The following is a 112,694-nucleotide window of genomic DNA, read 5'->3' as shown; positions in this document are numbered from 1 at the left end:
GGACATGGGAGCAGCCCTCGGACCATACGCCCGTCGTTGCCACCCTTTCCCTCAATCCCCTGCCCTAAGACTGTTTTACCGTGCGCCCAGATTTCGCGTCTCTCATGTTTAGGTGGCTGCCAGCCTGGCGCCACCGTGTATCACGGGAGACGCTGCGTGCGGATCTCATCGCCGGCCTCCTGGGCGCTCTGCTCGTGCTTCCCCAGGGCGTGGCATTTGCGACCTTGGCCGGTCTGCCGCCCCAGTACGGCATCTACACCGCTGTGGTGCCGTGCATCGTCGCCGCACTTTTCGGATCGAGCTGGCACGTCATGTCAGGGCCGACCAATGCCAATTCGCTGGCCCTGTTCGCCATGCTCTCGCCCCTTGCGCTGGCGGGCAGCCCCCAGTACATCCAGCTCGTGCTGGCCGTCACGCTGCTCGTGGGCATCATGCAGCTGGCGATCGGCGCGTTGCGCCTCGGCATGCTGGCCAATTTCATCTCGCCATCCGTCCTGCTCGGCTTTACCTGTGGCGCCGCAATGCTGATCGCGCTGTTTGCACTGAAGGACTTGCTGGGTCTCGAAGTGCCAGCCGGCACCAAGGCCTTCGGCGTCGTGCGCCATGTGTTCACCGACTACGCCGACATCAACCTGTCCGCGTTCGCGGTCGGCGTCGTCACGCTGATCGGCGCGCTGGCGGCGCGGCGCTGGCTGCCGCGCACACCCCATATGCTGCTCGGCCTGATTGCCGGCTATGCCATGGCATTCCTGCTCAATCACGTGCGTGAAGCCGGCCCCTTCCATCATGTGGCCGTGGTCGGCGCGATTCCCGCCGCGCTGCCGCCCTTCACCAATCCGCTGCTGTCGTGGCATGCGTTTGGCGACATGCTGGGTATCGCCGCGGCGTTGACCATTGTCGCGCTCGGCCAGGCCATTTCGATTGCCAAGGCCGTCGCGCTGCGCTCAGGCCAGCATATCGACGCCAACCGCGAATTCATCGGCCAGGGGCTCTCGAACATTGCCGGCTCGTTCTTTTCGTCGTATGTGTCGTGCGGCTCACTGAACCGCTCGGTGCCGAACTATGAGGCTGGTGCACGTACACCGCTCGCTGCGGTATTCTCTTCGGCCTTGCTGGTGGGACTGGTTGCCATCAGCGCGCCGCTGCTCGGGCAGATTCCGCTGGCGGCCATCGCTGCAATGCTGCTGCTGGTGTCGTGGAGCCTGTTCGATTTCGAACGCTTCCGCCAGATCCGCCGCCTGAGCAATACCGAATTCCTTATCGCGCTCAGCACCTTTGCCGCTACCCTGGTCATGCGCCTCGAGATTGCCATCCTGCTGGGTACGATCCTGTCGCTGGTGGCGTATCTGCATCGCACCTCGCGCCCTGGCGTGCGGCCAATGGTGCCCGATATCGACGATCCGGCGCGCCGCTTCACACCGCTCAATGAGTTACGCCGTCCGCAGCCCGAATGCCCGCAACTGAAGCTCGTCCGCGTGGAAGGTTCGGTGTTCTTCGGTGCAGTGGCCTATGTCACCGACCGTCTGCACAGTTTCCGGCGCCAGGCGCCGGAGCAGCGCCATTTGCTGGTAATGACGAAGAGCATGAACTTCATCGACCTGGCCGGCGCCGAGATGTGGGAAACAGAGTGCCGCGAGCGCCGTGCAATGGGCGGCGACCTGTACTTCCACCGTCCCCGCACACAGGTCATGGAAACATGGCGTCAGACCGGCTTCATCGAGCGGCTGGGCGCCGACCACATCTTCTCCAGCAAGGAAGAAGCGGTCCACCGCATCTACGAACACCTCGATCCCGCGATCTGCGCGCGTTGTACCGCCCGTGTGTTCGATGAGTGCCGTCAACGACAGGCGCAGGCAGCCCAGTCCGCTGCAGCAGGCTCGACGGCCATGCCGGGAACGAACGACGGTGATGCAAAAACGGTGTGAAGAAAAATGAACCGGGAGTGCGGAGCCGCTTGATCCGCTGATCCGACAATCTCATGCGAGACTGTCGCTCGACAACGTTTGCGGCGACCGGCACCCGTGCGGTGAAAAACTACAGAAGATGAGCCCGCTTGATGACTACCGGCTCGGGCGCCCCTTGGGCGATCAGCGTCGCCGCGGCGCGCTGGATGATGTCCTGGCCAGCACGGAATGCGGCTTCCAGCGATAACACCTGATCAGCGCTGAAACCTTCCCACAACGCTTCCCGTGTCACCACGCAGGTGACCTTTTTACCATCGACGATGGCCTGGAACAGCAGTCCCTCATTGTTGATGTCGTAGCTTTCTTGCTCTTGGAACTTGATGTCCATCGATACAGCCCTCCGATTGCAAGTGAGACAGGATGCTAACACGATCAGCCGCGAACACCGGTGAAAAACCTTGCGGTGCGCTTGGCGTCGCTTCGTTCGGCATCCCCTGCCGCACTGTTACGCCTCGCTCTGCAGCCATGCTGGCTGTCTGGCAAACGACGGTTCGAGTCTCAACAATACCATGCCGCGCCGATTTTCATCAGCTACGGCGCGAGCGCGTCATACTTGTCCCGCGCGTCTTTGGCGATGCGCTTCATGGCGTGTCAGCCATTGATACCACAAGAACGTGACAGCACACGCAATCCACATCGACCATAAGGTGTGCGAGAGAAAATGCGCGCCGCGCAGTTGCTGGATCCCGCCCACCACGCTGCCCAACAGTAGAGCCATGATCGCGACAATACATGCGCGGCGCGGCTGCGATGGCAACCAGAGCGTACACAGGCTGACCAGCCACAGTACGCTTGTCGCATGGCCCGCCGGAAAGCAATGCCCTGCAGCGACCCCAGCGGGCATCGCCTCGAGCAGATGGACATAGGGGGCGCTACCGCCATAGTCGACGATATCCCACGGACAGTGGGAGGCGCTCATGCGCTTCAGCACACTCACCACCATCGGCACGCTGATGGAACAGGCCGCCACGACGCGCAGCCGCGTGCGCAGGCCGGCCGATATCGAGGCCAGCGGACGCCATGCGTCCCGTAGCACCAGTATCACGATGCCAGCGCCGAGGACCAGCATGCACCACTTCAGCCACTGGTGTGCGAGGACTTCAGCAAACCATGCGTGTCGCAAGGGAAATCCGCCGGCGGCCGGGTCATAAATGGCAGCCGCCAGCCTAACATCGAGCCGGGTCGTGCCCAACCAGAGCAGGAATATTGCACTAAGCGCGAGCACCGCGATTCCTGTCCACGCAAGACGAGCCGATCGTGTATCGAACAACATCATGGTGCCGTCTATGCAAAAAAGCGCAGGTAGGCAGCCATGAGCCACACGCCTGCGGCAATGAGCAGGCTGAAGAATACTGCCGCACTACCGAGGTCTTTCGCACGGCCCAGCAATGGATGATGCTCAAGCGAAATCGCATCGGCCAGCGCTTCCACCGCCGAGTTGACCATCTCGATACACCATACCAGCACGATGGAGACTGCCATTAGCACGCCATACGCCAGCGAAGGCGCGAGCCAGATACCAAGCGGCAGCAGGATCAGCGCCAGCCAGACCTCCTGGCGGAAGGCGGCCTCATGCCGCCAGCCAGCCTTCAAGCCAAGCAGCGAAGCGCGCGTGGCACGTGCGAGCCGGCCGGCGCCGGGTGGGTGCTTGAAGGCACTGGTGCCGGTAGATGCCGGGCCATGCGTGGAATGCGGATCAGGAGCGGTCATGCTGACAATCGAAGCGGATCGGATCGGGGGATCAAGTTTCGGCGGGACGCCGCCACACGCTCGCCAGCCACGGCTGCTGCTCGCGCGGCAGCCCGGCAGGACGATAGTAATGTTCGAGCTCGACAAACCCCGCATCCGACATGAATGCCCGCCACTGATCGAGATCATGGAACGTGCCGTAACGGTCGCCGCTCCAGCCTTCCTGGTTGGCGCCCCTGGGGTTGGAGCAGAATAATACGCCTTCTGGCCGCAATGTCGCATACAGGGTACGCAAGACGCCAGGCAACGCGCTGCTCGGAACATGGAACAGGCTGGCATTGGCAAAGACGCCATCGAACATCCCTGGCGGCAGCGCCAGATGCAGGAAATCCTGATGCCAGACAGTGCATCCAGACGCCTGCCGCGCCATCTCGACGAACCGTTCCGCGCCGTCGACACCAACTGCCGTGTGGCCCAGCGCGGTAAACGCCATCAGGTCGCGTCCCGGTCCGCAGCCGAAATCGAGAATGCGGAATGGTGCTGGCCCCGTGATGAAGCGCAGCAGCGCGGCGATATTCTGGCTGACATCATGATCCCACGTGCCGGTGCGGAACTGCTCGGCATGCGTGTTGTAATGCTGCAGGGTACGTGCGGAAATATGGGCGAGATCTTCAGTGGTCGAGGCCATTTGCGTTATGCTTGGGTCTTTCGCAATCCTGCCCCCATCATACTGGGATGCAGCCTTGCACGCTGCATCGACTGCGCACATGTTTTTCCATCTCCCCGGCCGCCTGCTCCACTGTACTTCCCGCCTCAACTCCGGCCGCCTGGCCTTGTGCCTCTCATGGCTGCCGGCAGCGCTGCTGGCCGGCTGCACATCATCGCCCATGCCCGCCCCGCCGGCGGGCTGGAACCAGGATCCCTGGAGCAAACCCGACACGCCGCCAAGCGCCAGCACCCCTGCCCCGCTGTTCAAACCCGAGACAACACAGGCGCCTGTACCGCCGGGGCACTATCGCGTGCAACCCGGGGATACGCTGCTGGCCATTGCGCGCCGCCATGGCCACAAGCACACCGAACTGCAGGCATGGAACCAGCTCAGCGATGCGAATGTCATCCAGGTCGGACAGGTCCTGCGTGTAACAGCGCCTGCGGGAACCAGTAAGGTTCCCGCGGCAACGGAACACCCGGCTGCCTCAACTCGCCCCGAACCCTCATCCACGGCGATGAAACCCATGCCGGAGGACACCGACCCACCGGATGCCAAGCTACCCGCACCGGCACGGCTGTCGCCACCGCCCAAGGCCGTGCCCGGCTATGCACTGCAATGGCCCACAGCCGGTAAGGTGACGCGCGGCTACGAGGAAAAGGGGAACAAGGGGCTGGATATCGAAGGGCTGTCCGGCGATGCCATCTATGCCGCCCATGATGGCCGCGTCGCCTTTAGCGGCCAGTTGCGTGGTTACGGCACCATTGTGCTGATCAAGGCCACTGAAGGCCGCATGACCGCCTATGCTCATCTCGGCGAGGCCACTGCCAAGGAAGGCCAGCAAGTGCGCCAGGGCGACCGCATCGGGCATTTCCGGCGCGTGGCCAAAGGCCCGGCCTCGCTGCATTTCGAACTACGCCAGAACGGCCAGCCGGCCGACCCGACCAAACTGCTGCCGCCGCGCTGACCATCCTCCCTCAGTCGCACCGCCAGCCATAGCGTCACCCACAAAACAAACGGACCGCCCGGCATGATCGCCGGGCGGTCCGTTCAGCATCTCACGGGTTCGTGCCGCGAGATGCAATACATCAGCAGCGCCCTTTCTTGGCCTGCCCCGGTGGGCAGTGGTACGGGCCCGGACCGGGTCCGCCATCGTCCACCACCACATGGCCAGCAGGTGTATAAACCGCACAACCCGCCAGCAGCGACGCGCCGAGTACGCACAATGCCAGAAGCATTTTCATGACACTCTCCTTGTATGTTCCTGCATGTGTGTGCGCAGGATCATGCACAGCTTAAGCGGCACAGGCTCGGCAAGCTTTAACAGAAGCGCTGCAGGTGTAAGTGAATGTTACATCCTCGCGTGGCAGAGGCCGCTTCCGGGCTCGATTTCGCGTGTATTAATCCAGCTTCGCACCTGATTTGCGTACAAGCTCAGCATACTTGCGACTTTCCGCGTCGACGAACGCCTGGAAGGCCTGTTGTGTGCTCCCTGTCGCCTCTGCACCCTGCGCCAGCAGGTTCTCTGCAAACTCCTTCCTTGCCGTGATCTCGGTGATATCGGTGTGCAGCTTGCTGACGATGTCCTTCGGCGTACCCGCCGGCACGAAAATGCCCTGCCAGTTCTCCACGACAAAGTCCGGACCGCCGCTTTCGCGCACCGTCGGCACGTCCGGCAGCAGCGGTGAACGCTTGGCGCTCGTGGCAGCCAATGCGCGGATCTTGCCGGCCTTGATGTGCGGTAGCGCCGGCGGTACACCCGCAAAGAACACCTGCACCTGACCGCCGAGCAGGTCGGCAATTGCCGGGGCCCCGCCTTTGTATGGCACATGCAGCATATCCACGCCCGCGACCATCTTGAATTGTTCACCGGCCAGATGCTGCGGGCCGCCCGAGCCAGACGATGCATAGTTCAGCTTGCCTGGCGCGGCCTTGGCCTCCGCAATCAGCTCGCTGACATTCTTCGCCTTGACCGATGGATGCACCACCAGCACCAACGGCGCCGTCGCGACCTTGGCGACTGGCACGAAGTCCTTGGCCGGGTCGAACGGCATCTTCGGGTACAGATGCGAATTAATGGTGATTTCCGCCGGCGATGCCAGCAGGATCGTGTATCCATCCGGCGCCGACTTGGCGACCACGTCGGCGCCGATATTGCCACCAGCGCCCGCGCGGTTCTCGACGATGACCTGCTGGCCCCACTTGACACTCAGCCGCTGGCCGAGCGCGCGGCCGACCACATCAGTCGCCCCGCCAGGCGCGAACGGAATGATCAGCCGCACCGGCTTGGAGGGATATGCGGTATCGGCATGTACACCGGTTGCGGACAGCACGAGGCCGGCCACGGCCACCGCGTGGAAGATTTTGCTTTGCATGGAACAGTCTCCTTGCACTTGCCTGCGATGAAACAGGCATGCCGGACGCGGTCTTCTGTGAGCCGTCGTCCGGCCGGCGGATGGAAGCGATTGCGGAACATGCCGGCCAGCCTGGCCGGCCGCACCTGTCAACCGTTCTTTTTCTTGACGATCACAATGGTCTTGGCCGCCGGATCCACGCGCACGATATCGCCGGTTTGCACGACATCGGCCACCGGCTGGTCCCAGCCCTCGGTGATCGTGATGTTGGCGAACACCGCTCCCTGCACCATCACCGGATTGGTCACGCCAAAAATGAAAGCCTTCGGCGCGATGCCCTTGGTCTTGATGTCAAAGAATGCCCAGCCCGCCGCGATACCACCCTTGGCCGTCGGGAAGAACAGGATCTTGTCCTTGATGTTCGTGCCTTCTAGCTTGTGACCGGGCCGGCTGATTTCGCCCGACCAGCGGTCCAGGTCATAGCGCGGGCTGAAACCCTCTTCCGAAACCACTGCCTCGCCTTCCACCACAGCGCCGAAGGCGCGGTTGACGCGGATCGTTGTCTGTTGCGTCATGGCGCTTACTCCTTACCGTTGACGGCGATATCGACGCACGCGTCGGTCGGCCGCAGGATTGCATTGAACTTGTGCGCGCCGATGATATTGGCCAGCTTGGCCGAATTGGTCACGATATTCTTCCAGCCATTCTCGTCCCGCATCTGCGGCAGGTTCTGCAGGATGTAGAAGCACACGCCTTCCAGGATGACTGCCCCGGCTTCCTCGAGCGTCTGCAGGTGGCCCAGCTGCTGCGCGTGGCTCTTCACGCCATTGCTGGTGGTAATGAACACCTGCGTGCCCTCCTTGATGCGACGGCCACGGAACAGGTCAGCCAGGGCCTTCATCTCGTAGATCGACATCTGCGGCGCGGAGAACACCACCAGGTTCAGCGGACTGCCCTTGGCCGAGTAACCGGCATAGACCCTGTCGATATCCGCCCGCGTGATCGTCATGGTGTGCGACGGCTTGGCATCTCGGAAAGCATCTTCCACGGTGCGCGCCTCGGGCGTCACGCCAACCATGTGGAACATGCCCATCGATCCGTATGAGGCAAGCGAAGCGCCGAGATGCTTCAGCTCATCGGCCGACGGCCGGCGCTTGATTCCCGTGAACACCGGCACGGCGAAGTAATTCTGGTTCGGCTCGCCGACCAGCTTGCCGATGGCGCCCCAGTCCGCATAATCCCGCGGTTCGAAATCGATATTGACCTGGAACGTGCCACGGCGATGCTCGTCGAGGTGAAAGCCATACTCGGGCGTGCGGCCTGTGAGGGAGGCCGCCAGTGCCGACGGTCCGCCTTCGAAATTGGTGCGTGCACCGAACACGGAATTGGCGTAGATCACCGTCCCGGTGTCGCCCCACGCCACATGCTCGCCCAGATGCGGCTGATAGACGGTCTGGTAGTTGATGCAGGTGTCGACGGTGGAGATATCCATCTTCTTCAGGAAGCGGATGACCTGGGTCTCCTTGCCCACCGTCTCCGGGTCCTGATTCAGGCGTTCGGCATAGGAAAAGTCCACGCAGCGCGCATTGGTCGAGGTCGAGCACACTGCACGCGCATTGCTGGCGGCCATGCGTTGCAGATACCCTTTGCCGCCATCGCCCAGCACTTCGATATCGCCCATCATGTGGACATTCGACACCGGTACGAAACGCTTGGCGCCCCAGAACTTGCCAATCTCCATCTGCAGGCGGATCGCCTCCTGAACGGCTTCGCCCCGTTCGCCATTCAGCATCGCCTGTTCTTCTGCATCAAGTTGCATTGCTACTCCTTCTTGGGTGGTTCAGCCGCTGCCCGGTGGGAACGGCCCGCCGGTCCAGCGCGTGCCGGATCGGCACGTTTTTCCTTCGTCTGTTCGTTAACCTCGCGGATCGACGATCCGATCGGCAGCGGCCCGTATGAGCTCAGCGTGAACTCATAGCGGTCCGGCCGGATGTAGAACGTGGTCTGCTCCTTGACGGCTCCATGCACATCGAACGACTCGCGCTCCATCACCAGCACCGGCGCGGACGGCGCAAACCCCAATGCCTTGCCGATTTCGGCACCCGCCTGCTGTACGCGGATGCGCACATTGGCACGCGTCACGCGGATGTCGAGCACGTGCTCGAGAATGCTGTACACCGGCTTGATGTCGGCCTGCTCCCACGACACGCGCGCTGCCTCCGGCGGCAAATAGGCCCAGGCAAGCGCAATTGGCGCTTCGTCCACCATGTACACCCGCTTCATCCGGAAGAATGGCCCGTCGACATCGCCAAACAACTTGCGAATCGCCGGCGGCGGCGTCACGGAGCTAAACTCAAGCAAGCGGGTGCGCGGCTCGATACCCTGCTCGATCAGCGCGTCGTAGAAGCCACGCAGGGTATGCAGATCGTGCTGCACCTTCTGGGTCTTCACGAACGTGCCCTTGCCCTGTTTCTTCACGACATGGCCGTCGCGCAGTAGGCAATCGATGGCCTGGCGCACGGTCACGCGGCTGACCTGGAAGCGCTCCATCAACGCATGCTCCGACGGCAGTTTGCCGCTGGCGGCGAAGGCGCCCTCCTCGATCTGGCGCGTCAGCGCATCGGCGATCTGCTGGTACAGCGATACCGCGGTATCACGATTGACTTGCATAGTGATGTATCCATGAACTGATCCAGACGCCATTATCGGGCCACTGCGTCAGGCCGCTGTATCAGGCCGCTGTATTAGTCCACCACGTCATTCCGCGATTCCTGGCTCCGCCATCAGTCCACGGTGGCGCCCGACAGCGTCACGGCCTTTTTCCACTTGGCAGTCTCGGAGACGCCAAAGGTTTCCAGTTCCGCTACGCTCGAACCGATCGGATCGATGCCGATCTGCTGCAGCTTGTCCCGCATGTCGGCGGACTTCATAGCCTTGGCGATTTCCGTATTGAGGCGCGCGACGATTTCCTTGGGCGTCCCGCGCGGCGCATACACGGCCCACCATGCCGTCATCTCGTAACCGGGCACACCGGCTTCGGCGATCGTCGGCACATCCGACAACACGGCGGCGCGCTTGGCGCCGGAGACGCCAAGCGGCTTCAGCTTGCCCGCCTTGATATTGGCCAGCGGCGACTGCACCGGATCGAACATCAGCGGAATCTGCCCGGCAATCAGGTCATTCAAGGCAGGTGCACTGCCCTTGTAGCCCACATGCATGAGTTCGATGCCTGCCGCCTCAGCGAACATCACGCCCGCGAGGTGGCCCGGCGAGCCGCTACCGGCCGAGCCGAACGCAAGGCGTTGGGTCTTGGCCAGCGCGATCAGTTCCTTGACGGATTTGGCCTGCACGCTCGGATGCGCCACCAGCGCGACCGGCGCGGCGGCCACCAGCGACACCGCCGCGAAATCGCGCGCCGGATCGTAGGGCAGCTTCTTGTAAAGCGAGGAATTGATGGCCTGCGTACCGACCGTGCCCATCAGCAACGTGTAACCGTCTGCGGGAGCCTTGGCGGCGACATCCGCGCCAATCGTCCCGCCTGCGCCACCCCGGTTGTCCACGATGACCTGCTGCCCAAGCGCCTCGGACAGCTTCTGGGCCAGCGGGCGCGCCACGATGTCCGTCGGGCCGCCGGCCGGAAACGGCACCACCATGCGGACCGGCCGCGTCGGATAAGGATCCTGGGCGACCGCGCCCCCTGCCGTCAGCCCGATGACGACTCCCGTGAACAGATGTACTGCATACCGATAGTGCGCCAGACCCATGACCGTCACCCCTCGTGTTTGCGAATGGACTGGATTCTAATGTATTAATACATGTAGATACAAGTTAACGAAGGAAAGGGTTTACCCGGGAGGTGATGCAGGCTTTTTTGCGGGCGCCCTTGACCGGGCCCGGCTTGCTTCAGTTGCTGGAAAAAGGACGGTGGTGAGGGAATGCTGCGGAAACGGCGACTGCGGTGGGCCCTGCTTCAGTCGAACGGATTGGCCGGCGCCGGGCGACCAGTACCGCCGGTGCTTTCTGCCAGATCAAACTCATCGCGCAATCCGTCGATCACCGCGCGGATGGCGCGTTCATAACCTGTGGCGCGGTCGATGCGCTTGATATCCCAGTTACGTCCGCGCGCGTCGCGGGCATGCGCTTGCGGGAGCGGCACCTGGAGACGGGCGCCATCTTCGGCAATCTCGTCGATCCGGTGAATGCGACGGCTTAGCTCTTCCTGCAGGACTTTCGCCGTACGCTCGCGCTTGGCCATGGTGGACTCCCGATGTGTGCATGCCATCCTAGCATCGTCAGCCCGATGCGAGCACCTGCTGCGTACAATAGCGGTCTGGGCGGGTTGGGTGACCCGCCGTCACGTCGAAGGAACACCGTTGGAAATCCTGATTGCGGCCGCAGTGATCACCGCGGCCATCGTCTACTACCTGCAACGTCGCGCACAGCGCAAGCAGCAGGCGCCCTCACGGACGGTCGCGTTGGTGTGGCCGTCGCCCGGTGCGTTCTCCGTCCGGCTGGCCGAGGACGCCACCGACCAGCCCACCCTGGCCCGGCTGGCCGGCGATGCAGCCCAGCATGACACAGCCGCCCTCCTGCTGCCCATTGACGACCATCCGGCGGATGCACGCGCGATCCGTGTGGAGATCGCCGGCCAGGCAGCCGGCTACCTGCTGGGCAACGATGCGCGCAACTTCCGCCGGCGCCTGCAGCACAAGAACGTGGAGCGCGCCACGACGCAATGCATGGCACGCATTGTTCTCGCGCCCGGCACCCGCGGTGCGGACGGCAAGCGTGAATTGCTGCTCGACCTCAAGCCTTTGAAATAAGGGCAACAGGCGCGCGCACCCCGCGCGCGGATCCGTTCACATACGCTCGAAGATCGCCGCGATCCCCTGGCCGCCGCCAATGCACATGGTCACCAGCGCGTAGCGCCCCTGAATCCGCTGCAGTTCATACAGCGCCTTCACGGTGATGATCGTGCCGGTCGCGCCGACCGGATGGCCCAGCCCGATGCCACTGCCATTCGGATTCACCTTGCCCGGATCCATTCCCAGCGTACGCGACACGGCACAGGCCTGGGCCGCAAACGCCTCGTTCGCTTCGATCACGTCCATCTGTTCAATCGTGAGGCCGGCGCGCTGCAGTGCCGCCTGCGTTGCCGGTACCGGGCCCATGCCCATGTATGCCGGATCAACTCCGGCATGCGCATACGCCACGAGCCTTGCCAGTGGCTGCGCAGCACGCCGCGTGGCCTCGCTGGCGCACATCAGCACGACTGCCGCCGCCCCGTCATTGAGACCGGAAGCATTGCCCGCCGTGACCGTGCCGCCCTCCTTGCGGAATGCCGGCCGCAGTTCCGCGAGGTTGGCGGCCGTGACATCGCGCCGCACATGTTCGTCGGTATCGAAAACGGTTTCACCACGGCGGCTCTTGATGCGGACCGGCACGATCTGTTCGCGGAAGTAGCCGGCATCAATGGCTGCAGCAGCGCGCTGATGCGACTGCAATGCCGTGGCATCCTGCTCTTCGCGGCTGATGCTGTAGCGCGCCGCGACATTCTCTGCAGTGATGCCCATATGCACGCGGTTGAATGGATCGGTCAGTACACCGGTCAGCAAATCGGTCATCACGCTATCGCCCATGCGCGCGCCCCAGCGATGCGAGGGCACCAGGTAAGGCGCGCGGCTCATGCTTTCGGCACCAAGCGCCACGGCAATCTTGGCATCGCCCAGCATGATCGCCTGTGCGGCAGACACCACTGCCTGCAGGCCTGAACCGCACAGCCGGTTCACATTGAATGCCGGCGTGTTTTCCGAGATGCCCGCCTGCATTGCTGCCACACGCGACAGGTAGGCGTCCTGCGGCTCGGTATTGATCACTTGTCCGGCCACTACATGACCGACTTCCGCGCCATCGACCTTCGCCCGGGCCAGCACTTCCCTGACAACCACCGTACCGAGATCGGCCGGCGACATGTCCTTGAGCGTGCCGCCATAATCACCGATCGCCGTACGCGCGCCGGCTACCACCACCACGTCTTCCATTGCTCGTTCCTTATCAAAAAGGCCAGCCCGCAACGGGCTGGCCAATGCATGCTTCCGCTACGCCCGTCGTCAGCGCTGCGCCTCCGCCCTCGCCAGCAGCCCTGCGGCCGGCACCCAGAAAGCCGGATCCGCCTGGGGGTTCCGGGCGAACACAGCCATGTCCGCAAGTACCTTGTCCAGGCCCACTTCATCAGCATAGAACATGGGCCCGCCGCGCGTATCCGGAAAACCGTATCCGGTCGCATAAGCAACATCGATATCCGAGGCACGCTGCGCAGTGCCGTCGTCGAGGATGCGATATCCCTCATTGACGAGCGCATACACCAGGCGCTTGACGATCTCCTCGTCGCTGATCTGCCGTGCCTGCAGGTTGTGCGCCTTTCTGAACTGCACGATCATGTCGTCGACCTCGGCACTTGGGATCGCCTGATAGCTTCCCTCCTGATAGTCGTACCAGCCGCGCCCGACCTTCTGGCCCTTGCGGTTGAGGGTCTCGATCAGCAGGTCCGGGATCCTGCTATAGAACAGGCTCGGTGTTTCGCGGCTGCGCCGCTTGCGGATGTCGTAGCCGATGTCATTGCCCGCCATGTCGCTCATGCGAAACGGACCCATGGCCAGGCCGAACTGCTCGACGGCGCGGTCCACCTGCGCCGGCGTGGCGCCTTCCTCCAGCAGAAAACCGGCCTGCCGCAAATACTGTTCGATCATGCGATTGCCAATGAAGCCATCGCACACGCGCGCCACTACCGCCGTCTTGCCAAGCTTCTTGGCCAGGCGCATTACCGTCACCAACACATCCGCACGGGTCTGCTCGCCGCGCACTACCTCGAGCAGGCGCATGACATGGGCGGGGCTGAAAAAATGCGTACCGATCACGTCGCCTGCCCGCCCGGTCGTTGCGGCCAGCCGGTTGATGTCAAGCATCGACGTATTGGTTGCCAGGATCGCGCCCGGCTTCATTACCGCATCGAGCGACTGGAAAACCTTGCTCTTGACATCGAACTGCTCGAACACTGCCTCGATAACGATATCGACATCGCCAAGTGCGGCATAGTCCAGCACCGGCGTCAGAAGTTTCAGCCGCGCCGCCATGCGCGCATCATCGATGCGCCCCTTGTCACGAGCACGCTGGTATTGCCTCGTGATGGTGGCGACACCACGATCCAACGCTGCCCGCGAGGCCTCCAGCAACTTCACCGGAATCCCGGCATCCAGCAGGCACTGCGCGATTCCCGCTCCCATGGTACCGGCGCCCACCACAGCGGCGCTGTGGATCGGACGGACTGGGGTGTCCTTGGGAATATCCGAGATTGATGCGGCGGTACGCTCGGCAAAGAACAGGTGCCGCAAGGCGCGCGACTCCGATGAGGCCGACAGTTCGTGAAAATAGGCCAGCTCGCGCTCGAGCGCTGCCTCGAACGGGAGGAGCAGGCTCGCTTCCACGGCGTCGATGCAGCGGCGTTTGGCCGGCTCGCGCGGTGTACGCCGGGCAACCTGCTCGCGCGCTGCTGCAAGCTGGAGATCGGCATTCTCCGCCGTCACGGTACGTGCACTCGCCATCGGCCGCTCGCCATGCTCGCCCATCTGCTCCGCCAGTGCCACCGCCGCGGGCAATAACACATCCTCATGCTCAATCACCTGATCCAGCAACGGTGTGCCCTGCAATTCAGCTGCCGTTTGCGGCTCCCCTGAGACGATCATGTCCAGTGCGCGGGTCAAACCTGCAAGACGTGGTAATCGCTGCGTCCCCCCGGCACCCGGCAGCAACCCCAGCTTGACTTCTGGCAGCGCCAGCAAGGCGTTATGCGTCGCCACTCGGGCATGGCAGCCAAGCGCGAGTTCCAGCCCGCCCCCCATCGCCATGCCGTGGATCGCCGCGACGACCGGTTTCGGGCCGCGCTCGATCAGGGCGATCAACTCGCTCAGGTCCGGGGACTTCCACACCTCCGGTCGATCAAACTCGCGGATATCTGCGCCCGCCGAAAACAGCTTGCCCGCGCCAATCAGGACGATTGCGTCGACCTCCTTCGCCGCATGTGCCGCCTGGATACTCTCGGCCAATGCGGTACGCGTGGCATGGCCCAGGCTGTTCACTGGCGGACTGTCGATCCGGATCACCGCGATGCTCGCCCGGCGGCCTTCCAATTTCAGTGCTTGCTCCTGCATTGCCGCGCCTCAGAATTCCGGACGGCGCTTTTGCTGCATCGCCTGGACCGCTTCTTCGAAATCCGGGCCATTCAGCAGCATGCTCTGCGCATAGACATTGAATCCCCACTCGCCTTCCATGGTCGACTCGAGACCACGGCGCAGTCCATCCTTGGCGATCGACAGCGCCAGCGGCGCCTTGCGCGCGAGATCCTCGGCAAACTCGCGGGTTGCCTGCTCCAGCGCCTCGCCCTCGACCACCTGATTGGCCAACCCGATGGCCGCCGCCTCGTCGCCATACACACGCACGCCGCGCATCACCATATCGCTGGCGCGCCCCAGGCCGATCAGGCGCGGCAGCAGGAACATGCCGCCGAGCGGCGGGATGATGCCAAGGTCGATCCACGACTCGCAGAAAAACGCCTTGCGCGCGACCACGCGAAAATCGCAAGCCACGGCGATTTCACAGCCGGCGCCCACGGCCGGACCATTCACCGCGGCAATCGTCGGCTTGCTGCACAGCTTGATAGCCTTGGCGGCCCCCGCGAAGTAGGTGTACACGGTAGAGCGGATCTCGATAGGCGTCATCTGCGTGAGCGCATCGAGAAAACCCTTGTCGCCCCCCGACGAGAATGCCTCGCCCGCGCCGGTCAGCACGATGACGCGTACGTCCTTGTCTTGTTCGAATGCCTGTACCGCCTCCATGACGGTGCGCAGGAAATCCGGGGTAAAGGAATTCAATACCTTGGGCCGATTGAACGTGATGTAGCCCACCCGGTTCTCGACGCGCGTAATGAGATCGTCTGCCATGCTCCTGCCTTCCTTGTTGTCTTGTGGTTGAATCGTGCTCGTTGAAGTGCGCCGGTCTGGGCGCACCGCTGAAGCCGCCCAGGCTCGGCCGGCTTCAGCTGTTCGATATGGACTGGTTACTTGCGCACCAGCAACGCGTCACCGATCACGACGCCGCTGCCCTGTGCTTGTACGAAGACCGGATTAAGGTCCATCTCCTGAATGGTGTCGCGCCCGGCTGCCGCAATCTCGGACACCTGCTGCACCAGCCGCGCCAGCGCTTCGATGTCGCGTGGTTTCTGGCCGCGCGCACCTTGCAGGATGGGGTATCCCTGCAGCCCCTGGATCATCGTGACGGCCTCCGCATGGCTGACCGGTGCGAGGCGAATGGCGACATCGCGGAAGATCTCGATGAAGACACCCCCGAGGCCGACCGCGACCATCGGCCCGAAGATCGGATGCTGCTGGATCCCGATGAAGCACTCCGCTGCATCGCGCACGCGTGCTTCCACGAGAACGCCCTCGGCATCTTCCGGAAACAGTTTCTGCAAGGCGAGGAAGGCTTCCTCGGCTTGTTCGCCAGAGACGCCGACGCGCACGCCGCCAATATCCGACTTATGCGGCACCGACACCGCCTGCAGCTTCATCACGGCATCCCCGCCGACTTCAGCCACCGCACTCCTCGCCGCATCCGGCTGGCGTACCAGCTGGCCGAGCGGCACCGGCAGTCCAGCCGCCGCCAGCATGCCTTTGACCGTCGCCTCCGACATCATCCCAGCCGGGCGCGCACGCAATGTCTCAAGGAGGCCGGCATGTGCGCCGACGGGAATGTCCGGCTGCGCGGGCAACGCACAGTCCTCGACCCATTCCACCATGCTGGCCACCGTGGCGATACAGGCTGTCGGATCATGGAACACCGGAATGCCCAGAGTGCGGATGCGCGGGTAAATGGTACGATCCGCGGCTGCCACCCAGGTCACGAAGATCGGCAGGTCCGTCGCGCGTGCCAGGCGACCGATGACTTCTACCAGCTCATCCTTGTTGCCATCGCACATGCCGATGAAGATGCTCAATACATCCGCCTCGCCGCTATCGATGATGATGCTCGCAGCTTTTTCGAGCAGCGAGGCATCGGCCACCAATTGCCCGGTCAGGTCGACCGGATTGAGCACACTGCCGAATGTCGGCACCACCGTTGACAGGCGGTTGCGCAAGGCTTCGGAAAATGATGCGATCTCCAGCCCGCGCTCGCTGCAGTCATCAGCCATCAGGGTGGCGGCGCCACCGGAGATAGACAGCACGGCAACGCGCTTGCCGCGCGGAATACGGCCAGTCGAGAACGCCGCGACCAGGTCGCGGAAGGCATCCGACGACGCCACGCGTACCGCCCCGCCCTTGCGGAACGCCGCCGTATACCCTTCGTCCGAACCCGCCAATGCAGCCGTATGCGAGGCCGCTGCGGCGCGCCCGGCATCGGTCCGGCCGGTCTTCAGCAACACGACCGGCTTGCCCGCCTCACGCGCCTTGCGCAACGCCGTGACAAACCGCTCGCCGTCGTCCTTCACGCTTTCCAGATAACCACCCACCACACGGATGCGGTCATCCAGCACGGCATAGTCGAGGAAGTCGCTGAAAGTCAGATCCAGTTCGTTACCCGTGCTGGTCCAGAAGCCGACACCGATACCCTCTTCCTGCGCGGCAGCGAACACCAGCCCGCCGAATACGCCACTCTGCGTCACCAGCGCAATCGGGCCGGCACTGAGCGTTTCGCTCGACAGTGCCCCCGAATACGTTGCCGCAACATGGTCAAACAGATTCACGCCACCCTGGCAGTTCGGCCCGCATACGCGGATACCAGTATCCGCTACTACCTGCCGCAGGGCGGTGTCGATCGCCAGCCCTTCCTCCGTGCCCAGCTCGCCAAAGCCGCCGGAGAGAATGGTGACCGCGCGCACGCCCTTGGCCGCGCAACGCCGCACCGTATCCGGAATCATCGCTGCCGGCAGGGAAATCAGCGCAAGGTCGATGTCCGCCGGCAATGCCTCGATCTCGCCCACGCACTTGAACCCGCCGAGTTCTTCATACTTGGGATTGACCGGATAGATGCCGCCCTTGAATCCATGCTTGCGGAGATAGGTAAGCGGCCGCGACGCCATTTTCCCGAGATCGCCCGACGCGCCGATCACGGCGATATTGCGCGGTTGGAAAAATGCGTCCAGTGCGGATGGGGTGTGCATGCTGAAACAGGCTCCTGGAAAACGTTAATGCAAAAGTTGCGGCGGTCGACGTTGCGCTCGGCGTGTGACGGTCACTCAGGTTTGACGTTGGCGGCTTCCGCCATTTCGGCAGTGCGGGCAACTTCTTCCTGAATGACCTTGGTAAACTGCGCAGGCGTGCTGGCAACGATATCGAAGCCGCGCTCTTCCAGCGCCTTGGCAAAATCGGGGCGCTTGACCACCGTGGCGATATCCTGCTGTACCTTGTCGATAATCGCCTGTGGCGTGCCCTTGGGCGCGAACATGCCGAACCAGATCGTGGCATTCAGGTACGGATAGCCCGACTCGGCCACGGTCGGCACATTGGGCATGACACTGGCACGCGTCGATGAACCAATCGCCAGCGGCTTGGTGCGGCCCGACCCGAGCGCGGCAGTCGCGCTGCTAGGGCTGACGATGGTCAATTGCACTTCGTTGCCCATCACACCGGTCAATGCCGGTGCGAGACCCTTGTACGGCACGTGCAGCATGTCGATCTTCTCGCGCTTTTTGAGCAGTTCGAACAGCAGGTGCGGTTGCGTCCCGTTGCCATAGGATGCATAGCTCACGCCGCCCGGCTGCTTGCGTACATAGTCGACGAAATCCTTGAGGTTGTCCGCCTTCACGGATTTGTTGACGAGAATCAGCTGCCCACTCTGCACCAGCAGCGACACCGGCATGAAGCTGCGGTCCGGGTCATAAGGCATATTCTTGTAGAGAAAGCGGTTGCTAGTGATGGTGCCGTTGATGGTCACCATGAAGGTGTAGCCATCGGGCGCTGCACGTGCTGCACGCTCGGCGCCGACGATGGAACCCGCTCCACCAATGTTGTCGATGACCACCGGCTGCTTCCAGATTTCCGACAGCTCCTTGCCGAAGGCGCGCCCGACATAGTCTGCGCCACCGCCTGCGGGCCAAGGCACGATCACGCGCACCGGCTTGTCCGGATAGGCCATCGCCTGGGTGCTGCCAAGCAGCAGGCCCGCGGCAAGCAACATGATTCTGAGCAGATTGTTTTTCATTGTCCCCTCGTTTAGTTTGATTTGAAACATCGCTGCGTACTCCCTTCAGTCTTGAGATGGGTGCCTCGCCATAGGGCGGAAAAAGCATAGCGACTGGCTTTCCATCACCCAACGAATGTTTTCGTCAAGACCGAATCACTGGCTGCATAAGGGGCAATTTCATGCCCGGCGCAGCCAGCGTGCTGCCTAGTCCGACGTGTCCTGGCGCATAACCAGGAAAGCCCGGTCCTTCAATACAAAAAAGAACGACTTGCAATCATTGCACCGCATCAGCAGCTCGTTCGCTGCCCCGCCGGTCATGCCTTCGAAGCGTACCGAAGGCGATTCGCACAGGGGGCACTCCACCGTACTGACATCGATGCCGAAATCCTCCGCATCCGGCAGCTGCCGCGTATGTTTCATGCCAGCAGCTCGGCATCTTTGAACCGGACGATATTCCAGAGTCCTTCCGGCAACGCTTGGGGGCGCGCGAGCTGCGCATCCCATTGCTGCGGACGCGGCGCGGCGCCAGGCAAGGGCTGGCTGGCCAGCCCGGCCAGCGGCGCGCAAGCCTCCAGGAAAGCTTCCCGCGCTGACATGTCGCTTTGCTCCACCCAGCGCAAGGCCAGGGGCAGGCGCATCTCCATTGCCGCGCGCAGGCTTTCCATCTCGTGCTCCGCGATCACCTTGAGCCAGCCAATGCAATACGCCATGTGAAACGCGCTGTCACGGCTCACCATGCTGGCCTGGTTGGCGAGCAGGCGGTCGGCGTGGTTTGCCAGACGCCCGGCGACGGCGGAAGTGGCCGCTTCGGTCACGAATACCGTGATCATGAGATCCGCCCAGGACTCGGGCGGCGCATCCATGACATCCATCGACGCAATCGCTTCCGGACCGCGCCCACGCTCCAGCCGCGCATACGACTCTCCCTGGGACTCGAGCCAGCGATAGAGTGCGCGCGTGGCACCGAGCGAGGTGCCGGTGATGGCGAGCAGCGTGGCAAAGTCGCCGAGCGAACGGCCGTTGAAGACACTGGTGGCGCAGACATTGCCCAGAACCAGTTTGGTATCCGCCAGGCGCAGGACGGTATGTGTATCGCCAGATGCCATATTCATTCAGGAATGCCTCATCAAATCGGAGATCAATGCCACGTCAGATCTGCTTGATCTTGACGCGCTTGTCGCGCTCGGTCACGGGTATCACGGCCGCCAGCGGCACCAGGCACATCTCCGACCAGGCGTGTTCGTCATACACGTACCAGGCACGGGCAATGGCAATTTCGGTGTTGGGCGCCTTGACGCTGCCGACATGCTGCAGGGCATCGGCCGAGTTCTTGCGGGCAAACACTTCATAAAACGATTCGGGGTACCGCTGCCTCATACAGGCGCTCCTTCTTCAATGCTCCGGGATATCACTGTCTGGATGCCCATGGTGCGCATCGCTGCCCGAACCTCGGGTGTCATGCTGACGGGCTGCCATGCCTCCCGTCCCTGAAACGAAATATGGATGGGCTGCGTTACCCCGGCCGCTTGCAATGCGGTCTCGATATCGTCCCGCAGCATCTGCAAACCCGGGCAGTGATGGCAAGGCACATTGACTACCACTTCCACGGCGTGGGTCGGCAACACCGTGACACGCTCGAGCATGCCCATCTCGGCCAGGCCGAATGGCAGGTGCGGATCGTGCACGGCGCCAACCACCTCTGTCAGGCGCTGCTGGCTCACCACAGCGCCGCCCCCCAGCGTTCGTTCTGGATACGCTCCAGGCCGGCCCGCTTGATCGGGCCGCCTTTTTTCCAGTGCGCGAATTTTTCCGGCCACGTGATCCGGTTCTCGTAGTTCCATTGGCGCGCCTCCGCATCCCAGGCGATAGGCTCTTCGTAGCTCAGCACATAGCGGCCTTCGGTAGTGTCGAAATGCGCGGGAATGCGGATGCCGACCGACTCGCAGAACGGTACGACCTCGTTCAGCCATTGCTGGCGCAGCTCGTCATTGCTCAGGCCGCGGATACGATAGGTCAGCTGATCAGTACGTTTCTTCATGCTGTCTGGTGTGCCGAACCAACTGGCGGCCATGGGGAACAGCAGGTCGACGGCAGCCTGCACCCGCTCACGGGTACGCGGAGAATGATTCCAGAAGTGCCGCACCCAGCGTTCGCCATGCGTCACATGAAAGCGCTCCTCGTAGTTGACCTTGCGCAGCGAGCGCGTGTACGGACCGAACGAGCAATTGGCCTCCAGGTCGCGTGTGGTGGTGTAACCAGCACGGTCGCCGAGTGCCATCATGACGACGCAGGTAATGTAGTCACCGCAATCCTGCTCGATCAGCTCGAATGACTTGAAAGCTTCTGGCGGGCGACCCATGATGAGCTCCTGCGCATCCATGCCGAAATCCTCCAGCATGCGGTACATCACCTGGGCGTGCCCCATCTCGTCCTGGATCGCCGAGGCGACGGAAATCTTGTCATCGAGCGTCGGCGCATTGCACAGCGCACCGAAGTAGGAAGGCAATGTCATGAGTTCCAGGTCGGCCGCGATCAGCATGGTCTGGACCAGCACCTCGCGATACCGGGGCGTCATCTCCTCCTCGGATTCGATCTGGTGTCCTGCACGCAATCGCAGTTGCAGCGAGCGCTCGCGGATTTCCTCGTCGCGCATGGCACCTTGCTCCAGCAGTTCTTCCTTCATGTCCGTCCCTCTCGTCCGGCAACACGGCCCTGGGTCGCGCTTGCCATGATATTAACTATCCAGTCAGTATATTTCTTGGGCGACACCGATCGGATTCAATAGATCGAGTATCCGCCATCGATGGTCATGGCATCACCGGTGTGATACGACGACAGGTCGCTCATCAGGTAAATGGCCACGCCGGCAAAATCATCGCTGCTGCCGAACCGCCGCTGGGGGATGCGCGGCATCACGGCTTTCACGAACTTTTCGTTGTCGAACAGGCCCGTCGTCATTTCGGTCGCGGTATAGCCCGGCAGCAACGCATTCGCCGTCACGCCATAGCGCGCGAATTCCACCGCAATCGAGCGGGCCAGCGAAGTCAGCCCTGCCTTGGTCATCGCGTAGTGTTCATTGGCTGCCGTACCGAAATGGCTGGCGATGCTCGACGTGAGTACGATGCGTCCGTGCTTGCGCCCCTGCTCCGACTGGGTCTTCATTTGCGCCAGCGCGACCTGGCAGGCATGAAAAGCGCCGTACAGGTTGACGTCGATCATCTGCCCCCAGTCTTCCGGCTTGCGGACCAGGAACGACTCGCGCCCGCCGCCACCGATCCCGGCATTGGCGAACATGCCATCGATAAATCCAAAGCGCTGCAGCGTGGCAGCGGCGGCGGCATCGACGCTGGGACGGTCCGTGACATCGCACGCAAAGGCTTGCACGTTGCCCGGTAAACCTTGCAAGGCCTGCACCGCGGCCTCGTTCTTGGCAGCATTGCGCGCCCAGATCGCCACGTGGCATCCGGCCGATGCCAGTCCTTTTGTGATCCCGAGACCAATCCCGCCATTCCCGCCAGTCACCACGGCGACCTTGCCGCTCAAATCCATGGGGTGCTGCATTCATTTCTCCTTCTTGATCCGACCGTGTTTTCCCTCTGTTATCGGCAAGGCCAGCGCCGCCATATCCTCAGCGGCAGGCGATGACTGCACGATTCCCGACAACAGCACCGCATACAGGGCATCGAACAGGCCGCGCCCGGCGATGCGCCTGTCGCTGCGCCACCACTCCAGCATCGTGCCGTCATTCAGCGCAAGAATCATCGACGCCTGCTGCTCGGCCCCCAGGTCACGCCGGAATACGCCGGCGGCCTGTCCCTCCGTAATCACCTTGACCAGCAACTGGGCAGTACGGCGATAGCCCCACTTCACCCGCTTCTCCGCCAGCTCGCCCGTGCCGGCAAACTCGATCGACACCATGATCGGCAGCAGCAGCATTGCCGGCTCTTCCTTGGCCAGCCGCGCCTGATGCACGAGAAACTCGCGTACGCGCTCCAGCGGCGAGCCCGCCCCGCGCTCCAGCTTTTCGATCAGCGGCGTCAGCACCTTTGCCTGCACCTTCTCCAGCAGGTTCAACAGCACATTGTTCTTGTCGCCAAAGTAGAAGTACACCGAGCCCTTCGTCAGCCCCGCATGTGCACCCAGCTCTTCCGTCGTGGTTGCATGAAACCCTTTCGTGATGAAAAGCTGTTCGGCCGACGCGAGGATCTTTTCGATACTGGCGTCGCGCTGCTCCTGCTTCGTCCGTCGTTTCTGTGTTGTCGGCATGGCATCCCGGTCTTCTGTTACACAAGCATACTTTCCAGAAAGTTAATCTTTCTGCCCAGCCGCAGTGTAAACCATCCCCTCAGGCCCGCCGGACGTGCCTCCGGGAACATGCCGCACTCGTCCAGCACTCAACGGGGCACCTTGTTTGGCCCTTCTCATCGCCCGGATCAATATACTTACTGTCTAGTAAGTATGCTAAATCTTCCGCGGTGCGTCAATTGATTTTCTTCAAGGGTTTTCCCTTGTACTTGTATCTCTACCCTGCCCGTGCGGATGCATGCACTATTGCGCATGCCAGGATCGGAATCAGCCTCACGCGCAAGGCATCACCAGCCGAACCCGCTGCCAGCGGGCTACCGGCGTGGTATACGTCACCTCACTGAACAGACAACCGCATGAAGACCTATCGCGGCACCTGCCACTGTGGAGCCATCCGCTTTGAAATCGAAGCGGAGATCGACCATGTACGCGCCTGCGACTGCTCCATATGCCGGCGGCGCGGCGCCCTGATCTACCGGGTGCCGGCCGAGGCGTTCCGTCTACTTACGCCCGTCGAAGATCTGCATGTCTATCGCTGGGGATCGATGACGGGTGCGGACTATATCTGCCCGACCTGCGGCATCATGCCTTTTCGCCAGCCGAGCCACCCCACGGCGGTAGAGCGCGCGGCCGGCGCAAGGCCATTCGATGGCTGGGCGATCAACACCCGTTGCCTCATTGATTTCGATCCGGGCAGCGTGCCGGTCCGGCACATCGCGGGCAGCCGGTTGTAGGACTGCCGGGCCCATGCGACACTCACGTCCAGCCACTGCGCCTGTCGCTCATCCGTCAATGCTTTGCCGTGGCATTTACCATTGCTAAGCCCCCCACGCCGAAGCATGCCTGACAGCCAATTGTCCGAACGTTGCCCCGCAAGAAAGGAACCCATGCCCCTAAGCCACCGCCTTCGCACAACGATCGTTGCCACGCTTGTCTCCTCCACCGTGCTGGTGTCCAATCTGAGCCAGGCATGTACACGCTTCGTTTACCTGGGTACGGACAACCAAGTCATCACAGCCCGCTCGATGGACTGGAAAACCGATACCGGCACCAACCTGTGGATCTTTCCGCGCGGCATGCAGCGCACGGGCGAGGTTGGCCCCAACTCCATCACCTGGACCTCGCGTTATGGCAGTGTCATCGCCTCGGGCTATGACATCTCCACCACCGACGGCATGAACGAAGCCGGCCTGGTCGCCAATGTACTGTGGCTGGCCGAATCGACCTATCCCCAGTACGACGGCAAATCGCCGGGACTTTCCCTGGCAGCGTGGGCGCAGTATGCGCTCGACAATTTCGCGACGGTCCAGGAAGCCATCGCCGTGCTGGAACGTGAGCCCTTTACGGTGGTAACGAACAACGTGCCTGGCGAGGAGCGGCTCGCTACGCTGCATCTTTCGCTCTCGGATTCGAGCGGCGACAGCGCAATCATCGAGTACATCGATGGCAAGCAGGTAATTCACCATGACCGGCGCTACCAGGTCATGACCAACTCGCCTACCTTTGACAAGCAGCTCGCGCTGAACGAGTACTGGAAAGAAATCGGCGGAACTGTCGTACTGCCCGGTACCAACCGCGCGGCCGACCGTTTCGCCCGCGCGTCGTTCTATGTCAATGCCATTCCCAAGACTAGCGATCCGGTCGAAACGCTGGCCAGTGCTTTCAGCGTGATCCGCAATGTATCGGTGCCCTTCGGCATCTCGACGCCAGATCAACCCAATATCTCCTCCACGCGCTGGCGCACGGTTGCAGACCACAAGCGCAAGCTCTATTTCTTCGAGTCGGTGTCGACGCCCAATACCTTCTGGGTCGACCTGAACCAGATCGATTTCTCGCAGCGCACGGGCACGGTGCGCAAGCTTGATCTCGGCCCGGGCCAGTCGCACACCTTTGCGGGCGCGGTCAACACACACTTCAAGGCATCGGCACCATTCAGGTTTCTCGGCCTGTAGCTTGTCATGTAACGAGTTGCAGCATCATGGCGGCATCCCATGGATGCGTGGAGTATGATCCCCTGATCGCTGCAACGTGCATGCGCTACGCCCTTTGAAGGAATGCCAGAGATGACTCCCCCTGCCACATCTGAACGCCCCCAGGTGCTTGACCCCGCCGCATTGATCCGCACGTATATCCGCGCCAAGGACGAGAACCGCCCGCACCTCATGCCGCATGCCTTTGCCTCTGACGCCACGCTGCAGATGACAGTGAAGTCCGATGCCATTTCGTTCCCGGCGCGCAGCGAAGGCTTGGCTGCCATCACCGACGTGCTGGTCCGGCGCTTCGGACAGACCTACGACAATGTCTACACCTTCTGCCTGACCGGCACCCTGCCCGCTGCCGACGCAGACACTTATCGCTGCGACTGGCTGGTCGGGATGACGGACAAGCAGAGCGGCAATGTGCGCGTAGGCTGCGGCAGCTATGGGTGGACCTTCACGAAGGCCCGCGAGGGTCGCCGCGTGCATGCGCTGGAAATCGTCATCGAAGCGATGGAAGTCCTGCCCGCCGACACGGCCCAGGTCATCCTCGATGGCTGGCTGGCACGGCTTTCGTATCCATGGTCCACGGCGAGCAAGGCGTGCGAGGCTGCACCGGCACTGGCTGCGCTCGAGCCAGTCCTGGCGTATCTGCGGACCCGCGACCGATAATTTCCCCCCCGCGGCGCCCCGTGCCTGGTGGATACGGCGGCGCAGCATGAGCATGCACGCTTGCATCGTGCAGAGACAAGACGCAGGCTGCGCACACTGGGCACAGCCTTCCTCCCGCGCGCCAACGGTCTGGATCCGGGCCCTAGGCGGCCACCTCCCCGTATCACCACGGCAATCCAGCCCCCCCCTGCAGCGCCTCCCGCCCCCACACCCGAAAGCATCGCAATTTGATCCAGCGCAAAGATATTGCGGTCAGCTTTGCTATGCTCGAACATGGCCAACGTGGCTTTTTCCTTGCCTGAAACCGATAACCGGGAGGGCAACAGGTGCCCGAGACAATCACGGCTGCCGTGCGGAACGTCCTCTTCGCTGCACCTGACCACGTCACGCCGCACCGAGCCACACGAGAAATACCTGCTGGACACCTGACGTACTAGCTGTCAAGACCAAGGGAGGCTCTGATGGGAGAGTACCGCAAGCTTTGGTGGACATTGATCGCCGTCCTCACGGTGACCTTTGCCATATTGGGCGTCTCGGGCGTCGAGGTCTATCGCAAGGCCCCACCCATCCCCACCCAGGTTGTCACCAGCACAGGCCAGGTGCTGATGACGCACGACGACATCATGGCCGGGCAAGCAGCCTGGCAAAGCACCGGCGGCATGCAGCTCGGCTCCGTCTGGGGGCACGGCGCCTACCAGGCGCCCGACTGGACAGCAGACTGGCTGCACCGGGAACTGCTGGCGTGGCTGGATCTCGCTGCACAGCAGGCGCATGGCAAGACGTTCGACACACTCGACGTCGCGCAGAAAGCGGGATTGACGCATCAACTGAAAGAAGAGTACCGGCACAACAGCTATGACGCCGCAACAGGCGCCGTCACGGTATCGGAGCGCCGGGCCCGCGCGATCGCATTGACGGCCAGCCATTATGACCAGTTGTATGGCAACGATCCCGCATTGCGGCAGATGCGCGATCACTATGCGATGAAGGAAGCCACGCTACCCAGCGCAGAGAAACGCCAGAAGCTGGCGAATTTCTTTTTCTGGACCGCCTGGGCCGCATCGACCGAGCGGCCGGGCACGGTCGCCACCTATACGAACAACTGGCCACCCGAGCCATTGATCGGCAACCAGCCAACGGCCGAGAACATCCTCTGGTCGCTCGCCTGCGTTGTCATCCTGATTGCCGGCGTGGGCACGCTGATCTGGGGCTGGGCCTTCCTACGCCGCCATGACGACACCCCGCTCGTAGCCGCGGCACGCGACCCGCTCACGCTCGCCACATTGACGCCCTCGCAGCGGGCCCTCGGCAAGTACCTGTTCGTCGTCGCGGCCCTGTTTACCTTCCAGGTGTTCATTGGCGGCTTCACCGCGCATTACACGATCGAGGGGCAGAGCTTCTATGGCATCGACGTGTCGCAGTGGTTTCCCTACGCCCTGACCCGGACGTGGCATATCCAGAGCGCAGTACTGTGGATCGCCACAGCATTCCTGGCCGCCGGCCTGTTCCTGGCGCCCGTCATCCACGGCGGCGACCCCAGGCATCAGAAACTGGGCGTCGATATCCTGTTCTGGGCGCTGATTCTCGTCGTTGCGGGATCGTTCATCGGCAACTATCTGGCCATTGCCCAGGTTCTGCCCAGCGGACTCGGCTTCTGGCTGGGGCACCAGGGCTATGAATACCTCGACCTCGGCCGGCTCTGGCAGATCGCGCTGTTTGGCGGATTGTTGTTCTGGCTGGCGCTGATGCTGCGCTGCATGCTGCCGGCGCTGCGCAAGCCAGGCGGCGACAAGAGCTTGCTCGCCCTGCTCACCGTGTCCACCGTCGCGATTGGCCTGTTCTACGGCTCGGGCCTGTTCTACGGCGAGCGTACGCACATCACCATCATGGAATACTGGCGCTGGTGGGTCGTCCACCTGTGGGTCGAAGGTATCTTCGAAGTCTTCGCCACTGCCGCCATCGCCTTCATCTTCGCCTCGATGGGGCTGGTCTCGAAACGCATCGCCACGGCCGCCAGCCTCGCTTCGGCATCGCTGTTCATGGTCGGCGGCGTACCGGGCACCTTCCACCACCTCTATTTCTCGGGAACCACAACGCCGATTCTCGCGGTCGGCGCGGCATTCAGCGCGCTCGAGGTCGTGCCTCTCATCGTGCTGGGCTACGAAGCGTGGGAACATTGGAGCCTGCGCGACCGCGCACCATGGATGCGCCCGCTGCGCTGGCCGCTGATGTGCTTCGTGGCCGTCGCGTTCTGGAACATGCTGGGTGCGGGCGTGTTCGGCTTCATGATCAACACGCCGGTTGCGCTCTTCTATCTGCAGGGACTCAACACTACGGCAGTGCATGCCCATGCCGCGCTATTCGGCGTGTATGGCTTCCTTGCGCTCGGCTTCACGCTTCTGGTACTGCGCTACATCCGGCCGGAGATCACCTTCAGCGAGGGCCTGATGCGCACCGGCTTCTGGGGCCTGAATGCCGGGCTTGTGCTCATGATCTTCACCAGCCTGCTCCCCGTCGGCCTGTTCCAGTTCCAGGCAAGCGTGACCACGGGCATGTGGTATGCGCGCAGTGCCGAATTCCTGCAGCAGGACTTCCTCGAAACGCTGCGCTGGATCCGCACATTCGGCGATGTCGTGTTCATCGTCGGCGCCATCGCGGTCGCGTGGCAGGTCGTGATTCTGGGGCTGTTTCGGACGGGCTCGCAGACACACCTTGATCACGCCAGGGCGAACCGCCAACCGACCGTGCGGTGACCTACCATAGGCCTGGCACACTGGCTGTACCGCGCCGGGCCATGCCGGTCATCGCTGCCCCGCTCGTCCGTGCTAGATTGCCTGCTAACGCACACCCTTCCAGAGCACGCGCAGACGGGAATGCGCAAACCAGAACCCCGCGACCAGCGGCAGCGCGACTCTCGCCACGATGGTCATGTTGTCGGCAGACGTTGAGATAAACCCGAGAACAGCCTGCGCGACCAGGGAAACGACAAGCATGAAGACCGCTGCCATCAGCACCATGACCACAATGGCGCCTTTGCTGACAGGGTTCCGTTCCGCCGGACGGCGCCAGAAGAACGCGGCCGCCATGACGACACAAGCCAGTACCACCATGTAAATGTACTGCCGAACCAGATCGATGATGAGCGGGTCCATGCATCCCTCCTTTGGTGTTGTCTTCTGTTTCGTCGGATTCTTGCATAGTTTGGCGAAAACCGGATGGGGGCACGGACTGAGCTGCTCGTGCCACCAGCGCGAAGTTCTTGCTTCGCTCGTCATGCGGCGGCGCCCACGGCATGAATATTGGATGTCATCCAAATAGAAGGGTATGCGCGCTACCCAACGCAGAAAATAAAAAACCCGCACAGCCAACGACTGTGCGGGTTCTGTCTGGTCGGGGCGAGAGGATTTGAACCTCCGACCACCTGCACCCCATGCAGGTACGCTACCAGGCTGCGCTACGCCCCGAAGCCGGCAAGTATAACAGAGCCGGGCTGCAAATGGCTAGTGCTCGCCCTCTGCGTCGAAGCTGTCGCGCCCTTCGGGATCGATGACGCCGAAACGAACCACATTGAGCAGGCGCATGACTTCGGCAAGCTCAATTCGCAGCAGGTTAGGGTCGATGGAGGTCACGCCTGACACGGCTGCAACGGGAGGGACAGGCGCACTGGCTGGCGCGACACTCTCGGGCGCGCCTTGCCGCTGGCTTTCCAGCCGGTTGCGTGCGCCGTTGATGGTGAAGCCCTGTTCGTACAGCAGTTCGCGGATGCGGCGGATCAGCAGCACCTCGTGATGCTGGTAGTACCGGCGGTTGCCGCGCCGCTTGACCGGCTTGAGCTGCGTGAACTCCTGCTCCCAGTAGCGCAGTACGTGCGGCTTGACGGCACACAGCTCACTCACTTCGCCGATGGTGAAGTAGCGCTTGGCTGGAATCGGCGGCAGCGCATCGCGCTCGGAACGTCGTTCACTCATGGTGGCGGCTCCGGCCGTGCTCAAACGGCAGCAGCCGTGTCAGGCAGCGCCCGTTCTTCGACGAGTGTCTTGAGCTTCTGGCTGGCGCGGAACGTGACGACGCGCCGTGCGGTGATGGGAATGACCGCGCCGGTCTTGGGATTGCGACCGGGACGCTGGCGCTTGTCGCGCAACTGGAAATTGCCAAAGCCCGACAGCTTGACGCTATCGCCCTGCTCGAGCGCTTCGCAGATGACATCGAAGAAGGCTTCGACCATGTCCTTGGACTCGCGCTTGTTGAGACCCACCTGCTCGAACAGCAACTCAGCCAGCTCTGCCTTGGTCAGCGTTGGCACATCCGCACCGCGTGCGCTGCGCGCGCCAGCGACGGCGGACTGGCGTCCCTCGGTAGCGGACTGGTCAACGAGATCGTGGGCGGATTTGACGGAGTCTTGGTTCATCATCGCAATATCGGAAGCCGGTGATGGCGTGGCGTCATGGTCCGTCAGCTGGGAGTCGGCAGGGAACATGGCGTCGCGCCTTATCGAAGCTTTGCGCCGCAGGCGGTGGCGCCTTCACGCACCACGGCCACTGCGGCTTCTACCGTCTCGTCCTGAAGGGTCGATCCAGTATCTTGCATGGTAATCCGGAAGGCAAGGCTTTTCTCGTCCTGCGCCAGGCTGGATCCGGCGTTCTTGGGGCGGAATTCGTCGAACAGGGCAATGGCCTGAACGATGCCGGCATGGGCGCTGCGCGTCACGGCGGCCTGCATGGCATCCAGTACGGACTGGACGCTGACATCCTGCTTGACGACCAGCGCGAGATCGCGTGTCACCGCCTGGAAGCGCGATACCTCGCGGTAGGCGGGCATGCCGATCGCGCGCATCGCATCGAGCGCCAGTTCGAAAATGACCGGCGACTGTGCCAGCTCGTACTTCTGCAGCAGGCGCGGGTGCAGCTCGCCGAGCCAGCCCGCGGGCTGGCCGTCGATGACGATGCGTGCCGAGCGGCCCGGATGGAGTGCGGGATGCTCGGCCTTTTCGAAACGCGCCTGCAGCGGCAGCAGGATGGTTTCCAGATCGCCCTTGACGTCAAAGAAATCGACCGGCCGCGTGGCCACGCCCCATTGCTCTTCGTCTGCGGGACCGTAGGCAATACCGCCCGCCATCACGGGTTGGCGATAGCCGGCGACGGTCAGCCCGCCATCTGCGACAGCGGCATCGCGCAGGAACACGCGACCGACTTCGAACAGGCGTACACGGCTGGCCTTGCGGTTGAGGTTGTAGCGCACCTTGTCCACCAGGCTGCCGATCAGCGTGGTGCGCATCACGGCCAGCTGGCTGGCGATCGGGTTGAGCAGGCGGATCGGCGTGTCATTGCCGGCAAAGTCGCGCTCCCACTCTTCTTCGACAAAAGCGAAGTTGACGACTTCCTGATAGTCGCGCGCCGCAATGCGATGACGGATGGCGTGCACGGAGCGCTGCGCTTCGTTGGTCGGTCGCATCTCGCTGACCGCGACAGGCGGATTGGCCGGAATGTTCTCGAAGCCGTAGATCCGCGCCACCTCCTCGATCAGGTCTTCCTCGATCTCGAGGTCGAAGCGGTAGGTCGGCGGCGTGACGGAAAACACATCGTCTTCGAGCGTATGCTCGAGACCGAGACGCGTGAAGATGTCGCCGATCTGGTGCGCGTTCAGCGGCACACCCAGCACGCGCACGGCACGCGCAACGCGCAGCTTGACCGGCGCACTCTGCGGCAGGTTGACGATCTGGTCATCCACCGGGCCGGCCTGGCCGCCGCAGATCTCCAGAATTAGCGCGGAAATGCGTTCGATGTGCTCGACCGTGGTGGCGTAGTCCACGCCCCGCTCGAAACGATGTGCGGCATCGGTGGAGAAATTGTAGCGGCGTGCGCGGCCCTGGATGGCGGTGGGCCACCAGAATGCGGCTTCGAGATAAATATTGGTGGTGTCGAGCGACACGGCCGTGGCATCGCCGCCCATGATGCCGGCCAGGCTTTCCACGCCCTGCTCCGCGGCGATCACACCAACGTTGGCGTCGAGTTCGATCGTGTTGCCATTGAGCAGCTTGATCTGCTCCCCCGGCTTGCCCCAACGCACGTCGAGACCGCCATGCACCTTGTCGAGATCGAACACGTGGGAGGGGCGGCCGAGTTCGAGCATTACGTAATTGGAAATATCGACGAGCGCCGAAATGCTGCGCTGGCCGGCGCGCTCGAGGCGCTGCACCATCCACGCCGGCGTTGCCGCACGCGCATTGACGCCGCGAATGATACGGCCGGAAAAACGGCCACAGAGATCGGGTGCGCTGATCTTCACGGGCAGTACGTCGGACAGTGTCACCGGCACCGGCGTCATGGCCGGCACCGTCAGTGGCAGGCCATTGAGCGCGGCGACTTCGCGTGCCACACCATGAATCGAGAGGCAATCGGCCTTGTTGGGCGTGAGCTTGATGACGAACACGCTGTCATCGAGCGCCAGTACGTCGCGCACGTTTGCGCCAACCGCCGCATCGTCCGCGAGGATCAGCAGGCCGCCATGGTCTTCCGAGAGCTTCAGTTCGCGGGCCGAGCACAGCATGCCGTAGCTTTCCACGCCGCGCAGCTTGCCAATCTTGATGGCGAAGGGCTTGCCGCCTTCTTCAGCCGGCGGCAGCACTGCACCGACCAGCGCGCACGGTACTTTGATACCAGGCTTGACGTTCGGCGCGCCGCAGACGATCTGCAGGGGTTCGCCACTACCGACGTCAACCATGCAGACGTTCAGGCGGTCGGCATCCGGATGCTTTTCCGTGGACAGCACATGACCGACGACGATCTTGTCGAATGGGGGCGCGACCGGATTGACCTCCTCGACCTCGAGGCCGGCCATGGTGAGCTGATGGGCCAGCGCCTCGGTCGAGAGCGGCGGGTTGACGAAGGTGCGAAGCCAGGATTCCGGGAATTGCATGGCGATGTGTCAGTCAGTCGTATTCGGTTTATCGGTGCAGCTTGTCGGTCGTGCGTTCGATGCGGCGGCTCAGGCGAACTGGCGCAGGAAGCGCATGTCGCCCTCAAAGAACAGGCGCAGGTCATTGATGCCATAGCGCAGCATGGTCAGGCGCTCGAGGCCCGAACCGAAAGCAAAGCCGATGTAGCGTTCCGGATCCAGGCCCATGTTGCGGATCACGGTCGGATGCACCTGGCCCGAGCCGGAAATTTCCAGCCAGCGGCCACTGCCGAACGCCATGTCGATCTCGGCCGACGGCTCCGTGAACGGAAAGTACGACGGGCGGAAACGCACCTGGATATCGTCGCTTTCGAAGAATTTGCGCAGGAAATCGGAATAGACGCCCTTGAGGTCGGCAAAACTTACATTCTCGGCAATCCACAAGCCTTCGACCTGGTGGAACATCGGCGAATGCGTGGCGTCGCTGTCGACGCGATAGGTACGACCCGGGGCGATGACCTTGATCGGCGGCATCGTATCGAGATGCTTGTACTTCTCGACATGCATGCGGGCATAGCGCACCTGCATCGGGCTGGTGTGCGTGCGCAGCAGCAGGAGCTTGCCGTCGCTGTCTTTGCCGTCGACGTAGAACGTGTCTTGCATCGAACGGGCCGGATGGTTGTCCGGATTGTTCAGCGCGGTGAAGTTCATCCAGTCGGTTTCGATCTCGGGGCCATCGGCCACATCGAAGCCGATCGAACCGAAGATCTGCGTGACGCGCTCCCAGGTCTGCATGACGGGGTGCAGGCTGCCCTTGGCGACGCTACGGCCCGGCAGCGTCACGTCGATCTGCTCGGCGGCGAGGCGCGCGTTCAGCAGTGCGTCGGCCAGTGCCTGGCGGCGGCCCTGCAAGGCCGCTTCGATACGCACCTTGGCCTGGTTGATGCGGGCACCTTCGGTCTTGCGCGTCTCCGGATCGAGCTTGCCGAGACCCTTCAGCAGTTCGGTCAGCGCACCGGTCTTGCCGAGAAAGCGTGCCTTCTCGTTTTCGAGCGAGGCATTGTCGGACACGGCGGCGAAAGCGGCTTCGGCGTCGGCAACGATTTGATCCAGATCCTGGGACATGACGGAAATCTGCTGAATGGTATGGAAATCAGGGTGGAAATGAAAAACGGGGCCCGGTGAGGAGCCCCGTCAATCAGACTGGCGCCACGCCGGCATCACGAGGAATGCCGAGGTGGTATGCGCCAAGCGTCAGACAAGCCAATCAGGCAACGTGGCTCTTCACTTGCGCGACAATCGCGGCAAATGCCGGCTTGTCGTGAATTGCCATGTCCGACAGCACCTTGCGGTCTAGTTCGATCGAGGCTTTCTTGAGGCCGTTGATGAACACGCTGTAGGTCATGTCATGCTGACGCACTGCCGCGTTGATACGCGCAATCCAGAGGCGGCGGAACACGCGCTTCTTGTTGCGGCGATCGCGGTAGGCGTACTGGCCGGCACGCATGACGGCCTGCTTGGCAACGCGGTAGACGTTGTTGCGGCGGCCGCGGTAACCCTTGGCTGCATTGATGACTTTCTTGTGGCGGGCCCGTGCGGTAACCCCACGTTTGACTCGAGGCATGGAATGCTCCTGAAGTAATTGTTAGGGTTAGGCGTACGGCATCATTGCGCGCACCGATTTCACGTCAGACTCGTGAACCTGGACTGCACCGCGCAGATGGCGCTTGTTCTTGGTGGTCTTCTTCGTCAGGATGTGACGCTTGAAGGCCTGGCCGCGCTTGATGGAACCGCCTGCGCGCACCACAAAGCGCTTGGAGGCGCTTTTCTTGGTCTTCATCTTAGGCATGAAACAACTCCGTTCTATATGGCGTACAGGTGACCGGCAAACGCCGATACTTGCATGACCCGCAGCCACTTGTTTTACGGTCGAGGTGGAAACCAAGCTCCATCTCGCCGTGTTCCGGTCACGCGCCGTTGCCAGCACGCATCCGAAATCTGCGTCGCGCCCGGAGGCGCGACGTGTCCTGCTGGAGGCAGGCGCCGAACGCTTACTTCTTGCGCTTCGGCCCCAGCACCATCACCATCTGGCGACCTTCCATCTTCGGCATCTGCTCGACCGTGCCAACCTCGTCGAGGTCGGCGCGCAGGCGTTCGAGCATGCGCATGCCGATGTCCTGGTGCGCCATTTCGCGACCGCGATACCGCAGGGTAATCTTGGTCTTGTCACCTTCTTCCAGGAAGCGCTTCAGGTTGCGGAGCTTGACGTTGTAGTCGCCATCGTCCGTGCCCGGGCGGAATTTGACTTCCTTGACCTGGATGACCTTTTGCTTGAGCTTGGCTTCGTGCTGGCGCTTGGCTTCTTCATACTTGAATTTGCCATAGTCCATGATCCGGGCCACGGGAGGCGCCGCGTTGGGCGCGATCTCGACCAGATCCAGATCCTTGTCCTCTGCCAGACGCAGGGCATCGAAGAACTTCATGATGCCAAGCGCTTCTCCATCTACCCCGACCAGACGCACCTCGGGTGCGGAGATTTCGCGGTTGATGCGGTGACCTTTTTCAGTAGCGATGTTGCTTACCTCTTATCCAATCAAATAAACAGGCCGTGCAGCCTCAGGACTTGTCTTGCAGCTCTTTACTGAGCCGCTCGACGAACGCGGACACCGGCATGACGCCAAGATCCACGTTGCCACGGGCGCGCACGGCCACCTGTTCCGTGTCCCGCTCCTTGTCGCCAACGACGAGGATATACGGGAGCTTTTGCAACGAATGCTCGCGGATTTTATACGTAATCTTCTCGTTGCGCAAATCGGCCGACGCCCTAAACCCTTGTTTTTTCAGCGTTTGAACCACAGAAGTGGCGTATTCCGACTGCGCATCGGCGATATTCAGGACTGCCACCTGCTCCGGCGCGAGCCACAGCGGGAGCGCCCCGGCGTGGTTTTCCAGGAGAATACCGAGGAAACGCTCGAACGATCCCAGAATCGCGCGGTGCAGCATGACTGGGCGCTTGCGGCTGTTGTCTTCGGCCACATATTCGGCGCCAAGTCGCTCCGGCAGCACAAAATCGAGCTGCAGCGTACCACATTGCCAGGAGCGGCCGATGGCATCCTTGATGTGATATTCGACCTTCGGTCCGTAAAAAGCACCTTCTCCCGGCAACTCTTCCCATTCGAGCCCGCATGCGCGCAGTGCGGTACGCAAGCCCTCTTCGGCTCGGTCCCAGACTTCGTCCGACCCGGCGCGCTTTTCCGGGCGCAGCGACAACTTGATGGCTACATCCTTGAAGCCGAAATCCTGATAGACCGACAGCGCCAGCTCGTTGAAGGCAATAGATTCGGAGACGATTTGGCCTTCCGTACAAAAGATGTGTGCATCATCCTGCACAAACCCACGCACACGCATCAGCCCGTGCAGCGCGCCCGACGGTTCGTTGCGGTGGCAGGCACCGAACTCGGCCAGCCGGAGCGGCAGGTCGCGGTACGAGCGCAGATCGTGGTTGAACACCTGCACATGGCCCGGACAGTTCATCGGCTTGATCGCGTAGTCGCGCTTTTCCGATTCCGTCGTGAACATGTTCTCGCGGTAGTTTTCCCAATGGCCGGATTTTTCCCACAGCGTGCGGTCCATCACCTGCGGCGTCTTGATCTCGCGGTAGCCGGCATCGTTCAGGCGCGCACGCATGTACTGCTCCACCGACTGCCACAGCTGCCAGCCCTTCGGGTGCCAGAACACCATGCCCGGGGCCTCGTCCTGCAGGTGGAACAGGTCGAGCAGCTTGGCCAGCTTACGGTGGTCGCGCTTTTCGGCCTCTTCCAGCATGTGCAGGTAGGCTTCCTGGTCTTCCTTCTTGGCCCAGGCCGTACCGTAGATGCGCTGGAGCATTTCGTTTTTCGCGTCGCCGCGCCAGTAGGCGCCGGCCACCTTCATCAGCTTGAAGACCTTGAGCTTGCCGGTGGACGGCACGTGCGGGCCGCGGCACAGGTCAACGAAACTGCCTTCGCGATACAGGCCGATTTCCTGGTCCTGCGGAATCGACGCAATGATCTCGGCCTTGTACTTCTCGCCCATCGACTCGAACAGCTTGACGGCCTCGTCGCGGCTCCACACCTCCCGCGTCACCTTCTCGTCCTTCTTGGCGAGTTCGGCCATTTTCTTCTCGATGGCAACGAGGTCTTCGGGTGTAAACGGACGCTTATAGGAGAAATCGTAGTAGAAGCCGTTGTCGATCACCGGGCCGATCGTCACCTGTGCATCGGGATACAGTTCCTTGACCGCGTAGGCCAGCAGGTGCGCCGTGGAGTGGCGGATCACATCGACGCCGTCGGCATCCTTGTCCGTGACGATGGCCAGATCGGCATCCCGCTCGATACGGTAGCTCGTATCGACCAGCTTGCCGTCCACGCGACCGGCCAGCGCCGCCTTGGCGAGACCAGCACCGATGCTCTGGGCCACTTCGGCGACTGTCACCGGCTCCGGAAACTCGCGGCGGGAACCGTCGGGCAGCGTAATTGCGATCATTCTGTTCACTCCGTGTCTATGTCTGGTCAGGCGGTATGCCCGGGGCACTTGCCAGCGCCGGCGGCGCATACAAAAAAAACGCGGCCTTGGCCGCGTTTTCCTGAATTTATCCGTCCGTATTCCAGCTTGGGGAAACCTGACGATGGCGGGAGACGCACCTCGGCTACTGTCGCTCGAAAGCGGTGGTAGTTCGCGGTGTCATAACCATCATGGTTGTAGGTTCCTGGGAAAGTTGGACTGCCGGATCAGCTGGATGCCAGGAAAAAAGCAATCCGCGCATATCCGGCAACAGCTTGCAAGTATAGCATTAGCCGCGGGTATCCAGCGGGGGAAATGACTTGACCAGATCGTCGATCGCCTTCACCTGCGCAAGGAAGGGCTCCAGCTTCGCCAGTGGCAATGCGCTCGGGCCATCGCATTTGGCGTTGGCCGGATCCGGGTGCGCTTCCAGGAACAGGCCCGCGAGGCCCGTGGCCATACCGGCGCGCGCCAGTTCCGCCACCTGCTCGCGCCGCCCGCCTGAGGCCGCACCCATTGGATCGCGCTGTTGCAGCGCATGCGTCACGTCGAAGATCACGGGCTTGTTGCCGCTGACCTTCTTCATCACACCGAAGCCCAGCATGTCGACCACGAGGTTGTCGTAGCCGAAGTTGGTGCCGCGGTCGCACAGGATGACATCGGGATTGCCGCACTCCTCGAATTTCTGCACCACGTTGGCCATCTGCGTCGGACTAAGAAACTGCGGTTTCTTGATGTTGATGGGTCGCCCCGTCTTGGCAAGCGCCACCACCAGATCGGTCTGGCGCGCGAGAAAAGCCGGCAACTGGAGCACATCGACCACCTCTGCCACGGGCTGGGCCTGCCAGGTCTCATGCACATCAGTGATGACCGGCACGCCGAACGCCTGCTTCACGGCCTCGAAGATACGCAGCCCTTCTTCCATCCCTGGGCCACGATAGGAATGGATCGACGACCGGTTGGCCTTGTCGAACGACGCCTTGAACACATAGGGAATACCGAGGCGCGCCGTGACCTCGACATAGTGCTCGCAGGCACGCAGCGCAAAATCGCGGGACTCGAGCACATTGACGCCGCCAAACAGGACAAACGGCGCATCGTTGGCAAGCGTGAAAGTGGAAAGACGCATGATGAAATCTGGGGACACGCCGGCGGACGCGCACATCGCGTCCTGCCGATACACATGACCGGATGGAAATGGACAGACCATAAGTGTAAGCCCATCCGTGCCGCCGGTCAGCCCGGTTTGCGGCTCGATGCCACCTCGCTCAGCGCCATGTCCGCAACAGCAGCTCTCCACCCAGCACCAGGAGACACAGCAGAAAGCCGCGCCGGAACAGCGGTGGCGAGATCCGGCTGCGAAGTATCTGCCCGAGCCACATGCCAAGCCAGGCGGGTACCACGGCAACCGCCGACCAGCCGAGCCGGGCCGCGTCGAAGGCGCCATGCCAGATCAGGCCGGCAGCCAGTGCGACTGTGGAGACCGTGAATGACAGCCCCAGCGCCTGCACGAGATCGTCGCGCTGCAGATCCAGCGATTGCAGGTACGGCACCGCCGGCACCACCAGCACGCCTGTGCCGCCTGTGATGACCCCGGTCGCCACACCCATCAGCGGTGACAGCCAGGGCTCCAGCCGCGCCGGCACATGTAGCGGCCGCGCCAGCAGCGTGTAGCTGGCATACACCACCAGCGCCGCGCCCAGCGCTGGCGTGGTCCATCCAGCCTGGCCGTCAGCCAGCAGGGCCGCACCAGCCACCGTGCCAGCAAAGATGCCGGCCATCATCAACCACAAGCGCCGCCATAGCGACGCCAGATGCGGGCCGCTCCACAACTGCCAGACATTGGTGACGAACGAGGGCACCAGCATGAGCGAAGCCGCCGCCACGGGCGGCATGACAAGCCCGAGCACGCCCATGGCAACCGTAGGCAGCCCCATGCCGCTGACGCCTTTGACGATGCCTGCCAGCACGAAGGTGGCGATGATCCAGAATGTCGTATCCATGCGGCTATTTACGCGCAGGCGATGACGCAGCACAATGCGGATGATCCGCAACCATCCTTCGGATCTACCGAAGGCTTCGGCCCACCACCGCAGCCAGGCACTCGATAAGGAAGCCTCTGTGCGTTTCGACCTGACCGACCTGCGCCTGTTTCTCCATGTCATCGAAGCCGGCAGCATCACCCATGGCGCCACGCGCAGCCACCTGGCCCTTGCATCGGCCAGTGAACGCTTGCGCGGTATGGAAGAGCAGGCCGGTGTGCGGTTGCTGGAGCGCAGCCGGCGCGGCGTCATCCCGACCGAGGCGGGCGATGCGCTGGCGCATCATGCGCGGCTGATCCTACGCCAGAGCGCGTTGCTGCAACGCGAACTGGATGTCTTTGCCGACAGCGACCGAGGCACGATCCGCCTGCTGGCCAATACGGCCGCGCTGACCGCCTTCCTGCCCGATGCCCTCGCCCCTTGGCTGGCCGCGCACCCACGCGTGCGCATCGACCTCCATGAACGTGCCAGCGCCGAGATTGCGGCGGCGCTCGATGGAGGACTGTCGGATATCGGGATTTTTTCTGCAGCGGTCGAACATCCGCGACTGACGACGCATCCGTTCGCGGTCGACCGGCTGGTCGCGGTCATGTCGGCCAGCCATCCGCTCGCGGATGCGCGCGCGCTGACACTCGACGCGCTGCGCCACGAGGCATTCATCGGCCTGCCGCCGGGCAGCGCCCTGCAGGCGCACGTCGATGCACACGCCCGCGCGCTCGGCTGCACGCTGAATGTGCGTATCCGCATGGCGTCGTTCGATGGTATCTGCCGGATGGCGGCAGAAGGTGTCGGCATTGGCATCGTGCCCGATACGGCAGCCCGGCGCAGTCCGCGCGGCCTGCCATTGCGGCGTGTCCGTCTGCCGGATCCGTGGGCCAGGCGTGAACTGGTGCTGGGATATCGCGATCTCGAAGGCCTGTCGCCGGCTGCCCGCAAGCTTGCCGCCCATCTCGCGACGCGCCAGAAAACAAAAAACCCCGCTGCCTGAAAGCAACGGGGTTCTTGCGATTTTTGTATCACGGTCGGCACCTGACTGCCGTGCCTTCGCCATGTTCCTACCGGAATATTGGTAGGCTCGATTGGACTCGAACCAACGACCCCCACCATGTCAAGGTGGTGCTCTAACCAGCTGAGCTACGAGCCTAGCGAAGGCGCGAGTATAGCACTACTTTCTTTTCGCAGACAATACCCCTGACACTTCCTGAATGTGGGCAAGAGCGCGCTGCAGCTGTTCGGACTCGCTGATCTCGGCGACGAACTGCATCTTCGCCACCCCCTTCGACGACATGGTCTTCACGCCGGTCACGTTGAGTTTCTCGCGTGACAGCACCTCCGACACGTCGCGCAGCAGCCCCTGCCGGTCGAGCGCTTCGACGAGGATGTCCACGGGATAGACGGCTTCGTTGCGCTTGCCCCATTCGGTCTGGATCACACGCTCGGGATCGCGGGCGGCGAGCTGCTGGAAAGTCGCGCACGACTTGCGGTGGATCGATACCCCCCGGCCACGGGTGACGAACCCGGCGATATCGTCCGGCGGCGCCGGCTTGCAGCAGCGTGACAGCTGGGTCATCAGCGAGTCGACGCCCACGACCAGCACGCCGCTGCGCGCGCCGCGCGCCACACTGGTGGCGCGGCTCTTGCGCGTGAATGCCTCTTCATCCGGCACGAATGGCGCTGGTGCGCCGTTGTCGCGCAATGCCTGTTCGACGTGGCGCAGACTCAGCTCGTCCTTGGCGACCGCCAGGTACAACTCCTCCGGCCCGCGAAAGCCGAGGCGCGTGGCCAGCTCTTCCAGGTTGACCGACGTCTTACCTTCGCGCTGCAAGGTCTTGTCGATAATGGCCCGGCCCTGCGCAGTCGTTTCCTGCAGTTCCAGCGCATTGAACCAGGCACGCACCTTGGCCCGCCCGCGCGAACTGGCGAGATAGCCCAGTTCCGTGTTCAGCCAGTCGCGTGACGGACCGCCCTGCTTGACGGCCACGATCTCCACCGTCTGGCCGTTCTTCAATGGCGTATTGAGCGGCACCATGGCGCCGTCCACACGCGCGCCGCGGCAACGGTGGCCGAGGTCGGTGTGCAGGTAGTAGGCGAAATCCACCGGCGTCGCACCTTGCGGCAAGGCAATCACGCGCGCCTGCGGCGTCAGCACGTAGATGTGGTCGTCGAGCGTGGCCTGCTTGAGCTGTTCCCACGGTGCCTCGTCACCGGACACGCGATGCGCGGCATCGTCCTTCCAGGCCAGCAACTGGCGCAGCCAGGCAATCTTTTCGTCGTACTGCTCCGTGGCGGAGAACTGACCGCTATAACCCTTGGCACCGGCTTCCTTGTAGCGCCAGTGCGCGGCCACGCCGTACTCGGCGAAATGGTGCATCTCGCGCGTGCGGATCTGCACTTCCAGCGCACGCCCGTCATCGCCGATAACCACGGTGTGCAGCGAGCGGTAGCCGTTGGCCTTGGGCCGCGAGATATAGTCGTCGAACTCCTTGGGAATCGGATGCCAGATGTGGTGCACGATGCCGAGCACCGTATAGCAGTCCTTCACATCGTCGACGATCACCCGGAAGGCACGCACATCGTAGAGATCGGCAAAGTCGAGTTCCTTGCCGCGCATCTTCTTCCAGATGCTGTAGATATGCTTGGGCCGCCCGGTCACTTCCGCACGCACGCCCGCGTCGCGCAACTCGGCATTGAGCCGGCCAATGGCCTCGGCGATAAACCCTTCCCGCTCGATGCGCTTCTCATCCAGCAGGCGGGCGATGCGTTTGTAGATCTCGGGCTCTGCAAAGCGGAAAGCCAGGTCTTCCAGCTCCCACTTGATCTGCCAGATCCCCAGGCGATTGGCCAGGGGCGCATACACGTCGAGCGTCTCGCGCGCCATGCCGGGCAGTGCCTCGCGCTTGTTCTGCGCAAGCCAGCGCAGCGTGGCCAGCCGCGACGCGAGGCGCACCAGCACGACGCGGATATCCTGCGCAAACGCCAGCAGCATCTTGCGCAGCGACTCGACCTGGTGCTGGCGCGCCTCCGCTTCGTTCTTCGATGATCCGCCCGCGCCGGCATGCGTGGCGATTGCGCCGATGCGCAGCAACTGGCGGATGTCGCGCACCAGCCGGGCCACTTCATCACCGAACTGCGTTTCGATCTCGGCTTCGGCGCCCGGCACTGCTGCGGCAACGGCGAACAAACAACCCGCGGCCTCTGCCGACGGGCCGACATCCAGACCTTCCAGCACCTTGAGCGTGCCCTGGGCATGGGAGAGCATGCTTTCGCCAGTAAAGACGGTATGCCCTTCCCCACGCACCCTGACAAAGTCGAGCGCCTGCGCTACCAGTTGCCGGTCGGCTTGCGCACCGCCGGAAGATTCACTCGTATTCATGCTGCTCAGCCGTTCAACGCTCCTGGATCACGGCAGCGGTCAGGACCACCTCGATGCCCCAGCGCGGATCGGCCAGTGCGGCCTGCACCGTGGCCCGCGGCGGTGCGGCACCTTCGGCCACCCATTCGTCCCAGACCGCGTTCATGGCACCGATGTCGGCGATGTCGCGCAGGAAGATCTGGCACGACAGGATATGGCGCTTGTCGCTGCCTGCCTCCGCCAGCAGGCGGTCGATGTGCCCCAGGACCTCGCGCGTCTGCGCGCTGATGTCTGCGTCGGGATCATTCTCGGGCACTTGCCCCGCGAGGTAGACCACGCCACGATAGATTGCCATTTCGGACAGGCGTTTGCCGACGTGGTGGCGAATCAGCTGGGTGTCCTGCATGCTGTGTGCTCCTGCTTCTCAATAAGGTCGTCAACATTATTCGGTAAAAAAAGCCTTGGCGATAGCCACCTGCTCCGGCTGCACGAACGTGGGCGCGTGTCCCACGTCGGGAATTTCCACCGTGCGCACGTGCTGGCCACGCTGCACCATCTCCGCCGCCGTCTCGCGTGTCAGCAGATCAGACTCCGCGCCACGCACCACCAGGGTCTCGCATGCCATGGCCTGGAACAGTTGCCACAGCATCGCTTCACCCTGCTGCACCATCTCGGGCGTCACCGCCTTGAACGGCACGGCAATCGCCGGGTCGTAATGCAGGCCCCATTCCAGTCCGCTGTCGCCTGGCATCGGCTTGAGGATCGCGCTGTTCAGCTCGCGCCACTGCTCCGGCGTATGGTGGCCGAACGATGCGCTGATGGTATGCAGATAGTTCAGGCCCTCGTCGAAGGTCTTGAAACGCACTGGCAAGCCAAGATACGCACCGATGCGCGTCAGCGAGGTCTCGGTCATGCGCGGCCCCACATCGTTCAGCAACAGTTTGCCGATCGGCGACCCCGCCTGGCCGGCGAGGCTGATGCCGATCAGGCCGCCCATCGAGGTACCGAACCAATCAACCTTGTCGACGTTGAGGCGTGCAATCAGCGTCACCATGTCGGCCACATACTGCGGGATGGTGTAGTACGCCGGGTTACCCAGCCAGTCGGACCGGCCGCGGCCCACCACATCCGGACAGATCACCCGGTAGTCATGGCTGAGCGCCTGGGCCAGCACATCGAAATCGCGACCGGTCCGCGATAGCCCATGTACGCACACCAGCACGCGCGGATTAGCCGGATCACCCCACTCGTGGTAGGCCATGCGGTGCAGTCCGGCAGGGCTCAGGCACTGCACGGTGGAAAGGCGCGGCGAAGCTGGCATGCGGTCTCCTCACTCCGGGTCGCGAACGGCGCGCGCCGAACGCTGTCGAAAACAGGATTGTACGCTGCAGCCATTACAATGCTGGAATCGGCATGGCTGCTGCGCCCCGCGGGGCGGCATCCGCCACGTTCGCCATCTCAGCCCAGGGGAATCCTCATGCTCAACGGCAAGACAGCACTCGTCACCGGCTCCACCAGCGGTATCGGCCTCGGCATCGCCAAGGCACTGGCGGCGCAGGGCGCGCACATCATCGTCAACGGCTTCGGGGACGTGGATGCGGCTCGGGCGGAGATCGCCCAGGTGGGCGCGGCACATGGCATCCGCACGGGTTACCACAATGCCGACATGAGCAAACCCGAGCAGATCGAAGCCATGATGGCATACGCTGACGCGGATTTCGGCGGCGCCGACATTCTCGTCAACAACGCCGGCATCCAGCATGTCGCCAATGTCGAGGATTTTCCGGTCGACCGCTGGGATGCCATCATCGCCATCAACCTGTCATCCGCCTTTCACACGATGCGCCTGGCGATTCCCGGCATGCGAAAAAAGAACTGGGGACGCATCATCAATATCGCCTCGGCTCACGGACTGGTGGCATCCGCCCAGAAGTCCGCCTATGTCGCCGCCAAGCACGGCATCGTCGGCCTGACCAAGACCGGGGCGCTGGAAACCGCTCAGACCGGCATCACCGTCAACGCCATCTGCCCCGGCTGGGTACTGACACCGCTGGTGCAGAAACAGGTCGATGCGCGTGCCGAGCACGGACACATCCCGGTCGAACAGGCCAAGCGCGAACTGCTGATGGAAAAGCAGCCGTCGGGTGAGTTCGTGACGCCGGAGCAGCTGGGCGCGCTAGCTGTGTTCCTGTGCAGCGAGGCTGCTACACAGGTGCGTGGGGTGGCGTGGAATATGGATGGCGGCTGGGTCGCACAGTAACGGTATCGACGTAACAGGCGCATATGACCCAGGTCTTTCGCTCACTCCGCCGCATTCGCTGGCACACCATGCTGTGTGCCCTGCTGGCTGTGCTTGCGAGTCTGTACCTGACTGCTGCCAGCGCTATGCCAGGCACTTGCATGTCCGCAGGTACCCCGGTCATGCCGCAGACGGATACGATGTCCTCGGAACCGATGGCTTGTGGCAACTGCCAGGAAACAGGAATAGCGGATCACGGCCAGGACAACGCACCGTCTGCTGCACACTGTAGCGATTGTCCATTGTGTACCTTGCATGGGAGCGCACCTGCTGGCACCCAAACGGCCGGGTTCCTCTTCCTGCCACAGGCTCCGCCCGTCTTCGCACCAAGGCATTACTCCTCGTTCATTCCCGCTGCGCCCCAGCGGCCACCTTCACTGTCCAGCCTCTAGATGAGGTCTGCCCGGTTGCCGGTATGACAGCGCTGCGGTGCCGCCGCACGCCGGTCAGATCGCTGGCACACAGGCCGACAAAATGACATTCGCCGCACGACTGCTGCCGCGACCTCCCCAACGCGGATTTTCCGCATGCTTGATGATCGGAACACCAACATGATTTCGCAACGCCGTACCCTGCTGCAATTTCTCGCCGCCAGCGCCACCGTGGTGGCGATTCCTGCGTTCGCCCAGAAAGCCGCATCCCTTCCCGTGATCGACGTCTACAAGAGCCCGAGCTGCGGCTGCTGCGGGGCGTGGATCGAACATCTGCAGAAGAATGGCTTTACCGTGCGGGCACACAATGTGGATGACACCAGCACCATGCGCCAGAAGCTGCGCATGCCGGAGAAGTTTGGTTCCTGCCACACTGCCAAGGTGGGCAACTATGTACTGGAAGGCCATGTGCCGGCTTCCGAGGTGAAGCGGCTGCTGGCGGAGCGGCCGGCGGCGTTGGGGCTGGCCGTGCCGGCGATGCCGGTGGGCTCGCCGGGCATGGAGGTAGCGAGCGGGCGCGTGGATCCGTACGACGTGCTGCTGGTGCAGGCGGATGGCAAGTCTTCCGTGTACCGCTCGTACAAGGGACGCTCGTAAAGCACTCGGCAGTGCAATGGCGCAGCGGGTTGCGTGATCGCAGCCGCTGCGCCTGGCCTGGCCTGGCATTCAGGCTCTCCCTCCCGGCATCGTTACCTCGTGTAGCTCCATCGGGGCCGGGTGCCGGGAAGCGCTACTGTGGTTGGCACCGTAGCGCTCGAGCATTTACCGCAACGTCGCCCCGGTCTTGGCCTGCACTTCCTCGCGGCTAACGCCCGGCGCGGTTTCCAGCAGCTTGAGACCGCCGTCCGTGACTTCGAGCACGCACAGGTCGGTGATGATCCGGTCGACCACGCCCACGCCGGTCAGCGGCAATGTGCAGGCCGGCAGGATCTTCAGGTCTTCGGTGCCGTCCTTTTTCTTGGCAGTGTGCTCCATCAGCACCACCACGCGGCCGACACCGGCGACCAGATCCATGGCGCCGCCCATGCCCTTGACCATCTTGCCCGGGATCATCCAGTTGGCGAGATCTCCCTTTTCGCTCACCTGCATCGCGCCGAGGATGGCGATGTCGATATGTCCGCCGCGGATCATCGCGAATGAATCCGCCGACGAGAAAATCGACGAGCCCGGCAACGTCGTGACGGTCTGCTTGCCGGCGTTGATCATGTCGGCATCGACTTCCGCCTCGGTCGGGAATGGGCCGATGCCGAGCAAGCCATTCTCGGATTGCAGCCACACCTCCATGCCATCGGGCACGTGGTTGGCAACCAGCGTCGGCAGGCCGATGCCGAGGTTGACATAGAAACCGTCTTCCAGTTCCTGTGCCGCGCGCGCGGCCATTTCATCACGGGTCCAAGCCATCTTGTTCTCCTCAACCGGCGCGCACGGTGCGCTGTTCGATGCGTTTTTCAGGGGTGGCGTTGTGCACGATGCGCTGCACGAAAATACCGGGCGTGTGGATCTCGTCCGGATCGAGCTCGCCGGTTTCCACGACGATCTCGACTTCGGCGATGGTGATCTTGCCCGCCATGGCGCACATCGGGTTGAAATTGCGGGCGGTGCGGCGGTACACGAGGTTGCCGGCCTTGTCGGCTTTCCAGGCTTTGACCAGTGCCACATCGGCCGTCAGCGAACGCTCCATGACGTAGGTCTGGCCGTCGAATTCGCGCAGCTCCTTGCCTTCCGCTACGACTGTACCGACACCGGTCTTGGTGAAGAACGCCGGGATGCCTGCCCCGCCCGCGCGGAGCTTTTCTGCCAGCGTACCCTGCGGAGTGAACTCGAGTTCCAGTTCGCCGGCCAGGTACTGGCGCTCGAATTCCTTGTTCTCGCCCACATACGAAGCGATCATCTTGCGGACCTGGCGGGTGGCCAGCAACTGGCCGAGGCCAAAGCCATCAACACCGGCATTGTTGGAGATACAGGTCAGGTCGCGCACGCCGCTGTCGCGCAGACCGGCGATCAGGGCTTCCGGAATGCCGCACAGGCCGAAACCGCCCACCGCGATGGTCTGGCCGCTGGCAACCACCCCGGCAAGCGCCTCGGCGGCGCTGGCGTAGACTTTGTTCATCGTCGTTCTCCCGTCGTTCCGGGTCGGCCGCGTTCGGCAGGAGCGCTGGCCGGGCCCGGTGTCACTGTACAATTTTCGTTCCTGCGCAAGGATACGCAGGGTGTCCGCCACGCTTCAATACGTACTATTGCATATGCCCGCCATCGCCTACCAGACGGCTTTCCAGCTTGCCCCCGTGGGCATGGTGCTGTCCCGCGATCGCATCATCGAGGACTGCAACGCGGAAGTGGCGCGCATTTTCGGTTACCCGCGTGAGGCCATGGTCGGCCAGAGCTTCGCCTTGCTTTACCCGTCCTCAGACGAATACGAGCGAACGGGTGCGCGCATCGTGCCGGTCATGCATGCCCATGGTACCTATTCAGATGAACGTATTATGAAACGGGCAAGCGGGGAATTGTTCTGGTGCCATGTCACCGGCCGCGCGCTCGACCGGGCCCAGCCGCTCGGTGCGGGGATCTGGACATTCGAGGACCTGTCGGCCCGGCGCGCTGTCACGACCGAACTGACCCCGCGCGAGCGCGATATCGCGGCCCAGCTGGTGAACGGGCGGACCAGCAAGCAGATCGGTCGCATCCTGGAGATCAGCCCGCGCACAGTGGATATCTATCGCGCCCGGCTGATGAAGAAATTCGGGGCGGGAACTGCTACCGAACTGGTGCAGCGGCTGACCGGCAACTGAGCCGCCACCGGAAAAACCTGTACTGCAGCACTGCGCCGCAGGCTGACGCAGCGCAAGCGCCGTCTCGTCACTCCAGACGCGCCCTCACGATCTCCGGCAACGGCATGGATTTGCCAGTCGACTGATCGCACCACACGATCTTTGCCGTACCTTCCGCCACCGCGGCACCGGGTTCGCCGTGCGCATCAAGCGGCTGGATGGTCACCGTGGTTTCGAAGCTGCTGCGCCCGGCATTGCCGCCGCGCAGGGTCAAACGCAGGCGCGCGGGATAATGCACCGGCTGAAGAAAAGTCATGGCGGTATGCACCACCACCGAAGCCTGCCCGTCCAGGCCGCGCCAGCCGTTGGTCAGCGCCATGAGCCAGGCGACGCGGGCATCTTCCACGTAGCGAAAAAACACGGAGTTGTTGATGTGCTGCTGCGCATCCATATCGCCCCAGCGTACGCTGAGATCATGTGTAAACAGGTGCTTCATGTCCCTACGCTCATGCCGTCGTCGGCCGTAATGATCGCGCCATTGATGAATTGCGAGGCATCGGAGGATAGCAGGAGGAGCAACCCGTCCAGATCTTCCGGCTTGCCGATACGCTTGCGCGGCAGCATGTCGATCAGCTTGCGGCCGCCATCGGTTTCCCAGTGATGCTGGTTGATCTCGGTTTCGATATAACCAGGGCAAATGGCGTTGGTGTTGATGCCGAACTTGCCCCACTCCAGCGCCATGGTCTTGGTCATTTGCACCACGGCGGCCTTGCTCATGCAGTACACGCCGATCTGGGAGATCGCCCGGAGTCCGGCCACCGAAGCGATATTCACGATACGCGACTGGGCCAGCGGGTGGCCGTTCTTCTCCGCGCCCTTGGCTCGCGCGATCATGCGCTTGGCCACGGCCTGCGCCACGAAGAAAGCGCCGCGCGTATTGGTGTCGAACAGATCGTCGAAATCCTCCGGAGTCACATCCACCAGGCGCTGCGTGGTGGAAACGCCTGAGTTGTTGATCAGGATGTCGATGGTGCCCGCCTCGGTCTCGGCATGGGCCACGGCGGCGTTGATGCTTTCCGGGTCGCTCACGTCGAGCCGCACCACATGGGCGCTACCGCCGCGCGATTCGATGTCGGCGCGCAGCTCCTTGAGCCGCTCGACGCGCCGCGATGCCAGGATGACCTTGGCGCCGGCAGCCGCCAGCACTTCCGCGAATCTCGCCCCGAGCCCGCTCGAGGCGCCGGTCACCAGTGCGACCTTGCCTTCCAGATTGATCGACAGCCCCATGTCACCCCCGTATTCCAGAGTTTCGTATCCCGCAAGTCTCGGTTTTACAGAAACGAACGACCGTTCCAAAAAAAGCTTGCACCGGTAAAAGGCTTCCCGGACAATGCATTCTAAACGCTGGAACGGCTCCTCAGGGAACCCTTTCCATCCTCTGATCATCGAGCGACGCGATCAAACGGAACAAGGCGTTTCTGGCCACAGCGGGCTGCCTCCGGATCGCAGGCGTCCGCCGCGCAGCAAGCGCGCACCAGCGCATGCGCACGCCGCACGCGCAAGACGAAGAATCACGCCACCCGCGCCAATCGTCCGCGTGACAATGCCAGAGTCATTTTGACCGCGTCCCCAATACAAGAGTTGTCAACAATGGATCAACATCTCCTGGAGCAGTACGGTCCGCGCGAAGCCATGGAATACGACGTCGTGATCGTCGGTGGCGGCCCGGCTGGCCTGTCCGCGGCGATCCGGCTCAAGCAGCTGGCGCAGGAAAAAGGCAACGAGATCAACGTCTGCGTGCTGGAAAAAGGCTCCGAGGTCGGCGCCCATATCCTCTCGGGCGCGGTCATGGACCCGCGCGCCATCTCGGAACTGTTCCCCGACTGGAAGGAACGCGGCGCACCCCTGAACACGCCGGTCACGGAAGACCGCTTCCTGTTCATGACGGAAACATCTGCCCGCCGCGTGCCAAACTGGATGCTGCCGGCCTGTTTCCAGAACCATGGCAACTACGTGATCAGCCTCGCCAATGTGACGCGCTGGCTGGGCCAGCAGGCCGAGGCGCTGGGCGTGGAGATCTTCCCGGGCTTTCCGGCGGCCGAGGTACTGTACAACGACGACGGCTCGGTCAAGGGCGTGGCGACCGGCAACATGGGCATCGGCAAGGATGGCCAGCCGACCGAGAACTTCCAACTCGGCATGGAACTGCATGCCAAGTACACGCTGTTCTGCGAAGGCGCACGCGGCCATCTGGGCCGCCAGCTGATGCAGAAGTTCGGCCTGAATGCCGACAGCGACCCGCAGTCGTACGGCATCGGCATCAAGGAAATCTGGGAAATCGATCCGGCGCTGCACCAGCCGGGCTTGGTCATCCACACGGCTGGCTGGCCGCTGGACAGCGACACCTACGGAGGTTCGTTCTTCTATCACATGGAGAACAACCAGGTGGTGATCGGCTACGTGGTCGGCCTGTCGTACCAGAACCCGTACCTGTCGCCGTTCGAGGAATTCCAGCGTTTCAAGACCCATCCCGAAATCCGCAAGTACCTGGAAACTGGCAAGCGCGTGAGCTACGGCGCGCGCGCCATCACCGCCGGTGGTCTGATGAGCCTGCCCAAGCTGGTGTTCCCGGGCGGCGCGCTGGCAGGTTGCGAAGCCGGCTTCCTGAACGCATCGCGTATCAAGGGCAGCCATGCAGCCATCAAGACCGGCATGCTGGTGGCGGAAGCCGCCTACGGCGCGATCCAGGAAGGCCGCCAGCACGATGAGTTGAGCCGCTATCCGGAAGCCTTCAAGAACTCGTGGTTGCACGAGGAACTGAACAAGGCGCGTAACTTCAAGCAATGGATGAGCAAGGGCCTGTACGTCGGCACGCTGATGGTCGGTATCGAGCAGAAACTGCTGGGCGGCAACGTGCCCTGGACGCTGCACCACAAGCACGCCGACCACGAATGCCTGAAGCCTGCATCGCAGTTCGAGCCGATCGTCTATCCCAAGCCCGATGGCAAGCTCACCTTCGACCGCCTCTCCTCGGTGTTCATTTCGAATACCAACCATGAGGAGAACCAGCCCGCGCACCTGACGCTGAAAGACCCGAGCGTGCCGGTCAACATCAACCTCAAGACCTTCGCTGGTCCCGAATCGCGCTACTGCCCGGCTGCGGTGTACGAATTCGTGGCCAACGAAGACGGCAGCGAGCGCCTGCAGATCAACGCGCAGAACTGCGTGCACTGCAAGACCTGCGACATCAAGGATCCGACCCAGAATATCGTGTGGGTCACGCCGGAAGGCGGGGGCGGGCCGAACTACCCGAACATGTAAGGCCCACCTGGCACGGAAGTGTCGGGCGCCATGCATAGGATCTGCTTGTCTTTCCGCGCGACCCGGCCACGCGGTACCATGTGAACGCGCACCAGCCGGTGCGCGTTTTTTCATTGGCCTGCGTCCGGGCCAGCAGGGATCGCTCACGATGGAACAGGTGGAATGCGCTGTCATCGGCGCCGGCGTCGTCGGCCTCGCCGTTGCCCGACAATTGGCCGAAGCCGGCCGGGAAGTAGTCATCCTCGAGGCCGAGCCAGCCTTCGGCACTGTCACCAGCGCACGCAACAGCGAGGTCATACATGCGGGAATCTACTATCCGGCAGGCTCGCTGAAAGCAGCGCTGTGCGTACGTGGCCGCGACCTGCTGTACGACTACTGCGCCAGCCACGGCGTGGCGCATCAGCGGACCGGCAAGTTGATCGTGGCCACCGATCCGGCCCAGCACCCCGCACTCGAGCAAATCCGCGAGAAAGCCGCAGCCAATGGCGTGCAAGACCTGCGCTGGCTGTCGGCTGAAGAAGCCACGGCGCTGGAACCCCAACTGCGCTGCAGTGCCGCCCTGCTCTCGCCGTCCACCGGGATCATCGACAGCCATGGCCTGATGCTCGCCCTGCTCGGCGATGCGCAAGCCGCCGGCGCCATGCTGGCGGTACGCTCGCCGGTGCTGCGTGGCCGCGTCGCCGAACAGGGCGCAGTCCTCGACGTCGGCGGCGAATCTCCCATGACGCTGGCGGCCCGCATCGTCATCAATTGCGCAGGACTGCGCGCGCCGGCTATCGCCCGGACGCTGGACGGCTTTCCGCACGACACTGTGCCGCCGGCCTATTTCGCCAAGGGATGCTATTTCTCGCTGTCGGGCCGTTCGCCGTTCTCGCGCCTGATCTATCCGGTGCCGGAAGCCGCCGGCCTGGGCGTGCATCTGACGCTCGATCTAGGCGGGCAGGCGCGCTTCGGGCCGAATGTCGAATGGGTGGAACGCGACGATGGCGACGTCTACCGGGTCGATCCCCGCGCCGCCGATGGTTTTTATGCGGAGGTCCGCAAGTACTGGCCCGCCCTGCCCGACCATGCGCTGCAGCCGGGTTACGCTGGCCTGCGGCCCAAGATCACCGGGCCGGGCGAGGCGGCAGCCGATTTCCGCATCGACGGACCGGCGGTCCACGGTTGTGCCGGCATCGTCCAGCTCTACGGCATCGAATCGCCGGGACTCACTGCCTCACTGGCCGTGGCAGAACGGGCTGAGGCAGCGCTGGCCGGCTGAGCCGTTGCCGCGACAACAGGCGGCAGCGACGGCTGTACACGGAAGCCAAGCACAACCGCCAGCGCGCCGATCAGCGTCACCAGCGCAGCCAGACCGAAGGTATGGGCCGGCCCGAATGCATTCCACGCAGAGCCCATCGCCAGGCCGCCCAATGTGCCGCCGAGACCGTACGACACGCCGGTGTACAGCGCCTGGCCGCGCGCCTGCAACGGTCCGGCAAACCAGTGCTGCAGGCGCTTGAGGCTGGCGCTGTGGTGCGCGGCAAAGGTCGCGGCATGCAGCACCTGCACCACGGCCAGCATCCACCACCAGTCGGCGAGATAGCCGATGGCGGCAAACCGGAACGCGCCAAGCACAAACGTGCCGGTCAGGATGGCTTGCAGCGACCAGCGCCGGAACAGCCACCCCTGGAACCAGAACAGGATGATTTCCGCGACTACGCCGATGGTCCACATCGCCCCGATCACGAGCTTGGAGTAGCCGAGCTGCTCCAGCCAAAGCGAATAGAACACGTACAGCGCGGCATGCGCGAACATCATGCAAAACGCGGACAGCAGGAACCAGTTCACGTCCGCGCGTCGCAGCAGCGACAGGACCGGCGGCGCGGGCGGATACACCGTATGGTCCTCGATGTCGTCGAGGCGCCAGAGCACCACGGTCAAGCCGGCCAGCATGGCAATCGCCATCCAGGGAAACAACCCCGTGCCAAAATGTTCGAGCAAGGCCCCGCCGCCCAGCACCGTCACGATGAAGCCTGCCGAACCCCACATGCGGATATGCCCGTAGCGCTGCTCGAATCCCTGTGGCGCGTGCCGCAGCCAGGTGATCGTCAGCGCATCGCCAAGCGGCGATAGCGCGCTGGTCAGCAGGTTCAGCACGACCATCAGCAGCATCATGCCGCCATAGCTGTGCGTGGCGGGCACCATCAGGAAGGCCAGCAAGGCCAGGCAGGCGGTGACGCGCATGATGCGCACACGCGTACCGAGCCGGTCGGACAACCAGCCCCACAGGTAGGGACCGACGATGCGGGTAATCTGGAAGACCGCGACCAGTGCCGCGATTTCAATGGCGCTGTAGCCGCGCCAGGCGAAGAACAGGCTGACGAACGGTGTCAGAACGCCGATGTAGCCGTAGTAGCCGAGATAGAACAGCCCGAAGCGCGCATCGCGCAGCGCGGCGGGGAGCAAGGCGCCCCGCTCAGGCAGCCGAAGGCGGCAGGTCAGCCGCAATCCGCGGTGTCTCGACCTGAACGTCGCCGCACTGGGCGCGATGGCGCAGCGCGTGGTCCATCAGCACCAGCGCCAGCAGCGCTTCAGCGATCGGCGTGGCACGGATGCCGACGCACGGATCGTGGCGGCCGAAGGTTTCCACGGTCGCCGGCTCACCTGCCTTGTCGATGGACTGGCGCGGGGTACGGATGCTCGAGGTTGGCTTGATCGCCAGCGAGACGCGCACTGCTTGTCCGGTAGAAATGCCGCCCAGCACCCCGCCGGCATGATTGCTGGCGAACCCTTGCGGCGTTAGCTCGTCGCCATGCTCGGAGCCGCGCTGGGCCACACTGGCAAAACCGTCGCCAATCTCCACGCCCTTGACGGCATTGAGTCCCATCATGGCATGGGCGATGTCGGCATCGAGACGATCGAACAGCGGCTCCCCAAGGCCAACTGGTACGCCGGTGGCAACGACTTCGATACGCGCGCCGACCGAGTCGCCATCCTTGCGCAGCGCATCCATATAGGCTTCCAGTTCCGGCACGGCTGCCAGATCGGCGGCGAAGAACGGATTCTGCGGCACGGCATCCCACGACACGAACGGCACCTTGATGTCGCCCAGCTGGGACATGTAGCCACGGATCTCGGTACCGAATTTTTCCCGCAGCCATTTCTTGGCAATCGCGCCAGCTGCCACCACGGGTGCGGTCAGCCGTGCCGAGGAACGGCCGCCGCCGCGCGGATCGCGGATGCCGTACTTGTGCCAGTAGGTGTAGTCGGCATGGCCGGGGCGGAAGGTCTCAGCGATATTGCTGTAATCCTTGCTGCGCTGGTCGGTGTTGCGGATCAGCAGGCAGATCGGCGTGCCGGTGGTCTTGCCTTCGAACACGCCAGACAGGATCTCGACCTGGTCGGCCTCCTGCCGCTGCGTCACGTGGCGCGAGGTGCCGGGACGGCGGCGGTCCAGATCACCCTGCAGGTCGGCCTCGGTCAGCGGCATGCCCGGCGGGCAGCCATCCACCACGGCGCCAATGGCCGGACCATGGGACTCGCCAAAGGTGGTGACGGTGAAAAGCAGACCGAGAGTATTGCCGGACATGGGAACCTGCGTGAAGGCGAAAGGGTTGGCGAAAGATGCTGCGTCAGCCGCTATTGTACCGGGCTCGTGGCCAAGGTCCTAACGCAGCGCAGGCATGGCTTGCCCTGCGATGATGGCGGATACCGATACGGTGGAATGGCGGAATTGCGGAACACCGGTCAGCGCCAGACCCCGCGCAACTGCGTCACACGTTGCTGGAGACTCTCGGGCGTCACGGCATCCGGATCGACCGGCTCGCCGACCACCAGTTCGAGACGGCTCAGCACCCCGCGCCGCAGCGGGCGCGGTATCTGCACGCCGCTCACCTTGTGACGCCGCGAGAACATGCTGCCCCACAGTCCGCGCAGTGCCATCGGCACCACCGGCACCGGCGTGCGTTGCACGATGTGCTGCACACCCTGCTTGAACGGATTGATCTGGCCATTCGCCGTCAGCTTGCCTTCAGGGAAGATGCATACGAGCTCCCCTGCTTGCAGCGCCTCGGCCACGGTATCGTAGGCCCGTGCCAGCATGTCCGCATCCTCATGGGCCGGCGCGATGGGAATCGCCCGCGCCTGCCGGAACAGCCATGACATCACCGGCACGCGGAAAATCCGGTGGTCCATGACGAAGCGCACGGGCCGCGGCGCGGCAGCCATCAGCACCACGGCATCGGCAAAACTCACATGGTTGCACACCAGCAGGGCCGCGCCATGCTCGGGAATGTGCTGGACGTTCTCCTTCTTCAGGCGGTACAGCGTATGCACCAGCAGCCATGCCAGGAAACGCAGCAGGAACTCGGGCACCTGGGTGTAGATGAAGAGCGCCACCACGGCGTTGAGGATGCCCGTCAGCAGGAACAGCTCGGGAATCGTGAAGCCCGCGCCCAGCACCGTCATGGCCAGCAGCGACGAGGCGATCATGAAGAACGCGTTGAGAATATTGTTGGAGGCGATGATGCGCGCCCGGTGCGTCGGCTCGCAGCGCGTCTGGATCAGCGCATACAGCGGCACGCTGTACAGGCCGCCGAACAATGACAGCAGGAACAGGTCGGCAATCACGCGCCAGTGCGCCGGTTCGGCCAGGAAGGGACCGACACCCATCAGGCCGGACGGCGCACCGTGGCGGCTGGCAAAGTACAGATCGACGGCGAACACCGTCATGCCGATCGAACCGAGCGGCACCAGCCCGACCTCGATCCGCCCGCCCGACAGGCGCTCGCATAGCAGCGAGCCGATGCCGATACCAATCGAGAACACCGCCAGCAGCAGCGTCACTACGCTCTGGTCGCCACCCAGCACGTTCTTGGCGAAGGGGAAAAAAGACGTGAGCAAGGTGGCACCGACAAACCACAGCCACGAAATCCCGAGCATGCTCAGCAGCACAACCCGGTTGCTACGGGCGAGAACCAGATTGCGCCAGGTTTCCGATACCGGATTCCAGTTGATGCGCAGGTCCGGCTGCGCCGCTGGCGAGAGCGGCACACGCTGCGCCGCCAGACGGCCAGCCATGGCAAAGACCACGCATGCCACGCCGACATACAGCGGGCCGACCAGTTGCCCGCCGCTCTGCATGTTGGCCAGCTCGCCACCGATGATGGTCCCCAGCAGGATAGCGATGAAGGTGCCGGATTCGACCAGACCATTGCCACCGGTCAGTTCACGGCGCTCGAGATGCTGCGGCAAGTAGGCATATTTGACCGGGCCAAACAGCGTGGAATGGAGGCCCATCAGGAACGTGGCGGCATACAGCAGTTCGGTGTGATGCCAGTAAAAGCCGGCCAGCCCAACCAGCATGATGCCGATTTCGAGTGTCTTGACGAAGCGGATCAGCCGCGATTTCTCCAGTTTGTCGGCGATCTGCCCGCTGGTGGCCGAGAAGAGCACGAATGGCGCGATGAAGATCGCGGAGATCAGGAACGCCGCCGTGGCGGCATCAATGCCGCTGAAAAGCGCGGTATGGTAGGTCACGAGCGAGGTGAAGGCGACCTTGAAGACATTGTCGTTCATCGCTCCGAGGAACTGCGTCCAGAAGAATGGGGCGAAGCGACGCTGGCCAAGCAGGCGAAACTGGCGGGGCTCACTCATGGAAGCGGCTCGGGAGATGGCGTCGGGACGCCTGACAGTGAAGAATGAAATGGGAAAGATGCGGGAGATCACGGACGCCGCGCCCCAGATACGGGCAGCCGCGATGAACGACATTCGTGGAGGTGGCGTGCTGCATCGGTGTCGCCTGCACAGCGCCCTACCTGGCAGGACGTTCGGCATCCGGCCATGCAGGACGTACGCTCAGGCGCCCAGCGCGGCACCGCCACACGGTGGCAGCCCAACTCCAGCGTGGCCTAGCCTCTCCCCCGCTTACTCGCGCGCGCCCTCGTCTGGCCAGTCACGGATATAGGCCTTGAGCATGCGGTTTTCGAAGCTCTGGTCCTCGACCACGGCCTTGGCGACGTCGTAGAACGAGATCACGCCCATGAGCGTGCGACTGTCCAGCACCGGCAGGTAGCGCGTGTGGCGTTCCAGCATCATGCGGCGTACTTCATTGACATCGGTTTCCGGGGTGCAGGTCAGCGGGTGGTCGTCCATCACCTTGCGGATGCTGATCGTACCGACATTGCCCTGGTTGGCCGATACCGTCTTGATGATCTCGCGGAAGGTCAGCATGCCCACCAGTTCACCGTACTCCATGATCACCAGCGAACCGATATCGTTTTCCGCCATGGTGTTGACCGCATACAGCAGCGGCGTATCGGGATTGGCGGTGTAGAGGGTATTGCCCTTGATATGCAGGATGTCGCTGACTTTCATATGTGTCCTCCGGGTCCGGTGCTGGCGGAATGGAAAGCGGCTGCGCGTGCCGCACCGGCTGATCTTCTCTGGTTGTTAGTGTAAACCAGTTGCCCCGCAAAATCCTCGCCCGGCACGCCGTTGCGTGCATTGCCCGGTCCGGCGGCACATGTCAGACCTGACCGTGCCAGCCCGGCGGAACGACTTCAAGGCGCGGCGACGGCTTCTGCCCTTCACCGGGCGGCACTGATTCGGCGCTCGGCCCGGCATCCGCCGGGGTCGATGCCGTTGGCACGCCGCCAGCCTGTGCATCGTGGCCATGCGCATCGCGTGCCATCTCGAAAATCTCGCCAAGCGGCGTATCGAGAGCGGCATTGTCGAGCAGGCCGGCCAGTGCCTCGGGCGCTTTCAGATGCTGCGCCAGCGCCGTGCGGTGCAGGCGCGGCAGGTTCAGCACGAGCCGCTCGTAGAGCGTACGCAGGGTCATTGTGTAGGGATCGCACAGCAGCGCCCAATGCGCCTGCCGCCCTTCCTGCTGCAGCTTGCCGACGAGATGCATGCTCTTCAGGCGCGTCAGCAACGTCGCCAGGTAATCGGCCTCCACCCGTAGCTTGCGGCCCAGATCCAGCTCGCCGATGCTGCGCGGCGAGGCGTGACGCGCCTGGTACAGCAACAATAGGACGCCCAGCGCATCGTAGAACTCGCTGCCCGCAAACACGCGACGCTGCCAGTGCCCCTCACGGATCACCGGGAGATTGGCGGCGATGGTCGCACCCAGGAGCGTCACCAGCCAGCTCAGGTAGATCCACAACAGGAAGATGGGCAAGGCGGCAAAGGTGCCGTAGACCGCCGTGTACGCCGGAAACTGCGTGATATACGCACCGAACGCGCGCTTGGTCAGCTCGAAGGCAATGGCGGCTACCAGCCCGGCCACCAGGGCATCACGCCACATCACCAGGGTATTGGGCACCGCCACGTAGAGCAAGGCAAATGCGAGGGCGGACAACAGCACCGGCAACATGGCCAGCAAGATGCCGAGACCAATCGTCATGCCATTGACATAGCCCGCCGAGATCGAAATCAGGTAGGAACTCACTGACAGGCTGGCCCCCATCAGCACCGGTCCGAAGGACAGCACGGCCCAAAACACGAGGATCCGCTGGGCCAGCGGCCGGGCACGCTTGACGCGCCAGATCGCGTTGAAGGCATTTTCGACGGTCAGTAGCGTCAGGACAGCCGTCACCAGCAAGCTGCCGAGGCCAGCCGCGGTCAGCCCCTTGGCGTTGCGCGAAAATTCGCCCAGATAGCCGGTGATGGAGTTGCTCACATTGCCGGGAATCAGGTTGGCGAACAGGAATCCCTCAAGGGCCTGGCGGAAGCTCTGGAAAATCGGAAACGCCGAGAACAGGGCAAAGGCCACCGTCAGCACCGGCACCAGCGACAGCACGGTCGTAAACGTCAGACTGCCGGCGACCTGCATCAGCTGGTCTTCGCGGGCGCGCCGTCCCGCGTACTGCAGCAGCGCGCGTACCTTGTCGAGATCCCACTGGCCGAATGCCGCGCCAGCGTTTCGCCAGCCGGCCCGCGGCCCTGCCGGTGAACGTCCTTGCTTCATGCCTTCTCCGCCATTGTGCTGCTCTTATAATACCCGGTCCGCCAGATGGATCATGATGAAAGACATCCTCGTTCTCTACTACAGCCGCCATGGCACCACCCGGAAACTCGCGCAGCTGATCGCCCGTGGCATCGACAGCGTGCCCGGCGCGCAGTCGCGCCTGCGCACGGTCCCACCGGTCTCGACGGTATGCGAAGCCAGCGCCCCCGAAATCCCCGATGACGGCCCGCCCTACGTCGAAGCCGTCGATCTCGAGGAGTGCGCCGGACTCGCGCTCGGTTCGCCCACCCGCTTCGGCAACATGGCCGCACCGCTCAAGTATTTCGTCGACAGCACCGCACCCCAGTGGGTGTCCGGTACGCTTGCCGGCAAACCCGCCTGCGTGTTTACCTCGAGCACCAGCCTGCACGGCGGGCAGGAAAGTACCCTGCTCAGCATGATGCTCCCATTGTTGCATCATGGCATGCTCATCCTCGGCCTGCCGTTCCAGAATGCTGAGCTGACCAGTACCCGCGCGGGCGGCACGCCCTACGGACCCAGCCACCACGCCCACGGCGGCAGCCAGGGGCGGATCGATGAATCCGAAGCCGCCCTGGCCATCGAAATGGGCCGGCGCCTCGCACAAACCGCCTTGAAACTGGCTGCATCATGACCACTCCCCGCGCTACCCCCGAAACTTCCGACGCTGCCCTGCACCAGTCCGGGCTGTACGCCATCAGCGTCGGCAGCCTGCTGGCGCTGATCGCCCTGTGCGCGGCATGGGAGTGGTTCCTCGCGCCCCTCCGCCCGGGCGGTTCCTGGCTGGTGCTCAAGGCCGCCCTGCTGGCCACGCCGCTACCAGGGCTGCTGCGCCGCAACCGCTATACCATGCAGTGGTCGACCATGTTCATCCTGCTCTACTTTACGGAAGGCGTGGTGCGCGGCTTCGCCGATCCGCCGCCGGTGTCGTGGCTGGCGCTTGCGGAAGTCATCCTGTCGCTGGTGTTCTTCGCCAGCACCGTGTTGTATCTTCGTCCGTTCAAACGCCGTGCGAGACAGAGCCATGCCAAATGATTTTCTCGACCAGTGCCGTGTGCGCCTCGGTGAGCAGTACGTCCTGACCGACCCCGCCGATACGGCGCCGTTCCTGCTCGACTGGCGCAAGCGTTTCCAAGGCACGGCGCTCGCGGTGCTGCGGCCGGGCAGCGCCGGCGAGGTGGCCGATGTAGTGGCGCTGTGCGCTGCGCATGGCGTCGCCATCGTGCCGCAGGGTGGCAACACTGGCCTGTGCGGCGGCGCCACGCCAGACACCTCGGGCGGGCAGGTCGTGCTGAGCCTGCAGCGCCTGAACCGCATCCGCAACGTCGACACCATCAACGATACGATCACCGTCGAAGCCGGTTGCATCCTCCAGGTCATCCAGGCAGAAGCGGCAGCAGCGGGCCGACTGTTCCCGCTTAGCCTGGCTGCCGAAGGCAGTTGCACCATCGGTGGGAATCTCTCCACCAACGCTGGGGGGACCGGCGTGCTGCGCTATGGTAACGCCCGCGAGCTATGCCTGGGGCTCGAGGTCGTGACCCCGCAAGGCGAACTGTGGGACGGCCTGCGCGGCCTGCGCAAGAACAACACCGGCTACGACCTGCGCGACCTGTATATCGGCGCCGAAGGGACGCTCGGCATCATCACGGCCGCGGTCCTCAAACTCTATCCGGCACCGGCTGCCCAGCTGACTGCGCTGGCCGGACTGGCGACGCCGCGCGATGCCCTGGCCCTGCTCGACCTGGCGCGACGGATGGCGGGACCGCTATTGACCGGCTTCGAACTGATGTCAGATTTTTGCCTGGCCCTGGTCGGCAAGCATTACCCGCACATGCGCTACCCGTTCGCCGAACGGCAACCGCAGACGGTACTGCTGGAACTGTCGGACAGCGAGAGCGAAAGCCATGCGCGCGAGATTTTCGAACGGCTGATGGAAGCCGCATTCGAGCAAGGCATCGTACGCGACGCCGTCGTCGCGGAGTCCGGCGCACAGTCGCAGGCCTTGTGGGACCTGCGGGAACATATCCCGCTGGCGCAAGCCGACGAGGGCAAGAACATCAAGCACGACGTCTCGGTACCAATCTCGCGCATCGCCGACTTCATCGAAGCCACCGACGCTGCGCTGGCGGATGCCTTCCCCGGTCTGCGCATGGTCACCTTCGGCCATCTCGGCGACGGTAACCTGCATTACAACGTTTCGCCGCCCGAGGGGACGGACTACGATGCCTTCCTGGTCAATCAGGCGAGCATCAACCGTCTGGTGCACGACAGCGTACATGCGCATGATGGGTCGATTTCGGCGGAGCATGGCCTCGGTCAACTGAAGCGCGAGGAAATTGTGCGTTATAAGTCTCCCCTGGAAATCAGGTTGATGCAGGCCATCAAGCAGGCCCTGGATCCGCAAGGCATCATGAACCCCGGCAAGGTCGTCTGACCTCGCCGCCCTCCCTCTCAGCACACACGACGATGAGCAGCATTCCGCTTCCCGTTCCCCCCACCGGCTATGCACTACTGCACGCCAGCCCCTATCTCGGCCTGATCGGCCCGTGCTACTACGCCAAGGACAGCAACGGCGTGCTCAGCCTGGGCCTGTTCATCCAGGAAAAACACGTCAACGCCGTCGGCATCGGCCATGGCGGCTTGTTAACGAGCCTGGCAGACGCCTCGCTCGGCCTCGCCATCTACGAGGTACACCCGAGCAGCGGCCCGATGGTCACGGCCAGCCTCAGCATGGAATTTCTCGAGGCCGCGCGCCTCGGCGACTGGGTCGAGACACACGTCGACATCGAACGCATCGGCAAGCGGATTTCCTACGCCAACTGCTTCCTTCATGTCGGTGATCGGCGCATTCTGCGTGCAAGTGGTGTTTTCGTCAGTACCCCACCGCAGGAAAACGCACGCAAACTGCTCAGCGACAACTGAGCCGCGGCGCCATAGCGTTAATCCTCTCCGCCCTGCGCGGCCTGTTCGCGACAAGCCGACTCATGCGGAAAGTACGGTACGGACTATACTGAAAGTGCCCTCGCTACCGGCGCGCGGCAACGCCGGAACGTCATTCTGTCGGCGCTGCAGCCGGGCTCGCCAGCGCCATGGAGAGCACCATGTTGAGGCATATTCTGGTGGCGACAGACGGGTCACCCCTGTCCACCCACGCGGTCCGCAAGGCCGTGACACTTGCCAGCAAACTCGGCGCGCGGATGACCGCGTTACATGTCATGCAGCCTTTCCGGGTGGTGACATTCGTGCCGGAAATGCTGGAAGACACCGAAACCCAATATCTGGAGCACGCCCGCAGTCAGGCGGAGGCGATCCTGGCCGACGTTACCGAGACGGCCCGGGCTGCTGACGTCCCCTGCGAGGCGATCACGCTGACCCACGAGCACCCATATGAAGCCATCATCTCGACCGCCCAGGCCAAGGACTGCGATATGATCGCTATGGCTTCGCACGGTCGACGCGGCATTCAGGCGACGATCATTGGCAGCGAAACCCAGAAAGTGCTGACGCACAGCCAGCTCCCTGTCCTGGTGTTCCGGTAAACGCGGAGACGGGTCTGCACGTGCGACCTCACCTGACGCTCCTGCACCGGTGCTCGCTGTCGGACACGGCCGTGCTCGCGCTTAAGCCAGCCGAGCCTGCCAATCCTTCACGTCGTACAGCAGACAGAGGGCAACTGCCGAATGATGGGCGGCGCGCCGCCTGTCTATTCACGAACCGCTGATGGAGACAGCCACACCGCGAGCCAGCGCTCAGGTAGCAGGGAAGGCGGGGAAAACGCGAGAAATAACGCGGAAACTGGCCTGCCCAGAGGGATTCGAACCCCCGACCCTCGGCTTAGAAGGCCGATGCTCTATCCAACTGAGCTATGGGCAGTCGATGCGCCTGCGAGCAAAGTGGCTCATGCAGGGCGATAGGGGACGCATTCTAGCAAAGTTCGGCATATGAGGCGCGGGCCAACACCCTTGAAGGACAGGATGCGTCCTGACGTAGGCTCGAACGCCCGCCCATAACACCAGCGAACGGACCAGCGCGCTCGCGAACCAGAAACGCCCCGCAGCAAAAAAAAGCGGAGCGGCACGACACCGCTCCGCCCTCAAAAGCGGCCCCTCCCCAAGAAGCAGGGCCGCAATTCCGCGCCCCCCACGGCCGCGGAATCCTGCGGACCAGGTCAGTTGACCGGGCCCAGAATGGTGTCGACTGATTCCCCAATCAGGAAGATCTCAGTACGGCGATTGCGCATGCGTCCCTCGGGCGTACCGTTGTCGGCGTCCGGGCGGGTTGCGGCAAAGCCGCGCGCACGCATGCGTGCCGGATTGATGCCGCGTTCACGCAGGGCGTCGTAGACGATCTTGGCGCGCGCTTCGGACAGGGATTTGTTGTATTCGGGGCTGCCGACGTTATCCGTATGGCCTTCCACGGACACCAGCTTGTCGCTGCGACGCAGCAGCGTCGCCGAGCGGTCCAGCGCCGCACCAGCGCCCGAACGCAGCGCGGCTTTGTCGAATTCGAACAGGACAGTGTCAGGCAGGCGCATGGCAACGCCTTCTTCCGTCTGCCGCACTTCCAGGCCGGCGGCACGATTGCTCGTTTCCTCACTGCGCCGATCCAGCTGGCTCGATGCGCAACCCGTGGCCAGCACAGCGGCCAGCACGGCGAAAACAGGCGCGAACGACTTCATGGAAATCCCCTTCTACTGACATGTTTTGTTACCGAGAGGATACGGATTTCCGCGATGGGTACTGTCAACAATTGTCACGCCACAGTCGCCGCCCGAACACGGTAGCGCAGCGCGTGACTGAACAGTTGTGCCGCGATACTTTATGACTGGGTCCGCTGATCGCGAATCCACATCCTGGTTGTCGACCGGCATGAGAGAAAACTTAAGGCGCGAGCCAGTGCTGTTGCGCAAACGCACTAATCTGAAAACGCGCAGTTGAAATCTCTCGTGCAAGCTGCGCCATGAAGTGGCATCATGAAAAAAACGGAAACAGAATGGCAAACGGGGAGTCTCAGATGTAGACCGCATGACGCCGGTGGGCGCGCACAGAACAGGATCAACTTCACACAGCAGGAGGTGAAACCATGTCGATCTTCGACCGCTACCAAGCCCGGTATGACGCGGGTCAGGAAGAGGAAATGTCGCTCCAGGAATATCTGGACCTGTGCAAGCGAGACCCGACAGCGTACGCCAGCGTCGCCGAACGCATGCTGATGGCCATTGGCGAGCCCCAGTTGCTGGATACCCGCTCCAATCCCCGCCTGTCGCGCATCTTCGCCAACAAGGTCATCCGCATTTACCCTGCCTTCCGCGACTTCTACGGCATGGAAGAGGTGATCGAAAGCATCGTCTCCTACATCCGCCACGCCGCGCAGGGCCTGGAAGAACGCAAGCAGTTGCTCTACCTCCTCGGTCCGGTCGGCGGTGGCAAGTCCTCGCTGGCGGAAAAGCTCAAGTCGCTCATCGAAAAGGTGCCGTTCTACGCGGTCAAGGGTTCGCCGGTCCACGAGACGCCGCTCGGTCTGTTCAACCCCGTCGAGGACGGTCCGATCCTCGAGGAAGACTACGGCATTCCGCGCCGCTACCTGAACACCATCATGTCGCCGTGGGCGGTCAAGCGGCTACATGAATTCAATGGCGACATCACCAAGTTCCGCGTGGTGAAGCTGTACCCCTCCGTGCTGAACCAGATCGCAGTGGCCAAGACCGAGCCTGGCGACGAGAACAACCAGGATATTTCCTCCCTGGTGGGCAAGATCGACATCCGCCAGCTTGAGCATTATTCGCAGGACGACCCCGACGCCTACAGCTACTCGGGCGGCCTGTGCCTGGCCAACCGCGGCATTCTCGAGTTCGTCGAGATGTTCAAGGCGCCGATCAAGGTGCTGCACCCCTTGCTGACAGCAACCCAGGAAAATAACTACAAGGGCACCGAGGGCTTCGGGGCGATTCCGTTCGATGGCATGATCCTCGCCCACTCGAACGAGGCCGAATGGCAGGCGTTCCGCAACAACCGCAACAACGAGGCCTTCCTCGACCGGATCTATATCGTCAAGGTGCCGTACTGCCTGCGCGTGACCGAGGAAATCCACATCTACGAGAAGCTGCTCGCCAACTCCTCGCTGTCGCACGCGGTCTGCGCACCGGATACGCTGAAGATGATGGCGCAGTTCTCGGTGCTGTCACGGCTGAAGGAACCTGAGAACTCTTCGATCTATTCGAAGATGCGCATCTACGACGGCGAGAACCTGAAGGATACCGATCCCAAGGCCAAGAGCCTGCAGGAGTATCGCGACTACGCAGGCGTCGACGAGGGTATGACCGGCATCTCGACACGCTTTGCCTTCAAGATCCTCTCCAAGGTGTTCAACTTCGACCACCGCGAACTGGCAGCCAACCCGGTGCACCTGATGTACGTGCTGGAGCAGCAGATCCAGCAGGAGCAGCTGCCGCCCGAGGTGGAAGAGCGGCTGCTGCGTTATATCAAGGAATTCCTGTCGCCGCGCTACGCCGAGTTCATCGGCAAGGAGATCCAGACGGCATACCTGGAGTCGTACTCCGAATACGGCCAGAACATCTTCGACCGTTACGTGACCTACGCCGACTTCTGGATCCAGGATCAGGAGTACCGCGATCCCAATACCGGCGAGATTCTCGACCGCGCGGCGCTCAACGACGATCTGGAGAAGATCGAGAAGCCGGCCGGCATCAGTAACCCGAAGGACTTCCGCCACGAGGTGGTCAACTTCGTGCTGCGCTCGCGAGCTCAGCACGAAGGCAAGAATCCGGCGTGGACGTCCTACGAGAAGCTGCGCGCGGTGATCGAAACCAAGATGTTCTCGAACACCGAGGACCTGCTGCCGGTCATCTCCTTCAACGCCAAGGCCAGTGCGGACGAACAGAAGAAGCACCAGGACTTCGTCAACCGCATGACGGCGAAAGGCTATACCGAGCGGCAGGTACGGCTACTGGCCGAGTGGTACCTGCGCGTGCGCAAGTCAGCATGAGTTGACAAAAGGAGCGTAGCCCATGGATCGCGGAAGGAGTGGCATCCTTCGAATCGTCGACCGGCGCTTCGACAGCAAGAACAAGAGCACGGTCAACCGCCAGCGGTTCCTGCGCCGCTTCAAGGGGCAGATCCGCGAGGCGGTGACCAATGTCATCAACCAGCGGGGCGTGCGGGACATCGATAGCGGGGAGAAGATCAGCATTCCGGCACGGGACATCTCCGAGCCCCAGTTCCAGCACGGGCGCGGCGGCGTCTGGCGGCGTACGCTGCCCGGCAACGACCGTTTCCACAGCGGCGACGAGATCGATCGTCCCGATGGTGGCGGAGGCGGTAGTGGCAGCGGAAAAGCCAGCAACGAGGGCGAAGGCATGGACGAATTCGCCTTCACGCTCAGCCGCGAGGAATTCCTCGAGCTGTTCTTCGAGGACCTGGCGCTGCCGAATCTCGTCAAGACCCAGCTCGCCCGCATCGACGAGTACCAGCGCATACGCGCCGGCTACACGCAGACCGGCGTGCCCGCCAATATCAGTATCCCGCGCTCGATGCGTGGCGCAGCCGGGCGGCGCATTGCCTTCTCGGCTGTGCACGCACGCCGGCTGCAGGAGCTGAAGGCGCAACTCGAAGATGCCGTCGTACGCTTTGGCGAGGAATCCGAGGAAGCCCGCGAGATCCGCCGCGAGATCGCCAAGCTGCGCACACGCATCGAGGCCATCCCGTTTATCGATTCGATCGACCTGCGCTACAACAATCGCGTGCGCATCCCACGCCCGTCGACGCAGGCCGTGATGTTCTGCGTAATGGACGTCTCGGGGTCGATGGACGAGGAGAAGAAAAACATCGCCAAACGCTTCTTCATGTTGCTGTACCTGTTCCTGACCCGCACCTACGACCATATCGAGCTGGTGTTCATCCGCCACCATACGCAGGCGGTCGAGGTTGGCGAGGAGGACTTCTTCACCTCGCGCGAGACAGGCGGCACGGTGGTCTCGAGCGCCCTGCAGCTGATGCACAAGATCATCGCCGACCGCTACCAGAGCAGCGTCTGGAACATCTACTGCGCACAGGCGTCCGACGGCGAGAACTGGGATGGCGATTCGCCGCAATGCCGGGCCCTGCTCGGCGAGAACATCCTGCCGCTGGTGCAGTATTTCGCCTACATCGAGATCAGCACGGTCGATCCGCAAAACCTGTGGCTGGAGTACGAACAGCTACTGGACCAGTTCAAGGGCCGGTTCGCCATGCAACAGATCCGCGACCTGACCGATATCTACCCGGTGTTTCGCGAACTTTTCCGGAAGAAACTCGCATGAGCGCAACCCGAGAAAGCCAGTTGTTGCCGCATGGTTCCGAATGGAGCTTCGAGGCGCTGATGGAATACGACGCCGAAATTGCGCGCGTGGCCAAGCGTTTCGAACTCGACACCTATCGGCACCAGATCGAGATCATCACCGCCGAGCAGATGCTGGATGCTTATGCCTCTATCGGCATGCCGGTGTACTACCACCACTGGTCATTCGGCAAGCATTTCCTCGCCCACGAAAAGCACTACAAGCGTGGGCAGATGGGCCTGGCGTACGAAATCGTCATCAACTCGGATCCCTGCATCGTGTACCTGATGGAGGAAAACACGCTAATGATGCAGGCGCTGGTGATCGCCCATGCCGCCTACGGCCACAACTCCTTCTTCAAGAACAACTACCTGTTCCGCACGTGGACCACGGCCGACGCCATTGTCGATTACCTGATCTTTGCCCGCAACTACATCGCAGACTGCGAGGAGCGGTATGGCTACGAAGAAGTCGAACGCCTGCTCGATGCCTGCCACGCGTTGTCGAATGTCGGTGTCGACCACTACAAGCGCCCCGCCAAGCTATCCCTGGAGAAGGAGCGCGCCCAGCAGAAGGAGCGCGAGGAGTACCTGCAGCAACAGGTCAATGAGTTGTGGCGCACGCTGCCGCGCCGCGAAGAAAAGGATGTCGCGCCGACCACCGCGCGCTTTCCCGCTGAGCCGGAAGAGAACATTCTGTACTTCATCGAAAAGAATGCGCCGCTGCTTGATCCATGGCAGCGCGAGATCGTGCGCATCGTGCGCAAGATCGGCCAGTACTTCTATCCGCAGCGGCAGACGCAGGTGATGAACGAGGGTTGGGCCTGCTTCTGGCACTACAACCTGCTCAACACGCTGTACGACGAAGGCCGGCTGTCGGACGGCTTCATGCTGGAATTTCTCCAGTCGCATACCAGTGTCATCGCGCAGCCGCCCTATCACCACCCGATGTACGGCGGCATCAACCCGTATGCACTCGGCTATGCCATGTGGACCGATATCCGCCGCATCTGCGAGCAGCCCACCGATGAGGACCGCGCATGGTTCCCGGAAATCGCCGGCAAGAACTGGCGCGAGGTGATGGACTTTGCCATGCGCAACTTCAAGGACGAAAGCTTCATCGCCCAGTACCTGTCACCCAAGGTGATGCGCGACTTCCGCATGTTCACGCTGTTCGATGACGACTCGCGCCCCACCCTACAGGTGGAAGCGATTCACGATGACACCGGCTTCATCGCCGTGCGCAAAGCGTTGTCCGAGCAGTACAACATCGGCGTGCGCGAGCCTAATCTGCAGGTCTGGAATGTCGACGTTCGTGGCGATCGCTCCCTGACCGTACGTTGCTTCGAGCACCAGCGGCACGCGCTCGGCGACACGACGCCGGCTGTGATGAAGCATCTGTATTACCTGTGGGGTTTCACTACCCGCCTGGAAATGCTGCGCCCCGACGGCACCGTGACCCTGCTGCACGAGTGCAACAACCGTTCCTGAAGCCGGACGCACTCGGCCCGAGGAAGAAGACACGCTGACGCGGCAAGCGTCATCAGGGCGGGCCGGCTGTCCGCGCCAACCCGCCACTCTGCTGTGAGGTACTCCCTGAGTGCCAACCAAGGGTATTCCCTGACTCTCTTTATGCTTCCCAATAGAACTATATAGGACTATAGTTCAACCCGACGCAGGACGAGTGGGCACAGTGACTGGCTGGCACAGCGGTTTCCGGGCATCATTGCCCAGTTCGATCCTGTTTGAGATGACATTTTGGCCACACGAAACAACCCACCCGCCCCTGCCCGTGCCGACCTTTTTGAAACCCTGCGCCGGCCGAGCAAGAACGGGCAACCCAAGTACGCACGCCTGAGCGATGCGTTGCTGGAAGCCATTACGTCTGGCCACTGGAAGCCCGGCGACAAGCTGCCGAGCGAGGAAGAACTGGCGGAAATGACGCCGTTCAGCCTCGGGACCGTCCAGCGCGCCCTGCGACAGCTGTCGGAGCAGGGCATTGTGGTGCGGCAGCATGGCCTGGGCAGTTTCGTGGCCGAAACCGATCTGAAAATGGAGGATCCGTGGCATTGCCGGTTCCTGGACGATGCTGGGGAGCGGCCGCTGCCAATCTACTCGAAGGCGGTGAAACGCGAGGCGGTGACCCGGCCGGGCGCATGGTGCCGGTATTTTCCGGACGCGGGCGACAACGCTATCCGCATCGACCGGGTCATCAGCGTCAACAACGAATTCAACATCCTGTCGCGGTTCTTTACCGATCGCCGACAGTTGCCAGCCCTGTGGGAAAAGCCATTGCCTACATTGCATGGCGTGAATTTCAAGCGCCTGATCATGCGCGAGTCGAACATGCTGATCACACGCATCGAGCATCTGGTGCGCGCCATGCAGTTCGACGAAGACGTGTCCACCACGCTTCAGCTGGACACCCCTGCCACCGGGATGTTCCTGCAGGCGGGTGCGTACATGGGGCGTGAAACTTGCGTGTATTACCAGGAATTTTTCATTCCACCGACGCAACGCACGCTGGTGATTCCGGACGGCATACTGGGCAACCGGCGTTGAATGACGAGCGGTGGTGGGAGGAATGCAGTGTATGCGGAGATAGGGAACGCGCCAGAGGACTCGCGGTTGGACCTCGGCAGCGCCGAATACCGAACGACGTTGCATTCCGCAAAATTTTTTTCGCCAGCAAGACCTATATAGCTCTATAGCAACCAAGGAAAACCGATGGGCAAGCCTGCAAAGAACCTGTTGATCATCATGTCCGACGAGCACAACCCCAAGATGCTGGGGTGCGCTGGTCACCCGATCGTCGAAACCCCCAATCTCGACCGCCTCGCCGCACGCGGCACGCGTTTCAGTTCGGCATACTGCGCGAGCCCTGTCTGCATTCCGGCGCGCGCATCTTTCGCGGTCGGCAAGTACATCCATGAAATCGGCTATGCCGACAACGCCGATGCCTACGACGGTGCCATCCCGAGCTGGCACCACAAGCTGCGCGACCGTGGACACAAGGTCGTGTCGATCGGCAAGCTGCATTTCCGCGAGGAAGGCGAGGACCACGGCTTCTCGGAGGAAATCATCCCCATGCACATCGTCGAAGGCAAAGGCGACCTGATGGGCCTCGTGCGCAGCGACCTGCCGGTGCGCAAGGGCGCCTACAAGATGGCCGACCTCGCCGGCCCCGGCGAGAGCCAGTACACTTTCTACGACCGCGAGATCGCCGCGCGTGCGCAAGTCTGGCTGCGCGAGCAGGCGACAGCAGAACATGACAAGCCGTGGGTACTGTTCGTATCGTTCGTCGCCCCGCACTTTCCGCTCACCGCGCCGCCCGAACATTTCTATAAGTACTACGACCAGGACCTGCCGCTACCCAAGCTGTATGCCCACGACCAGCGCCCCACCCACCCTTACCAGGTGGACTACCGCAAGAGCTTCAACTACGACGACTATTTCGATGCCGTCAAGCTGAAGAAGGCACTGGCAGGCTACTACGGCCTGTGCTCCTTCCTCGACGAGAACATCGGCAAGGTGCTGCAGGCGCTGGACGATGCAGGGCTCACGGACGACACCCGTGTCATTTACACCAGCGACCACGGCGACAACCTCGGCTCACGCGGCATGTGGGGCAAGTCAACGCTGTTCGAAGAGGCCGCGGGCGTGCCGCTAATCATGGCGGGACCGGACGTGCCCGCGGGCAAGGCCATTGATACGCCCGTGAGTCATGTCGACGCGTACCCCTATATCCTCGAAGCGGTAGGCGCCGCCACTCCCGCCCTGCTGGAAGGTTTCCCTGGCGTCTCGCTGCAGGCCCTCGCCGAGGGCGCGCAGCCGGATCGCAACGTGCTCTCCGAATACCACGGGATGGGATCGGCCACGGGGGCCTTCATGATTCGCCATGGGCAATACAAGTACATCTACTACGTCGATTACCCTGCCCAGTTGTTTGACCTCAAGGCTGATCCGGAAGAACTCCATGACCTCGGAAGCGACCCGGCCCACACCGCCACGCGCGAGATCTGCCACGCACGCCTGATGGCAATGTGCGATCCGGTCGCGGTCGACAAGCGCGTACGCAAGCGCCAGGCCGAACTGCTCGAGGCCAACGGCGGCCGCGACTACGTGGTCCGCCGCGGCGACCTTGGCTTCAGCCCGCCGCCTGGTGCCGCCATCACGTTCGATTGACCAGGCAGCCCACACTCCACGCCCACCCACTGCGCGGACTGCATGCCAGCATGGCCTGCAGCCACCCGTGCAGTACAGCAAAAAAAACGACCTCACCGGAGGAGACATCCATGAACTGCTTCAAGACCACGCTGGCCGCGCTGACCACACTGGCAGCGCTATCCTTCACCAGTACCACCTCCGCCAATCAGGCAGTACGCGTCATCGTGCCCTACCCCGCTGGCGGCGGTGTCGACGCGGTCGCCCGCATCGTCTCGCAAAAGCTGACGGACCTCGACAAGACCAACTACCTGGTCGACAACCGCGGCGGTGCCAGCGGTGCCATTGGCGCCAGCGTGGTGGCCAAGAGCCAGCCCAACGGCAGCACCTTCCTGATCGCCTCGCCCGCTGAAATCGTCGTCAGCAAGGCTGCTGGAATCAAGCTGCCCTACAACCCCGAACGCGATCTCGTACCGGTCGTCTTGATCGGCGAAACGCCGCTGGCCATCGTCGCGCACCCCTCGCTTGGCGTCACTTCATTGCAGCAGCTCGTGAACAGCCAGCAGAAAGACATCAGTTACGGCACGCCCGGCAGCGGCAGCTCGATGCATTTCGCGGGCGCCGTCCTGAGCCTTTCCGGCAAAGTCTCGCTGCTGCACGTGCCCTACAAGGGCGCTGCACCGGCCCTGAATGACCTGCTCGGCGGGCAGGTGAAACTCGGCGTGATGGGCCTGCCGCCGGTAATCGCGCACCACAACAGCGGCAAGGTCAAGATTCTCGCCGTCACCACGCCGAAGCGTTCGCCGGCCCTGCCCGACGTGCCGACCGTCGCTGAAATCCTCAAGGTCAAGGATTACCGCTTTTCCAACTGGATGGGTGTATTTGCCCCGGCCGGCACACCCGCCAAGGAGATCGAACGGCTGAACAAGAGCATCAATCAAGCCTTGCAGGATCCGGCCGTGCGCAAGCAGCTGATGGATGGCGGCGTCGAACCGGTGGGTGGCAGCACCGCGCAGTTCGAATCGTTCCTCAAGGAGGAGGAGGCGCGCTATACCTCAGCGGCAAAACAGGCAGACATCCGCGCCGACCAGTAATCCGGAGCCCGCGTCACCACGCGGACAGCCAGCCAGACGCATCGAGGCATGCGTCCTGGCTGCGCTTTTCAGATGTCCGCGGCCAACCCATTGCGCTCGATGGGTTGCCCCTGCATCCAGTGCCTGATGGTCTGCACATGCCCCTTGCGGACGAACTTGCCGACCTTCTGCCGGAACTCACCGTAACCGATCGGATCTGCCAGGCGCACCACATAGCCTTCGCTATGACCCCAGCGACTCTCCTGCCAGAGATGCCGGATCGTCTTCTCGTCGAAGAGTCCGTCATACAGTACCGGCACCGGTGTGATTCCAAGAAGGGTGAACCATTCCATGGTTTCATCCCAGCCCAGGCAGACATTTCCCTCATTCCAGATCGAAAAGCCCATGAAGTAGCTTCGCAGTGCCGTGTAATGAATCGAATGCCGGGCATACAGGTTCTCGCCGCACACGCGCCAGCCGTCCGGAGTATCCGCGCTGATTCCGCTCCAGAATCGCTTGACCCGGTTCCGGCTCGGATGGCCTCGGCCATCGACGCTTCTGGCATGCGTGTAGTCCCGGTATAGAGTCGTGTTTTCACCATCCATCTTCTCGGTGACAATCACCCGCTTGCCATGGAAGGCCGAGAGCGAGCCGAGCACGCGGTCATCGTCATTGACCCCGGCGGACCAGGGCAGATGGTGCGTGCGCGGATATTTCACCCAGCTGGAAAACAACGCGAGCACCTGGCCCGAAGCAAGAATCTTCTGCACGCTTTCATCGAAGAACAGCTCGCCTTTGAGACGCTGGCCATTTGCCAGGACCGGGTTTCCCCATTTGTCATACCGCTGGTCCGCGTACAGGTGCGGTGGCACGATGATGCGCGTGATACCACAGGCATGCCGGACATCCTCGACCGAGATCGCGGTCTGCTCGCACAGCACATGGTGCTCACCACAAACCGATGCACCGTTGTCGAGGTAGTAACCGCCATCCGGCCAGAGGCGGCGCTCGATGATATGGTGCGCATCCTCGGCAGGTCTATCGCAAAAGACGCATGTATGCCGATCCCTGGCGAACACCCCCTCTCTGAATTCATCGCGACTCAACAAGGCTGTCGTCTTGTTCATCTTGTGCCCTGCCATGAAAAAACGCTGAAGCGCTGAAAAGCCGTCGGGACCGCTGTCTGGCCATGCGACGGCAACTGGATATGAAACGACCGGCGCGACACACCGGGTTCAGGGCAGAGAAAATTTTGAAGGGACATGCCGGCAGCACGCTCTCCCTCGAGGGCGTGCCGGAGACGGCAGATACGCAATGCGCAGAAGAAGCAGTCTGGCCCAGAGAGCCTGCGGCAGTTTGCAGCCGGGGCTGGACAGCCACTGCTGGCCAGGGATGGGCGAGAAAACGATTAGGGATCGGTTCAGGGAAAGAAAAAAGGGTCTACGGCGCAAACCGTAAACCCTTGATTCCACTACAAATACTGGTCGGAGCGATAGGATTCGAACCTACGACCCTCTGATCCCAAATCAGATGCGCTACCAGGCTGCGCTACGCTCCGAAGCCAACTAGTATATCCCGCCTTGAACAAGAGCGTCAATGCGCTAGCCGCGCCCTGCCGGTCCGGGTATCATCGGTCGGGAACAGGCGCACACACAGCGCACCCGCGACACACCCCCGTCACGCGCCAGCTGCACACTGTATGCGCCTCACATGGCGCATCGTAAGGAAAGGGAATGAACCTGGTATTGTGGCGCCATGCCGAAGCCGAAGACCTGCCGGCACACCTCAGCATCCAGCGTGCTGCCGATCTGAAGCGCCCTCTCACCGAGCGGGGCCAGAAACAGGCCGAACGGATTGCCCACTGGCTGCGCCAACGCCTGCCGGCATCCGCCCGGATCCTCACCAGCCCCGCCCTGCGCACCATCCAGACCGCCCAGGCGTTGACTCCACAACCCGAAATTGCCCAGGAACTGGAACCGGGCGCCGATGTCAGCCAAGTCCTGGCGCGCGTGGGCTGGCCGCAAGGTCCCGACACGGTGGTGGTCGGCCACCAGCCATGGATCGGCAACACCGCCAGCCTGCTACTGGCAGGATCGGAATTACCGTGGAGTGTTCGCAAAGGCGGTGTCTGGTGGCTCACCAGCCGCACGCGTGAAGGCGAAGCCCAGGTCGTGCTGCGCGCGGTCATCAATCCCGACCTCCTCTGACATCCCGCGCGCCCGTCCGGGCATCTGCGGCACGTCCGCGCATCATGAAATGTCATCGAAACGTCTCTGAAGTGTCATCTGCGGTCTCTAGAATCAGCCGCAATCTGTCACGAAAGGGAAATATCGATGCGCGAGCTTCCGAACCCCACCCAGCCTCTGGTCGATGCCTTGCCGACGGTCAGCCTCGCGCCGTCGGTCCGGAGGGGACTTCATCGCACAGCGGATGCGGCTGCGCGTGAGAAGCATGCTTTCAGTGTTACGTGGGCCCGGCACCAGGATGAAGTAGAGGAAGCGCAACGTCTGCGCTACAAGGTGTTTGCGGAGGAGATGGGCGCACGCCTGGCGTCGGCGGCCAGCGGTATCGATGTGGACATGTTCGATGCCTTCTGCGATCACCTAATCGTGCGCGACCAGGAAACGCTGCGGGTCGTCGGCACCTACCGGGTGCTACCGCCGCACCAGGCCAAGCGCATCGGCTGCCTGTATTCGGAGGCCGAATTCGATCTCGTGCGCCTGCAGCATCTCAAGCCTAAGATGGTGGAAGTGGGACGTTCCTGCGTGCACCGCGATTTCCGTTCCGGCAGCGTGATCATGGCACTCTGGGGCGGCCTTGGCGAATACATGACACAGCACGGCTTCGAAACGATGCTCGGCTGCGCCAGCGTGTCGATGGCGGATGGCGGGCATTACGCGGCCAGCCTGTCGCACAGCTTCGCTGCCGGCGCGCTGGCGCCGGTGGAGTATCACGCCTTCCCGCGCCTGCCCTTGCCGGTGGAGAACCTGAACCAGCACCTCGACGTGGAGCCCCCGGCGCTGGTCAAGGGATATCTACGGCTCGGCGCCAAGATTTGCGGCGCCCCGGCATGGGATCCCGATTTCAATGTGGCCGACTTCCTGACCCTGCTGCGGATCTCCAGCATGAATCCGCGTTACGCACGACACTTCCTGAACAAGGCGTGAGTTGCTCCAGTGATGCCGGGCGGGCCATGCGTGGTCGCCCGGCTGCCCCGCTCTGCTAACCGCCGCTTGCCAACCGCGGGCGGAAGATCAGTCGTAGACGATCTTATAGCGCTTGCCGACGCGCTCCCACTCATCCGCCTCCTGCGCCAGGCTGTATTCGACGAGGGGATTGCGTTCGATCCATGCCTGCGGCAGATACACGGCGAATCCTTCCACCAGATCGCCTTCAATCTGCTGCACGCGGATATCCGGCAACGTCACGTCGGCGCGCCGCCGGCACAGCACGAACGCCAGGCGCAGGCTGAAGAGCATGCGCCAGTCGAAGAACTTGCTGCTGGCTGATAGCTTGCCGAGCTTGCCCGCATGGCCCAGCAGCAAGGTGGCCAGGCGCGCCTGATCAGTACGCGAAAAGCCGGGCATGTCGGCATGATTGGCGATGTATGCCGAATGCTTGTGATAGCCGGCATGCGAGATCGACATGCCGATCTCATGAAGATTGGCTGCCCAGCCCAGCAACGCAAGGTTCTCGTCGCGCCGCTCGTGCGGCGGCTCGGGAAACTGCGCCAGCAACTGCAGCGCAGCCTGCCGCACGCGTTCCGCCTGCGCACGGTCGACGCCGTAGCGGCGCACGAACTGGCTGATCGTGACCTGCCGCATGTCCGCATGATGGTTGCGCCCGAGCGTGTCGTACAGCACGCCCAGCCGCAACGCGCCATCCGTCACTTCCATGCGATCGAGTTCCAGCTCGTCGAAGACGCCGAGCATGATCGACAGCCCGCCCGGCAACACCGGGATGCGGTCCGGCTTCAGCCCCTGCAGCTTCAGCCGGCCCGTGTTCTCTGCCTTGATAAGCGCGCGCCGCAGGCGCAGCAGACCCTGCCGGGTGATGCCCAACTCGTTCGCCTGATCGTTGAAGCCGTTCAGTTCGATGAGCTCAGCCAGCGCCCGGGCCGTGCCCGAGGAGCCGACAGCCTGTTGCCAGCCCGTATGGCGATACTGCTGCACCAGCACCTGAATCTCGCGGCGGGCCGCCAGTTCGGCCTGTTTCATGGCGTACTCATCCACGGTGCCATTGGGGAAGAACTGGCGGCTGTGCGACACGCAGCCGATGTACAGGCTCTCCATCAGTTGCGGCTCATAGCCGTTGCCGATGATGAATTCCGTAGAGCCGCCGCCAATGTCCACCACCAGCCGGTTGCCGACACAGGCGGGAGCATCGTGGGAAGCACCGAGATAGATCAGGCGCGCTTCTTCACGCCCGGCAATGACATCGATGGGAAATCCCAGCGCAGCCTCGGCCTCGATCAGGAATTCCGGGGCATTCTTGGCCACGCGCAGCGTATTGGTCGCCACCGCCCTGACCTGCTCGCGGTCGAAGTCACGCAGCCGGTCGCCAAAGCGGCGCAGGGCATCCAGCCCGCGGCGGCGCGAGGGCTGGTCGAGATACTTGTCCGGCGTCAGGCCGGCCGCCAGGCGCACCGGTTCGCGCATGGCGTCGACCTGGAAGATTTGCCGGCTCGAGCCTTCTGCGGTAATACTCTCGTCGACCCGGCCGATCATCAGGCGGAAACTGTTCGAGCCGAGATCGACCGCGGCCAGCAGGCGTGCATTGGCATTCATCGGAAGGATAGGGAAAGGGATCTGGGCATGGATGCCTGCAAACTATGACTTTATTATTGCAGCATCATGACAAAAATGGCGATGTCATCAAACTGACATGCGAACGTGCGAAAGTCGATCATCCGATATTACATAAGAAAACCGCCATCATGTCGATGCCCTCCGCTGACAGTCTGCTCAATCGTGAAATCGGCCTGCTCGAATTCAATGCGCGCGTCCTGGCGCAGGCCGCAGACGCCGATGTTCCGGCGCTGGAGCGGCTGAAATTCATCTGCATCGTATCCAGCAACCTCGACGAATTCTTCGAGATCCGCGTGGCAGGTCTCAAGGAGCAACTGCGCGACAATCCGTCGGGCCTGACGCCCGATGGCATGTCGGTCCAGCAGGCGCTGCAGATGGTCAGCGAACGGGCCAGCGCGCTGGTGGCGGAGCAGTACAGGATGCTGACCCATACGGTCATGCCCCTGCTGGAGAAGGCCGGAGTATACATCCACCTCACCGACAGCTGGACCGAGGAGCAGCGTGCGTGGGCGCGCAGCGTCTTCCAGCAGGACCTGCTGCCGGTGCTGACGCCCATGGCGCTGGATCCGGCCCACCCCTTCCCGCGCGTGCTCAACAAGAGCCTGAACTTTATTCTCGAACTGTCCGGCAAGGATGCCTTCGGCCGCGAGGCAGAACTGGCCATCGTCCAGGCGCCGCGCTCGCTGCCGCGCCTGCTGCGCATGCCGGAGGCCCTGTCGGGCCACCCCCACGGTTTCGTCCTGTTGACCTCGCTCATCCAGGGCTTTGTGCACGAGCTGTTTCCCCAGATCTCGGTGCGGGGCTGCTACCAGTTCCGCGTCACGCGCAACTCCGACCTGTTTGTCTCGGATGACGACATCACCGACCTGCGCGAGGCCCTGCAGGGTGAACTGCCGGCCCGCCACTTCGGCGACGCCGTGCGGCTCGAGGTATCCGCCGAAACCCCGCCAGCTCTGACGCGGCGACTGCTGGTCGAATTCGGCCTGCAGGAGAGCGACTGCTATCGCGTCCACGGTCCCGTCAACCTGGTGCGGCTGATGCAGGTGGCTGACCTGGTCGACAATCCCTCGCTCAAGTATGCGCCGCTCGTGCCCGCGCCGGTCAAGGCCATGGCGGCATCGAGCAATGTCTTCGATGTGATCCGCAGCGGCGACATTCTCCTGCACCATCCGTACGAAAGCTTTTCGTCCGTGCTGGAGCTGCTGCAGCAGGCAGCCCGCGACCCCGACGTGATGGCCATCAAGCAGACGGTGTACCGCACCGGCAATGACTCGCCGGTCATGGAGGCGTTGATCAAGGCAGCGCAGAACGGCAAGGAAGTGACAGTGGTAGTCGAATTGCTGGCGCGCTTCGATGAGGAAACCAATATCAACTGGGCGGAGCGGCTCGAATCCGCGGGGGCGCATGTGGTGTACGGTGTGGTCGGCCACAAGTGCCATGCCAAGATGCTGCTGATCGTACGCCGCGAACTGAGCGGTGCAAAACATCGTCGGGTACAACTGCGTCGCTATGCGCATCTCGGCACCGGCAATTACCACCCCCGCACCGCCCGTCTGTACACCGACTTCGGACTGATGACCGCCAATGAGCAGATCTGCGAGGACGTGCACAACGTCTTCCACCTGATGACCAGTACCGGCGGCCAGGTCAAGCTGCATCACCTGTGGCACTCGCCCTTCACGATGCATCCAAACCTGATCGACCACATCCGCGCCGAAGCCCGTGCCGCGCGCGCCGGCAAGCGCGCCCGCATCATCGCCAAGATGAATGCCCTGCTCGAGCCAACCATCATCGACGAGCTGTACAAGGCCTCGCGTGCCGGCGTGCGCATCGACCTGATCGTGCGCGGCGTCTGCGCGTTGCGGCCGGGCGTGCCGGGCCTGTCGGACAACATTCACGTACGCTCGATCATCGGGCGTTTCCTGGAGCACCATCGGGTGTACTACTTCCATGCCGAAGGCAAGGAAACCGTCTACCTCTCCAGTGCCGACTGGATGGACCGCAACCTGTTCCGCCGCGTGGAAGTCGCCTTTCCGGTGCTGGACAAGAGCCTGAAGGCACGGGTCATTCGTGAAAGCCTGCAGATCCACCTGCGCGACAACGCCTCGGCGTGGATCATGCAAAACGATGGCAGCTACCGCCGCAAGCGTTCGAAGAGCAAGGTCCGCCATGTCAGCCAGCAGGAGCTGCTGGCACGCTTCAGCGGCCAGCCGGGCTGATCATCGGGGAAACCGGACCATTCATCGCCGATGGTCCGGATACGGCGTCGCAAAGCGGTAGCCATGCGCACATGGCAGGACAGGCCAGCAGCAAGAATCAGGCTGCGGCCCGAGGCGTACCGTCCGATTCGATCAGACTGCGCTCGGACGGAAAGCGGATGATGAACTGGCTGCCCCGCCCCACTTCGCTGCGCACCTCGAACTCGCCCTGGTGGCGCGACACCACATGCTTGACGATGGCAAGACCGAGGCCGGTACCACCCGTATCGCGCGAACGGCTGCGGTCGACACGGTAGAAACGCTCCGTCAGGCGCGGGATATGCTCGGCTTCGATGCCCAGCCCCGTATCGGCAACCTCGAACACGGCGCGGTCCCCCTCGCGCCGCAAGGTCAGATGCACGCGCTCACCCTCGGGCGTATAGCGGATTGCGTTCGAGACCAGATTGCCGAACGCCGACAGCAGCTCCATCTCCGCACCGCGCACGTTAATCCCCGGCATGCAGGTCACCTCGATGATGTGCCTGCCGCCGGACAAGGCTTCCGCATCGTGCTGGAGCTGTAGCATGACACGCGCCATCGGCACCGTGTCCATCGGCGGCGCTTCCGAGTCGCCTTCCAGCTTGGCCAGGGCCAGCAGGTCTTCCACAATGTGCTGCATGCGCATCGACTGGCCATGCATCAGTTCAAGATAGCGCGCCCGGTCCTCCGCGGACAGCGGCAGATCGCGCACCGTCTCAAGGAATCCGGTCAACACCGTCAGCGGCGTCTTCAGCTCATGCGACACGTTGGCGACAAAGTCGCGACGCATGGCTTCGGTATTCTCGAGCTTGGTAATGTCGTGCGAGAGCAGCAGCTTGCGGTTCTCGCCATATGGGAAAACCTCGACCTCGATGACATTCTGCTTGTAGGCCCCAGCATCGCGGATGACCAGAGGCTCATCGAAATGATGCAGCGACATGTACTTAACGAACCCCGGATGCCTGACCAGATGCGTAATGCGCTGGCGGATGTCGCGCTTGGCATTCAGGCCGAAGTGCGCTTCTGCGACGGCGTTGCACCATTCGATCTGGTCGTTGTCGTCGAGCATCAGCACGCCATTCGGCGATGCCTGCATGGCCTGGATGAAACGCAAATGCTGCTGCTCCACCTGCAATACCTGCATACGCCAGCGCTTGACCAGCCGGTGCAGGCGGTAATACACCTCGCCCCAGAGACCGAGCGCACTCGGGATTTCGCCGTAGGCGGGAGCATCCAGCACGCGCCACAGGCGCTGGACCTGATAGACATAGTACGCCAGGACCGCCAGCAGGAACACCAGCAGCACCACCACCGCCGACAGGTGACCGACGAACAGGTACAGGCCGCCGACCACCAGCAGCAACAGTGAAAAAATGACGGCCATGCGGGCCCAGATGACGTTCATGCAGCACCGTGTCAGGTCGCTATTTGGATCGCTGGAATTCGGATCGCTCAATCAAGAAGCCGCGCAGTCATTGTCGCATGTTGCGGCAATGTGCGCGGCTTTCTTCGGGGTGGACGGCGTACCGGTCGTCAGGTGCCGACCCACAGCCTCGGCACTCTATTCCGGCGACCTGGCAAGCCGATAACCGCTGCCACGCACCGTCTCGATCATGTTGCTGTAGCCGGCAGGCGCCAGTGCGGCGCGCAGCCGCTTGATATGCACGTCGACCGTACGCTCTTCGACGAACACGTGATCGCCCCACACCTGGTCCAGCAGTTGCGAGCGGCTGTGCACCCGCTCAGGGTGCGTCATGAGGAAATGCAGCAGGCGGAACTCGGTCGGGCCGAGTTCGACGCGGATGGCATTGTCGCTCGCGTCCTGGTTCGCCATCACGCGGTGCGTGGCGGGATCCAGGCGCAGGCCGCTGACCACCACCACATCATCGGTCAGCTGCGGCGCGCGGCGGCGCAGTACGGCCTTGATGCGCGCCAGCAATTCCTTGGGGGAAAACGGCTTGGTCACGTAATCGTCGGCGCCAGCCTCCAGCCCCATGACCTTGTCCTGTTCCTCGCTGCGAGCGGTCAGCATGATGATCGGAATCTGCTTGGTGCGCTCGTTGGCGCGCAGGTCCTTGGCGAAGGCCACGCCCGATTTGCCCGGCAGCATCCAGTCGAGCAATACCAGGTCCGGCAGGACATCGCTCATCAGCGCCGTAGCCTGCTCGGCATTATAGGCACGGATGGGATAGTGGCCTGCGTGCTGCAGGTTCACCGCAATCAGCTCGGCAATCGCCGGCTCATCCTCAACCACCAGAATGCTACTTGGCATAGGTTTCTCCAGACACCTCGCTCACTTGAGGGCCTCGCGTTCCATCTCCTCGCGGGAGATATGGCGCACGTCGGTGCCCTTGACGATATAGATAATAAACTCTGCGATATTCTTGGCATGGTCGCCGATCCGCTCGACCGCCTTGGCAACGAACAGGAAATCCAACCCGACCGAGATGGTACGCGGATCTTCCACCATGTACGTCACCAGTTTACGCACAAACGCGCGGAATTCCTCGTCGATGGCCTTGTCCTCACGGACGATCTGCGCAGCCGCCACGGTGTCCAGGCGCGCAAAGGCGTCAAGGGCGTTACGCAGCAGATTGGTGGCCATCTGCCCGGCCAGCTTGACCTCGGAATAGTTGATGGCATGCGCGGCATGGTCTTCCATGATGCGCTTGGTGCGCTTGGCGATCTTCTCGGCCTCGTCGCCGGCGCGCTCGAGGTTGGTAATCGACTTGGAAATCGCCATGATCAGGCGCAGATCGCGCGCCGTCGGCTGGCGGCGGGCGATGATGTTGTTGCAGTCGCCGTCGATCTCGATTTCCAGGGCATTGAGATCGTTCTCGCGCTTGATCACCTGCTCGATCAGGGTCGCATCGAATTCGGTCAGCGCGCGCATGGCGGTTGCCACCTGGGCTTCGACCAGCCCACCCATCTGCAGGAGCTTGGTGCAGATTGCATTCAGGTCGGCATCAAACTGCGTGGACAAGTGCTTGTCGGACATGATGTTCTCCTGGTCAGCCAAAGCGACCGGTAATGTAGTCTTCCGTTTCCTTGCGGGACGGCTTGATGAAGATCTTCTCGGTTTCGCCAAACTCCATCAACTCGCCCAGGTACATGTAAGCGGTGTAGTCGGAGCAGCGCGCCGCCTGCTGCATGTTGTGGGTGACGATCACCACGGTGTAGTCGTTCTTCAGCTCGGCGATCAGTTCTTCGATCTTGCCAGTGGAGATCGGGTCGAGCGCCGAACACGGCTCATCGAGCAGCAGCACTTCGGGGCGGATAGCGATGCCGCGCGCGATGCACAGGCGCTGCTGCTGGCCGCCGGACAGGCCGTAGCCGGACTGGTGCAGCTTGTCCTTGGCTTCGGTCCACAGCGCGGCCTTCGTCAGCGCCCATTCCACACGATCGTCCATTTCCGAACGCGACAGCTTTTCGAACAGGCGCACACCGAACGCGATATTGTCGTAGATCGACATCGGAAACGGCGTCGGCTTCTGGAATACCATGCCGACCTTGGCGCGCAGCAGTGCGATGTCCTGCTTGGACGTCAGCAGGTTCTCGCCATCCATGTTGATCTCACCTTCCGCCCGCTGCTCCGGGTACAGCGCATACATCTTGTTGAAGGTACGCAGCAGCGTCGACTTGCCACAACCCGAGGGGCCAATGAAGGCCGTCACCTTGCGGTCGGGAATCGACAGGTTGACGTTCTTCAGCGCATGGAACTTGCCGTAGTAGAAATTGAGGTTGCGCACATCGATCTTGGTACGCACATCTTCAGGAATATCAATCACAGTCGCGGTCATTATGATTCTCGCTTCAAATTCGGATCGTGGGCTGGCGCTCAGGTGCGCGTCTTGAACAGCGTGCGGGCCAGAATATTCAGGCCCAGCACCCCGAGCGTGATCAGGAACACGCCGGCCCAGGCCAGCTGCTGCCATTCGACGAACGGGCTCATCGCGAAGGAATAGATGGTCACCGGCAGGTTGGCCATCGGCTTGCCCAGGTCCATGCTCCAGAACTGGTTCGACAGCGAGGTGAACAGCAGCGGCGCGGTTTCGCCTGAGATGCGCGCCACCGCCAGCAGTACGCCGGTGATGATGCCGGCATACGAAGCCTTCATGGTGATGGACAGCACCATCTTCCACTTCGGCGTGCCCAACGCGAACGCCGCTTCACGCATGGCGTTCGGTACCAGGTGCAGCATGTTCTCCGTGGTTCGCACGACCACCGGAATCTGCAGCAGCGCCAGCGCACAGATGCCCGCCCAGCCAGAGAAATTACCCATGCGCGTTACCACCACGGCATACACGAACAAACCGATGACGATGGACGGTGCGGACAGCAGAATATCGTTGATGAAGCGAATGAAGCTGGCCAGCGGCGATTTCTGTCCATATTCGGCCAGGTAGATGCCGGCCAGGATACCAAGTGGCGTGCCGATCAGCGTGGCCATCGCCACCATCACCAGGCTGCCGAAGATGGCATTGGCAAGGCCGCCACCCGCCGTGTTCGGCGCGGGCGTCATTTTTGTGAACAGGTCAATGGACAAGCCACCGATCCCCAGCGAGATCGTGGTCCAGAGGATCCACGCAAGCCAGAACAAGCCGAACAACATTGCGGCAATCGACAGCGTCAGTGCCACCCGGTTGACGTTACGCCGGCGTGCCTGCAGGCGGGTGCGCAGTGCACCGGATTCGGGATGGACGGCAGGCATGGCGGAGTCATTCATGGTGACAGTGGGATTCGAACTCATTTTCCACCCTCCGCCTTGGCGAGGCGCAGCAACAGCAGCTTGGACAGCGCCAGTACGACAAAGGTGATCAGGAACAGGATCAGGCCGAGCTCCATCAGCGCCGAGGTATGCAGGCCGGGGCCAGCCTCGGCGAATTCATTCGCCAGTGCTGACGTAATGCTGTTGCCTGGCGAAAACAGCGAAGCATCGTTGAGGAAATTGGTGTTGCCAATGACGAAAGTCACCGCCATCGTCTCGCCGAGTGCCCGGCCCAGGCCGAGCATGATGCCGCCGATGACGCCGGCCTTGGTGTACGGCAGCACAACGTTCCACATCACTTCCCAGGTCGTGCAGCCGATGCCGTAGGCCGACTCCTTCAACAGCACGGGCGTCACCTCGAAGACGTCGCGCATCACAGAGGCGATATAGGGGATGATCATGATCGCGAGGATCACGCCGGCGGCCAGCAGGCCGATACCGAGCGGCGCGCCCTGGAACAGCTTGCCGATCACCGGCAGCTGGCCGACCGTGGCGGCCAGCGGTGTCTGGAAGTACTTGCTGAAGATCGGGGAGAACACCAGCAGGCCCCACATGCCATACACGATCGAGGGCACGGCGGCGAGGAGTTCGATGGCGGTACCAAGCGGGCGGCGCAGCCAGGCCGGGGACAGCTCGGTCAGGAACAGGGCGATGCCGAAGCTGACAGGCACCGCGATAATCAGGGCGATGAGCGAAGTGACGATGGTCCCATAGATCGGGATCAATGCACCGTAGATGTCAGCAGGCGGATTCCATTCGGCGGTCCACAGGAAACTGGGACCGAAACGCTCGATGGTCGGCCAGGAGCTGATGATCAGGGAGATGATGATGCCACCCAGCAACAGCAGGGTGATCAGTGCGGCAATCCGCGTCAGTCCGCCGAACAGAATATCGCCTGCGGCACTGGGGGCGCGTACACCCGTTGATTCAGACATGGATGTCATAACGGTGGCTACCTGTCGATGCCGCCCGTCCACGGAAGCGTGGGCGGGCGGTCAAGCACATTATCGGAAAGTCAGTCGATCAGTTCAGGACCGGCTTGCCCGATGCGTCCTTGATGTTGGCCTTCCAGGTGGCGCGGATCTGGTTGATCACCGACGTCGGCAGCGGCACATAGTCGAGGTCGCTGGCCATCTTGCCGCCGTTGCTGTAGGCCCACTCGAAGAACTTGAGGGCTTCGGCAGCCTGTTCCGGCTTATCCTGCTTCTGGTGCATCAGGATGAACGTTGCGTTGGTGATCGGCCAGGCAGCCTTGCCGGGCTGGTTGGTCAGAACCTGATAATAGGTCTTCTTCCAGTCGGCGCCAGCCGCAGCAGCCTTGAACGACTCTTCGCTCGGCGAAACCACTGCGCCATCAGCGTTCTTCATGGTCATGTGCGCCATCTTGTTCTGCTTGGCGTAAGCGTATTCCACGTAGCCGATGGCACCGCCCAGGCGCTGTACGAAGGCCGACACGCCTTCGTTGCCCTTGCCGCCCGTGCCGGTCGGCCAGTTCACGCTGTTACCCTCGCCCACCTTGCTCTTCCACTCCTCGCTGACCTTCGAGAGGTAGTTGGTAAAGATGAAGGTCGTGCCCGAACCGTCGGCACGGCGCACCACCAGAATGTCCTGAGCCGGCAGCTTGGCCTTCGGGTTCAGCGACTGGATGGCCGGATCGTTCCATTTCTTGATCTTGCCCAGGAAGATATCGGCCAGCACCGGACCAGTCATGGTCAGCTCGCCCGGCTTGATACCGGGAATGTTCACCACCGGCACCACGCCACCGATCACAGTCGGGAATTGCACCAGGCCGGACTTGTTCAGCTCGTCATCCTTCAGCGGCGCATCGGAAGCGCCGAAATCCACGGTCTTGGCGTTGATCTGGCGCAGGCCGCCCGACGAACCGATGGATTGATAATTGACCTTGTTGCCAGTGGCTTTCTGGTAGCCTTCAGCCCACTTCGAGTAGACCGGGGCCGGGAACGAAGCGCCTGCGCCAGTGACTTCAGCTGCGAATGCAGCACCCATGACCGCCAGGGACACCAGACCTGCGACCGTCGTTTTTACCAGTTTCATATGTCCTCCAAGACACGTTGTGGCATGACAGATTTTTGACATATCGAACTGTATGCCCTCAATATGACAGATCAGTGACAACACGAAATTTACTTGGAAGACTGCCGAAAGCACCGTGAAAGACGGCGCGGATCACCTACGGGACAAAGCCCCGGAGGAATGCGGGCATAGGCGGAATGCCGTGGAAACCTGGCTGGAACGGGGGAAAGGAGCGTGGAAGGCGGACGGGAGTACACCGCCATCGACGGCGGCGGCGGGTATCGACAGCCGATGAGCCGTGCGGGCTCAGCTTGGTGAATAGCGGGGAAGGATAGCCGGGGTGGCACGAACATGATGCCCGCGCCACCCGGCCATCATGATTTCATGACAGTCGCGAGACGTTCGGCACAACGCTGCGCCAGTTCGGGCTGCTCAGCCTCGACCATGACGCGCACCACCGGCTCGGTGCCGGACGGCCGGATCAGGACCCGGCCCTTGCCATCGAGCTCCTGCTCCACCTCGGCACGTGCGGCCTTGAGACCGGCATGGGACTGCCAGTCGAAACCCTTCTCGACACGCACATTGATGAGCGTCTGCGGAAACAGCCGTACATCCGCGATCAGGTCCGCCAGCGGCTGACCGCCACGGCGGATCGCCGTCAACACCTGCAGTGCGGAGATAATGCCATCGCCGGTGCTGTGCTTGTCGAGGCACAGCAGGTGACCCGAGCCTTCGCCGCCCAGCAGCCAGCCGCGCGCCGCCAGCTCTTCCAGCACGTAACGGTCGCCCACCTTGGCCCGCACAAACTCGATGCCACGCCGTTTGAGCGCCAGCTCGACGGCCATGTTGGTCATTAGCGTGCCAACCGCGCCCGGCACGTGTTCGCCATTTGCCAGGCGGTCAAGCACCAACGCATACAGCAGCTCGTCCCCGTTATACAGCCGGCCGGTGGCATCGACCACCTGCAGCCGGTCGGCATCACCGTCGAAGGCCAGGCCGATGTCGGCATGATTGGCGCGCACGGCGAGAATCAGGTTGTCCGGATCGGTCGCGCCGTAGCCATCGTTGATGTTCAGGCCATTCGGCTGGTTGCCGATGGCGATCACTTCCGCGCCCAGTTCATGGAAGACATGCGGTGCGATGTGATACGACGCACCATGCGCGCAATCGACGACGATCTTCATGCCACGCAGGTCGAGACGCGTGGGAAAGGTGCTCTTGCAGAACTCGATGTAGCGCCCTGCCGCATCCTCGATGCGGCGCGCACGGCCGAGGGCTTCGGACGGCACATAGGTCATGGGCGCATCGATCTCCGCCTCGATGGCCAGCTCCACGGCATCGGGGAGCTTGTCACCTTGGGCGGAGAAAAACTTGATGCCATTGTCGTAGAAGGGATTGTGGCTGGCCGACAGCACCACGCCAGCCGACAGGCGTAGCGCCCGCGTCAGATAGGCGACGCCCGGCGTGGGCAATGGGCCGGTCAGCAGCACATCCACGCCAGCGGCAGTAAAGCCTGCCTCCAGCGCAGCTTCCAGCATATAACCGGAGATACGCGTGTCCTTGCCGATCAGCACGGTCGGCCGGCCATTGGCGGCCTTGCCCTGGGCCAGCACCTTGCCGGCGGCATAACCAAGACGCATGACAAAATCCGGCGTGATCGGTGCCTCGCCGACCCGTCCGCGCACCCCATCGGTTCCGAAGTATTTTCTGGACATGATTTCCCTTGCTTGCACCAGCGAATAGGATACGCCGGCGATTTTGATTTTCTTGTCAGTAATCGGCTTTGGCATTTTCCTGGCGCACCGCCCACGAGACGCGCAGCACGTCCACGGTCGCCGCCACATCATGCACCCGTACCACCGCCGCACCACGCTCCACGGCAATCAGCGCAGCGGCGAGGCTGCCGTGCAGGCGCCCTGCCGCATCGCGTCCGGTGACGGCGCCGAGCATGGACTTGCGCGACATGCCAACCAGGATCGGATACCCAGCCGGCGCACAGGCCGGCAAACGGTTCAGCAAGGCGAGATTGTGCGCCGACGTCTTGCCGAAGCCGAAGCCCGGATCGAGCACGATGCGCGCGCGCTCCACGCCCGCAGCCTGCAGCGTCTCGACCTGCGCCTGCAGGAAATCATGCACCTCGCCCACCACGTCGTCGTAGTGCGGATCCTTCTGCATGGTTTCTGGATCGCCCTGCATGTGCATCACGCACAGCGCGGCGCGGCCGGCTTCCGGCCCAGCCACGGCCTCCACCGCCCCTGGCTGGCGGAAGCCCCAGATGTCGTTGATCATGTCCGCCCCAGTGCGCAGGACGGCGCGCATGACGTCCGGCTTGTAGGTATCGACGGACAGCGCCGCACCACAATCACGCAGCGCCTCGACCACGGGCAGGACGCGGTCCAGCTCCTGTTGCAGCGGCACGCGCGGGCTGCCGGGCCGGGTCGACTCACCGCCAATGTCGATGATGTCGGCGCCCTCCGCCACCATCTGGTCGGCGCGGCGCCGCGCGGCGTCGAGCGTGTCATGCTGCCCGCCGTCCGAGAATGAATCGGGCGTGACGTTGAGAATACCCATCACCAGCGGTCGCTGGCGGGATGTGAAATCGAATCGGCCACACTGGAACATCGTTGGATTCAGGTTCTAGCTGAGAATTTTGTAGAGAGGCGGACCGGATTTCGGCCGCAAGGCCTCAAGGATAGCGAAATCCGGCACGAAAAACGATGCCAAAAAAAAGCCGACGCAGAAGCGTCGGCTTTGATATGGCAGGTGCCAGCCAGGAAGCAAGCCATCGAACTCTTCGCCCCCCGTCGCTCAGCCCTGCATCAGGCAGTCGCAGGCGCCGGTGGCGTCACTGGGCTCGGCGTACCGCCGCCCGGCGGCGCATCGCTCGGGCCGGCGCTGCTGGCACCACGCGGCGGACGCGGCGGCTTGCCCGCCATGATGTCGTTGACCTGTTCGGCATCGATGGTCTCCCAGTCCATGAGGGCCTTGACCATCACCTCGACCTTGTCGCGGCTCTCCTCCAGCAACTTCTTGGCCAGTGCGTACTGGCCATCGAGGATGCTGCGAATTTCCGCATCGACCTTTTGCTGGGTCACTTCGGACACAGTCTTGGAGGACATCTTGCCGAACAGGCTGTCCTGCTCCGTATCCACATACACCATGGTGCCCAGCACATCGCTCATGCCAAAGCGCGTGACCATGTCGCGGGCCAGCTTGGTGGCGCGCTCGAAGTCGTTGGACGCCCCGGTGCTCATCTTGTCGAGGAACACCTCTTCCGCGGCCCGGCCGCCGAACAGGATGGCGATTTCGTCGAGCATGTTGTTCTTGTACTTCGAGTACTTGTCATGCTCGGGCAACTGCCACGTCACGCCCAGTGCCCAGCCGCGCGGCATGATAGTGACCTTGTGCACCGGATCGGCGTTCGGCAGCAGCTTGGCCACCACGGCGTGTCCTGCCTCGTGGTAGGCCGTGGCCTTGCGCTCGTCCTCGCGCATGACAGCCGAGCGGCGCTCCGGACCCATGTAGATCTTGTCCTTGGCATCCTCGAAGTCCTGCATGTCGACCACGCGCTTGTTGCGGCGGGCGGCGAAGAGCGCGGCCTCGTTGATCAGGTTGGCGAGATCGGCACCCGAGAAGCCGGGCGTGCCGCGCGCCAGCACCGATGCATCGACGTCATTGCCAATCGGCACCTTGCGCATGTGCACCTTGAGGATCTGCTCGCGGCCACGGATGTCCGGCAGGCCCACATAGACCTGGCGGTCGAAGCGGCCCGGACGCAGCAGCGCCTTGTCGAGCACATCGGCGCGGTTGGTCGCGGCGATCACGATCACACCCGAGTTCGCCTCGAAGCCGTCCATCTCGACCAGCATCTGGTTCAGCGTCTGTTCGCGCTCGTCGTTGCCACCGCCCATGCCGCCGCCGCGATGACGGCCCACGGCGTCGATTTCATCGATGAAGATGATGCATGGTGCCTGCTTCTTGGCATTCTCGAACATGTCGCGCATGCGGGCCGCGCCCACGCCGACGAACATCTCCACGAAGTCCGAGCCGGAAATGCTGAAGAACGGGACCTTCGCTTCACCGGCGATGGCACGTGCGAGCAGCGTCTTGCCGGTGCCCGGAGGGCCGACCAGCAGCACGCCGCGCGGAATGCGGCCACCGAGTTTCTGGAATTTCTGCGGGTCTTTCAGGAAGTCGACCAGCTCGACCACTTCTTCCTTGGCTTCGTCGCAGCCGGCGACATCCTGGAAGGTGACCGAATTGGTGTTTTCATCGAGCAGGCGTGCACGCGACTTGCCGAATGAGAAAGCGCCGCCTTTGCCGCCACCTTGCATCTGGCGCATCATGTAGAACCAGAACACCAGGATCAGCAGGGTCGGGCCGAGGTAATACAGGGCCGACACCAGCATGTTCGGCTCTTCTTCAGCCTTGCCGGTGACCTGGACGCCATATTTCATCAGATCGCCCACCATCCAGATGTCGCCGGGGGAGATGATGGTGTAACGGTTGCCGTCGTTCGGGGTCACGACCAGATTCCGACCCTGCACGTCGACACGCTGGACCTTGCCGTTCTTCGCATCGTCCATGAATTGCGAATACGTCACACTTTCCTGCGCGCGCGGCTTGTCGAACTGTTTGAAGACGGTGAACAATACCAGCGCGATCACGAGCCAGATTGCCGCCTTTTGAAACCAGTTGTTATTCAAGGCCGAACTCCTTTAACCGTAAATGCCTTGGCACGGAATGCCTTCATTGTAATGCACCGCGGCCCCGCGCGGCTGCCTGGCCTGTTTGAACGTATCAATGAGGCCCAGAGCCAATCCCTATCGCCGGCCAGCGGCCTGTCAGGGGGTCTTCAGGTATCGCCCGAGAATGAACGTCTCGGACGACTTGTCGCGGGAGGCCTTGGGCTTGCGGGGCGCCACCACCTTGAACTGGTCCTTGAAACGCTTCACGATCTGGCTGTAGCCGCTACCGTGAAAACATTTGACCAGCAATGCTCCGTCCGGTTTCAAATGGGCCTGCGCAAATTCCAGGGCCAGCTCGCAGATGTGCTCGATGCGCGCCGCATCGGCCGCCTCGACACCGGATAAATTGGGGGCCATGTCTGACAATACAAGGTCTACCTTGCTTCCACCTGACGCGGCCAGCACGGTTTCTTCCAGCTGCCGGTACACTGCATCGTCACGGAAATCGCCCTGGATAAAGGTAACATCGGCGACCGGCTCCATCGGCAGCAGGTCGATGGCGATGATCGCGCCGTCGATGCGCCCATCCTTGGCCCGCGGGGAGTCCGCCAGCTTGTTACGCGCGTATTGGCTCCAGCTGCCCGGCGCGGCACCCAGGTCGACGATGACCTGGCCTGGATGAATGAGCTTGTCCTGCTCATCGATCTCCTTGAGCTTATAGGCTGCGCGCGCACGATAGCCTTCGCGCTGCGCCAGCTTGACGTAGGGATCGTTCATATGGTCGTGCAGCCACGACTGGTTGAACTTGTTCTTGGATTTGCCTTTTGCCATTGCGTTCGCCATGTTGCATTTGCTACCAGAGCCTTGCCTGGCCCCTGTACCCGTATTCTGCCCGGCCGTTCTGGCAGAGTTCAGCGATTCCGGGGATTCTTGCCGGTTTTCCGCCCGAGCCGGTCAACTTGGCGGATAATACGCGCCAACCCTGTTTTCTCGAAGATTCATGCCCGCACAACACCTCACTCCCGCCCAACGGTCGGAACTCCGCTCCCGCGCCCATGCCCTGCATCCGCTCGTCATGGTCGGCAGCGAAGGCCTGACGCGTGCCGTCCTGCTCGAAATCGACCGCAGCCTGAGCGCGCACGACCTGATCAAGATCCGTGTCTTCGGCGATGACCGCGATGTGCGCATCGCCATGTACGAGGAAATTTGCGACACGCTCAATGCCGCGCCGGTCCAGCATATCGGCAAGCTGCTGGTGATCTGGCGCTCCGGCTCGCCCGTGCTGCGCGAAAACCGCGACAAGCGCGCCGACACCGCCACTGAAGCGATTCGCGGCGCCGGCATCCGTACCGTGCTAGTGCGCAAGAAAAGCAGCGGCACCACGCGCCCGCCCAAGCCGTCCAAGGTCACCGTGCTCGGCAACGAACGCATTACCAAGGCCGGCACCGTCAAGCGCGCCAAGGCCCGCCCCGTCAGCCAGAAGAAGAAAGCCCTGTCCTGACACGGAAAAGCGGGGCTTTGGCCCCGCTCCCGCTTTGCATCACCCGGATCTATCCAGTACCTTGCCGGACGGTCGTCAGAAAGTTCTCAGAGGCGTCCGGGGCGTGCGCCCAAACGCCAGATCAGCACAATTCCCAGCAAGCTTTGCAGCAGGTAGATACTGCCAGACACACCGTGCAGCATGCCGAACTGCGTCTTGTATGGCGACTCCGACACCGCCACGCCCATGGCCTCGGCCTTGTTCCGCAGCACTTCCATGAACGGCTGGACGCCGAAATAGCCCACCAGCGTACACAGCAGCATGCCGAGGACGACCCAGCGCACCGCGCGGTACGATGCCTCGCCTCGGCGCACAAGCAGATTGGCCAGCGCCAACAGCAGCACGCCACACACCACGCTGAGGATCGCCTCGGCGCGGAACAGTCGTCCCGCGATCATGCCAGCCACCTGGCGATCATCGAGCACGGCAAACAGCGTCGGCGCCACCAGGTAACCGATGGTCCAGAGGCTGCCCGCCCAGACGGTCGCAAGCAGCAGGGAAACGCGGTGCGGCATCATCAGAGGTATTTGACGGCCAGGACTTCGTACTCGCGGTCCCCAGCGGGCGCCACGACGGTGGCGACATCGCCTTCGAACTTGCCGATCAGCGCGCGTGCGATCGGCGAGCTGACAGAAATCTTGCCGCTTTCCAGATCGGCCTCGTCGTCGCCGACGATCTGGTAGGTGACGGCTTTGCCCGATTCGAGGTCTTCCAGTTCCACCGTCGCGCCAAACACGATGCGGCCGTCGGTATCGAGCTGGCTCGGGTCGATGACTTGCGCGGCCGACAGCTTGGCCTCGATCTCCAGGATACGGCCTTCGATAAAAGCCTGTTTTTCCTTCGCGGCATCGTACTCGGCGTTCTCCGACAAGTCACCCTGTGCGCGCGCCTCGGAAATCGCGTTGATCACATTCGGCCGTTCCACGGCCTTCAGACGGTGCAGTTCCTCGCGCAACATCTCGGCGCCACGCGTGGTAATGGGAATAGTGCTCATAGTCTCTCGACAAAAAAATGAGCCGCAGCGGAGCGTGACGCGCACTGTGCGCAATCCGCTCAACCGCGGCTGTCAGTTTGACTGATGGGTTATGACGTAGTTTAGGCCAATTTCCCGGCCAGATTCAAGGCAAGGGCCGCACACCCGCCCATGATGCATGGAGCGGGTGCAGCGGACATTCGCCTTCCTGGAGCGTATTGGACCTTACTGCAGCGAAGCGTGCAAGCCCTGCAGGTCATAGACCTCCATGTTCTGCAGGTGCTTCAGGCCTTCCACGGCGGCGCGTGCGCCGGCCATCGTGGTGTAGTAGGTTACGCGGTTGGCCAGCGCCGAAGTACGGATCGAACGCGAATCGGCAATCGCGCCACGTGTTTCGTCGACCGTCGTGAACACGAGTGCCAGTTCGCCGTTCTTGATCATGTCGACGATGTGCGGACGGCCATCCTTGACCTTGTTGACCACGCGCACCGGTACGCCAGCCGCCTCGATGGCCGACGCCGTGCCGCGCGTGGCGACCAGGGTATAGCCCATCTCGTGCAGCATGCGTGCCACTTCCACGGCCATCGGCTTGTCGCTGTCCTTGACGGTCAGCAGCACCGTGCCTGACTCGGGCAGGCGCGAACCGGCAGCCAGCTGGCTCTTGAACAGCGCTTCGCCAAAGGTACGGCCCACGCCCATGACTTCGCCAGTGGAGCGCATTTCCGGTCCGAGCACCGGATCAACGCCCGGGAACTTGTTGAACGGGAACACGGCTTCCTTGACGCTGTAGTACGGTGGCACGACTTCGTTCGCAATGCCCTGCTCGTCCAGCGACTGACCGGCCATGCAGCGCGCGGCGATCTTCGCCAGCGAGAGGCTGGTGGCCTTGGACACGTACGGCACGGTCCGCGATGCACGCGGGTTCACTTCGAGCACGTACACGGTGTCCTTGCCATCATTCTGCTGGATGGCGAACTGCACGTTCATCAGGCCCACCACATTCAGCGCCTTGGCCATTTCGGTCGTCTGGCGCTTGAGCTCGGCGACGGTTTCCGGCGACAGCGAGTACGGCGGGAGCGAACAGGCAGAGTCGCCCGAGTGTACGCCGGCCTGTTCGATGTGCTGCATCACGCCGCCGATGAACACGCGCTTGCCGTCCGAGATGCAATCCACGTCGCATTCGATGGCATCGTTCAGGAAGCGGTCGAGCAGCACCGGCGAATCGTGCGACACCTTCACGGCCTCGCGCATATAGCGCTCGAGGTCGCGCGGTTCGTGCACGATTTCCATGGCGCGGCCACCCAGCACGTACGACGGACGTACCACCAGCGGATAACCGATCTCGGCAGCCAGCGTCAGCGCCTCTTCTTCGGTCCGCGCAGTGCGGTTCGGCGGCTGGCGCAGGTTGAGGGTGTGCAGCAGCTTCTGGAAGCGCTCGCGGTCTTCCGCGGCATCGATCATGTCAGGGCTGGTGCCGATGATCGGCACACCGTTGCGCTCGAGATCCAGCGCCAGCTTCAGCGGTGTCTGGCCGCCGTACTGCACGATCACGCCAACCGGTTTTTCTTTCTCGACGATCTCCAGCACGTCCTCGAGCGTCAGCGGCTCGAAGTACAGGCGGTCGGAGGTGTCGTAGTCGGTCGACACGGTTTCCGGGTTGCAGTTGACCATGATGGTTTCATAGCCATCCTCGCGCAGCGCGAGTGCCGCGTGCACGCAGCAGTAGTCGAACTCGATGCCCTGTCCGATCCGGTTCGGGCCGCCGCCCAGCACCATGATCTTCTTCTTGTCGGTCGGCGCGGCCTCGCACTCGTCCTCGTAGGTCGAGTACATGTAGGCAGTGTTGGTGGCAAACTCGGCGGCGCAGGTATCCACACGCTTGTACACGGGGCGCACGTCGAGCTGCTTGCGCAGCGCGCGCACGTCGTCTGCCTTGGCGGACATCAGCTTGGCGAGGCGACGATCGGAAAAGCCCTTCTGCTTGAGGAAGCGCAGTTCGTCCTTCGACAGGCTGTCAAGCTTGCGCGTCGCCAGCGTCTTTTCCAGCTTGATGATCTCCTCGATCTGCGCGAGGAACCACGGATCGATGGACGTTTCGGCATAGACTTCTTCGATCGACATGCCGAGACGGAAGGCATCACCGAGATACCAGATGCGGTCCGGACCCGGCTCGCCGATTTCCTCGACGATCTCGTCGCGGTCGGTGGTCTTTTCATCGAGACCGTCCACGCCGACTTCCAGGCCGCGCAGGGCCTTCTGGAACGACTCCTGGAAGGTGCGGCCGATGGCCATCACCTCGCCCACCGACTTCATCTGCGTGGTCAGATGGCTGTCGGCCTGCGGGAATTTCTCGAAGGCGAAACGCGGGATCTTGGTCACGACATAGTCGATGCTCGGCTCGAACGAGGCCGGGGTCTGGCCGCCGGTAATCTCGTTGCGCAACTCGTCGAGCGTGTAGCCCACGGCCAGCTTGGCCGCGACCTTGGCGATCGGGAAACCCGTGGCCTTCGATGCCAGCGCGGACGAACGCGACACGCGCGGGTTCATCTCGATGACGATCATGCGGCCGTCTTTGGGGTTGATCGAGAACTGCACGTTCGAACCACCGGTATCGACGCCGATCTCGCGCAGCACGGCCAGCGAGGCATTGCGCAGGATCTGGTATTCCTTGTCGGTCAGCGTCTGGGCCGGCGCGACGGTGATCGAGTCGCCGGTGTGCACGCCCATCGGGTCAAGGTTTTCGATCGAGCAGACGATGATGCAGTTGTCCGCCTTGTCGCGCACCACTTCCATCTCGTACTCTTTCCAGCCGAGCAGCGATTCTTCGATCAGCAGTTCGCGCGTCGGCGACAGGTCGAGACCGCGCTTGCAGATCTCTTCAAATTCTTCGCGGTTGTAGGCAATACCGCCACCCGTGCCGCCCAGCGTGAATGACGGGCGGATCACGATCGGATAACCGCTGGTACCGGTTTCCTCGGCGATGCGTACCTGCACGGCCAGCGCATCTTCCATCGAATGCGCAATGCCGGACTTGGCCGAACCGAGACCGATCTTGGTCATCGCATCCTTGAACTTCTGGCGGTCTTCGGCCTTGTCGATGGCTTCCGGCGACGCGCCGATCAGCTCGACGTTGTACTTGGCGAGCACGCCATGGCGATGCAGGTCGAGTGCACAGTTCAGCGCGGTCTGGCCGCCCATGGTCGGCAGGATGGCGTCCGGACGCTCCTTGGCGATGATCGACTCCACCACTTCCCAGGTGATCGGCTCGATGTACGTCACGTCCGCCGTGTTCGGGTCGGTCATGATGGTCGCCGGGTTGGAATTCACCAGGATGACCTTGTAGCCTTCCTCGCGCAGCGCCTTGCAGGCCTGCGCGCCGGAGTAATCGAACTCACAGGCCTGGCCGATGATGATCGGGCCGGCTCCAATGATCAGAACGCTTTGAATGTCTGTGCGTTTTGGCATTACGCTCTCTCTAATTTCAATTCAGTGTGGCCGTCGCCAGTTTGGCGCCAAAGCCGATAAACAGTGTGCCGACCCCGCCTCCGAGGCCCGCGGACAGCGCGCGGCGGCGGCGGAAATGGTCCGCCAGGCGTGCGCCGAGAAAAATCACGACCGTCAGGTAGGTCGCGCTGACCAGTTCGCACGCCACTCCGAGGATGGCAAACGACAGGACCGGATGCGCATAGGCCGGGTCGACGAACTGGATGAAGAACGACACGAAAAACAGGATCGCCTTCGGATTCAGCAGGCTGACCAGCAGCGCCTTGCGGAACGGCTGCAGCAAGTCCTCGCGTTGCGGGGGGGCTTCCACCGGGGTCAGCACACCGCGTTCGCGCCAGTTACGCCACGCGCCACGCAGCATCTGCAGGCCGATCCAGGCCAGGTACGCCGCACCGATGTACTTCACCACGTAGAACAGCTCGGGGCTCGTCTTGAGCAGCGAAGCCACGCCGCCCGCCGACAGCAGCATCAGGATCGCATCGCCGAGAAACACCCCGCACGCGCCACGATACCCTGCCGCCACACCGCGTTGCGCCGCCACACTGAGCACGTACAGCGAATTCGGGCCCGGCAGTAGCACGATGACAATCGTGCCCAGCAGAAAGGTCCAGAAATCGGTGATGCCGAACGTGCTCATCAGGGCATTCATTGCAGTTCTCCGTGAATCAGGCGCGCCGTCTCGCGGCGTGCCTTACTTCCGCACCTCCGCCATCATCGCAGTGAAGCGGTCGAACAGGTAGGCAATGTCGTGCGGACCAGGCGAGGCTTCCGGGTGGCCCTGGAAGCTGAACGCCGGGCGGTCGGTACGGACCATGCCCTGCAGCGTGCCGTCGAACAGCGACACATGCGTGGCGCGCAGGTTGGCAGGCAGGCTATCGGTATCGACGGCAAAGCCGTGGTTCTGCGAGGTGATCACCACGCGGCCATCATCCAGGTCTTTCACCGGATGGTTGGCGCCATGGTGACCACAGGCCATCTTCACAGTCTTGGCGCCCGAGGCCAGGCCCATGATCTGGTGTCCGAGGCAGATGCCGAAGGTCGGAATCCCTTTCTCGATCAGCTCGGCCGTGGCGCGGATGGCGTAGTCGCACGGCTCCGGATCGCCAGGGCCGTTCGACAGGAAGATGCCGTCCGGATTGAGCGCCAGCGCGTCGGCGGCCGTGGCCTGTGCCGGCAGCACGGTGACCTTGCAGCCGCGCTCGGCCAGCATGCGCAGGATGTTGAACTTCACGCCGTAGTCATAGGCCACCACGTGGAAACGCGGCTCCGTCAGCGTGCGGTAGCCCGGTGCGCCGTCACCCTTGTCGAGCGCCCATTCGCGCTGCGTCCATTCGTACGGCTCGGTCACCGACACGACCTTGGCGAGATCCATGCCCGCCAGGCCAGGGAACGAACGGGCCAGGTCGATGGCCTTCTGGACATTGTCCTCGCCGGAGAGAATGCAGCCGTTCTGCGCACCTTTCTCGCGCAGCAGGCGTGTCAGCTTGCGGGTATCGATGCCGGCAATGGCCACCACTTTCTCCTGCTTGAGATAGTGGGCCAGCGTGTGTTCCTTGCGGAAATTGGAGGCCAGGATCGGCAGGTCGCGGATGATCAGGCCGGCGGCATGGACTTTGGTGGCTTCGATGTCCTCGCCATTCACGCCGACATTCCCGATGTGCGGGTAGGTCAGGGTCACGATCTGGCGGGAATAGCTCGGGTCGGTCAGGATTTCCTGATACCCGGTCAGTGCGGTGTTGAACACCACTTCGCCGATCGTATGACCGGACGCACCGATGGAATAGCCACGAAAGACCGTGCCGTCTGCAAGCGCGAGAATGGCTGGGGGTAAAGACGGCAACACGGGTAGCTCCTGCATGGTTCACCCTGCTGCCGCTCCGCTCACGCCTGGAAGCCGACCTTCACATCCGCGGCAGGACAGCCGGGCGGATGACGCCGTTTTCGTGCGGCCCGCATGCACACAGAATAGGCGCAAAACAGGCAAAAATGACGAAAACCGGGTCGGCAGGCGGAAGGTAGATTGCGGTAGGCGCTAGGGTGATGGGTTTCTGAACTTAAACCTGACGATTATACCCTGAGAGCGCTTTTTCTTCAACGGCGCAGACCGATGTCCGCCCTCACCGTCCACCCTTTTGCCGCCCGTTATGTGCCGCTCAAAGCACCACGCACCTGATCCAGCGCCGTCGGGTCCTCGATGGTCGTGAGATCACCAGGATCACGCCCTTCCGCCACGGCTTGCATGGCGCGCCGCAGCAGCTTGCCCGAACGGGTCTTCGGCAACGCGTTGACGAAATAGATGCGCGCCGGCCGCGCGACTGCGCCGAGCTGGCCTTCCACCGTCTTCATCAGTTCGCCCTCAAGCGCGAGCCGGCCCTCGGTCGTGGCGACGCGCGCGGCGTCGCGCACAATGGCAAACGCGATGGCAGCCTGCCCCTTGATCTTGTCCTCGACGCCGACCACCGCCACCTCGGCCACGGCGGCATGGGAACTGAGGCTCTCTTCGATCTCGCGTGTGCCCAGCCGGTGGCCGGCGACGTTGATGACATCGTCGGTACGCCCCAGGATGTACACGTAGCCGTCCTCGTCACGCATGCCCCAGTCGAAACTCGAATACAGCTGACGGCCGGGAAATGCCGACCAGTAGGTATCGACGAAGCGCGCATCGTTGTTCCAGATGCTCGACATGCAGCCCGGCGGCAGCGGCGCAGCCAGCGTCAGCACGCCCTTCTGGCCAACTGCGCAAGGCTCGCCCGTCAGTTCGTCCAGCACGTCCAGCTTGAAGCCATAGACCGGCAGGCCTGGCGACCCGAACTTGCCGGGCAGGTCTTCCACGCCACGCGCCAGCGCCAGCATGGGCCAACCGGTTTCCGTCTGCCAGTAGTTGTCGACCACCGGCTTGCCGATGGCCTCGTGGATCCAGCGGCCGGTCGGTTCGTCGAGCGGCTCGCCAGCCAGGAACAAGGTCCGCAGCGACGACAGGTCATGGCGCTTGAGCAGCGCCGGATCCTGCTTTTTCAGCACACGGATCGCCGTGGGCGCGCTGAACATGAGATTGACCTTGTACTGCTCGACGATGCGCCACCAGACCGCGGCATCCGGACGCAGCGGCGTGCCTTCGTACATTACCGTGGCCATGCCGGCCAGCAGCGGCCCGTAGATGATGTAGCTATGTCCCACCACCCAGCCGATATCGGACGTGGTGAACATCGTATCGCCCGGCTGCCCGCCGAAGATGTGGCGCATCGATGCGGCGAGGGCAACTGCATAGCCGCCGGTATCGCGCTGCACGCCCTTGGGCTTGCCGGTGGTGCCGGAGGTATAGAGGATATACGAGGGTTCGTTGGACTCGAGCCAGACGCACGGCACATCGGCATTGGCAACCTGAACGCGGGCCCCGGCGTAGTCGACATCGCGCCCCGGCACATGCGCCATGGGCGCCAGCCCCCGGTCCACCAGGAGCACGTGCTCGGGCTGATGCGCTGCGCGCTGCAGCGCCTCGTCCAGCAAGGGCTTGTACGCTACCACCTTGCCACCGCGCGACCCCGCATCGGCGCTGACAATGAGCTTGGGTGCTGCATCGTCGATGCGCGATGCCAGGCTCACCGACGCAAACCCACCGAATACCACCGAATGAATCGCCCCGATACGCGTACAGGCCAGCATGGCGAAGGCTGCTTCGGCAATCATGGGCATGTAGATCAACACCCGATCGCCACGCTGTACGCCAAGACCCTGCATGATGGCAGCCATGCGCACCACCTCGGCATGCAGTTCCGCATACGTGTACGTACGCTCGATGCCGGTTTCGGTGGAAATGTAGATAAGCGCCGGTTGCGCTGCGCGTTCCGCAAGATGGCGATCGACCGCGTTGTGGCACAGATTGGTGCGGCCGCCGGAAAACCACCGCGTAAAAGGCGACCGGGTCGTGTCCAGAACCTCGGTCCAGGGCTCATGCCAGTCGATCAGCTTGGCCTGATCCGCCCAGAACGCTTCGGGCTGCTCGATCGAATGGCGATAGAAGTCCTCGTAACGCGGCATTGCGGGTCTCCTCCTGCCTGGTGCATGGCGCAAAGCCACACCCGGCAATTGTGTTGGGAGCGTGCCGCCCTTTGCACGTCAGTACAGGGGGCACACGCTCTGGATGAGACCGAGTGTGCGACGCAATCCTTACAGCGCTCTTACCGGCGCGATGTCTTGCTGGCGGATGCCTTGACAGGTGACGCCTTCTTCACCGCCATTTTGCCGGCACGCGCATTGTGCGGCGTCGCAACCACCTCGCGTCGTGCCGACCGTTTCTCGACCGCTTTGCCCGATCTGGATCTGGCCTCAGCCTTGGCAGTCGTGCGGGCCTTGCCGCGCGCCACAGGCTCATCGCGATCCGCCTCCGCGGCACGGCGCGCCACGGCTGAGCGTACCGGCAGCATCAACACCACGCTTTCACCGGCATCAAGCCGATTGCCCGAGAGCTTGTTCCACTGCCGCACCTGGCCGGCAGTCACGCCATAACGTTTGGCCAGGCCGGCCACGGTATCGCGCTTGCGCGCCTTCACGACCACGCGGCGCGCATCCGGCACATCCGGCTCCACAGCCATCGTGCCGCTTTCGGCGATGGTCGCGCTGATATCGCCCTGCGTGCGGTCCGACTTCGGCACCACCACCGTCGAGCCGGCCTTCAGGCGCATGCCGCGCGGAATCCGGTTGATCTCGCGGATCGTTTCCGCGTCCAGGTTCAGGCGTGCCGCCAGCGCCTCGACCCGCTCCCGGCTGTTGACCGTCACCGCCGTCCAGCTCGACAGGCCGCCCCGGAAGGTATTGAGGTTGTACTGGAAGGTCTCGGCATTGTCGTACGGCAGCAGGATCTGCGGCCGCGACGCCCCGATGATCACCGGATGGTTGAACGACGGATTAAGCGCCTTGAATTCCTCGAGCGGCAGGCCTGCCAGCTTGGCAGCCAGCGCTACATCGATGTCGCGCGACGTGGTCACGGTCACGAAGTACGGATGATCCGGAATGTCCGGCAGCACCACGCCATAGCGTTCGGGATTGGCAATGATGTTCTTCACCGCCTGCAGCTTGGGAACGTAGTACCGCGTCTCGTTCGGCATGTTGAGGCTGAGGTAGTCGCCAGGCAGGCCGCGCGACTCGTTGCGCGCAATGGCCCGTGCCACCGATCCTTCGCCCCAATTGTAGGCCGCCAGCGCCAGCTGCCAGTCGCCAAACATGCCATACAGCTTGCTCAGATAATCGAGCGCCGCGCCAGTCGATGCCAGCACATCGCGCCGCTCGTCGCGGAACATGTTCTGCTGCAGGTTGAACGATTTGCCGGTGCTGGGTATGAACTGCCACATGCCGGCGGCTTTGGCCGACGACACCGCCTGTGGATTGAAGGCGCTCTCGATGAAAGGCAGCAGTGCCAGCTCCGTCGGCATGTTGCGCCGCTCCAGCTCCTCGACGATGTGATAGAGATAGCGGCTCGAACGCCCAACCATGCGTTCCATATAGTCAGGGCGCTTGGCATACCACTGCGTACGGTCCTCGACCAGATCGGACTCCAGGTCGGGCATGGCAAAACCGCGGCGGATGCGTGACCAGATATTGGACGCCGGGGCATTCAGGTTGCTGACTTGTTCGCGGTCCAGATCCACCAACGGCGTGGCGAGATCGGGAGGAATATTCGACACCGGCCGGGTCGTTGCGGGCCGGGTGGCTTCGCGCACCGGCTCCGTGGTCGATGTGGCGCAGGCCGACAGCAACAGCGCGACTGTCAATCCTGCGAGATATTGCATGATTCGCATCAGTTCCTCGGTGGATGGATGCTAAAAATGCACTAATGTAAAAATCCCGGGCAGCCGCGTCAATCGGATTTACATTTCCACGCGCCTTCCGGAGTGATGCAGACGGCGCCCCTTCCCACGATCCGACGGTACGGCGCCATCCCGGCTCCCGCATGCCGCCACACGATAACCGTGCACCGGCATGCACGACATCAGCGGAAATGATCCTTCCAGCCGCGCAGCGCGGCGAATGCATCTGCGTCGGACCACGCACCGCTACTGACGCCGGCATGCTGCGCCACATGCCGGCGCACGCCCGGCTCACGCGAACGCAGGAACGGATTGACCGCCCGCTCATGGCCAATCGTGGTCGGCACCGTAGGCTCACCCGCTGCACGCAGCGCCGCGACCTCGGCTTCCCATTGTTGCCCCGCTTCGTTTTCCGGCTCCGCGGCGCGCGCAAAACTGACATTCGAACGCGTGTACTCATGCGCGCAGTACATTCGTGTCTCGGCAGGCAGCGCCGCCAGCTTGTCAAGCGACGCCAGCATCTGCTCCGGCGTACCTTCGAACAGCCGGCCGCATCCGCTGGCAAACATCGTGTCACCGCAGAACAGCACTGGGCCATCGACATCGCCCACATAGGCCACGTGCCCGCGCGTATGCCCGGGCACCTCGAGCACGCGCAGCGTCAGTGCTGGCATCGCCAGTTCCACGGTCTCCCCTTCCTCGACGGCACGCGTGCGATGCGGAATCTCCTCGGTGGCCGGGCCGATGACCGGCAGCGCACCGTCGAGTCCGCGCACGCGCGGCGCGTAGTCGAGCAGCTCGCCGATCCCGCCAACGTGATCGCGGTGGTGATGAGTGATTACAATAGCGCCAAGCAGCAGAGCGTTATCCTTCAGGAAACGCAGGACCGGCTCAGCATCGCCCGGGTCGACGATGGCCGCCGCATGGCCATCGTGAACCGCCCAGATATAGTTATCGTCAAACGCCTGAATCGGAACGATCTGCAAACCACACCTCCTATGCCACAACGAAGACTTTCTGACTGGGACGCCTGGCTCGCGTCGCCACCCGGGCAATACATGCTGCACTGGGAACAGGCGCAATTCGACCGCACCGTGGCAGACATCTTTGGCTACCACGCACTGCAACTTGGCATGCCCGGCATTGACGCCCTGCGCGAGAACCGCATCCCATTTGCCGCGCAGTTGCTCGACGAAAGCGCCAGTCCCAATGGTAACGCGATCTCCGGCAATGACGTGGTCGGCACTACGCGCCAGACCGTACACTGCCGCTTTGACGAACTACCGTTCGCCGCACAAAGCGTGGATCTCGTCGCCATGCCGCATGTGCTGGAATTCAGCAATGATGCGCACGAAGTACTACGCGAGGTATCACGCATCCTCATGCCCGAGGGCAAGGTAGTTCTGACCGGCTTCAATCCGTACAGCCTGTGGGGCATGCGCCAGGGGATGCGACGGCTCGGCGCGCGCCCGTTCATGCCGCGCGACGGCCAGTTCATCGGCTTCCAGCGCCTCAAGGACTGGCTCAAGCTGCTCGGCTTCGAGATCATCCGTGGACGCTTTGGCTGCTATGCCCCACCCAACCGCACCGAGCGGTGGCTGCAGCGCACCGCCTTCATGGACAAGGCCGGTGACCGGTGGTGGCCGATCTTCGGTGCAATCTATAGTATTACGGCCGTCAAGCGCGTGCGCGCCATCCGCATGGTCGGCCCGGCATTCCAGAACACTGCAGCCGGTGCGCTTGCGCCAGTGGCCGCGCCAGCCTCGCCCAGCAGCCGCCACCGCGTGCGGTCAGCAGCAGGTGATGCATGGCCGCCCACTACACTCTCTATACCTTCAACCCACAAGGACTGATGCAAGACGTAACGATTTATTCCGATGGCGCCTGCAAAGGCAATCCCGGCCCCGGCGGATGGGGAGCCGTGCTTGTCTCGGGCGATCACGAAAAGGAAATGTTCGGCGGTGAAGCTGGCACGACCAACAACCGCATGGAATTGACAGCCGTGATCGAAGCGCTGCGCGCGCTCAAGCGGCCCTGCCGCATCGCCGTGTATACCGACTCGCAGTACGTCCAGAAAGGAATCAAGGAATGGCTACCCGGATGGAAAGCGCGCGGCTGGAAAACCGCTGACAAAAAGCCCGTGAAGAACGCCGACCTGTGGCAAACCCTTGATGATCTCACCCGGCCGCACCAGATCGAATGGCACTGGGTGCGCGGACACAACGGCCATCCCGGCAACGAGCGCGCCGACGCCCTGGCCAACAAGGGTGTTGCCAGCCTGACCGGCGTGGCCTGACCTTCTCATCTTCATTGCACCGGATACCCTCATGCGACAAATCATTCTCGACACCGAAACCACCGGCCTCAATGCCGCCACCGGTGACCGCGTCATCGAAATCGGCTGCGTGGAAATGGTGAACCGCCGCCTGACCGGCCGCACCCTGCATTTCTATATCAATCCGCAACGCGAGATCGACGCCGGCGCAATCGCCGTGCACGGCATTACCAATGAGTTCCTGGCCGACAAGCCGGTATTCAGCGCCGTGGCCAACGACATCCGCGATTTCGTCCAGGACGCGGAAGCGATCATTCACAACGCGCCATTCGACTTGGGCTTTCTCGACATGGAGTTCAAGCTGCTCGGCCTGCCGCCCTTCCGCGAGCACCTCGGCGGCGTCATCGACACGCTCTACGAAGCGCGCCAGATGTTCCCGGGCAAGCGCAACTCGCTCGACGCGCTATGTGACCGCCTGGGCGTGAGCAACTCGCACCGCACGCTGCACGGCGCATTGCTGGATGCCGAGATCCTCGCCGAGGTCTACCTGGCCATGACGCGCGGCCAGAACAGCCTGGTCATCGACATGCGGGACTCCTCAAGCACGCCAGGCGATGCAGTGGACCGCATCGATTTCGCCACGCTTGATCTGATCGTACGCCGCGCCACGGACACGGAAGCAGAGGCCCATGCCCAGGTGCTGGCCGGGCTCGACAAAGCCAGCGGCGGCAAGACAGTCTGGACCGCGCCGACTGCCCAGGAGAGCAGCGCAACTGCTGATCCCGCAAATAAAGCATGAACAGGGCTTTACAAGCACATCAAGACCATGCCATAATCTTCAACTGTTCTGCATTCGGGTGGTTAGCTCAGCGGTAGAGCACTGCCTTCACACGGCAGGGGTCACAGGTTCAATCCCTGTACCACCCACCAAGCGCCCAGCAATACCGGAACGCGCAGATCATGCGACAAAGCCAGCTCACGAAGCTGGCTTTTTTGTTTTCTAGTTTTTCAGGCAATCCCGCATTCTGGCGCCACATCGCGCATCTGCTCCCGGCGCAGCGCGGAATGTCCCGCGCACTATCGTGGCTCACTCGCAGCGGGAGCAGAATCCAGTCCTTGCAAGATTTCCGGCCGGCAATAGCGATCCATCACCTCCTGGAGCCGCGGCGCGACGGCAGCGGGAAACTCCGGCATGTTCGGCAACTCACGCAACCGATCCAGCAAATGAAATGCTTCGAGCTGATTGCCTTCAGACAATGCTCGCTCGATACGGGACTCGTAGTCCGCGATGAGTGGGAGATATTTCGCAGGCATGACTACTCCAAAAACGTGGTACTGCCACCCTTGAAGTGTCGCGGCTCTTGGAGGACGCGTTGGGCTGTTCAGCCTCAAGCATGGATAAGGCAATGAAACGCGTGCCGACATTGATAACCCGGCGCACGCGCGAAGAACTAACAGAGTATTCATTGTACGTCACATGCCGCCGGATACAAGCCCTATCTGGGCAATGTGCGCCGGGCAACATACGCGCGGGAGATATTTTTCACACGCCCCAGCCAATGTGATTAGAACGGCGGACCAGCCCCCTCCTCTTCAGGGGATACAAACAGTTCATCACGCACCACTGAAAGCGCGTTCCGCTGACCTGCATCGCTGCCGGCTACTTCCACCGCCCGTGTTCGCCCGAGGTCGCCATGTATAGTCCATGTGTCTCCTCGCACCAAATACAACCCAATGCAATCGACCGCCCTCGTCCGGCAATTACGCTTCCTCAAGGAAATCGACCAACTGAAATCTATTGTCCGCCAGTCTCCCCTGCTCGATGGCAGTCGCAGGGAAAACTCCGCGGAGCACTCCTGGCATCTGGCCATATATGCGCTGCTATTACATGAATATGCTGTCGGACCGGTCGATACCAATCGCGTGATCCGCATGCTCCTGCTGCATGACATCGTCGAGATTGACGTCGGCGATATGCCGATTCACGGCGGGCATGCGCAGGAAGAACAGACGAAACGCGAACACAAGGCCGCCCTGCGGCTGTTCGGCTTGCTGCCGCAGCCGCAGGGTGCCGAACTGCTGGCACTGTGGCAGGAGTTCGAAGATGCCGAAACCGAGGATGCCAGGTTCGCCAAGGCGCTCGACCGGTTTCAGCCGCTGCTGGTGAATGTGGTCACCGGCGGCGGCACCTGGACCGAGAATGGCGTGTCGCTCGAGCAGGTGATGTCCCGTTACGGACCTGCCATCGAGCGTGGCGCGCCGGCGCTCTGGGCGGAATGCCGGCAGTGGGTGGCCGACCATTTCTCCAGGTCATGATGGGTGGTACCGCGATCCGGCTACCGTGCCTGCAGGATCTCCGTCGCCTGCCGGATCACCGGCATATCGACCATCTTGCCATCCACGGCAACCGCTGCACCCTGGCTCGACGCGACAGCCTCCATCACGCGCCGCGCCCAGTCACGCTCGGTCTCGGACCAGGCGAATCCGCGATGCACATGGGCCACCTGCCTCGGATGAATGCACAACTTGCTCCTGAATCCCAGCGTACGCCCGCGCCGCGTATCGGCCTCGATCCTTTCAGCGTCGTCAAGCACGGTCGTCACACCCTCCACGGGTGGCGCGATATTGGCAAGGCGTGAAGCCAGCACGACCTGCGCGCGGAAGAACAACAGCTCATCGCCCGCTGCTTCGGTCACCCCCAGGTCGACCTGCAGGTCGAGCGAGCCAAACATCAGGCGTACGACGCGCGGGCTGCGGGCCAGCGCCACAAGATCCTCGAAGGCCCCCGCGGTTTCCACGATGGGATACAACCCGCAAGCCTCGTGGCAGTGCGCGGCAACACGCGCCAGATGCGCCGGACGCTCGGCCTTCGGCAGCACGATGCCCGCCACGCCGGGATGGGAGGCAATGCGGATATCGTCCTCGAACCATTCAGTATCCGGACCATTGACGCGCACCAGCACAGATACCTCAGCGGTGAGCCATGCCAGCAGGCTCTCCCTGGCAGCGCACTTGTCGGCGGGCGGCACGGCATCTTCGAGATCAACGATGACGGCATCCGCGCCAGACTGCAACGCCTTGTCCAGCCGCTCGGGCCGGTTGGCGGGGACGAACAGGTAGGAACGGGGCAATGCTGCTTCGCTCATGCGGATGCTCCGGAAAACAGCCGGCCGACATGCGGATGATCGGCCAGGCGCCAGGCCCACGCGTAGAACGCCGCCATGTCAGACGCCGAGGCAGCCCCGGAAAATGCCGCAAGGCGCGACACCTTCTGCTCGATTTCCTCGCGACTGAGCGTATTGCCCGGGTCGCCCTTCGGTTCATCGACACGCCCATCCAGCACGCGGCCATCGTTGGTGTGCACGGTGACCTTGCCGATCCAACGCGCAGGGTAGGTGCGATCGACCTCTTCGTCGAGCACCATCTCGACCTTGTCGCGGAACGCCGCCACCTCGGGATGCAGGTAATCCTGCTCGAACTCGCGCACACCCGCCACGCCTTTCACGGCAATCAGCCCGAGCACGGTGCCCATCGAGAACTTGCCTTGGTGCACTGTCTGCGGCACCGTCACCGCGCCAAGCACGTCAATGGCGCCCTGGTGGACACGGGCGACCACCCGCGCAATGTCGGCATGGCGGAGATCGTGCTCGCGCATCACCGCCAGCAGCGCATCCGCCGCCGGGTGGGTATGACGGCACGACGCGTGGAACTTGAAGGAGGTTTCCGCCAGCGCCCAGCGTGTGCCAAGGCGGTCCGTCAGCTTGGCCGGATCAGCGTCCTGCGACATGCCTGCTGCCATGCCCTGCGCACCTTCGAGAATCTGGCGCGCGCCCGTGAAACCATCCGCCGCAAGATAGGCTGACAGCAAACCATCGGCCGCTGCCTTAGCGGTATGTAGCTGCTTTGAGTCCGCGGCGTCGCGCAGGAATTCCCACAGCCCGCTGGCTTGCGTACCAGCCGAACCAAAAGCATGCAGCATCTGTTCCGGTGTCAGCTGCAACAGATTGCCAACCGCGGCCGCTGCTGCCACCGTGCCGGCGGTACCGGTGGTGTGGAAGATGCGGTAATGCGAGCGCCCGAGGAATTCGCCCACGCGGATGCCGACCTCGTACCCCGCCACGGCCGCCGTCAGCAGGTCGCGGCCCGAGCGGCCGGTCGCCTGCGCCACCGACAGCACGGCAGGAAAAACCACGGCTGCCGGGTGGAACACGGAACCGTTGTGCACGTCGTCCTGCTCAATGAAATGCGACGAGGCGCCGTTGATCATCGCCGCCAGGTACGGACTCGTCGTGCGGCGCGACATGAGGATCTCGGCCGCGCCCTGCACCGTATGGCTTCCCGTAGGCTCGGGCACGGGCCCCATGGCCATGCAGAACCGTTCGATGGCAGTCACGGCACGGGCGCCCTTGCCGGCCAGCGCTGAGCCGACCCAGTCGACGAAGAGATTTTCGGCACGGCGGATCACCGGCTCGGGAATGTCCTGGAATGTCAGTGTGGCTGCAAAGCTGGCCAGGGTCTGGCTGGGGGTGGTCGTCATGATGGAATATGCTCCTGGCGTACGTCTCGAGGCCAATGTCAGATGGCGTGCCCGGCGCGCAACGTGGCAATTGCCTCTGCGCTGTAGCCGAGGCTGGCGAGAATGCTGTCGGTATGTTCGCCGAGCGCAGGCACGGGATCCATGCGCACCGGCTCGCCCGGCGCGACGCCAGGCGGCAGCAGCGCCGGCACGGTGCCGGCCGGCGTGGCGACTTCGGTCCAGCGCTGGCGGGCCGCGAGTTGCGCATGCTGCCACACATCCTGCATCTCACTCATGCGTGCGTTGGCGATATTGGCCTCTTCAAGCAGGCCGATGACCTCGGCCGAAGTCTTGTCCGCAAATGCCGCCGTGATCAGTTCGCGCAGTTCCGCCTGATGTGCCACGCGCTGGGTATTGCTGTTAAAGCGTGCATCGCTCGCGAGCGTGCCCTGGCCCAACACCGTCGTGCAGAACGCGGCCCACTCGCGCTCATTCTGCACGCCCAACAGCACTGCCTTGCCATCGCCTGCGACAAACGGACCATATGGAAAGATCGTGGCATGCGCGGCACCGGCACGCGGCGGCGGCGCAGCGCCCTCGAAGGCGTAGTACAGCGGAAAGCTCATCCACTCGGTCATACACTCGAGCATCGAGATGTCTATACGGCAACCCTGCCCGGTCTTGCCGCGCTGGATCAGCGCGCCGAGAATATTGGTATAGGCGTACATGCCGGCCGCGATATCGGCAATCGAACATCCCGACTTCACTGGCGTCTCCGGCGTACCGGTCACGGACAGGAAACCCGATTCGCTCTGGATCAGCAGGTCATAGGCCTTCTTGTCGCGATAAGGTCCGTCGCTACCGTAGCCGGAGATATCGCACACGATCAGCCGGGGATAGCGCGCGCGCAGTGCCTCATATGACAGCCCCAGGCGCGCCGCCGCGCCGGGCGCGAGGTTCTGCACCAGTACGTCGACCTCGCCCAGCAGCCTGTCGAGAATGTCGCCCGCCTCGGCATGCTTGACGTCAAGCGTGAGGCTTTCCTTGGAGCGGTTGGTCCAGACGAAATGGGATGCCAGCCCGTTGACGCGATCATCGTAGCCCCGGGCGAAATCGCCCACACCCGGCCGCTCCACCTTGATCACGCGCGCCCCCATGTCCGCCAGCTGGCGTGTACAGAATGGCGCGGCAATGGCGTGTTCGAGCGTGATGACAGTGATGCCGTCGAGCGGGCGCATGGCAATCTCCTCAGAACGAACGCGGCATGCCCAGCACGTGCTCGGCGACGTAGGACAGAATCAGGTTGGTGGAGATTGGTGCAACCTGGTACAGGCGTGTCTCGCGGAACTTGCGCTCGACATCGTACTCTGCGGCAAAGCCAAAGCCGCCGTGGAACTGCAGGCAGGCGTTAGCGGCTTCCCACGAAGCGTCAGCCGCCAGTAGCTTGGCCATGTTGGCCTCCGTGCCGCACGGTTTTTGCGCGTCGAACAGCGCGGCTGCCTTGAAGCGCATGAGGTTCGCGGCTTCGATATTGGTATAGGCGCGCGCGATGGGAAACTGCACACCTTGGTTCTGGCCGATGGGACGGCCAAACACCACGCGTTCGTTGACGTACTTGGTCACCTTGTCGATGAACCAGTAGCCATCGCCGATGCATTCGGCGGCAATCAGCGTGCGCTCGGCATTGAGGCCGTCGAGGATGTACTTGAAGCCCTTGCCTTCCTCACCGATCAGGTTTTCCGCCGGCACCTCGAGGTTATCGAAGAACAGTTCGTTGGTCTCGTGGTTGACCATGTTCAGGATCGGCTGCACCGTCATGCCGCGACCGATCGCATCGCGCAGGTCGACGATGAAGATCGACATGCCTTCCGATTTCTTCTTCACCTCGGCCAGCGGCGTGGTGCGCGCCAGCAGGATCATCAGGTCCGAATGCTGGATGCGCGAGATCCACACCTTCTGCCCATTGATCACATATTTATCGCCCTTGCGTACCGCCGTGGTCTTGATCTTGGTGGTATCGGTGCCGGTCGTCGGCTCGGTCACGCCCATAGACTGCAGGCGCAGTTCGCCGCTGGCGATCTTCGGCAGGTAGAACTGCTTCTGGGCCTCGGAGCCATGGCGCAACAGCGTGCCCATGTTGTACATCTGACCGTGGCAGGCGCCGGAGTTGCCGCCGGAACGGTTGATTTCTTCCATGATGACCGACGCCTCCGTCAGGCCCAGGCCGGAGCCGCCGTACTCCTGCGGAATCAGTGCTGCCAGCCAGCCGGCCTTGGTCAGCGCATCCACAAATTCCTCGGGATAGCCGCGGGCCTCGTCGACCTTGCGGAAGTATTCGGAGGAGAACTGGCCACATAGGTCGCGCACCGCTTCGCGGATGTCCTGGAACTGGTCGGTGGTATCGAGCGTCATGAAATTACCTTGAATCAATCAAAACAGAATGTGTTGATGGATG

General features: G+C 62.8%; 106 protein-coding genes and 5 tRNA genes (1 of these 111 cut by a window edge). 34 read left to right on the top strand and 77 right to left on the bottom strand.

What is annotated here, in order from left to right; all coding sequences use genetic code 11:
• Together xth and ACQ3C8_RS06315 are read left to right on the top strand one after the other, a co-directional pair.
• Positions 1–68: the final stretch of an exodeoxyribonuclease III gene (gene xth, locus ACQ3C8_RS06320; RefSeq protein ID WP_009522500.1), read on the top strand. 751 nt of this gene lie to the left of the window's left edge; only the last 68 of its 819 coding nucleotides appear in the window; its start codon lies beyond the left edge, outside the window; it ends in the stop codon at positions 66–68.
• A 36-nt stretch (positions 69–104) separates the two neighbouring features.
• Complete coding sequence (locus tag ACQ3C8_RS06315) at positions 105–1,925, top strand: SulP family inorganic anion transporter (RefSeq protein ID WP_428852859.1); 1,821 nt, start codon at positions 105–107, stop codon at positions 1,923–1,925.
• Between the two features lie 109 nt (positions 1,926–2,034).
• Here the strand turns inward: ACQ3C8_RS06315 and ACQ3C8_RS06310 are convergent, their stop codons facing one another.
• The 4 genes from ACQ3C8_RS06310 to ACQ3C8_RS06295 all read right to left on the bottom strand — a co-directional run bounded on the left by ACQ3C8_RS06310 (position 2,035) and on the right by ACQ3C8_RS06295 (position 4,341).
• On the bottom strand, positions 2,035–2,292 hold the full coding sequence (locus ACQ3C8_RS06310) for a DUF1488 domain-containing protein (RefSeq protein WP_009522498.1): 258 nt from the start codon (positions 2,290–2,292) through the stop codon (positions 2,035–2,037).
• Positions 2,293–2,511: 219 nt separating this feature from the next.
• Entirely contained in the window at positions 2,512–3,240 is a 729-nt protein-coding gene (locus tag ACQ3C8_RS06305) for a phosphatase PAP2 family protein (protein ID WP_428852858.1), read from the bottom strand.
• An 8-nt stretch (positions 3,241–3,248) separates the two neighbouring features.
• On the bottom strand, positions 3,249–3,674 hold the full coding sequence (locus ACQ3C8_RS06300) for a diacylglycerol kinase (protein WP_428852857.1): 426 nt from the start codon (positions 3,672–3,674) through the stop codon (positions 3,249–3,251).
• 31 nt (positions 3,675–3,705) lie between these two features.
• Positions 3,706–4,341: a class I SAM-dependent methyltransferase gene (locus tag ACQ3C8_RS06295; protein ID WP_428852856.1), complete on the bottom strand. Its 636-nt coding sequence runs from the start codon at positions 4,339–4,341 to the stop codon at positions 3,706–3,708.
• Between the two features lie 79 nt (positions 4,342–4,420).
• Here ACQ3C8_RS06295 and ACQ3C8_RS06290 point away from each other — a divergent pair, with 79 nt between their 5' ends.
• Positions 4,421–5,329, top strand: coding sequence for a peptidoglycan DD-metalloendopeptidase family protein (locus tag ACQ3C8_RS06290; RefSeq protein ID WP_428852855.1), 909 nt, complete (start codon positions 4,421–4,423; stop codon positions 5,327–5,329).
• Between the two features lie 121 nt (positions 5,330–5,450).
• On the opposite strand, the gene ACQ3C8_RS06285 is transcribed toward ACQ3C8_RS06290, so the two are convergent.
• The 7 genes from ACQ3C8_RS06285 to ACQ3C8_RS06255 all read right to left on the bottom strand — a co-directional run bounded on the left by ACQ3C8_RS06285 (position 5,451) and on the right by ACQ3C8_RS06255 (position 10,971).
• Complete coding sequence (locus ACQ3C8_RS06285) at positions 5,451–5,606, bottom strand: hypothetical protein (protein ID WP_009522493.1); 156 nt, start codon at positions 5,604–5,606, stop codon at positions 5,451–5,453.
• 156 nt (positions 5,607–5,762) lie between these two features.
• The gene (locus ACQ3C8_RS06280) at positions 5,763–6,737 is read right to left on the bottom strand and encodes a Bug family tripartite tricarboxylate transporter substrate binding protein (protein WP_428852854.1); all 975 of its coding nucleotides are present in this window, start codon (positions 6,735–6,737) and stop codon (positions 5,763–5,765) included.
• 128 nt (positions 6,738–6,865) lie between these two features.
• Entirely contained in the window at positions 6,866–7,291 is a 426-nt protein-coding gene (locus ACQ3C8_RS06275; protein ID WP_428852853.1) for an aconitase X swivel domain-containing protein, read from the bottom strand.
• Positions 7,292–7,296: 5 nt separating this feature from the next.
• Positions 7,297–8,535, bottom strand: coding sequence for an aconitase X (locus ACQ3C8_RS06270; RefSeq protein ID WP_009522490.1), 1,239 nt, complete (start codon positions 8,533–8,535; stop codon positions 7,297–7,299).
• A 2-nt stretch (positions 8,536–8,537) separates the two neighbouring features.
• Positions 8,538–9,386 carry a GntR family transcriptional regulator gene (locus tag ACQ3C8_RS06265; protein ID WP_428852852.1) on the bottom strand — a complete coding sequence of 283 codons (849 nt, stop codon included), beginning with the start codon at positions 9,384–9,386 and terminating at the stop codon, positions 8,538–8,540.
• A gap of 113 nt (positions 9,387–9,499) precedes the next feature.
• Positions 9,500–10,480, bottom strand: a complete 981-nt coding sequence (locus ACQ3C8_RS06260) for a Bug family tripartite tricarboxylate transporter substrate binding protein (RefSeq protein WP_009522488.1) — start codon at positions 10,478–10,480, stop codon at positions 9,500–9,502.
• A gap of 206 nt (positions 10,481–10,686) precedes the next feature.
• Positions 10,687–10,971 (bottom strand): hypothetical protein, encoded by a 285-nt coding sequence (locus ACQ3C8_RS06255; protein WP_009522487.1) that lies wholly within the window; start codon positions 10,969–10,971, stop codon positions 10,687–10,689.
• Positions 10,972–11,089: 118 nt separating this feature from the next.
• Here ACQ3C8_RS06255 and ACQ3C8_RS06250 point away from each other — a divergent pair, with 118 nt between their 5' ends.
• Entirely contained in the window at positions 11,090–11,539 is a 450-nt protein-coding gene (locus ACQ3C8_RS06250) for a hypothetical protein (protein WP_428852851.1), read from the top strand.
• Between the two features lie 36 nt (positions 11,540–11,575).
• Here ACQ3C8_RS06250 and ACQ3C8_RS06245 read toward each other — a convergent pair whose 3' ends face one another.
• From ACQ3C8_RS06245 to ACQ3C8_RS06190, 12 genes are all read right to left on the bottom strand, one after another.
• Positions 11,576–12,757 (bottom strand): acetyl-CoA C-acyltransferase family protein, encoded by a 1,182-nt coding sequence (locus ACQ3C8_RS06245; protein ID WP_428852850.1) that lies wholly within the window; start codon positions 12,755–12,757, stop codon positions 11,576–11,578.
• Between the two features lie 69 nt (positions 12,758–12,826).
• Positions 12,827–14,923 carry a 3-hydroxyacyl-CoA dehydrogenase NAD-binding domain-containing protein gene (locus ACQ3C8_RS06240; RefSeq protein WP_428852849.1) on the bottom strand — a complete coding sequence of 699 codons (2,097 nt, stop codon included), beginning with the start codon at positions 14,921–14,923 and terminating at the stop codon, positions 12,827–12,829.
• A gap of 9 nt (positions 14,924–14,932) precedes the next feature.
• Positions 14,933–15,712: an enoyl-CoA hydratase/isomerase family protein gene (locus ACQ3C8_RS06235; RefSeq protein ID WP_009522483.1), complete on the bottom strand. Its 780-nt coding sequence runs from the start codon at positions 15,710–15,712 to the stop codon at positions 14,933–14,935.
• A gap of 116 nt (positions 15,713–15,828) precedes the next feature.
• Positions 15,829–17,928, bottom strand: a complete 2,100-nt coding sequence (locus ACQ3C8_RS06230) for an acetate--CoA ligase family protein (RefSeq protein WP_428852848.1) — start codon at positions 17,926–17,928, stop codon at positions 15,829–15,831.
• A 71-nt stretch (positions 17,929–17,999) separates the two neighbouring features.
• Complete coding sequence (locus ACQ3C8_RS06225; RefSeq protein ID WP_428852847.1) at positions 18,000–18,968, bottom strand: Bug family tripartite tricarboxylate transporter substrate binding protein; 969 nt, start codon at positions 18,966–18,968, stop codon at positions 18,000–18,002.
• A gap of 186 nt (positions 18,969–19,154) precedes the next feature.
• Entirely contained in the window at positions 19,155–19,370 is a 216-nt protein-coding gene (locus tag ACQ3C8_RS06220) for a hypothetical protein (RefSeq protein ID WP_428852846.1), read from the bottom strand.
• Positions 19,367–20,062, bottom strand: coding sequence for a Phenylacetic acid catabolic protein (locus ACQ3C8_RS06215; RefSeq protein WP_428852845.1), 696 nt, complete (start codon positions 20,060–20,062; stop codon positions 19,367–19,369). Before ACQ3C8_RS06215 ends, ACQ3C8_RS06220 begins: the two co-directional genes overlap by 4 nt.
• A gap of 37 nt (positions 20,063–20,099) precedes the next feature.
• Positions 20,100–20,327 (bottom strand): phenylacetic acid degradation b, encoded by a 228-nt coding sequence (locus ACQ3C8_RS06210; protein ID WP_009522478.1) that lies wholly within the window; start codon positions 20,325–20,327, stop codon positions 20,100–20,102.
• Positions 20,324–20,671 (bottom strand): iron-sulfur cluster assembly protein, encoded by a 348-nt coding sequence (locus ACQ3C8_RS06205; RefSeq protein WP_428852844.1) that lies wholly within the window; start codon positions 20,669–20,671, stop codon positions 20,324–20,326. The genes ACQ3C8_RS06210 and ACQ3C8_RS06205 overlap by 4 nt, the downstream gene beginning before the upstream one ends.
• Entirely contained in the window at positions 20,668–21,633 is a 966-nt protein-coding gene (locus ACQ3C8_RS06200; protein ID WP_009522476.1) for a 1,2-phenylacetyl-CoA epoxidase subunit PaaC, read from the bottom strand. Before ACQ3C8_RS06200 ends, ACQ3C8_RS06205 begins: the two co-directional genes overlap by 4 nt.
• Positions 21,634–21,728: 95 nt before the next feature.
• A complete protein-coding gene (locus tag ACQ3C8_RS06195) occupies positions 21,729–22,511 on the bottom strand; it encodes an SDR family NAD(P)-dependent oxidoreductase (RefSeq protein ID WP_428852843.1) in 783 nt (260 codons plus the stop codon).
• Positions 22,512–23,216: a TetR/AcrR family transcriptional regulator gene (locus tag ACQ3C8_RS06190; RefSeq protein ID WP_428852842.1), complete on the bottom strand. Its 705-nt coding sequence runs from the start codon at positions 23,214–23,216 to the stop codon at positions 22,512–22,514.
• A 395-nt stretch (positions 23,217–23,611) separates the two neighbouring features.
• Between ACQ3C8_RS06190 and ACQ3C8_RS06185 the strand changes: the two genes are divergently transcribed.
• The 4 genes from ACQ3C8_RS06185 (at position 23,612) to ACQ3C8_RS06170 (ending at position 28,656) form a co-directional block, all read left to right on the top strand.
• Positions 23,612–23,989, top strand: coding sequence for a GFA family protein (locus tag ACQ3C8_RS06185; protein WP_428852841.1), 378 nt, complete (start codon positions 23,612–23,614; stop codon positions 23,987–23,989).
• Between the two features lie 153 nt (positions 23,990–24,142).
• A complete protein-coding gene (locus ACQ3C8_RS06180) occupies positions 24,143–25,207 on the top strand; it encodes a linear amide C-N hydrolase (RefSeq protein ID WP_428852840.1) in 1,065 nt (354 codons plus the stop codon).
• 111 nt (positions 25,208–25,318) lie between these two features.
• Positions 25,319–25,903 carry a hypothetical protein gene (locus tag ACQ3C8_RS06175; RefSeq protein WP_428852839.1) on the top strand — a complete coding sequence of 195 codons (585 nt, stop codon included), beginning with the start codon at positions 25,319–25,321 and terminating at the stop codon, positions 25,901–25,903.
• Between the two features lie 461 nt (positions 25,904–26,364).
• The gene (locus ACQ3C8_RS06170; RefSeq protein ID WP_428852838.1) at positions 26,365–28,656 is read left to right on the top strand and encodes a nitric-oxide reductase large subunit; all 2,292 of its coding nucleotides are present in this window, start codon (positions 26,365–26,367) and stop codon (positions 28,654–28,656) included.
• 84 nt (positions 28,657–28,740) lie between these two features.
• On the opposite strand, the gene ACQ3C8_RS06165 is transcribed toward ACQ3C8_RS06170, so the two are convergent.
• The 12 genes from ACQ3C8_RS06165 to ACQ3C8_RS06110 form a co-directional block, all read right to left on the bottom strand.
• Complete coding sequence (locus ACQ3C8_RS06165) at positions 28,741–29,055, bottom strand: hypothetical protein (RefSeq protein ID WP_428852837.1); 315 nt, start codon at positions 29,053–29,055, stop codon at positions 28,741–28,743.
• A gap of 235 nt (positions 29,056–29,290) precedes the next feature.
• Positions 29,291–29,367, bottom strand: a tRNA-Pro gene (locus ACQ3C8_RS06160).
• Positions 29,368–29,403: 36 nt separating this feature from the next.
• Positions 29,404–29,871 carry a MerR family transcriptional regulator gene (locus ACQ3C8_RS06155; protein ID WP_428852836.1) on the bottom strand — a complete coding sequence of 156 codons (468 nt, stop codon included), beginning with the start codon at positions 29,869–29,871 and terminating at the stop codon, positions 29,404–29,406.
• A 20-nt stretch (positions 29,872–29,891) separates the two neighbouring features.
• On the bottom strand, positions 29,892–30,314 hold the full coding sequence (locus tag ACQ3C8_RS06150; protein ID WP_428853042.1) for an integration host factor subunit alpha: 423 nt from the start codon (positions 30,312–30,314) through the stop codon (positions 29,892–29,894).
• A gap of 77 nt (positions 30,315–30,391) precedes the next feature.
• Positions 30,392–32,818 carry a phenylalanine--tRNA ligase subunit beta gene (gene pheT / locus ACQ3C8_RS06145; RefSeq protein ID WP_428852835.1) on the bottom strand — a complete coding sequence of 809 codons (2,427 nt, stop codon included), beginning with the start codon at positions 32,816–32,818 and terminating at the stop codon, positions 30,392–30,394.
• A gap of 69 nt (positions 32,819–32,887) precedes the next feature.
• Complete coding sequence (gene pheS / locus ACQ3C8_RS06140) at positions 32,888–33,922, bottom strand: phenylalanine--tRNA ligase subunit alpha (protein ID WP_428852834.1); 1,035 nt, start codon at positions 33,920–33,922, stop codon at positions 32,888–32,890.
• A 142-nt stretch (positions 33,923–34,064) separates the two neighbouring features.
• A complete protein-coding gene (rplT, locus tag ACQ3C8_RS06135; RefSeq protein ID WP_009522464.1) occupies positions 34,065–34,421 on the bottom strand; it encodes a 50S ribosomal protein L20 in 357 nt (118 codons plus the stop codon).
• Positions 34,422–34,448: 27 nt separating this feature from the next.
• Complete coding sequence (gene rpmI, locus ACQ3C8_RS06130; RefSeq protein WP_009522463.1) at positions 34,449–34,646, bottom strand: 50S ribosomal protein L35; 198 nt, start codon at positions 34,644–34,646, stop codon at positions 34,449–34,451.
• 202 nt (positions 34,647–34,848) lie between these two features.
• Positions 34,849–35,370, bottom strand: a complete 522-nt coding sequence (infC, locus tag ACQ3C8_RS06125; protein ID WP_083840368.1) for a translation initiation factor IF-3 — start codon at positions 35,368–35,370, stop codon at positions 34,849–34,851.
• A gap of 43 nt (positions 35,371–35,413) precedes the next feature.
• The gene (thrS, locus tag ACQ3C8_RS06120; RefSeq protein WP_428852833.1) at positions 35,414–37,321 is read right to left on the bottom strand and encodes a threonine--tRNA ligase; all 1,908 of its coding nucleotides are present in this window, start codon (positions 37,319–37,321) and stop codon (positions 35,414–35,416) included.
• Between the two features lie 307 nt (positions 37,322–37,628).
• Positions 37,629–38,468 carry a 3-deoxy-8-phosphooctulonate synthase gene (gene kdsA / locus ACQ3C8_RS06115; protein WP_009522460.1) on the bottom strand — a complete coding sequence of 280 codons (840 nt, stop codon included), beginning with the start codon at positions 38,466–38,468 and terminating at the stop codon, positions 37,629–37,631.
• Between the two features lie 139 nt (positions 38,469–38,607).
• Positions 38,608–39,342 carry a sulfite exporter TauE/SafE family protein gene (locus tag ACQ3C8_RS06110; RefSeq protein ID WP_428852832.1) on the bottom strand — a complete coding sequence of 245 codons (735 nt, stop codon included), beginning with the start codon at positions 39,340–39,342 and terminating at the stop codon, positions 38,608–38,610.
• Between the two features lie 118 nt (positions 39,343–39,460).
• Here ACQ3C8_RS06110 and ACQ3C8_RS06105 point away from each other — a divergent pair, with 118 nt between their 5' ends.
• Positions 39,461–40,369 carry a LysR family transcriptional regulator gene (locus ACQ3C8_RS06105; protein WP_428853041.1) on the top strand — a complete coding sequence of 303 codons (909 nt, stop codon included), beginning with the start codon at positions 39,461–39,463 and terminating at the stop codon, positions 40,367–40,369.
• A 79-nt stretch (positions 40,370–40,448) separates the two neighbouring features.
• Here the strand turns inward: ACQ3C8_RS06105 and ACQ3C8_RS06100 are convergent.
• The 4 genes from ACQ3C8_RS06100 to ACQ3C8_RS06085 all read right to left on the bottom strand — a co-directional run bounded on the left by ACQ3C8_RS06100 (position 40,449) and on the right by ACQ3C8_RS06085 (position 44,054).
• Positions 40,449–40,525: transfer RNA gene (locus ACQ3C8_RS06100), tRNA-Val, on the bottom strand.
• 21 nt (positions 40,526–40,546) lie between these two features.
• Positions 40,547–42,754, bottom strand: coding sequence for a RelA/SpoT family protein (locus tag ACQ3C8_RS06095; protein WP_428852831.1), 2,208 nt, complete (start codon positions 42,752–42,754; stop codon positions 40,547–40,549).
• A gap of 13 nt (positions 42,755–42,767) precedes the next feature.
• Positions 42,768–43,139 carry a RidA family protein gene (locus ACQ3C8_RS06090; protein WP_428852830.1) on the bottom strand — a complete coding sequence of 124 codons (372 nt, stop codon included), beginning with the start codon at positions 43,137–43,139 and terminating at the stop codon, positions 42,768–42,770.
• Between the two features lie 36 nt (positions 43,140–43,175).
• Positions 43,176–44,054 carry an alpha/beta fold hydrolase gene (locus tag ACQ3C8_RS06085; protein WP_428852829.1) on the bottom strand — a complete coding sequence of 293 codons (879 nt, stop codon included), beginning with the start codon at positions 44,052–44,054 and terminating at the stop codon, positions 43,176–43,178.
• A 156-nt stretch (positions 44,055–44,210) separates the two neighbouring features.
• Here ACQ3C8_RS06085 and ACQ3C8_RS06080 point away from each other — a divergent pair, with 156 nt between their 5' ends.
• Both ACQ3C8_RS06080 and ACQ3C8_RS06075 read left to right on the top strand, forming a co-directional pair.
• Complete coding sequence (locus ACQ3C8_RS06080) at positions 44,211–44,993, top strand: 3-hydroxybutyrate dehydrogenase (RefSeq protein ID WP_428852828.1); 783 nt, start codon at positions 44,211–44,213, stop codon at positions 44,991–44,993.
• Positions 44,994–45,583: 590 nt separating this feature from the next.
• Entirely contained in the window at positions 45,584–46,060 is a 477-nt protein-coding gene (locus ACQ3C8_RS06075) for a DUF411 domain-containing protein (protein ID WP_428853040.1), read from the top strand.
• Between the two features lie 165 nt (positions 46,061–46,225).
• Here the strand turns inward: ACQ3C8_RS06075 and ACQ3C8_RS06070 are convergent, their stop codons facing one another.
• Together ACQ3C8_RS06070 and ACQ3C8_RS06065 are read right to left on the bottom strand one after the other, a co-directional pair.
• Positions 46,226–46,864, bottom strand: a complete 639-nt coding sequence (locus ACQ3C8_RS06070; protein ID WP_428852827.1) for a CoA transferase subunit B — start codon at positions 46,862–46,864, stop codon at positions 46,226–46,228.
• A 10-nt stretch (positions 46,865–46,874) separates the two neighbouring features.
• Positions 46,875–47,573, bottom strand: coding sequence for a CoA transferase subunit A (locus ACQ3C8_RS06065; RefSeq protein ID WP_428852826.1), 699 nt, complete (start codon positions 47,571–47,573; stop codon positions 46,875–46,877).
• 133 nt (positions 47,574–47,706) lie between these two features.
• Here ACQ3C8_RS06065 and ACQ3C8_RS06060 point away from each other — a divergent pair, with 133 nt between their 5' ends.
• Positions 47,707–48,252 carry a LuxR C-terminal-related transcriptional regulator gene (locus ACQ3C8_RS06060; protein WP_428853039.1) on the top strand — a complete coding sequence of 182 codons (546 nt, stop codon included), beginning with the start codon at positions 47,707–47,709 and terminating at the stop codon, positions 48,250–48,252.
• A 67-nt stretch (positions 48,253–48,319) separates the two neighbouring features.
• Here ACQ3C8_RS06060 and ACQ3C8_RS06055 read toward each other — a convergent pair whose 3' ends face one another.
• Complete coding sequence (locus tag ACQ3C8_RS06055; RefSeq protein WP_428852825.1) at positions 48,320–48,727, bottom strand: acyl-CoA thioesterase; 408 nt, start codon at positions 48,725–48,727, stop codon at positions 48,320–48,322.
• The gene (locus tag ACQ3C8_RS06050) at positions 48,724–49,518 is read right to left on the bottom strand and encodes an SDR family oxidoreductase (protein ID WP_037029863.1); all 795 of its coding nucleotides are present in this window, start codon (positions 49,516–49,518) and stop codon (positions 48,724–48,726) included. Before ACQ3C8_RS06050 ends, ACQ3C8_RS06055 begins: the two co-directional genes overlap by 4 nt.
• A 363-nt stretch (positions 49,519–49,881) precedes the next feature.
• On the opposite strand from ACQ3C8_RS06050, the gene ACQ3C8_RS06045 reads away from it, so the two are divergent.
• A complete protein-coding gene (locus ACQ3C8_RS06045) occupies positions 49,882–51,552 on the top strand; it encodes a 4Fe-4S dicluster domain-containing protein (RefSeq protein ID WP_428852824.1) in 1,671 nt (556 codons plus the stop codon).
• A gap of 148 nt (positions 51,553–51,700) precedes the next feature.
• On the top strand, positions 51,701–52,813 hold the full coding sequence (locus ACQ3C8_RS06040; RefSeq protein WP_428852823.1) for an NAD(P)/FAD-dependent oxidoreductase: 1,113 nt from the start codon (positions 51,701–51,703) through the stop codon (positions 52,811–52,813).
• Here ACQ3C8_RS06040 and ACQ3C8_RS06035 read toward each other — a convergent pair.
• The 5 genes from ACQ3C8_RS06035 to ACQ3C8_RS06015 form a co-directional block, all read right to left on the bottom strand.
• Positions 52,738–54,000, bottom strand: coding sequence for an MFS transporter (locus tag ACQ3C8_RS06035; RefSeq protein WP_428852822.1), 1,263 nt, complete (start codon positions 53,998–54,000; stop codon positions 52,738–52,740). The genes ACQ3C8_RS06040 and ACQ3C8_RS06035 overlap by 76 nt on opposite strands.
• Positions 54,001–54,010: 10 nt before the next feature.
• Positions 54,011–55,123, bottom strand: coding sequence for a chorismate synthase (aroC, locus tag ACQ3C8_RS06030; RefSeq protein ID WP_009522443.1), 1,113 nt, complete (start codon positions 55,121–55,123; stop codon positions 54,011–54,013).
• 158 nt (positions 55,124–55,281) lie between these two features.
• Entirely contained in the window at positions 55,282–57,189 is a 1,908-nt protein-coding gene (locus tag ACQ3C8_RS06025; RefSeq protein ID WP_428852821.1) for an MFS transporter, read from the bottom strand.
• A gap of 270 nt (positions 57,190–57,459) precedes the next feature.
• A complete protein-coding gene (locus ACQ3C8_RS06020) occupies positions 57,460–57,909 on the bottom strand; it encodes a CBS domain-containing protein (protein WP_009522441.1) in 450 nt (149 codons plus the stop codon).
• Positions 57,910–58,060: 151 nt separating this feature from the next.
• Positions 58,061–59,503, bottom strand: a complete 1,443-nt coding sequence (locus tag ACQ3C8_RS06015; protein WP_428852820.1) for a YihY family inner membrane protein — start codon at positions 59,501–59,503, stop codon at positions 58,061–58,063.
• 55 nt (positions 59,504–59,558) lie between these two features.
• Here ACQ3C8_RS06015 and wrbA point away from each other — a divergent pair, with 55 nt between their 5' ends.
• The 5 genes from wrbA to ACQ3C8_RS05990 all read left to right on the top strand — a co-directional run bounded on the left by wrbA (position 59,559) and on the right by ACQ3C8_RS05990 (position 63,060).
• A complete protein-coding gene (gene wrbA / locus ACQ3C8_RS06010; protein ID WP_428853038.1) occupies positions 59,559–60,155 on the top strand; it encodes an NAD(P)H:quinone oxidoreductase in 597 nt (198 codons plus the stop codon).
• On the top strand, positions 60,152–60,556 hold the full coding sequence (locus ACQ3C8_RS06005) for a DUF2069 domain-containing protein (RefSeq protein ID WP_009522438.1): 405 nt from the start codon (positions 60,152–60,154) through the stop codon (positions 60,554–60,556). The genes wrbA and ACQ3C8_RS06005 overlap by 4 nt, the downstream gene beginning before the upstream one ends.
• Positions 60,546–61,955: an FAD-binding oxidoreductase gene (locus tag ACQ3C8_RS06000; protein ID WP_428852819.1), complete on the top strand. Its 1,410-nt coding sequence runs from the start codon at positions 60,546–60,548 to the stop codon at positions 61,953–61,955. The genes ACQ3C8_RS06005 and ACQ3C8_RS06000 overlap by 11 nt, the downstream gene beginning before the upstream one ends.
• Positions 61,956–61,987: 32 nt before the next feature.
• The gene (locus ACQ3C8_RS05995; protein ID WP_009522436.1) at positions 61,988–62,443 is read left to right on the top strand and encodes a PaaI family thioesterase; all 456 of its coding nucleotides are present in this window, start codon (positions 61,988–61,990) and stop codon (positions 62,441–62,443) included.
• A gap of 179 nt (positions 62,444–62,622) precedes the next feature.
• Entirely contained in the window at positions 62,623–63,060 is a 438-nt protein-coding gene (locus ACQ3C8_RS05990; protein ID WP_428852818.1) for a universal stress protein, read from the top strand.
• Positions 63,061–63,317: 257 nt separating this feature from the next.
• Here ACQ3C8_RS05990 and ACQ3C8_RS05985 read toward each other — a convergent pair.
• Positions 63,318–63,394 (bottom strand) — tRNA-Arg (locus ACQ3C8_RS05985).
• Between the two features lie 295 nt (positions 63,395–63,689).
• Positions 63,690–64,199, bottom strand: a complete 510-nt coding sequence (locus ACQ3C8_RS05980; RefSeq protein ID WP_428852817.1) for an OmpA family protein — start codon at positions 64,197–64,199, stop codon at positions 63,690–63,692.
• 404 nt (positions 64,200–64,603) lie between these two features.
• Between ACQ3C8_RS05980 and ACQ3C8_RS05975 the strand changes: the two genes are divergently transcribed.
• The 6 genes from ACQ3C8_RS05975 (at position 64,604) to ACQ3C8_RS05950 (ending at position 73,113) form a co-directional block, all read left to right on the top strand.
• The gene (locus tag ACQ3C8_RS05975) at positions 64,604–66,526 is read left to right on the top strand and encodes a PrkA family serine protein kinase (RefSeq protein ID WP_009522433.1); all 1,923 of its coding nucleotides are present in this window, start codon (positions 64,604–64,606) and stop codon (positions 66,524–66,526) included.
• 22 nt (positions 66,527–66,548) lie between these two features.
• Entirely contained in the window at positions 66,549–67,838 is a 1,290-nt protein-coding gene (locus ACQ3C8_RS05970; RefSeq protein ID WP_428852816.1) for a YeaH/YhbH family protein, read from the top strand.
• Positions 67,835–69,346 (top strand): SpoVR family protein, encoded by a 1,512-nt coding sequence (locus ACQ3C8_RS05965; protein ID WP_428852815.1) that lies wholly within the window; start codon positions 67,835–67,837, stop codon positions 69,344–69,346. Before ACQ3C8_RS05970 ends, ACQ3C8_RS05965 begins: the two co-directional genes overlap by 4 nt.
• Before the next feature lie 267 nt (positions 69,347–69,613).
• The gene (locus tag ACQ3C8_RS05960; protein WP_428852814.1) at positions 69,614–70,417 is read left to right on the top strand and encodes a GntR family transcriptional regulator; all 804 of its coding nucleotides are present in this window, start codon (positions 69,614–69,616) and stop codon (positions 70,415–70,417) included.
• 165 nt (positions 70,418–70,582) lie between these two features.
• Positions 70,583–72,040, top strand: coding sequence for a sulfatase-like hydrolase/transferase (locus ACQ3C8_RS05955; protein WP_428852813.1), 1,458 nt, complete (start codon positions 70,583–70,585; stop codon positions 72,038–72,040).
• Between the two features lie 110 nt (positions 72,041–72,150).
• Positions 72,151–73,113, top strand: coding sequence for a Bug family tripartite tricarboxylate transporter substrate binding protein (locus ACQ3C8_RS05950; protein WP_428852812.1), 963 nt, complete (start codon positions 72,151–72,153; stop codon positions 73,111–73,113).
• A gap of 68 nt (positions 73,114–73,181) precedes the next feature.
• On the opposite strand, the gene ACQ3C8_RS05945 is transcribed toward ACQ3C8_RS05950, so the two are convergent.
• Positions 73,182–74,219 carry an RNA ligase family protein gene (locus tag ACQ3C8_RS05945; RefSeq protein WP_428852811.1) on the bottom strand — a complete coding sequence of 346 codons (1,038 nt, stop codon included), beginning with the start codon at positions 74,217–74,219 and terminating at the stop codon, positions 73,182–73,184.
• A gap of 354 nt (positions 74,220–74,573) precedes the next feature.
• Positions 74,574–74,650 (bottom strand) — tRNA-Pro (locus tag ACQ3C8_RS05940).
• 175 nt (positions 74,651–74,825) lie between these two features.
• Between ACQ3C8_RS05940 and ACQ3C8_RS05935 the strand changes: the two genes are divergently transcribed.
• Entirely contained in the window at positions 74,826–75,299 is a 474-nt protein-coding gene (locus ACQ3C8_RS05935) for a SixA phosphatase family protein (RefSeq protein ID WP_009522426.1), read from the top strand.
• A 126-nt stretch (positions 75,300–75,425) separates the two neighbouring features.
• Positions 75,426–76,259, top strand: a complete 834-nt coding sequence (locus ACQ3C8_RS05930; RefSeq protein ID WP_009522425.1) for a GNAT family N-acetyltransferase — start codon at positions 75,426–75,428, stop codon at positions 76,257–76,259.
• A gap of 87 nt (positions 76,260–76,346) precedes the next feature.
• Here the strand turns inward: ACQ3C8_RS05930 and ppx are convergent, their stop codons facing one another.
• Positions 76,347–77,879 (bottom strand): exopolyphosphatase, encoded by a 1,533-nt coding sequence (gene ppx, locus ACQ3C8_RS05925; protein WP_428852810.1) that lies wholly within the window; start codon positions 77,877–77,879, stop codon positions 76,347–76,349.
• 149 nt (positions 77,880–78,028) lie between these two features.
• On the opposite strand from ppx, the gene ppk1 reads away from it, so the two are divergent.
• Complete coding sequence (ppk1, locus tag ACQ3C8_RS05920) at positions 78,029–80,119, top strand: polyphosphate kinase 1 (RefSeq protein WP_428852809.1); 2,091 nt, start codon at positions 78,029–78,031, stop codon at positions 80,117–80,119.
• Between the two features lie 97 nt (positions 80,120–80,216).
• On the opposite strand, the gene phoR is transcribed toward ppk1, so the two are convergent.
• The 11 genes from phoR to ACQ3C8_RS05865 all read right to left on the bottom strand — a co-directional run bounded on the left by phoR (position 80,217) and on the right by ACQ3C8_RS05865 (position 92,458).
• Positions 80,217–81,542 carry a phosphate regulon sensor histidine kinase PhoR gene (gene phoR / locus ACQ3C8_RS05915; protein ID WP_428852808.1) on the bottom strand — a complete coding sequence of 442 codons (1,326 nt, stop codon included), beginning with the start codon at positions 81,540–81,542 and terminating at the stop codon, positions 80,217–80,219.
• 156 nt (positions 81,543–81,698) lie between these two features.
• Positions 81,699–82,409: a phosphate regulon transcriptional regulator PhoB gene (gene phoB, locus ACQ3C8_RS05910; protein ID WP_009522421.1), complete on the bottom strand. Its 711-nt coding sequence runs from the start codon at positions 82,407–82,409 to the stop codon at positions 81,699–81,701.
• A 21-nt stretch (positions 82,410–82,430) separates the two neighbouring features.
• Positions 82,431–83,135: a phosphate signaling complex protein PhoU gene (gene phoU / locus ACQ3C8_RS05905; protein ID WP_009522420.1), complete on the bottom strand. Its 705-nt coding sequence runs from the start codon at positions 83,133–83,135 to the stop codon at positions 82,431–82,433.
• A 13-nt stretch (positions 83,136–83,148) separates the two neighbouring features.
• The gene (pstB, locus tag ACQ3C8_RS05900) at positions 83,149–83,937 is read right to left on the bottom strand and encodes a phosphate ABC transporter ATP-binding protein PstB (protein WP_009522419.1); all 789 of its coding nucleotides are present in this window, start codon (positions 83,935–83,937) and stop codon (positions 83,149–83,151) included.
• 38 nt (positions 83,938–83,975) lie between these two features.
• Positions 83,976–84,887, bottom strand: coding sequence for a phosphate ABC transporter permease PstA (gene pstA / locus ACQ3C8_RS05895; protein WP_428852807.1), 912 nt, complete (start codon positions 84,885–84,887; stop codon positions 83,976–83,978).
• Positions 84,884–85,849 (bottom strand): phosphate ABC transporter permease PstC, encoded by a 966-nt coding sequence (pstC, locus tag ACQ3C8_RS05890; RefSeq protein WP_428852806.1) that lies wholly within the window; start codon positions 85,847–85,849, stop codon positions 84,884–84,886. The genes pstA and pstC overlap by 4 nt, the downstream gene beginning before the upstream one ends.
• A 79-nt stretch (positions 85,850–85,928) precedes the next feature.
• Positions 85,929–86,960, bottom strand: coding sequence for a phosphate ABC transporter substrate-binding protein PstS (gene pstS, locus ACQ3C8_RS05885; protein ID WP_428852805.1), 1,032 nt, complete (start codon positions 86,958–86,960; stop codon positions 85,929–85,931).
• A 353-nt stretch (positions 86,961–87,313) separates the two neighbouring features.
• Positions 87,314–88,654 carry a phosphoglucosamine mutase gene (gene glmM, locus ACQ3C8_RS05880; protein WP_428852804.1) on the bottom strand — a complete coding sequence of 447 codons (1,341 nt, stop codon included), beginning with the start codon at positions 88,652–88,654 and terminating at the stop codon, positions 87,314–87,316.
• A gap of 55 nt (positions 88,655–88,709) precedes the next feature.
• Complete coding sequence (folP, locus tag ACQ3C8_RS05875) at positions 88,710–89,561, bottom strand: dihydropteroate synthase (RefSeq protein WP_428852803.1); 852 nt, start codon at positions 89,559–89,561, stop codon at positions 88,710–88,712.
• Positions 89,562–89,758: 197 nt separating this feature from the next.
• Complete coding sequence (ftsH, locus tag ACQ3C8_RS05870; protein ID WP_428852802.1) at positions 89,759–91,645, bottom strand: ATP-dependent zinc metalloprotease FtsH; 1,887 nt, start codon at positions 91,643–91,645, stop codon at positions 89,759–89,761.
• A 138-nt stretch (positions 91,646–91,783) separates the two neighbouring features.
• The gene (locus ACQ3C8_RS05865) at positions 91,784–92,458 is read right to left on the bottom strand and encodes an RlmE family RNA methyltransferase (protein WP_428852801.1); all 675 of its coding nucleotides are present in this window, start codon (positions 92,456–92,458) and stop codon (positions 91,784–91,786) included.
• Positions 92,459–92,627: 169 nt separating this feature from the next.
• Here ACQ3C8_RS05865 and ACQ3C8_RS05860 point away from each other — a divergent pair, with 169 nt between their 5' ends.
• Complete coding sequence (locus tag ACQ3C8_RS05860) at positions 92,628–93,128, top strand: YhbY family RNA-binding protein (RefSeq protein ID WP_009522411.1); 501 nt, start codon at positions 92,628–92,630, stop codon at positions 93,126–93,128.
• 86 nt (positions 93,129–93,214) lie between these two features.
• Here the strand turns inward: ACQ3C8_RS05860 and ACQ3C8_RS05855 are convergent, their stop codons facing one another.
• The 8 genes from ACQ3C8_RS05855 to gloB form a co-directional block, all read right to left on the bottom strand.
• Positions 93,215–93,682, bottom strand: a complete 468-nt coding sequence (locus tag ACQ3C8_RS05855) for a DUF4149 domain-containing protein (protein WP_050981070.1) — start codon at positions 93,680–93,682, stop codon at positions 93,215–93,217.
• Between the two features lie 2 nt (positions 93,683–93,684).
• Positions 93,685–94,161, bottom strand: a complete 477-nt coding sequence (gene greA, locus ACQ3C8_RS05850; RefSeq protein WP_009522409.1) for a transcription elongation factor GreA — start codon at positions 94,159–94,161, stop codon at positions 93,685–93,687.
• A 204-nt stretch (positions 94,162–94,365) separates the two neighbouring features.
• Positions 94,366–97,605 carry a carbamoyl-phosphate synthase large subunit gene (gene carB, locus ACQ3C8_RS05845; RefSeq protein WP_428852800.1) on the bottom strand — a complete coding sequence of 1,080 codons (3,240 nt, stop codon included), beginning with the start codon at positions 97,603–97,605 and terminating at the stop codon, positions 94,366–94,368.
• Between the two features lie 16 nt (positions 97,606–97,621).
• Positions 97,622–98,293, bottom strand: a complete 672-nt coding sequence (leuE, locus tag ACQ3C8_RS05840) for a leucine efflux protein LeuE (RefSeq protein ID WP_428852799.1) — start codon at positions 98,291–98,293, stop codon at positions 97,622–97,624.
• A 42-nt stretch (positions 98,294–98,335) separates the two neighbouring features.
• Positions 98,336–99,487, bottom strand: coding sequence for a glutamine-hydrolyzing carbamoyl-phosphate synthase small subunit (gene carA / locus ACQ3C8_RS05835; RefSeq protein WP_009522406.1), 1,152 nt, complete (start codon positions 99,485–99,487; stop codon positions 98,336–98,338).
• 299 nt (positions 99,488–99,786) lie between these two features.
• On the bottom strand, positions 99,787–101,682 hold the full coding sequence (gene prpE / locus ACQ3C8_RS05830) for a propionate--CoA ligase (protein ID WP_428852798.1): 1,896 nt from the start codon (positions 101,680–101,682) through the stop codon (positions 99,787–99,789).
• Between the two features lie 140 nt (positions 101,683–101,822).
• Positions 101,823–103,439: a transglycosylase SLT domain-containing protein gene (locus ACQ3C8_RS05825; protein ID WP_428852797.1), complete on the bottom strand. Its 1,617-nt coding sequence runs from the start codon at positions 103,437–103,439 to the stop codon at positions 101,823–101,825.
• A 191-nt stretch (positions 103,440–103,630) separates the two neighbouring features.
• Positions 103,631–104,434 carry a hydroxyacylglutathione hydrolase gene (gene gloB, locus ACQ3C8_RS05820; RefSeq protein ID WP_428852796.1) on the bottom strand — a complete coding sequence of 268 codons (804 nt, stop codon included), beginning with the start codon at positions 104,432–104,434 and terminating at the stop codon, positions 103,631–103,633.
• Positions 104,435–104,446: 12 nt separating this feature from the next.
• Here gloB and ACQ3C8_RS05815 point away from each other — a divergent pair, with 12 nt between their 5' ends.
• The 4 genes from ACQ3C8_RS05815 to ACQ3C8_RS05800 all read left to right on the top strand — a co-directional run bounded on the left by ACQ3C8_RS05815 (position 104,447) and on the right by ACQ3C8_RS05800 (position 106,653).
• The gene (locus ACQ3C8_RS05815; protein ID WP_428852795.1) at positions 104,447–105,301 is read left to right on the top strand and encodes a class I SAM-dependent methyltransferase; all 855 of its coding nucleotides are present in this window, start codon (positions 104,447–104,449) and stop codon (positions 105,299–105,301) included.
• Positions 105,301–105,744, top strand: coding sequence for a ribonuclease HI (gene rnhA, locus ACQ3C8_RS05810; protein ID WP_009522400.1), 444 nt, complete (start codon positions 105,301–105,303; stop codon positions 105,742–105,744). Before ACQ3C8_RS05815 ends, rnhA begins: the two co-directional genes overlap by 1 nt.
• 31 nt (positions 105,745–105,775) lie before the next feature.
• On the top strand, positions 105,776–106,522 hold the full coding sequence (gene dnaQ / locus ACQ3C8_RS05805) for a DNA polymerase III subunit epsilon (protein WP_428852794.1): 747 nt from the start codon (positions 105,776–105,778) through the stop codon (positions 106,520–106,522).
• A 56-nt stretch (positions 106,523–106,578) separates the two neighbouring features.
• A tRNA-Val gene (locus ACQ3C8_RS05800) sits at positions 106,579–106,653 on the top strand.
• Positions 106,654–106,800: 147 nt separating this feature from the next.
• Here ACQ3C8_RS05800 and ACQ3C8_RS05795 read toward each other — a convergent pair.
• A complete protein-coding gene (locus ACQ3C8_RS05795; protein ID WP_428852793.1) occupies positions 106,801–107,037 on the bottom strand; it encodes a hypothetical protein in 237 nt (78 codons plus the stop codon).
• Between the two features lie 420 nt (positions 107,038–107,457).
• On the opposite strand from ACQ3C8_RS05795, the gene ACQ3C8_RS05790 reads away from it, so the two are divergent.
• Positions 107,458–108,039 carry an HD domain-containing protein gene (locus ACQ3C8_RS05790; protein WP_428852792.1) on the top strand — a complete coding sequence of 194 codons (582 nt, stop codon included), beginning with the start codon at positions 107,458–107,460 and terminating at the stop codon, positions 108,037–108,039.
• A gap of 20 nt (positions 108,040–108,059) precedes the next feature.
• Here the strand turns inward: ACQ3C8_RS05790 and ACQ3C8_RS05785 are convergent, their stop codons facing one another.
• Genes ACQ3C8_RS05785 through ACQ3C8_RS05770 form a run of 4 tightly spaced genes read right to left on the bottom strand, consistent with a single transcriptional unit; the run spans position 108,060 to position 112,651 of the window.
• Positions 108,060–108,869, bottom strand: a complete 810-nt coding sequence (locus ACQ3C8_RS05785; protein ID WP_428852791.1) for an HpcH/HpaI aldolase/citrate lyase family protein — start codon at positions 108,867–108,869, stop codon at positions 108,060–108,062.
• The gene (locus ACQ3C8_RS05780; protein ID WP_428852790.1) at positions 108,866–110,260 is read right to left on the bottom strand and encodes an MmgE/PrpD family protein; all 1,395 of its coding nucleotides are present in this window, start codon (positions 110,258–110,260) and stop codon (positions 108,866–108,868) included. Before ACQ3C8_RS05780 ends, ACQ3C8_RS05785 begins: the two co-directional genes overlap by 4 nt.
• A 38-nt stretch (positions 110,261–110,298) precedes the next feature.
• Positions 110,299–111,477: a CaiB/BaiF CoA transferase family protein gene (locus ACQ3C8_RS05775; RefSeq protein ID WP_428852789.1), complete on the bottom strand. Its 1,179-nt coding sequence runs from the start codon at positions 111,475–111,477 to the stop codon at positions 110,299–110,301.
• A 10-nt stretch (positions 111,478–111,487) separates the two neighbouring features.
• Positions 111,488–112,651, bottom strand: a complete 1,164-nt coding sequence (locus tag ACQ3C8_RS05770) for an acyl-CoA dehydrogenase family protein (RefSeq protein WP_428852788.1) — start codon at positions 112,649–112,651, stop codon at positions 111,488–111,490.
• Positions 112,652–112,694: the final 43 nt, after the last annotated feature.

The sequence above is a fragment of the Imbroritus primus genome, assembly GCF_964332355.1.
GTDB classification, from domain to species: domain Bacteria; phylum Pseudomonadota; class Gammaproteobacteria; order Burkholderiales; family Burkholderiaceae; genus Imbroritus; species Imbroritus primus.
Note: the sequence above shows the minus strand (reverse complement) of the source record. Positions and strands in the feature narration are given on the sequence as shown.

What these genes read in the sequence shown, in the direction of transcription:
- dnaQ (WP_428852794.1), top strand. Translation starts at nt 105,776, where the DNA reads ATGCGACAAATCATTCTCGACACCGAAACCACCGGCCTCAATGCCGCC.
- phoR (WP_428852808.1), bottom strand. Translation starts at nt 81,542, where the DNA reads ATGAACGTCATCTGGGCCCGCATGGCCGTCATTTTTTCACTGTTGCTG.
- ACQ3C8_RS06215 (WP_428852845.1), bottom strand. Translation starts at nt 20,062, where the DNA reads ATGAATATGGCATCTGGCGATACACATACCGTCCTGCGCCTGGCGGAT.
- ACQ3C8_RS06285 (WP_009522493.1), bottom strand. Translation starts at nt 5,606, where the DNA reads ATGAAAATGCTTCTGGCATTGTGCGTACTCGGCGCGTCGCTGCTGGCG.
- rpmI (WP_009522463.1), bottom strand. Translation starts at nt 34,646, where the DNA reads ATGCCTAAGATGAAGACCAAGAAAAGCGCCTCCAAGCGCTTTGTGGTG.
- ACQ3C8_RS06150 (WP_428853042.1), bottom strand. Translation starts at nt 30,314, where the DNA reads ATGATGAACCAAGACTCCGTCAAATCCGCCCACGATCTCGTTGACCAG.
- ACQ3C8_RS05970 (WP_428852816.1), top strand. Translation starts at nt 66,549, where the DNA reads ATGGATCGCGGAAGGAGTGGCATCCTTCGAATCGTCGACCGGCGCTTC.
- ACQ3C8_RS06280 (WP_428852854.1), bottom strand. Translation starts at nt 6,737, where the DNA reads ATGCAAAGCAAAATCTTCCACGCGGTGGCCGTGGCCGGCCTCGTGCTG.
- ACQ3C8_RS06225 (WP_428852847.1), bottom strand. Translation starts at nt 18,968, where the DNA reads ATGAAAAACAATCTGCTCAGAATCATGTTGCTTGCCGCGGGCCTGCTG.
- rnhA (WP_009522400.1), top strand. Translation starts at nt 105,301, where the DNA reads ATGCAAGACGTAACGATTTATTCCGATGGCGCCTGCAAAGGCAATCCC.
- ACQ3C8_RS05860 (WP_009522411.1), top strand. Translation starts at nt 92,628, where the DNA reads ATGCCCGCACAACACCTCACTCCCGCCCAACGGTCGGAACTCCGCTCC.
- ACQ3C8_RS05785 (WP_428852791.1), bottom strand. Translation starts at nt 108,869, where the DNA reads ATGAGCGAAGCAGCATTGCCCCGTTCCTACCTGTTCGTCCCCGCCAAC.
- ACQ3C8_RS05780 (WP_428852790.1), bottom strand. Translation starts at nt 110,260, where the DNA reads ATGACGACCACCCCCAGCCAGACCCTGGCCAGCTTTGCAGCCACACTG.
- ACQ3C8_RS06315 (WP_428852859.1), top strand. Translation starts at nt 105, where the DNA reads ATGTTTAGGTGGCTGCCAGCCTGGCGCCACCGTGTATCACGGGAGACG.
- ACQ3C8_RS06260 (WP_009522488.1), bottom strand. Translation starts at nt 10,480, where the DNA reads ATGGGTCTGGCGCACTATCGGTATGCAGTACATCTGTTCACGGGAGTC.
- ACQ3C8_RS06070 (WP_428852827.1), bottom strand. Translation starts at nt 46,864, where the DNA reads ATGGCTTGGACCCGTGATGAAATGGCCGCGCGCGCGGCACAGGAACTG.
- ACQ3C8_RS06000 (WP_428852819.1), top strand. Translation starts at nt 60,546, where the DNA reads ATGCCAAATGATTTTCTCGACCAGTGCCGTGTGCGCCTCGGTGAGCAG.
- wrbA (WP_428853038.1), top strand. Translation starts at nt 59,559, where the DNA reads ATGAAAGACATCCTCGTTCTCTACTACAGCCGCCATGGCACCACCCGG.
- ACQ3C8_RS05770 (WP_428852788.1), bottom strand. Translation starts at nt 112,651, where the DNA reads ATGACGCTCGATACCACCGACCAGTTCCAGGACATCCGCGAAGCGGTG.
- ACQ3C8_RS06025 (WP_428852821.1), bottom strand. Translation starts at nt 57,189, where the DNA reads ATGAGTGAGCCCCGCCAGTTTCGCCTGCTTGGCCAGCGTCGCTTCGCC.
- ACQ3C8_RS05790 (WP_428852792.1), top strand. Translation starts at nt 107,458, where the DNA reads ATGCAATCGACCGCCCTCGTCCGGCAATTACGCTTCCTCAAGGAAATC.
- phoB (WP_009522421.1), bottom strand. Translation starts at nt 82,409, where the DNA reads ATGCCAAGTAGCATTCTGGTGGTTGAGGATGAGCCGGCGATTGCCGAG.
- kdsA (WP_009522460.1), bottom strand. Translation starts at nt 38,468, where the DNA reads ATGCGTCTTTCCACTTTCACGCTTGCCAACGATGCGCCGTTTGTCCTG.
- ACQ3C8_RS05815 (WP_428852795.1), top strand. Translation starts at nt 104,447, where the DNA reads ATGCCACAACGAAGACTTTCTGACTGGGACGCCTGGCTCGCGTCGCCA.
- leuE (WP_428852799.1), bottom strand. Translation starts at nt 98,293, where the DNA reads ATGAATGCCCTGATGAGCACGTTCGGCATCACCGATTTCTGGACCTTT.
- ACQ3C8_RS05930 (WP_009522425.1), top strand. Translation starts at nt 75,426, where the DNA reads ATGCGCGAGCTTCCGAACCCCACCCAGCCTCTGGTCGATGCCTTGCCG.
- ACQ3C8_RS06235 (WP_009522483.1), bottom strand. Translation starts at nt 15,712, where the DNA reads ATGGCAGACGATCTCATTACGCGCGTCGAGAACCGGGTGGGCTACATC.
- phoU (WP_009522420.1), bottom strand. Translation starts at nt 83,135, where the DNA reads ATGTCCGACAAGCACTTGTCCACGCAGTTTGATGCCGACCTGAATGCA.
- prpE (WP_428852798.1), bottom strand. Translation starts at nt 101,682, where the DNA reads ATGCCGCGTTACGAGGACTTCTATCGCCATTCGATCGAGCAGCCCGAA.
- ACQ3C8_RS06020 (WP_009522441.1), bottom strand. Translation starts at nt 57,909, where the DNA reads ATGAAAGTCAGCGACATCCTGCATATCAAGGGCAATACCCTCTACACC.
- ACQ3C8_RS06110 (WP_428852832.1), bottom strand. Translation starts at nt 39,342, where the DNA reads ATGGATACGACATTCTGGATCATCGCCACCTTCGTGCTGGCAGGCATC.
- ACQ3C8_RS05980 (WP_428852817.1), bottom strand. Translation starts at nt 64,199, where the DNA reads ATGAAGTCGTTCGCGCCTGTTTTCGCCGTGCTGGCCGCTGTGCTGGCC.
- ACQ3C8_RS06275 (WP_428852853.1), bottom strand. Translation starts at nt 7,291, where the DNA reads ATGACGCAACAGACAACGATCCGCGTCAACCGCGCCTTCGGCGCTGTG.
- ACQ3C8_RS05965 (WP_428852815.1), top strand. Translation starts at nt 67,835, where the DNA reads ATGAGCGCAACCCGAGAAAGCCAGTTGTTGCCGCATGGTTCCGAATGG.
- carB (WP_428852800.1), bottom strand. Translation starts at nt 97,605, where the DNA reads ATGCCAAAACGCACAGACATTCAAAGCGTTCTGATCATTGGAGCCGGC.
- ACQ3C8_RS06290 (WP_428852855.1), top strand. Translation starts at nt 4,421, where the DNA reads ATGTTTTTCCATCTCCCCGGCCGCCTGCTCCACTGTACTTCCCGCCTC.
- ACQ3C8_RS06180 (WP_428852840.1), top strand. Translation starts at nt 24,143, where the DNA reads ATGCCCCTAAGCCACCGCCTTCGCACAACGATCGTTGCCACGCTTGTC.
- pstB (WP_009522419.1), bottom strand. Translation starts at nt 83,937, where the DNA reads ATGACCGCGACTGTGATTGATATTCCTGAAGATGTGCGTACCAAGATC.
- ACQ3C8_RS06265 (WP_428852852.1), bottom strand. Translation starts at nt 9,386, where the DNA reads ATGCAAGTCAATCGTGATACCGCGGTATCGCTGTACCAGCAGATCGCC.
- ACQ3C8_RS05855 (WP_050981070.1), bottom strand. Translation starts at nt 93,682, where the DNA reads ATGCCGCACCGCGTTTCCCTGCTGCTTGCGACCGTCTGGGCGGGCAGC.
- ACQ3C8_RS05795 (WP_428852793.1), bottom strand. Translation starts at nt 107,037, where the DNA reads ATGCCTGCGAAATATCTCCCACTCATCGCGGACTACGAGTCCCGTATC.
- ACQ3C8_RS06310 (WP_009522498.1), bottom strand. Translation starts at nt 2,292, where the DNA reads ATGGACATCAAGTTCCAAGAGCAAGAAAGCTACGACATCAACAATGAG.
- ACQ3C8_RS06080 (WP_428852828.1), top strand. Translation starts at nt 44,211, where the DNA reads ATGCTCAACGGCAAGACAGCACTCGTCACCGGCTCCACCAGCGGTATC.
- ACQ3C8_RS06255 (WP_009522487.1), bottom strand. Translation starts at nt 10,971, where the DNA reads ATGGCCAAGCGCGAGCGTACGGCGAAAGTCCTGCAGGAAGAGCTAAGC.
- ACQ3C8_RS05955 (WP_428852813.1), top strand. Translation starts at nt 70,583, where the DNA reads ATGGGCAAGCCTGCAAAGAACCTGTTGATCATCATGTCCGACGAGCAC.
- ACQ3C8_RS06015 (WP_428852820.1), bottom strand. Translation starts at nt 59,503, where the DNA reads ATGAAGCAAGGACGTTCACCGGCAGGGCCGCGGGCCGGCTGGCGAAAC.
- ACQ3C8_RS05775 (WP_428852789.1), bottom strand. Translation starts at nt 111,477, where the DNA reads ATGCGCCCGCTCGACGGCATCACTGTCATCACGCTCGAACACGCCATT.
- ACQ3C8_RS06175 (WP_428852839.1), top strand. Translation starts at nt 25,319, where the DNA reads ATGACTCCCCCTGCCACATCTGAACGCCCCCAGGTGCTTGACCCCGCC.
- ACQ3C8_RS05975 (WP_009522433.1), top strand. Translation starts at nt 64,604, where the DNA reads ATGTCGATCTTCGACCGCTACCAAGCCCGGTATGACGCGGGTCAGGAA.
- ACQ3C8_RS06050 (WP_037029863.1), bottom strand. Translation starts at nt 49,518, where the DNA reads ATGGGGCTGTCGATCAATCTGGAAGGCAAGGTCGCACTGGTGACCGGC.
- ACQ3C8_RS06270 (WP_009522490.1), bottom strand. Translation starts at nt 8,535, where the DNA reads ATGCAACTTGATGCAGAAGAACAGGCGATGCTGAATGGCGAACGGGGC.
- ACQ3C8_RS05990 (WP_428852818.1), top strand. Translation starts at nt 62,623, where the DNA reads ATGTTGAGGCATATTCTGGTGGCGACAGACGGGTCACCCCTGTCCACC.
- glmM (WP_428852804.1), bottom strand. Translation starts at nt 88,654, where the DNA reads ATGTCCAGAAAATACTTCGGAACCGATGGGGTGCGCGGACGGGTCGGC.
- ACQ3C8_RS06230 (WP_428852848.1), bottom strand. Translation starts at nt 17,928, where the DNA reads ATGCACACCCCATCCGCACTGGACGCATTTTTCCAACCGCGCAATATC.
- ACQ3C8_RS06305 (WP_428852858.1), bottom strand. Translation starts at nt 3,240, where the DNA reads ATGATGTTGTTCGATACACGATCGGCTCGTCTTGCGTGGACAGGAATC.
- ACQ3C8_RS06095 (WP_428852831.1), bottom strand. Translation starts at nt 42,754, where the DNA reads ATGAATACGAGTGAATCTTCCGGCGGTGCGCAAGCCGACCGGCAACTG.
- greA (WP_009522409.1), bottom strand. Translation starts at nt 94,161, where the DNA reads ATGAGCACTATTCCCATTACCACGCGTGGCGCCGAGATGTTGCGCGAG.
- ACQ3C8_RS06185 (WP_428852841.1), top strand. Translation starts at nt 23,612, where the DNA reads ATGAAGACCTATCGCGGCACCTGCCACTGTGGAGCCATCCGCTTTGAA.
- rplT (WP_009522464.1), bottom strand. Translation starts at nt 34,421, where the DNA reads ATGCCTCGAGTCAAACGTGGGGTTACCGCACGGGCCCGCCACAAGAAA.
- pstS (WP_428852805.1), bottom strand. Translation starts at nt 86,960, where the DNA reads ATGAAACTGGTAAAAACGACGGTCGCAGGTCTGGTGTCCCTGGCGGTC.
- ACQ3C8_RS06220 (WP_428852846.1), bottom strand. Translation starts at nt 19,370, where the DNA reads ATGAAACATACGCGGCAGCTGCCGGATGCGGAGGATTTCGGCATCGAT.
- aroC (WP_009522443.1), bottom strand. Translation starts at nt 55,123, where the DNA reads ATGTCCGGCAATACTCTCGGTCTGCTTTTCACCGTCACCACCTTTGGC.
- ACQ3C8_RS06195 (WP_428852843.1), bottom strand. Translation starts at nt 22,511, where the DNA reads ATGCAGCACCCCATGGATTTGAGCGGCAAGGTCGCCGTGGTGACTGGC.
- ACQ3C8_RS05995 (WP_009522436.1), top strand. Translation starts at nt 61,988, where the DNA reads ATGAGCAGCATTCCGCTTCCCGTTCCCCCCACCGGCTATGCACTACTG.
- ppx (WP_428852810.1), bottom strand. Translation starts at nt 77,879, where the DNA reads ATGAATGCCAATGCACGCCTGCTGGCCGCGGTCGATCTCGGCTCGAAC.
- ACQ3C8_RS05945 (WP_428852811.1), bottom strand. Translation starts at nt 74,219, where the DNA reads ATGAACAAGACGACAGCCTTGTTGAGTCGCGATGAATTCAGAGAGGGG.
- ACQ3C8_RS06295 (WP_428852856.1), bottom strand. Translation starts at nt 4,341, where the DNA reads ATGGCCTCGACCACTGAAGATCTCGCCCATATTTCCGCACGTACCCTG.
- ACQ3C8_RS06245 (WP_428852850.1), bottom strand. Translation starts at nt 12,757, where the DNA reads ATGGAAGACGTGGTGGTGGTAGCCGGCGCGCGTACGGCGATCGGTGAT.
- ACQ3C8_RS06075 (WP_428853040.1), top strand. Translation starts at nt 45,584, where the DNA reads ATGATTTCGCAACGCCGTACCCTGCTGCAATTTCTCGCCGCCAGCGCC.
- ACQ3C8_RS05935 (WP_009522426.1), top strand. Translation starts at nt 74,826, where the DNA reads ATGAACCTGGTATTGTGGCGCCATGCCGAAGCCGAAGACCTGCCGGCA.
- ACQ3C8_RS06045 (WP_428852824.1), top strand. Translation starts at nt 49,882, where the DNA reads ATGGATCAACATCTCCTGGAGCAGTACGGTCCGCGCGAAGCCATGGAA.
- ACQ3C8_RS06300 (WP_428852857.1), bottom strand. Translation starts at nt 3,674, where the DNA reads ATGACCGCTCCTGATCCGCATTCCACGCATGGCCCGGCATCTACCGGC.
- ACQ3C8_RS06060 (WP_428853039.1), top strand. Translation starts at nt 47,707, where the DNA reads ATGCCCGCCATCGCCTACCAGACGGCTTTCCAGCTTGCCCCCGTGGGC.
- ACQ3C8_RS06090 (WP_428852830.1), bottom strand. Translation starts at nt 43,139, where the DNA reads ATGCAGGACACCCAGCTGATTCGCCACCACGTCGGCAAACGCCTGTCC.
- ACQ3C8_RS06190 (WP_428852842.1), bottom strand. Translation starts at nt 23,216, where the DNA reads ATGCCGACAACACAGAAACGACGGACGAAGCAGGAGCAGCGCGACGCC.
- ACQ3C8_RS06170 (WP_428852838.1), top strand. Translation starts at nt 26,365, where the DNA reads ATGGGAGAGTACCGCAAGCTTTGGTGGACATTGATCGCCGTCCTCACG.
- ACQ3C8_RS05825 (WP_428852797.1), bottom strand. Translation starts at nt 103,439, where the DNA reads ATGCGAATCATGCAATATCTCGCAGGATTGACAGTCGCGCTGTTGCTG.
- pstA (WP_428852807.1), bottom strand. Translation starts at nt 84,887, where the DNA reads ATGAGTTCGAATCCCACTGTCACCATGAATGACTCCGCCATGCCTGCC.
- pheT (WP_428852835.1), bottom strand. Translation starts at nt 32,818, where the DNA reads ATGCAATTCCCGGAATCCTGGCTTCGCACCTTCGTCAACCCGCCGCTC.
- pstC (WP_428852806.1), bottom strand. Translation starts at nt 85,849, where the DNA reads ATGACATCCATGTCTGAATCAACGGGTGTACGCGCCCCCAGTGCCGCA.
- ACQ3C8_RS06200 (WP_009522476.1), bottom strand. Translation starts at nt 21,633, where the DNA reads ATGAAGGAAGAACTGCTGGAGCAAGGTGCCATGCGCGACGAGGAAATC.
- ACQ3C8_RS06005 (WP_009522438.1), top strand. Translation starts at nt 60,152, where the DNA reads ATGACCACTCCCCGCGCTACCCCCGAAACTTCCGACGCTGCCCTGCAC.
- ACQ3C8_RS06065 (WP_428852826.1), bottom strand. Translation starts at nt 47,573, where the DNA reads ATGAACAAAGTCTACGCCAGCGCCGCCGAGGCGCTTGCCGGGGTGGTT.
- thrS (WP_428852833.1), bottom strand. Translation starts at nt 37,321, where the DNA reads ATGATCGCAATTACGCTGCCCGACGGTTCCCGCCGCGAGTTTCCGGAG.
- pheS (WP_428852834.1), bottom strand. Translation starts at nt 33,922, where the DNA reads ATGTCCCAGGATCTGGATCAAATCGTTGCCGACGCCGAAGCCGCTTTC.
- ACQ3C8_RS06040 (WP_428852823.1), top strand. Translation starts at nt 51,701, where the DNA reads ATGGAACAGGTGGAATGCGCTGTCATCGGCGCCGGCGTCGTCGGCCTC.
- ACQ3C8_RS06055 (WP_428852825.1), bottom strand. Translation starts at nt 48,727, where the DNA reads ATGAAGCACCTGTTTACACATGATCTCAGCGTACGCTGGGGCGATATG.
- ACQ3C8_RS06210 (WP_009522478.1), bottom strand. Translation starts at nt 20,327, where the DNA reads ATGAGGCAGCGGTACCCCGAATCGTTTTATGAAGTGTTTGCCCGCAAG.
- ACQ3C8_RS05865 (WP_428852801.1), bottom strand. Translation starts at nt 92,458, where the DNA reads ATGGCAAAAGGCAAATCCAAGAACAAGTTCAACCAGTCGTGGCTGCAC.
- ACQ3C8_RS06155 (WP_428852836.1), bottom strand. Translation starts at nt 29,871, where the DNA reads ATGAGTGAACGACGTTCCGAGCGCGATGCGCTGCCGCCGATTCCAGCC.
- folP (WP_428852803.1), bottom strand. Translation starts at nt 89,561, where the DNA reads ATGTTCCAGTGTGGCCGATTCGATTTCACATCCCGCCAGCGACCGCTG.
- ACQ3C8_RS06165 (WP_428852837.1), bottom strand. Translation starts at nt 29,055, where the DNA reads ATGGACCCGCTCATCATCGATCTGGTTCGGCAGTACATTTACATGGTG.
- ACQ3C8_RS06240 (WP_428852849.1), bottom strand. Translation starts at nt 14,923, where the DNA reads ATGCAGGAGCAAGCACTGAAATTGGAAGGCCGCCGGGCGAGCATCGCG.
- ACQ3C8_RS06085 (WP_428852829.1), bottom strand. Translation starts at nt 44,054, where the DNA reads ATGCCAGCTTCGCCGCGCCTTTCCACCGTGCAGTGCCTGAGCCCTGCC.
- ppk1 (WP_428852809.1), top strand. Translation starts at nt 78,029, where the DNA reads ATGTCGATGCCCTCCGCTGACAGTCTGCTCAATCGTGAAATCGGCCTG.
- ACQ3C8_RS05950 (WP_428852812.1), top strand. Translation starts at nt 72,151, where the DNA reads ATGAACTGCTTCAAGACCACGCTGGCCGCGCTGACCACACTGGCAGCG.